General features: G+C 66.2%; 74 protein-coding genes (1 of these 74 only partly in view). 48 read left to right on the forward strand and 26 right to left on the reverse strand.

The window, feature by feature from the left end:
• On the forward strand, positions 1-717 hold the 3' portion of the coding sequence (gene hcaR, locus BHE01S_RS23210) for a DNA-binding transcriptional regulator HcaR (protein WP_042268128.1). It extends 162 nt beyond the left edge of the window; 717 of the gene's 879 nt are visible here — the last part of the coding sequence; the start codon falls outside the window, past its left edge; its stop codon occupies positions 715-717.
• Here the strand turns inward: hcaR and BHE01S_RS23215 are convergent.
• Positions 714-1,517, reverse strand: a complete 804-nt coding sequence (locus BHE01S_RS23215) for a DNA-binding transcriptional regulator (protein ID WP_042268131.1) — start codon at positions 1,515-1,517, stop codon at positions 714-716. The genes hcaR and BHE01S_RS23215 overlap by 4 nt on opposite strands.
• Positions 1,518-1,709: 192 nt before the next feature.
• Here BHE01S_RS23215 and BHE01S_RS23220 point away from each other — a divergent pair, with 192 nt between their 5' ends.
• The 8 genes from BHE01S_RS23220 (at position 1,710) to BHE01S_RS23255 (ending at position 11,285) form a co-directional block, all read left to right on the forward strand.
• A complete protein-coding gene (locus BHE01S_RS23220) occupies positions 1,710-3,560 on the forward strand; it encodes a bifunctional 3-(3-hydroxy-phenyl)propionate/3-hydroxycinnamic acid hydroxylase (RefSeq protein WP_042268134.1) in 1,851 nt (616 codons plus the stop codon).
• Positions 3,561-3,562: 2 nt separating this feature from the next.
• The gene (locus BHE01S_RS23225; protein WP_042268287.1) at positions 3,563-4,510 is read left to right on the forward strand and encodes a 3-carboxyethylcatechol 2,3-dioxygenase; all 948 of its coding nucleotides are present in this window, start codon (positions 3,563-3,565) and stop codon (positions 4,508-4,510) included.
• A gap of 26 nt (positions 4,511-4,536) precedes the next feature.
• Positions 4,537-5,325, forward strand: coding sequence for a 2-keto-4-pentenoate hydratase (gene mhpD, locus BHE01S_RS23230; RefSeq protein ID WP_042268136.1), 789 nt, complete (start codon positions 4,537-4,539; stop codon positions 5,323-5,325).
• 13 nt (positions 5,326-5,338) lie between these two features.
• Positions 5,339-6,289: an acetaldehyde dehydrogenase (acetylating) gene (locus tag BHE01S_RS23235; RefSeq protein WP_042268137.1), complete on the forward strand. Its 951-nt coding sequence runs from the start codon at positions 5,339-5,341 to the stop codon at positions 6,287-6,289.
• 4 nt (positions 6,290-6,293) lie between these two features.
• The gene (gene dmpG / locus BHE01S_RS23240; protein ID WP_042268139.1) at positions 6,294-7,319 is read left to right on the forward strand and encodes a 4-hydroxy-2-oxovalerate aldolase; all 1,026 of its coding nucleotides are present in this window, start codon (positions 6,294-6,296) and stop codon (positions 7,317-7,319) included.
• 94 nt (positions 7,320-7,413) lie between these two features.
• The gene (mhpT, locus tag BHE01S_RS23245; protein WP_042268141.1) at positions 7,414-8,661 is read left to right on the forward strand and encodes a 3-(3-hydroxy-phenyl)propionate transporter MhpT; all 1,248 of its coding nucleotides are present in this window, start codon (positions 7,414-7,416) and stop codon (positions 8,659-8,661) included.
• Between the two features lie 64 nt (positions 8,662-8,725).
• Positions 8,726-9,595 carry an alpha/beta fold hydrolase gene (locus tag BHE01S_RS23250; protein WP_042268290.1) on the forward strand — a complete coding sequence of 290 codons (870 nt, stop codon included), beginning with the start codon at positions 8,726-8,728 and terminating at the stop codon, positions 9,593-9,595.
• A gap of 334 nt (positions 9,596-9,929) precedes the next feature.
• Entirely contained in the window at positions 9,930-11,285 is a 1,356-nt protein-coding gene (locus BHE01S_RS23255) for an MFS transporter (RefSeq protein WP_042268144.1), read from the forward strand.
• A 23-nt stretch (positions 11,286-11,308) separates the two neighbouring features.
• On the opposite strand, the gene BHE01S_RS23260 is transcribed toward BHE01S_RS23255, so the two are convergent.
• The gene (locus BHE01S_RS23260; protein ID WP_042268146.1) at positions 11,309-12,226 is read right to left on the reverse strand and encodes a LysR substrate-binding domain-containing protein; all 918 of its coding nucleotides are present in this window, start codon (positions 12,224-12,226) and stop codon (positions 11,309-11,311) included.
• A gap of 115 nt (positions 12,227-12,341) precedes the next feature.
• On the opposite strand from BHE01S_RS23260, the gene ydiJ reads away from it, so the two are divergent.
• Positions 12,342-15,392: a D-2-hydroxyglutarate dehydrogenase YdiJ gene (gene ydiJ, locus BHE01S_RS23265; RefSeq protein WP_042268148.1), complete on the forward strand. Its 3,051-nt coding sequence runs from the start codon at positions 12,342-12,344 to the stop codon at positions 15,390-15,392.
• A 6-nt stretch (positions 15,393-15,398) separates the two neighbouring features.
• On the opposite strand, the gene BHE01S_RS23270 is transcribed toward ydiJ, so the two are convergent.
• The gene (locus BHE01S_RS23270) at positions 15,399-15,674 is read right to left on the reverse strand and encodes a hypothetical protein (protein WP_042268150.1); all 276 of its coding nucleotides are present in this window, start codon (positions 15,672-15,674) and stop codon (positions 15,399-15,401) included.
• Between the two features lie 339 nt (positions 15,675-16,013).
• Between BHE01S_RS23270 and BHE01S_RS23275 the strand changes: the two genes are divergently transcribed.
• Both BHE01S_RS23275 and BHE01S_RS23280 read left to right on the forward strand, forming a co-directional pair.
• Positions 16,014-16,349: a response regulator gene (locus BHE01S_RS23275; RefSeq protein ID WP_167337704.1), complete on the forward strand. Its 336-nt coding sequence runs from the start codon at positions 16,014-16,016 to the stop codon at positions 16,347-16,349.
• Between the two features lie 176 nt (positions 16,350-16,525).
• Positions 16,526-18,262 carry an ATP-binding protein gene (locus BHE01S_RS23280; protein WP_042268154.1) on the forward strand — a complete coding sequence of 579 codons (1,737 nt, stop codon included), beginning with the start codon at positions 16,526-16,528 and terminating at the stop codon, positions 18,260-18,262.
• A gap of 16 nt (positions 18,263-18,278) precedes the next feature.
• On the opposite strand, the gene BHE01S_RS23285 is transcribed toward BHE01S_RS23280, so the two are convergent.
• Positions 18,279-19,523 (reverse strand): DUF1479 domain-containing protein, encoded by a 1,245-nt coding sequence (locus BHE01S_RS23285; protein ID WP_042268156.1) that lies wholly within the window; start codon positions 19,521-19,523, stop codon positions 18,279-18,281.
• 99 nt (positions 19,524-19,622) lie between these two features.
• Here BHE01S_RS23285 and BHE01S_RS23290 point away from each other — a divergent pair, with 99 nt between their 5' ends.
• From BHE01S_RS23290 to BHE01S_RS23315, 6 genes are all read left to right on the forward strand, one after another.
• Entirely contained in the window at positions 19,623-20,573 is a 951-nt protein-coding gene (locus BHE01S_RS23290) for a helix-turn-helix domain-containing protein (protein WP_042268158.1), read from the forward strand.
• 159 nt (positions 20,574-20,732) lie between these two features.
• Positions 20,733-21,977 (forward strand): branched-chain amino acid ABC transporter substrate-binding protein, encoded by a 1,245-nt coding sequence (locus BHE01S_RS23295; protein ID WP_042268159.1) that lies wholly within the window; start codon positions 20,733-20,735, stop codon positions 21,975-21,977.
• A gap of 40 nt (positions 21,978-22,017) precedes the next feature.
• A complete protein-coding gene (locus tag BHE01S_RS23300; protein ID WP_042268161.1) occupies positions 22,018-22,965 on the forward strand; it encodes a branched-chain amino acid ABC transporter permease in 948 nt (315 codons plus the stop codon).
• Between the two features lie 39 nt (positions 22,966-23,004).
• Positions 23,005-24,279: a branched-chain amino acid ABC transporter permease gene (locus BHE01S_RS23305; RefSeq protein WP_042268293.1), complete on the forward strand. Its 1,275-nt coding sequence runs from the start codon at positions 23,005-23,007 to the stop codon at positions 24,277-24,279.
• Complete coding sequence (locus BHE01S_RS23310) at positions 24,276-25,043, forward strand: ABC transporter ATP-binding protein (RefSeq protein ID WP_042268163.1); 768 nt, start codon at positions 24,276-24,278, stop codon at positions 25,041-25,043. The genes BHE01S_RS23305 and BHE01S_RS23310 overlap by 4 nt, the downstream gene beginning before the upstream one ends.
• Positions 25,043-25,774, forward strand: a complete 732-nt coding sequence (locus tag BHE01S_RS23315) for an ABC transporter ATP-binding protein (protein WP_084069139.1) — start codon at positions 25,043-25,045, stop codon at positions 25,772-25,774. The genes BHE01S_RS23310 and BHE01S_RS23315 overlap by 1 nt, the downstream gene beginning before the upstream one ends.
• 120 nt (positions 25,775-25,894) lie before the next feature.
• Here the strand turns inward: BHE01S_RS23315 and BHE01S_RS23320 are convergent, their stop codons facing one another.
• Complete coding sequence (locus BHE01S_RS23320; RefSeq protein ID WP_042268166.1) at positions 25,895-27,295, reverse strand: GntP family permease; 1,401 nt, start codon at positions 27,293-27,295, stop codon at positions 25,895-25,897.
• Positions 27,296-27,488: 193 nt separating this feature from the next.
• Here BHE01S_RS23320 and BHE01S_RS23325 point away from each other — a divergent pair, with 193 nt between their 5' ends.
• Together BHE01S_RS23325 and BHE01S_RS23330 are read left to right on the forward strand one after the other, a co-directional pair.
• On the forward strand, positions 27,489-28,100 hold the full coding sequence (locus BHE01S_RS23325; RefSeq protein ID WP_245639839.1) for a BON domain-containing protein: 612 nt from the start codon (positions 27,489-27,491) through the stop codon (positions 28,098-28,100).
• A gap of 94 nt (positions 28,101-28,194) precedes the next feature.
• On the forward strand, positions 28,195-28,476 hold the full coding sequence (locus tag BHE01S_RS23330; RefSeq protein ID WP_042268300.1) for a hypothetical protein: 282 nt from the start codon (positions 28,195-28,197) through the stop codon (positions 28,474-28,476).
• Between the two features lie 16 nt (positions 28,477-28,492).
• Here the strand turns inward: BHE01S_RS23330 and BHE01S_RS23335 are convergent, their stop codons facing one another.
• A complete protein-coding gene (locus BHE01S_RS23335; RefSeq protein WP_157025585.1) occupies positions 28,493-29,728 on the reverse strand; it encodes a helix-turn-helix transcriptional regulator in 1,236 nt (411 codons plus the stop codon).
• 379 nt (positions 29,729-30,107) lie between these two features.
• Between BHE01S_RS23335 and BHE01S_RS23340 the strand changes: the two genes are divergently transcribed.
• The 4 genes from BHE01S_RS23340 (at position 30,108) to BHE01S_RS23355 (ending at position 35,484) form a co-directional block, all read left to right on the forward strand.
• Positions 30,108-30,335, forward strand: coding sequence for a hypothetical protein (locus tag BHE01S_RS23340; RefSeq protein WP_042268171.1), 228 nt, complete (start codon positions 30,108-30,110; stop codon positions 30,333-30,335).
• A gap of 105 nt (positions 30,336-30,440) precedes the next feature.
• Positions 30,441-30,734, forward strand: a complete 294-nt coding sequence (locus tag BHE01S_RS23345; protein WP_042268173.1) for an H-NS histone family protein — start codon at positions 30,441-30,443, stop codon at positions 30,732-30,734.
• 563 nt (positions 30,735-31,297) lie between these two features.
• Positions 31,298-32,899 carry a peptide chain release factor 3 gene (locus BHE01S_RS23350; RefSeq protein ID WP_042268176.1) on the forward strand — a complete coding sequence of 534 codons (1,602 nt, stop codon included), beginning with the start codon at positions 31,298-31,300 and terminating at the stop codon, positions 32,897-32,899.
• 221 nt (positions 32,900-33,120) lie between these two features.
• A complete protein-coding gene (locus tag BHE01S_RS23355) occupies positions 33,121-35,484 on the forward strand; it encodes a bifunctional acetate--CoA ligase family protein/GNAT family N-acetyltransferase (protein WP_042268302.1) in 2,364 nt (787 codons plus the stop codon).
• An 18-nt stretch (positions 35,485-35,502) separates the two neighbouring features.
• On the opposite strand, the gene BHE01S_RS23360 is transcribed toward BHE01S_RS23355, so the two are convergent.
• On the reverse strand, positions 35,503-36,048 hold the full coding sequence (locus tag BHE01S_RS23360) for a hypothetical protein (RefSeq protein WP_042268178.1): 546 nt from the start codon (positions 36,046-36,048) through the stop codon (positions 35,503-35,505).
• Positions 36,049-36,152: 104 nt separating this feature from the next.
• Complete coding sequence (locus BHE01S_RS23365; protein WP_245639840.1) at positions 36,153-36,986, reverse strand: IclR family transcriptional regulator; 834 nt, start codon at positions 36,984-36,986, stop codon at positions 36,153-36,155.
• 232 nt (positions 36,987-37,218) lie between these two features.
• Between BHE01S_RS23365 and BHE01S_RS23370 the strand changes: the two genes are divergently transcribed.
• The 9 genes from BHE01S_RS23370 to BHE01S_RS23410 all read left to right on the forward strand — a co-directional run bounded on the left by BHE01S_RS23370 (position 37,219) and on the right by BHE01S_RS23410 (position 46,418).
• Positions 37,219-38,301, forward strand: coding sequence for a sugar ABC transporter substrate-binding protein (locus BHE01S_RS23370; protein ID WP_084069140.1), 1,083 nt, complete (start codon positions 37,219-37,221; stop codon positions 38,299-38,301).
• 83 nt (positions 38,302-38,384) lie between these two features.
• Positions 38,385-39,896 (forward strand): sugar ABC transporter ATP-binding protein, encoded by a 1,512-nt coding sequence (locus BHE01S_RS23375; RefSeq protein ID WP_042268308.1) that lies wholly within the window; start codon positions 38,385-38,387, stop codon positions 39,894-39,896.
• Positions 39,886-40,926: an ABC transporter permease gene (locus tag BHE01S_RS23380; RefSeq protein WP_042268181.1), complete on the forward strand. Its 1,041-nt coding sequence runs from the start codon at positions 39,886-39,888 to the stop codon at positions 40,924-40,926. Before BHE01S_RS23375 ends, BHE01S_RS23380 begins: the two co-directional genes overlap by 11 nt.
• 15 nt (positions 40,927-40,941) lie before the next feature.
• Positions 40,942-41,271 carry a UxaA family hydrolase gene (locus BHE01S_RS23385; protein ID WP_042268183.1) on the forward strand — a complete coding sequence of 110 codons (330 nt, stop codon included), beginning with the start codon at positions 40,942-40,944 and terminating at the stop codon, positions 41,269-41,271.
• A gap of 42 nt (positions 41,272-41,313) precedes the next feature.
• A complete protein-coding gene (locus tag BHE01S_RS23390) occupies positions 41,314-42,627 on the forward strand; it encodes a UxaA family hydrolase (protein WP_042268189.1) in 1,314 nt (437 codons plus the stop codon).
• Positions 42,628-42,685: 58 nt separating this feature from the next.
• Positions 42,686-43,723, forward strand: a complete 1,038-nt coding sequence (locus BHE01S_RS23395; protein WP_042268194.1) for an aldo/keto reductase — start codon at positions 42,686-42,688, stop codon at positions 43,721-43,723.
• A 3-nt stretch (positions 43,724-43,726) separates the two neighbouring features.
• Positions 43,727-44,611, forward strand: coding sequence for an amidohydrolase family protein (locus tag BHE01S_RS23400; RefSeq protein ID WP_042268197.1), 885 nt, complete (start codon positions 43,727-43,729; stop codon positions 44,609-44,611).
• 156 nt (positions 44,612-44,767) lie between these two features.
• The gene (locus tag BHE01S_RS23405) at positions 44,768-45,511 is read left to right on the forward strand and encodes an SDR family oxidoreductase (RefSeq protein WP_042268199.1); all 744 of its coding nucleotides are present in this window, start codon (positions 44,768-44,770) and stop codon (positions 45,509-45,511) included.
• 58 nt (positions 45,512-45,569) lie between these two features.
• Positions 45,570-46,418 (forward strand): ureidoglycolate lyase, encoded by an 849-nt coding sequence (locus BHE01S_RS23410; protein WP_042268203.1) that lies wholly within the window; start codon positions 45,570-45,572, stop codon positions 46,416-46,418.
• Between the two features lie 84 nt (positions 46,419-46,502).
• On the opposite strand, the gene BHE01S_RS23415 is transcribed toward BHE01S_RS23410, so the two are convergent.
• Complete coding sequence (locus BHE01S_RS23415) at positions 46,503-46,946, reverse strand: PaaI family thioesterase (RefSeq protein WP_042268204.1); 444 nt, start codon at positions 46,944-46,946, stop codon at positions 46,503-46,505.
• 280 nt (positions 46,947-47,226) lie between these two features.
• Between BHE01S_RS23415 and BHE01S_RS23420 the strand changes: the two genes are divergently transcribed.
• The gene (locus BHE01S_RS23420) at positions 47,227-48,786 is read left to right on the forward strand and encodes a methyl-accepting chemotaxis protein (protein ID WP_042268207.1); all 1,560 of its coding nucleotides are present in this window, start codon (positions 47,227-47,229) and stop codon (positions 48,784-48,786) included.
• Positions 48,787-48,859: 73 nt separating this feature from the next.
• On the opposite strand, the gene BHE01S_RS23425 is transcribed toward BHE01S_RS23420, so the two are convergent.
• Positions 48,860-49,945, reverse strand: coding sequence for an AGE family epimerase/isomerase (locus BHE01S_RS23425; protein ID WP_042268209.1), 1,086 nt, complete (start codon positions 49,943-49,945; stop codon positions 48,860-48,862).
• 50 nt (positions 49,946-49,995) lie between these two features.
• Between BHE01S_RS23425 and BHE01S_RS39575 the strand changes: the two genes are divergently transcribed.
• From BHE01S_RS39575 to BHE01S_RS23440, 5 genes are all read left to right on the forward strand, one after another.
• On the forward strand, positions 49,996-50,124 hold the full coding sequence (locus BHE01S_RS39575) for a hypothetical protein (protein ID WP_281177769.1): 129 nt from the start codon (positions 49,996-49,998) through the stop codon (positions 50,122-50,124).
• A 319-nt stretch (positions 50,125-50,443) separates the two neighbouring features.
• The gene (locus BHE01S_RS23430) at positions 50,444-51,247 is read left to right on the forward strand and encodes a hypothetical protein (protein WP_157025587.1); all 804 of its coding nucleotides are present in this window, start codon (positions 50,444-50,446) and stop codon (positions 51,245-51,247) included.
• 200 nt (positions 51,248-51,447) lie between these two features.
• Positions 51,448-51,603 (forward strand): hypothetical protein, encoded by a 156-nt coding sequence (locus tag BHE01S_RS38505; protein WP_165822904.1) that lies wholly within the window; start codon positions 51,448-51,450, stop codon positions 51,601-51,603.
• 215 nt (positions 51,604-51,818) lie between these two features.
• Positions 51,819-52,433, forward strand: coding sequence for a flavin reductase family protein (locus tag BHE01S_RS23435; protein ID WP_042268212.1), 615 nt, complete (start codon positions 51,819-51,821; stop codon positions 52,431-52,433).
• Positions 52,434-52,526: 93 nt separating this feature from the next.
• A complete protein-coding gene (locus BHE01S_RS23440; protein WP_042268214.1) occupies positions 52,527-52,823 on the forward strand; it encodes a hypothetical protein in 297 nt (98 codons plus the stop codon).
• A gap of 12 nt (positions 52,824-52,835) precedes the next feature.
• Here BHE01S_RS23440 and BHE01S_RS23445 read toward each other — a convergent pair whose 3' ends face one another.
• A complete protein-coding gene (locus BHE01S_RS23445; RefSeq protein WP_042268217.1) occupies positions 52,836-54,008 on the reverse strand; it encodes a porin in 1,173 nt (390 codons plus the stop codon).
• Positions 54,009-54,342: 334 nt separating this feature from the next.
• Here BHE01S_RS23445 and BHE01S_RS23450 point away from each other — a divergent pair, with 334 nt between their 5' ends.
• Positions 54,343-56,859: a penicillin-binding protein 1A gene (locus BHE01S_RS23450; RefSeq protein ID WP_042268311.1), complete on the forward strand. Its 2,517-nt coding sequence runs from the start codon at positions 54,343-54,345 to the stop codon at positions 56,857-56,859.
• 21 nt (positions 56,860-56,880) lie between these two features.
• Here the strand turns inward: BHE01S_RS23450 and BHE01S_RS23455 are convergent, their stop codons facing one another.
• From BHE01S_RS23455 to BHE01S_RS23465, 3 genes are all read right to left on the reverse strand, one after another.
• Positions 56,881-57,108 (reverse strand): hypothetical protein, encoded by a 228-nt coding sequence (locus tag BHE01S_RS23455; RefSeq protein ID WP_157025591.1) that lies wholly within the window; start codon positions 57,106-57,108, stop codon positions 56,881-56,883.
• Between the two features lie 329 nt (positions 57,109-57,437).
• Complete coding sequence (locus BHE01S_RS23460; RefSeq protein ID WP_042268222.1) at positions 57,438-59,444, reverse strand: methyl-accepting chemotaxis protein; 2,007 nt, start codon at positions 59,442-59,444, stop codon at positions 57,438-57,440.
• A 268-nt stretch (positions 59,445-59,712) separates the two neighbouring features.
• A complete protein-coding gene (locus BHE01S_RS23465; protein ID WP_042268225.1) occupies positions 59,713-62,184 on the reverse strand; it encodes a heavy metal translocating P-type ATPase in 2,472 nt (823 codons plus the stop codon).
• A gap of 318 nt (positions 62,185-62,502) precedes the next feature.
• On the opposite strand from BHE01S_RS23465, the gene BHE01S_RS23470 reads away from it, so the two are divergent.
• Positions 62,503-63,957 (forward strand): DUF1254 domain-containing protein, encoded by a 1,455-nt coding sequence (locus BHE01S_RS23470; RefSeq protein ID WP_042268229.1) that lies wholly within the window; start codon positions 62,503-62,505, stop codon positions 63,955-63,957.
• A gap of 294 nt (positions 63,958-64,251) precedes the next feature.
• Positions 64,252-68,043: a DUF748 domain-containing protein gene (locus BHE01S_RS23475; RefSeq protein WP_042268231.1), complete on the forward strand. Its 3,792-nt coding sequence runs from the start codon at positions 64,252-64,254 to the stop codon at positions 68,041-68,043.
• 33 nt (positions 68,044-68,076) lie between these two features.
• On the opposite strand, the gene pdxR is transcribed toward BHE01S_RS23475, so the two are convergent.
• Entirely contained in the window at positions 68,077-69,609 is a 1,533-nt protein-coding gene (pdxR, locus tag BHE01S_RS23480; RefSeq protein WP_157025593.1) for a MocR-like pyridoxine biosynthesis transcription factor PdxR, read from the reverse strand.
• 154 nt (positions 69,610-69,763) lie between these two features.
• Between pdxR and BHE01S_RS23485 the strand changes: the two genes are divergently transcribed.
• The 4 genes from BHE01S_RS23485 to BHE01S_RS23500 all read left to right on the forward strand — a co-directional run bounded on the left by BHE01S_RS23485 (position 69,764) and on the right by BHE01S_RS23500 (position 74,229).
• Entirely contained in the window at positions 69,764-70,855 is a 1,092-nt protein-coding gene (locus BHE01S_RS23485) for an ABC transporter ATP-binding protein (protein ID WP_042268234.1), read from the forward strand.
• A gap of 125 nt (positions 70,856-70,980) precedes the next feature.
• On the forward strand, positions 70,981-72,024 hold the full coding sequence (locus BHE01S_RS23490; protein ID WP_042268236.1) for an ABC transporter substrate-binding protein: 1,044 nt from the start codon (positions 70,981-70,983) through the stop codon (positions 72,022-72,024).
• A 74-nt stretch (positions 72,025-72,098) separates the two neighbouring features.
• The gene (locus BHE01S_RS23495) at positions 72,099-73,376 is read left to right on the forward strand and encodes an ABC transporter permease (RefSeq protein WP_042268238.1); all 1,278 of its coding nucleotides are present in this window, start codon (positions 72,099-72,101) and stop codon (positions 73,374-73,376) included.
• 13 nt (positions 73,377-73,389) lie between these two features.
• Complete coding sequence (locus BHE01S_RS23500) at positions 73,390-74,229, forward strand: ABC transporter permease (protein ID WP_042268240.1); 840 nt, start codon at positions 73,390-73,392, stop codon at positions 74,227-74,229.
• Between the two features lie 69 nt (positions 74,230-74,298).
• Here BHE01S_RS23500 and BHE01S_RS23505 read toward each other — a convergent pair whose 3' ends face one another.
• From BHE01S_RS23505 to BHE01S_RS23530, 6 genes are all read right to left on the reverse strand, one after another.
• The gene (locus BHE01S_RS23505) at positions 74,299-75,774 is read right to left on the reverse strand and encodes an amidase (protein ID WP_042268243.1); all 1,476 of its coding nucleotides are present in this window, start codon (positions 75,772-75,774) and stop codon (positions 74,299-74,301) included.
• A 120-nt stretch (positions 75,775-75,894) separates the two neighbouring features.
• A complete protein-coding gene (locus BHE01S_RS23510; protein WP_042268245.1) occupies positions 75,895-77,406 on the reverse strand; it encodes an efflux transporter outer membrane subunit in 1,512 nt (503 codons plus the stop codon).
• Between the two features lie 16 nt (positions 77,407-77,422).
• A complete protein-coding gene (locus BHE01S_RS23515) occupies positions 77,423-78,565 on the reverse strand; it encodes an ABC transporter permease (RefSeq protein ID WP_042268247.1) in 1,143 nt (380 codons plus the stop codon).
• The gene (locus tag BHE01S_RS23520) at positions 78,562-79,515 is read right to left on the reverse strand and encodes an ABC transporter ATP-binding protein (protein ID WP_042268250.1); all 954 of its coding nucleotides are present in this window, start codon (positions 79,513-79,515) and stop codon (positions 78,562-78,564) included. Before BHE01S_RS23520 ends, BHE01S_RS23515 begins: the two co-directional genes overlap by 4 nt.
• Entirely contained in the window at positions 79,512-80,462 is a 951-nt protein-coding gene (locus BHE01S_RS23525; RefSeq protein ID WP_042268252.1) for an HlyD family secretion protein, read from the reverse strand. Before BHE01S_RS23525 ends, BHE01S_RS23520 begins: the two co-directional genes overlap by 4 nt.
• Positions 80,459-81,196, reverse strand: coding sequence for a TetR/AcrR family transcriptional regulator (locus BHE01S_RS23530; protein WP_042268254.1), 738 nt, complete (start codon positions 81,194-81,196; stop codon positions 80,459-80,461). Before BHE01S_RS23530 ends, BHE01S_RS23525 begins: the two co-directional genes overlap by 4 nt.
• Positions 81,197-81,373: 177 nt before the next feature.
• On the opposite strand from BHE01S_RS23530, the gene BHE01S_RS23535 reads away from it, so the two are divergent.
• On the forward strand, positions 81,374-81,976 hold the full coding sequence (locus tag BHE01S_RS23535; protein ID WP_042268313.1) for a response regulator transcription factor: 603 nt from the start codon (positions 81,374-81,376) through the stop codon (positions 81,974-81,976).
• A gap of 112 nt (positions 81,977-82,088) precedes the next feature.
• On the opposite strand, the gene acnA is transcribed toward BHE01S_RS23535, so the two are convergent.
• The 5 genes from acnA to BHE01S_RS23560 form a co-directional block, all read right to left on the reverse strand.
• Positions 82,089-84,806: an aconitate hydratase AcnA gene (acnA, locus tag BHE01S_RS23540; RefSeq protein ID WP_042268256.1), complete on the reverse strand. Its 2,718-nt coding sequence runs from the start codon at positions 84,804-84,806 to the stop codon at positions 82,089-82,091.
• A 76-nt stretch (positions 84,807-84,882) separates the two neighbouring features.
• Positions 84,883-86,334 carry a bifunctional 2-methylcitrate dehydratase/aconitate hydratase gene (locus BHE01S_RS23545; protein WP_042268258.1) on the reverse strand — a complete coding sequence of 484 codons (1,452 nt, stop codon included), beginning with the start codon at positions 86,332-86,334 and terminating at the stop codon, positions 84,883-84,885.
• Positions 86,335-86,353: 19 nt separating this feature from the next.
• Positions 86,354-86,875 (reverse strand): hypothetical protein, encoded by a 522-nt coding sequence (locus BHE01S_RS23550; protein WP_042268261.1) that lies wholly within the window; start codon positions 86,873-86,875, stop codon positions 86,354-86,356.
• 287 nt (positions 86,876-87,162) lie between these two features.
• Positions 87,163-88,176 (reverse strand): HpcH/HpaI aldolase/citrate lyase family protein, encoded by a 1,014-nt coding sequence (locus BHE01S_RS23555; protein ID WP_042268263.1) that lies wholly within the window; start codon positions 88,174-88,176, stop codon positions 87,163-87,165.
• A 198-nt stretch (positions 88,177-88,374) separates the two neighbouring features.
• On the reverse strand, positions 88,375-89,361 hold the full coding sequence (locus tag BHE01S_RS23560) for a malate dehydrogenase (protein ID WP_042268265.1): 987 nt from the start codon (positions 89,359-89,361) through the stop codon (positions 88,375-88,377).
• A 602-nt stretch (positions 89,362-89,963) separates the two neighbouring features.
• Between BHE01S_RS23560 and BHE01S_RS23565 the strand changes: the two genes are divergently transcribed.
• Positions 89,964-90,761 (forward strand): GntR family transcriptional regulator, encoded by a 798-nt coding sequence (locus tag BHE01S_RS23565; RefSeq protein ID WP_042268315.1) that lies wholly within the window; start codon positions 89,964-89,966, stop codon positions 90,759-90,761.
• Positions 90,762-90,900: the final 139 nt, after the last annotated feature.

Genomic DNA, 90,900 nt, shown 5'->3' on the forward strand with positions numbered 1-90,900 from the left:
GTGGAATTGACCGACGCCGGCAAGGTGTTTCTTGCCGAGGCCCGCCTCGTGGTGGCGCAGGCCGATCGGGCGGTGGCGCGCGCGCGCCAGGTGGGGCAGGGGCGCGCGACGGTGACGATCGGCTTCGTGCCCGCCGCGGAGATCCGGGTTTTCCCGGTGATTTTGCCGCGTTTGCGCTTGCGCTTTCCCGAGGTGAATGTCGAGTTGCGCAGTCTGCCCACCGCCGAGCAGGAAGAGGCGCTATTGCGCGGCGATATCGACGTGGCGTTCATGCGCCGGCCCGTTGTCTCGCCTGATTTGCGCAGCGAAGTCGTGCTGACCGAGCCGCTCGTGGTGGTGCTGCCGTGCAACCATCCGCTCGCGAAGCAAAAGCGTATCGCACCGGCGCAACTGAGCGGCGAGCCGTTCATCAGCACGCATCCGCAGTTCTCGGGGCAGGTGCACAGCGTGGTCGAGGCGTATTGCGAGGCGCACGGCATTCAGCGCAAGGTGGCGCAGGTCGCGACCAATATTCTGCTCAATCTGAATCTCGTGGGGATGGGGCTCGGCTACGCGCTCCTGCCCGCGTATGTCTCGTCGCTCACGAGCAGCGCGATCTGCACGCGAGCGCTCGAAGGCGAGCCGCCCACTATCGACCTGCTGATGGTCTCGCGCAAAGAGCCGCATTCCGCGGAACTCGAAGCGTTGTTCGAGCTCGTGCGCGAAAACGAAGCTTAACGCTTCGTGTTTTCCTCCTGCGTCTCCAGCGCCGCCACCATTTCCTGCGCGGCGCGCTGCAATTCGGGCACGAAGCGGCGCACCGCCTCCGCCGGATGGATGGCCTGCTCCAGGTAGATCACGTTCAGGCTCGCGAGCACGCGCCCATGGGCCTCGATGGCCGTTGCGAGCGCACCGATCTTGCGCTGGTCCGCCCAGTCGCCGTGGTTCGAACCGAAGCCGTCCGCGCGGGTCTGGCGCACGAGATTGCGGATATAGGCCTTGTCGCCAGCCAGCTTTTGCTGCTGCTCGCCGCCCGCCCCCGCGCGCAATAGTTCGAGAATGTCTTCGCGCTCCGCCTCGGGACACATCGCGAAGTACACGCGGCCGGCCGCCGTGAGCAGGATCGGCAGGCGGCGGCCCACCATCGCGCGGTGAAACGAAAGCGGGCTGAAGCGGTGCGTGGTTTCGCGTATCACCATGGAGTCGCCATCGGGCGTCGTGAGGTCCGATGGCCATACGGTGCGCTGGAGCATTTGCGCCATGATCGGCGGCGCGATGGTCGCGATCAGTTCGTCGTCGGTGAAGCCTTCGCTCAGGCCGCGCACGTTCATCGTCAGACGAAAGCTGTCGTCGGAAGCGCTGCGGCGCACGAATTTTTCCTCGACCAGGGTTTCCAGCAGGCGCCTCACGGTCGTGCGGTGCAGCCCCGTCGCCTCGCTCAGTTGCTGGCTCGTGGCGCGCCCGTTCTCCATGGCGTTGAGCGCCTGGAGCACCTGCAGGCCGCGCGCCAGCCCCCGCACGTTTGCATACTTCGTCATCAAAAACGCCTTAAAAATCAACTGTGTGCATTCTATGCACATTTCTCTAAAAATGTTGAGCGCGCATCGGGCGGAACCTAGACTCGCTTCCATTCACCGGACTGCGACAAAACGTCCAACCGGGTGATCCGTTTTCAGGCACCCCCTGTCAGCATTCGCAGCGGCTCCATAAGCCGCGCGAGAAGGAGACACATGAACACCCCCCTCGCCCAGGTGGCGGATACCATCCGCCCTCGCCAGATTGCCACCGACGTCGCCATCATCGGCGCGGGTCCGGTCGGCCTCATGATCGCCAATATTCTCGGCCTGCAGGGCGTGCGTGTCACGCTCGTCGAGAAGCTCGACCAGATCATCGACTATCCGCGCGCCATTGGTCTGGATGACGAAGCATTGCGGGTGTTTCAGTCGATCGGTCTCGCCGATGCGCTGCTGCCGCACACCACGCCCGACCACTGGATGCGTTTCGTCACGAAAGACGGCCATTGCTTCGCGTCGATCGAGCCGCGCACCGACGAATTCGGCTGGCCGCGCCGCAATGCCTTCATTCAGCCGCTCGCCGACCGCGTGCTGTATGAAGGGCTCGCACGCTTCGAGCATGTGGACGTGCTGTTCGGCCACACGGTTGACGCATTCGAGCAAGACACGCAGGGTGTGACGATCGACGTGAGCGACATGAACGGTGAGCGGCGCAAGATCCGCGCAGCGTACCTGGTGGGCGCGGACGGCGGCAACAGCTTCGTGCGCCGTGCGCTGAACGTGCCCTTCGAAGGCCGCACGAAGCCGAATCAATGGATCGTGGTGGACGTGCGCAACGACCCCATCGGCTCGCCGCACATTTATATGCACTGCGATCATCAGCGCCCGTATGTGTCGGCTGCGCTGCCGCACGGCATTCGCCGCTTCGAATTCATGGTGATGCCGGGCGAGACGGAAGAAGAACTCTCGAAGCCCGTGAACATGGCCGCGCTCATCCGCAAGGTGGTGGCGGACCCCGACAAGGTCGACTACATCCGCAAGCGTGTGTACACGCACAACGCGCGCCTCGCCGAAACGTTCCGCGTGGACCGCGTTCTGCTCGCGGGCGACGCGGCGCACATCATGCCCGTATGGCAGGGCCAGGGCTACAACAGCGGCATTCGCGACGCGAACAACCTGGGCTGGAAACTCGCGATGGTCGCGAAGGGCGAGGCCGACGGCCGTCTGCTCGACAGCTATACCGTGGAGCGCCGCGCGCATGCGCGCTCGATGATCCACCTCTCCGAAGTGGCGGGCGATATCTTTGCGCCCACCACGCGCTTTGGCGCACGCTTTCGCGACACGTTCGTGCGCCACATGAACCTGTTCCCCTCGGTCAAGCGTTACTTCGTAGAAATGCGCTTCAAGCCGATGCCGCGTTATGAAGCGGGCGTCGTGCTGCTGCCGCCGCCGCAAAAGACGGGCGGCTGGTTTGCAGGCCTGCTCGAACGCTCCGGCAACTCGGCGCCGGGCCGCCTGCTCGGCCTGATGAGCCAGAAGCGCGACTCGCTGATCGGCCGCCTCGCCTATGGCCGCGATCCGCTCGCCGCCTCGCCCGTGGGCCGCATGTTCATCCAGCCGCGCGTGCGTCTTGCCGATGGCCGCGTGGTGCGCCTCGACGACGCGATCGGCAACGGCTTCGCGGTGCTGGCCTGGGGCGCGGACCCGACCTTCGGCCTCACGCCGCAAGCCCGCGCGCTGTGGGAGCGCCTTGGCGCCCGCTTCGTCTTCGCGAAGCCCGACGTGCAGCTCGAATACGCCGACGATGTGCCCGAGGACGTGCTCGCGCTCGGCGACGTGCAGGGCCGCCTGAAGGAGTGGTTCAGCCGCCTGCCCGAATCTGTCGTGCTGCTGCGCCCGGACCGCTTCGTCGCGGGCGTTTGCACGCCGCAACAGGTATCGGACGCGATCGTCGAACTCGCAGGCAAGCTCGGCATGACCGAAGCCGCCTTGCATGGGGCGAGCGCCGCTGCCCCGCAAAACCGTCCGGTGCGCGGCGTGGCCGCTGCGCGCACAGCAGGAGCATGAGCATGCCGATTCACCTCGAATGTCTGTCGCATACGCCATTGCATGGCTATTTCGATCCGCAGCCTGAAGTGGTGGCGGAAGTCGAACGTATAGGCCGCGCCGCGCGCGAACGCGTGGAGGCTTTCAACCCGGACGTGATCGTCGCGTTCGCCCCCGACCACTTCAACGGCTTCTTCTATGACGTGATGCCGCCGTTCTGCATCGGCGCGCGCGCGGAAGCGATCGGCGACTTCAGGAGCATGGCCGGCACGCTGCCGGTGCCCGAAGCACTTGCGCACCAGCTCGCCGAAAACGTGCTCGACGCCGATATCGACGTAGCGCTTTCGTACCGCATGCAGGTTGACCACGGTTGCGCGCAGGCGCTGGAAGTGCTCACGGGCGGCCTCGACCGTTACCCGGTGATTCCGGTATTCATCAATTCCGTGGCGCCGCCGATGGCGACGCTGCGCCGTGCGCGCCTGCTCGGCGATGCCATCGGGCGCTTCTTCTCGCGCAGCGGCAAGCGCGTACTCGTAGTGGGTTCGGGCGGCATTTCGCATGAGCCGCCGGTGCCGGAACTGATCGGCGCGCCGCCCGAAGTGGCCGAACGCCTGATCGCGGGCCGCAACCCCACGCCCGATTCGCGTGCCGCACGCCAGGCGCGCACCGTGGCCGCGGCGAAGTCGTTCACGGCGGGCGACAGTCCGTTGCATCCGCTCAATCCCGAATGGGACCGCGCGTTCCTCGCGCGGCTTGCATCGGGCGAGTTGACTTCCGTGGACGGTATGACGAATGCGGCCATCACGCGCGACGGAGGCAAATCGGCCCACGAAATCCGCACATGGGTTGCGGCGTTCGGCGCGCTGGCCGCCTACGGCCCATATTGCGCTTCGCTCGATTACTACCGCGAAATTCCCGAGTGGATTGCGGGTTTCGCCACCATGCATGCCACGCCCGACGTGACTCGATAGAACAGTACGGACTCCGGAGAATCAACATGTCAGATCCGAAACTCGTCGCGGCGCTGGCCGCGCGCCTGCACGAAGCCGAAGCGTCGCGCAACGTGATCGAGCCGGTGCGCGGCGAGATCGCTATCGACGATATCGCCACCGCTTACGCCGTTCAGCAAGCCAACGTCGACCTGCGCGTGGCGGCAGGCGAGCGCATCGTGGGCCGCAAGATCGGTCTCACGTCGCTTGCCGTGCAAAAGCAGCTGGGCGTCGATCAGCCCGACTTCGGCGCGCTCTTTGCCTCGATGGCTTGCGGAGACGCTGAAGCGATTGCGCTCCCGCAACTGATCCAGCCGAAGGTGGAAGCGGAAATCGCGCTCGTGCTGGAGCGCGACCTCACATTCGAAAAGCACACCTTCGTCGATATCCTGCGCGCGAGCGCCTATGCGCTTGCAGCCATCGAAGTGGTGGACAGCCGCATCCGGAACTGGGACATCCGCTTCGTCGATACGGTGGCCGACAACGCGTCGAGCGCGCGCTTCGTGGTGGGCAGCCGCCCGGTGCCGCTCTCGCAGATCGACTTGAGCGCTTGCGCGATGGAACTCTCGCGTGACGGCGAAGTGCTCTCGCGCGGCAACGGCGCCGCGTGCCTCGGCAACCCGCTCAACGCCGCCGTGTGGCTCGCCGACCGCATGGTGCAGCTCGGCACGCCGCTGCGTGCGGGCGACGTGGTGCTCACGGGTGCGCTCGGCCCCATGGTCGCCGTGAAGGAACCCGGTACGTACACCGCGCAGATCGAAGGCCTCGGCAGCGTTCGCGCGACTTTCTCCGCCTGACACAGGAATTCATATGGCTTCCGAAAAACTCAAGGCCGCGATCATCGGCTCCGGCAACATAGGCACGGATCTGATGGTCAAGATCATGCGCAACAGCAAGCATCTGGAAATGGCGGCGATGGTCGGCATCGACCCGAACTCCGATGGCCTCGCGCGCGCCGCCCGCCTCGGCGTTGCGACCACGCACGAAGGCGTGGCCGGTCTCACGCGCCTGCCCGTGTTCAGCGATATCGACTTCGTGTTCGACGCGACTTCCGCTGGCGCGCACGTGAAGAACGATGCGCTGCTGCGCGCGTTCAAGCCGTCGATTCGCGTGATCGACCTCACGCCTGCCGCAATCGGCCCGTACTGCGTGCCCGTCGTGAACCTCGACGCCCACATCGAAGCGCCTAACGTCAACATGGTGACGTGCGGCGGCCAGGCCACGATTCCGATGGTCGCGGCTGTGTCGCGTGTCGCGAAGGTCCACTATGCGGAGATCGTCGCGTCGATCAGCAGCAAGTCGGCAGGTCCCGGCACGCGCGCCAACATCGACGAGTTCACCGAAACGACTTCGAAGGCCATCGAAGTGGTGGGCGGCGCGGCGAAGGGCAAGGCCATCATCGTGCTGAACCCGGCCGAGCCGCCGGTCATGATGCGCGACACGGTTTATACGCTTTCCGAAATGGCCGACCGCGGGAAGGTCGAGCAGTCCATTGAAGAGATGGTCGCGAAGGTGCACGCCTACGTGCCGGGCTATCGCCTGAAGCAAAAAGTGCAGTTCGACGAGATTCCGGCCAGTGCGCCCTTGAATATTCCGGGCCTCGGCAAGTTCAGCGGCCTGAAGACCTCGGTGTTCCTCGAAGTGGAGGGCGCCGCGCATTATCTGCCCGCTTACGCAGGCAATCTCGACATCATGACTTCCGCTGCGCTCGCCACCGCCGAACGCATGGCGCAGACGCTTCTGAGCGTGCAGGGAGCTTAAGACCATGAGCAAGAAACTCTACATCTCCGACGTGACGCTGCGCGACGGCAGCCACGCCATCCGCCACCAGTACTCGATCCAGAACGTGCAGGACATCGCCCGCGCGCTGGACAAGGCAAAAGTGGACAGCATCGAGGTCGCTCACGGCGACGGCCTGCAGGGCTCGAGCTTCAACTACGGCTTCGGCGCGCACAGCGACCTCGAATGGATCGAAGCCGTGGCCGAAGTGGTCACGCATGCGCAGATCGCCACGCTGCTCCTGCCCGGCATCGGCACGATCCACGACCTGAAGGCCGCGTACAACGCCGGCGCACGCGTGGTGCGTATCGCCACGCATTGCACCGAAGCCGACATTTCGAGGCAGCACATCGAATACGCGCGCGAACTCGGCATGGACACGGTGGGCTTCCTGATGATGAGCCACATGACGACGCCGGAGAATCTCGCCATCGAAGCGAAGAAGATGGAAAGCTACGGCGCGACCTGCATTTACGTGGTCGATTCGGGCGGCGCATTGACGATGAACGACGTGCGCGACCGCTTTCGCGCAGTGAAAGCCGTTTTGAAGCCCGAAACGCAAACGGGCATGCACGCGCATCACAACCTCTCGCTGGGCGTGGCGAATTCAATCGTCGCCGTGGAAGAAGGCGGCGACCGCATCGATGCGTCGCTCGCGGGCATGGGCGCGGGTGCAGGCAACGCGCCGCTGGAAGTGTTCATCGGCGCGGCGGAGCGCATGGGCTGGAACCACGGCACGGACCTCTACACGCTGATGGACGCCGCCGACGACATCGTGCGCCCGCTGCAGGACCGGCCGGTTCGCGTGGACCGCGAAACGCTCGCGCTCGGCTATGCGGGCGTGTATTCGAGCTTCCTGCGCCACTCGGAGGTGGCCGCGAAGAAGTACGGCCTGAAGACGGTGGACATTCTCGTCGAACTGGGCAAGCGCCGGATGGTGGGCGGCCAGGAAGACATGATCGTCGACGTGGCGCTCGATCTGAAAAAGCGCCAGCAGGCATTGCAGTCCTGATCAAGCGCGCCGCGCATTGCCTTTGGGCGGTGCGCGGCGTCGCCACAAATAGCCGCCGGAAAGAGCGGCTCGCAAATACACATGGAGACTTTTTATGACGTCGCGAAACAGTAGTGCTGGAGAAGGTGGATCGAGCAGCAAGGCAACCATCGCCCTGTGTCTGGCGATTGCGCTGCTCGAAGGATTGGACCTGCAATCGGCGGGCGTAGCGGGACCGCGCATGGCGAAGGAGTTTCATCTTGCCGTCGCGCAAATGGGCTGGGCGTTCAGCGCCGGTGCAATCGGCCTGCTGCCGGGCGCGGCACTGGGCGGGCGGTTTGCCGACCGCTTCGGCCGCAAGCGCGTGCTCATGTGGTCGGTGGCGCTGTTCGGGCTCTTTTCGCTTGCCACGACCATGGTGTGGAATTTCGAAAGCCTGCTCGTTGCGCGTCTGCTTACGGGACTCGGTCTTGGCGCGGCCATGCCGAACCTGATCGCGCTGTGCTCCGAGGCAGCGGGTGAGCAGCAGCGCAGCACGGCCGTGGGCGCGATGTACTGCGGCATGCCGTTCGGCGCGGCGATTGCGGCCGTCATCGGCATGCTCGGCACGGGGGATGCAGGCTGGCGTCACGTGTTCTACGTCGGCGGTCTCGGGCCGATCGTGATGGTGCCGCTGCTTGGCCTGTTCCTGCGCGAGTCGCAGCAGTTCGTCGCCGCGCAAGCGTCGAAGGTCGCGAAGGAAGGCGCGCCAGGCGTGACGCAAGCGCTCTGGCTGGAGGGTCGCGCGCGTACCACGATTGCGCTGTGGATCAGCTACCTCGGCACCTTGATCGTGCTGTACTTCCTGATGAACTGGCTGCCCTCGATGGTGCTCGCACGCGGCCTCACGCGCGTGCAGTCGAACCTCGTGCTGATGCTGTTCAACATCGGCGGCGGCATCGGTGCCGTGGCGATCGCCACGATCATGGATCGCTTTGGCCGCCGCGGCACCGTGATCGGCATGTACGTGGGCATCGTGGCGGCGCTCACCCTGCTCGCAAGCGCGGGCGGCGCAAGCTCGACGGCCGTGGGCGGGCTGCTGTGCGGCTTCTTTATCGTGGGCGGGCAGTCGGTGCTTTACGCACTCGCCGGCCATGCGTACCCCACGGAAGTGCGCGGCACGGGGGTAGGCGCGGCAGTGGCCGTGGGGCGTCTGGGTTCGATTCTCGGGCCGCTCGTGGCAGGCCAGCTGTTCGCGCTCGGCCAGAGCCCGTCGATGCTGGTGGGCTCGAGCATTCCGCTCGTCGTGATCGCGGCGCTTGCCGCGCTCAGCGTGGTGGGGGCGTTCAGGCAACGCAGCGCGTTGGGCGCACAGGGCGCATGAATGTGAAGGGGAGAGGGCATGCGCTTTCTCCGCATGGGTTATTACGTTTTAGAGGATGGTCATCATGACGGGTACGGCACAAGCAATCACCGAAGCCTCGACGAGCAGGTTCGCACGCGTGAAGGACGGCGAGGTCGAGTTCCAGATTCATTACAACGACGTGGGAGCCGGCGCCGAAACCGTCGTGATGCTGCACGGCTCGGGTCCGGGCGCAAGCGGCTGGGCCAACTTCAACCGCAATGTCGAACCGCTCGTCGCGGCGGGCTACCGCGTGATCCTGATGGACTGCCCGGGCTGGAGCAAGAGCGACCCGGTCGTTTGCACGAGTTCGCGCTCGGACCTGAACGGCCGCGTGCTCAAGGGCCTGCTCGACGTGCTCGATATCGAGCGCGTGCATATTCTCGGCAATTCGATGGGCGGTCATAGCGCCGTTGCTTTCGCACTGGCGAATCCGCAGCGCGTGGGCAAGCTCGTGCTGATGGGCGGCGGCACCGGCGGCCCGAGCAGCTTCGTGCCGATGCCTACAGAAGGCATCAAGCTGCTGCAAGGTCTCTATCGCGATCCGACCATCGAGAACCTCAAGCGCATGATGAACGTGTTCGTGTACGACGCGAGCGCGCTCACCGACGCGCTGATGCAAACGCGGCTCGACAACATGCTCGCGCGCCGCGACCACCTGGAAAACTTCGTGAAGAGCCTCGCTGCCTTCCCGAAGCAGTTCAGCGACTATGGTCCGCGACTTGGCGAAATCGCCGCGCCCACGCTTGTGATCTGGGGCCGCGACGACCGCTTCGTGCCGATGGATATCGGCCTGCGTCTGCTCGCGGGTATGCAGAACGCGCAACTGCATGTGTTCAACCGATGCGGCCACTGGGCGCAATGGGAGCATGCGGAAACCTTTAACCGCATGGTGATCGACTTCCTGAAGCACTAAGACACGAAAATCCCTGCGGTAACGAAGCGGCGCTCCTCGCGGGGTGCCGCTTTTTTATTCGGGCGAGCGCATGGCGTTGGCTTTGGTGTGACGAAACCATGAGCCGATGCGCCATCGACCGGGCCACCTAAAGATAAACCCTTATTAGCGTAAAGCGAATCGATTCGCCATTGACAAATAAAACCTGCCCCGCCTATGATCGGCGTCACTGCCTGGACCGGCGCGCGAACCGCACGCGGCCCAGGCGAGCCGCGCAAGGCGCGCAAGACGCCGCGCATCGACGGTCTGCCTGGGCCTGCCCGGGTGTACCGGAGTCATGTTTGGAGACAGGCAGATGCCCCAATCGATCGCCCCGGACCGCCGGTCCGAAGCCGCGCGCGCGTACGCTGCGTCCGCGCAGAATCCCTCGCAGCAAGACGACGCGCTCTATCGGAAAGTTTCCGCGCGCGTCATTCCATTCCTGTTCGTTTGCTACGTCGTCTCGTTCCTCGACCGCATCAACATCGGCTTCGCGCAGTTGCAGATGAAGCACGACCTGGGCTTCAGCGACGCGATGTACGGCCTCGGCGCCGCCGTGTTTTACGTCGGCTACGTGCTGTGCGAAGTGCCGAGCAACATGCTGCTTGCGCGCTTCGGCGCGCGCCGCACGTTCATGCGCATCATGCTGCTGTGGGGTATTGCCTCGACCTGCATGATGTTCGTGTCGAGCCCCACGCAGTTCTACGCGCTGCGCTTCCTGCTGGGCGTATTCGAGGCGGGTTTCTTTCCGGGTATCGTGCTCTATCTCACATACTGGTATCCGGCGCGGCGCCGTGCAGCCGTGTTCTCGATCTTCTTCGCGGGCGTGGCGGTAGCGGGCGTGCTCGGCGGCCTCATCTCGGGCTGGATCATGCGCGACATGGCCGGCGTGGCGGGACTCGCCGGCTGGCGCTGGATGTTCCTGATCGAAGGGCTGCCGGCCATGCTGCTCGGCCTCATGGCCGCGTTCTGGCTCGTGGACGGGCCCGAGAAGGCGCGCTGGCTGACCGATGCGGAAAAGGCCCACCTCCTCGCGCAACGCGGCGGCGAAGGCGATCACCCGCATTCCACGCGTTCGTTTGGGGCGGCGCTGCGCAACCCGCGCGTCTATCTGTTCGCGTTCATCTACTTCTCGCTGACCTGTGCCTCGCTCACGCTGAACTTCTGGATGCCGCTCATGATCCGCGACTTCGGCGTGCATGACGTGCTGGCGATCAGCCTCTACACCGTCATTCCGAATGCGGTGGGCGCGGTGGGCCTCATGTGGATCGCGCGCCGCTCGGACCGGCGTGGCGAACGGCGCTGGCATTTCGCGGCGTGCACGATAGGCGGCGGCATTGCATTGGCGCTGCTCACGCTGCATCTCGCGAGCTTCGCCGCGATGATGGCGATTCTTTCGATCGCAGCGGTGCTGATCTTCGCCGCGTTGCCGATCTTCTGGGCGGTCCCTTCAGCGTATCTCTCGGGCAAGGCCGCGGCTGCGGGCATCGCGCTCATCAGCAGTATCGGCATTACGAGCGGCATCGTGAGCCCGTGGGCCATCGGGCTCATCAAGACGCATACGGGCAGCATGGATAACGCGCTGTACCTGCTCGCGGCGTTGCTGGTGGCGAGCGGTGCGGCGTTGGTGGCGGGCGTGCCGGCCGTGAAGGCCGCAAAGGCCGGCCGCTGAGCGCACCTCGCGCACGCTTGACGTCACGGCCGCCCCGTCAGTTCCTCCAGCAGCCAGTCACGAAACGCAACCAGCACGGGATGGCGCTGAACCCGCTGCGGGTAGACGAGGTAATAAGAACGCGAGCTCGGCACCGCTTCGAACGGGCTGAGAAGCCGGTTTTCCTTCAATTCGTCTTCTACCAGCATGCGCGGTACGAGGCCTACGCCGATACCGGCCACGACGGCCTGGATCAAATGTGACGTCAGTTCGAAACTCGGGCCCGGCCGCAACGCGTCGTGAGGCAACCCGAAGTGCGCGCACCATTCGCGCCATGCGTCGGGAAAGCTGCGCACGCGCAGCAGCGTGAGCCCTTCGAGGGCTTCGATGGTCGGCGCGGCGGCCCTGCGCCTCGCTTTTCGCGCGAGGGGCAACGCGGCAGGGTTGCCGACCAGCACCAGCTCTTCCGCGTAGAGCCGGTGTGCCGTCACCCCCGGCCAGCGGCCGTCGCCGACCACGATGGCCGCGTCGAGGTCCTGGGTCGCAAAATCGGCGGCCTCGATGCGCGAGTCGAGATCGATCTGCAGATCCGGGTGCGCCTGATAGAAGCGGTGCAGGCGCGGCAGCAGCCACTTGGCGCCGAACGTCGGCAGGGTCGCGACGCGCAACTGCGTCTTCGGCGCGTTGGACGTGAGGGCCTGCAGCGTCGCGCTGCGGATCAGCGTGAGCGCATGCGAGATCTGGGCCATGTAGGCACGGCCGATATCCGTCGGGACGATGCGCTTGCCTTCGCGCGTGAAGAGCGCAAGCTCGAGCATCGCTTCGAGCGCCTGCACCTGGCGGCTCACGGCGCTCTGCGTGAGCGACAGCTCCTCGGCGGCACGCGTGAAGCTCTCATGCCGCGCGGACGCTTCGAACGCGAGCAGCAGCGACATGGAAGGCGTGAGCTTGCGGAAATTCATTCATAAACCTCATGATCGACCCAACGAATATACGTTTGCCCGGTGCCGGACGGAAAAGCGACAATCGTTTTCCAGAAAGGGAATAGTGCGCCCCTGGCGAGACTCCGAGAACGTTATGACCATTGCCCCGCTTACCATCGGCGAATTCAGCAACCCGCTGATCCGTCAATTTTTGCATGAATTGGCGGCGTCGGGTTTCGAAGGTGAGGTGGATGCGAGTCACGCGACGCGCACGGTGCTGGCCACGGACAATTCGATCTACCAGCGCTATGCGCAAGCGGCGGTGTTTCCGCGTCATGCGCAGGACGTCACACGCCTCGCGAGCCTGCTCGGGCGCGAGGCGTTTCGCGGCGTGGCGGTCGCGGCGCGCGGCGGCGGTACGGGCACGAACGGGCAGTCGCTGACCGAAGGCATCGTGGTCGATATGTCGCGCCACATGAACCGGATTCTCGAAATCGATCCCGTTGCGCGCACGGCCAGAGTGGAGGCCGGCGTCGTCAAGGACCAGCTCAATGCCGAACTGAAGCGGCACGGACTCTTCTTCGCGCCGGAACTGTCGACTTCGAATCGCGCGACCATCGGCGGCATGATCAGCACGGATGCGAGCGGGCAGGGCAGTTGCACCTATGGGAAAACGCGCGATCACGTGCTCGCGCTGGAAACGGTCCTGGTCGGCGGTGAGCGCCTGTCGGGCGCGCCGGTCGAAGATGACGCGCTCGTGGCGCTGTGCGCGCGCGAAGACAAGGTCGGCGCAGTGTTCCGCACCGCGCGCGACATCAGCGAGCGCGAAGCCGGCCTGATACGCGAGCGCTTTCCCGCACTGAACCGCTGTTTGACGGGTTACGACCTCGCGCATCTGCGTGACGGCGAGGGGCGCTTCGACATCAACAGCGTGCTGTGCGGCTCGGAAGGCACGCTCGGCTTTATTGTCGAGGCGACGTTGAACGTGCTGCCGGTTCCGCAGCACGCCGCGCTCGTCAATATCCGCTACGAGAGCTTCATGGATGCCCTGCGCGACGCGCGCGCATTGATGGCCCATCGTCCGCTCTCGATTGAAACCGTGGACTCCACGGTGCTGCGGCTGGCGCGCGAGGACAGCGTCTGGCAAAGCGTGGCGGAATATTTCCCCGACGACGAAGGCGTCGAAGGCGGTGCGAGCGGTATCAACATGGTCGAATTCAGCGGCGACGATGCGCACGAATTGCGCGCGCGCGTGGCGGCGTTCGCCGCGCATCTTGGCGCCGACGCGAGCGTCAGGCGCCTGGGACACACGATCGCCGAGGGCGAGGCGGCGGTCCATCGCGTCTATGCCATGCGCAAGCGCGCGGTGGGTCTGCTGGGCAATGCACGCGGCGCGAGCCGCCCACAGCCCTTCGTAGAAGACACGGCCGTGCCGCCCGAAAACCTCGCCGACTATATTGCGGAGTTCCGGGCGCTGCTCGATGGTTTCGGTTTGCGCTACGGGATGTTCGGCCATGTCGATGCCGGCGTGCTGCACGTGCGCCCCGCGCTCGACATGCGCAATCCCGACGAGGCCGCACTCGTGCGCCCCATTTCGGATGCGGTGACCGCCTTGACGATGAAGTATGGCGGCCTGCTGTGGGGAGAGCATGGCAAGGGCGTGCGCTCGGAGTACGTGCCCGGGTATTTCGGGCCTTTGTATCCGGCGCTGCAGCGGCTCAAGGCGGCATTCGATGCGTACAACCAGCTCAATCCCGGCAAGATCGCCACGCCGGCGGGGGCGAGTGCGGCGCTGTTGAAGATCGACGCGACGACGCTGCGCGGCGAACTGGACCGGCGCATAGACGAGCGCGTCTGGCAGGCCAATGCCGACGCCGTTCACTGCAACGGCAACGGCGCCTGCTACAACTTCGACCCGAACGACGCCATGTGTCCGTCGTGGAAAGCCACGCGCGAGCGCGTACATTCGCCGAAGGGCCGCGCTTCGCTAATGCGCGAATGGTTGCGCCTGCAACAGGAGGCCGGCGCGGATCTCACGACTGTGCCCGCCGCGGCGGCGTTGCCGGTGCGCATGTTCAACAGCATGCGCAAACGCCAGGGCGAACAAGACTTCTCGCATGAAGTGTATGACGCCATGGCGGGTTGCCTCTCGTGCAAGTCATGTGTGGGGCAGTGCCCCGTGAAAGTGAGCGTGCCCGAGTTTCGCGCACGCTTTCTGGAGTGGTATCACACGCGCTATTTGCGGCCGCTGCGCGACTATTTGATCGGCGCGCTCGAATTCACGGTACCGCGCGTCGCGGCGGTGCCTGGCGCGAGAAGCGTGTACAACGCGGTGATGGGCGCGGGTCCGGTCAAGTCGTTGCTTGCGCGCTGTCTGGGACTTGTCGATAGCCCATTGTTGAGCCGTGTGTCATGGCGTGACGTGATGCGCCGCTCGGGAGCGCAGGTCGCCACGCCCGAACGCCTTTCGACGCTCAGCGTTGCCGAGCGCCAGCAAAGCGTGATCGTGGTGCAGGACGCGTTCACGCGCTACTTTGAAACGCCGGTGGCTGCCGCGTTTCTGGAACTCGCCGCGCAGCTTGGGTTCAAGGTATTCGTCGCGCCTTATCTGCCGAACGGCAAGCCGCTGCACGTGCAGGGGTTTCTGCCGCAGTTTCGCCGGGCCGCGCGGCGCAATGTGGCGCAACTGGCTGCGCTTGCCAGGTCGGGTGTGCCGCTCGTCGGCATCGATCCGGCCATGACGCTCGTGTACCGCCAGGAGTACCGCAAGGTGGAAGGCGTCGAAACCGTTCCCGACGTTCAGTTGCCGCAGGAATGGCTGATCGGCGTACTGCGCGCGCGCGCATCGTTGCCGCGCGCGTCCGGCTCGTTCCGGCTGCTGTCGCATTGCACCGAGCGCACCAACGCGAACGCCGCCACGCTCTTGTGGAAAGACGTCTTCGCGGCAGCGGGTCTCACGCTCGCGACGCCGGCCAGCGGCTGCTGCGGCATGTCGGGCACCTACGGCCACGAGGCGCGCAATCGCGCGACCTCGGAGACGATCTTCGGGCAATCGTGGGCGCGACATGTCGATGCGGCATCGACGTCGACGCAGGGGGCGGACGAACTGCTCGCCACAGGCTATTCATGCCGCTGCCAGGTGAAGCGCTTGCGCGGGCGCCACTTGCGCCACCCCGTTCAAGCGCTGCTGGACGCCCTGCGCTGACCGGGATCAGTAGTCCCAACGGCCCCGGTCGTGCCATTCGCGTTCGCGCCACTGCCGCTCGCGCCATTCATGCTCACGACGTTCGTGCTCGCGCCATTCGTGTTCCCGCCAGCGCCGCGCACGCCAGTCGTCGTCGCCTCGCCAGTCGGTCTGGACGGGAACCGGTGCATAGGCCGCGCCTGGCACGCCAACGCCCACGGCCACATCCATGTGGGCCAATGCAGCGGTCGAAGCCGCCAACGCCGTTGCGCCCAGGACCAGGCCGAGAATCGTCTTCTTCATCTCGCAACTCCTTCGCACGCTGTGTGCGTTCTTGATCAGCACGGCTCCGAGTGTAGGCGCCGCCTCCGGACACAGGTGCAACGGTGCTGCGAGATTGGTAACAACGCGTTAAGTGCCAGCCGCGTCGCGTCGCGCCGAGAGCACCTCGTGGCAATTGATCAGTAGACCGATTTATACGGTATGCGCGAGCAAGCTGGACTCCGACCCCTGGCGTGAGGTGGCGCTGGCGTTTGACTTTGGCGGAATCCGGTACACTCGAAGGCGAACCGCGGTTCGGGTTCTGTCTGTGTCGTGCCCGCTCTCCAGCCAGCTTTTTTGTGCCCGATGCCAAAACGAATCTTGCTAGTCGACGACAACCGCGATATCTCGGATGCGCTCGCGGCGCTCGTCGAGTTCGAAGGTCATCAAGCCCGATGCGCCGCCGATGGACAAGAGGCCCTGCTCGTCGCCGGGTCGTTCCTTCCCGAGCTTGCCTTCGTGGACTGGACGCTGCCGGACATGAGCGGCGGCGAACTGGTGAGCCAGCTTCGGCTCAACCCCGCTTTGTCGAGTACCCGGTACGTTCTGCTATCGGGGCACATCGACGTGGATATCACGGCCAGGGCGGCAGCCGCCGGTTTCGACAAATGTCTGACGAAGCCGGTGCGGCTCGAAGACCTGCTGGCCTGCCTGTGACGCGCTCTGACCGGCTGCCGCTTCGGTGCCGGTTGCCCTGGGCGGCGATCCTGACGGCACCCGCCCAAAGGCGGAACAAAAATTGCGCGCTCCGTTTCGCTCGTGTGCAGCCACCCGTCTCCACGAACAGGGTCGTACCGATATCCAGCAGCGTCTCCCCGGAGCAACGTCGCGTCATGAACAAGGAAGTTCCACCGCCGATCGAGCGCCCTTCGACCCGCTGGCCGGGCGAAATGGCGGAGCGCATCGCCGCATTCGACTGGAGCGCCACGGCGCTCGGCCCGCGCGAATCGTGGTCGACGAGCCTCGTCGCCGCGATCAACATGCTCCTCGCCTCGCCTTCTCCGCTCGTCATGCTCTGGGGCCGCGAAGCCACGATGGTCTACAACGACGCTTACGCGATTTTCGCGGGCGGCCGGCATCCGTTCCTGTTAGGCAAACCGGTCGAAACCGGCTGGCCGGAGGTGGCGGCGTTCAACCGCCATGTCGTCGATACGTGCCTTGCGGGCGGAACGCTGGCCTTTCAGGACAAGCAGCTCGTGCTGTATCGCGAAGGTCACGCCGAAGACGTCTGGATGGATCTGAGCTACAGCCCGGTTTTCGAAGACGACGGGCGGCCGGCGGGCGTCATCGCCATCGTGTTCGAAACGACCGCGAAGATACTGGCGGAAAGGCAGCGCAAGGTGGCCGAAGACGCGCTGCTGCAACTGACGCAGACACTGGAGCAGCGCGTCGCCGAGGAAGTGGGGGCGCGCGTGGCGATGGAGGAGCGGCTGCGTCAGGCGCAAAAGCTGGAGGCGATCGGCAGTCTCACGGGCGGCGTGGCGCACGACTTCAACAACGTCTTGCAGGTCATTTCCGCCAACCTGCAGCTCATCGAGCTTTCGACGAGAGGCAACGCCGCGCTCGAGCGGCGCGTGGCCGCGGTCAGCAACGCGGTGTCGCGCGGCGCGAAACTCGCCTCGCAGCTGCTGGCCTTTGCACGAAGGCAGCCGCTCGCGCCGGCCGTTCTGAATCCATTCCGGCTGGTCGAAGGCATCGCCGAGATGCTTCATCGCACGTTGCCGGAAACGATCGAACTCGCCATCGTGCCCGCGCAAGAGACCTGGAATATTTGCGCAGACCGAAGTCAGCTGGAGAGCGCGCTGTTGAATCTGGTCATCAACTCGCGCGACGCGATAGACGGACCCGGACGCATCGGCGTCTGTCTTGCGAATATCGATGCAGACAACGACGAACGGGCGCGCCGCGATGGCGTGCCGGCGGGCGAATATGTGCGCCTGCAGGTTTCGGACTCGGGCCGCGGCATGCCCGACCACGTGAAAGCGCGCGTGTTCGAACCGTTCTTCACCACCAAGGCGGAGGGCCAGGGAACGGGACTGGGCCTGAGCATGGTGCACGGGTTCGTTGCGCAGAGTTCGGGCCACGTTTTCATTGAAAGCGCACAAGGCCGGGGCACGACCGTCAGCCTCTATTTCCCGCGCAGCCTGGAAGCGGAATACGACGCTTACAAGCCGACCGTCGCGCGGCAGGAGCGAGGCGGCGAGACCATTCTCGTTGTCGAAGACGATGCCGACGTCCGCATTGCCGCGATCGAAATGCTGGCCCAGCTCGGCTACAAGGTGCTCTCCGCGCAAGATGGCGAGGGCGCGCTCAAGCTGATCCAGAGCGGCCAGCGTTTCGACCTGCTGTTCACGGATGTCGTGACGCCGGGCACCGTGAGAAGCAGCGAACTGGCGCGTATCGCGAGCGGACCGCCCTACTACGCCAAGGTCCTGTTTGCCTCCGGTTATACGCGCGACGTCATTTTCCACGACGGCAAGCTCGACGAAGGCGTCGCGCTCATCAGCAAGCCTTATCGATACGACGACCTTGCCGTTGCGGTGCGTAATGCCCTCAACAAGACCGGCTGACGCAGCAATCGATGCGTCAGGTCTTCAGCCCGATTTGCGCGCGCCCGAGCGGGGTCAGGTCGTCTACCGTTGCGCGCCCGACGAAATCGACTTCGAAGTGATCCGTCGGGAAATCCGGCGGACTCCTGCCTTCGAGGAAGTCCGGTAATTGCCGCGCGAGATACGCGTCGTTCCTGGCGCAGGACGGCGCCGAGGCGATGTACATCACGTTGCTGTAGCCCTTGCCGCGATGCGCATCCTCCACGGCATGAATGACGTCGCTATGCCAGAAGACCGTGTCGCCCGGTTGCATCAGGGGGATCGACGAAAGCGCGTGGAAAAGCGGCGCGTGGTACTCCGGCCTGATCGAGAGCGCGCGGCCCGGCATCGCGCCGCACAGGTCGTCGTCTGCAATGTCGTCCTGCAGCGCCCGCAACAGGATGTAGACCATCGCGTTCGCAATGGGCACGAGTTGCAGCGTGCCGTCGCCGGGGCCTTGCTGCGTGAGCGCGGTCCAGCCCTGAAACGTGCGGAACATCGAGCAGACGGCCGGTGACGGAATCTCTTCGACCTCGGTGCGCCACGCCGCATCGAACGCGTCGTAGTTGCGCCAGTTTCCGGAGAAGACGTGGCGGTAGACCTTGCGGAAGTTCGCCTCGATCCAGCGCTCCACCGAACCGCCGTCGCAATGCGCGGAAAGACCCAGCGATTCGGAGCCGGGCGGCCGGCGGCGCAGCCGGTCTGCATAAACGGGCACGTGATCCGGGTCGAAATGCACGCGGCCTTCGCTCCCGGTGCGCCACAGCCGGTTCAGAAACACGCGTGCCTGCGTGAGTTCCGGCGACTGGCGCGCCAGCACTTGCGGCTTCGACCAGTAGACACCGTAGATCTGCGGCTTGTTCGAGGCCAGCTGGCCGAAGTATTTGTCTTCGGCGCGATGCAGCAGCTTGCGCTCGAGATCGTTGCGCTCGACGTAGTCCGCAATGTCGTTGTCCCACTGCTCCACGCGCGAGCGGTCGAATACGTTGCGGATGACACAGGCGCCGCGCGCCTTCACGAGCGCGATCAGCTCCGTGCTCACCCGCTTGCCGACGATGTCCGCGAAGGCGATTTCGGGGATGACCGGCTCACCCCGGTCGCGAAGCTGGGCAATGCGATGCGCCTCTTCGTGCATGGCCGCTTCGACCTCGGCGAACACGGCCCGGTAGTGGGGCAAGTTCTCCCGAAGTTCCTGTTTCGCCTTGCGGATAGCCGCGGGCAGGTCGTCGATATGCAAAGCCATGTCGTTGTCTCCACCCTGGTGATTTCGAATGATGGGAGCGTACGCCGCCGCGGCCTCGTCCGGTGATATTATCGGGTCAATCTCTTTGTAGTTTCGGCCATGAAGGCAGCGTACGAGCACGTCGACTTCGGCAGCAGCTGTTCGGTGCGGGTTTACCACCGGCGCTTGCCGCGCATTCCGTTCGAGTGGCATCACCACCCGGAATACGAACTCACGCTGACGATGAACAGCCAGGGCAAGCGTTATATCGGCGACTCGGTCACCGTTTATGGCGCCGACGATCTCGTCCTCGTGCCGCCCGACATGCCGCACACCTGGTCGTCCAATCGCTCGATCGACCCGGCGGACCCGCAGGTTGCCATCGTCGTCTGGTTCGAAGGCAACTGGGTGCAGCGCCTCGCCGACCTTTGCCCGGAATACGCGAACCTGCGCGACCTGCTGCGCCGCGCGGCCTGCGGACTGGTCTTCGAAGAAGGCGCCGGCGCGCAGATGCGCGGCTATCTGGACCGTCTTTTGGCGGCCGACCCGCGTGCGCGCCTCGCTGCCGTGCTGGAGATCCTCGCCTGGCTGACCGATTGGCCGGCCACCCAGCTGGCGACGCCCAGCGCATTCGAGGGGCGCGTGGGTGCATCGTCAGGCTATGAGCCCGAGCAGTTGAACCGGGTGCTTGCGCTGATCGAAACGCAGTTCGCGCAACCCTTGCGGCTTTCGACGCTCGCCAAAGCCGCGGGTCTGTCTGAACGCACGCTGACGAGACATTTCGTGCAGCACACGGGCGAAAGCGTGGGGCAGTACCTTGCGCGGGTTCGGATCGGCCATGCCTGCCGGCTGTTGACCGACACGCCGATGCCCATCTCCGTGATCGCCACCCGCTCGGGGTTCCCCAATGCGGCGAACTTCAACCGGCAGTTCAAGGCCACAAAAGCGTTGACGCCCGTGGCGTACCGGCAGCAATTCAAGGGCGCAAAGCTTGACGGGCACGAGGCTGCGCCGTCCCTTACCGAGCGCTCGCCTTCTCTCGAGCGTACGCGGCGGACGGACCCAGGCTAACCGTAAGCCAGTCGCGGTGACTTGCCATGCCTCACCGCCTCAGCGATTTCCCTGGAGTGCTGTCATTAGCGCCAGGAATGTGTTGATATAGCGAAAAATCGCACGGTCGGACAGAAAATTCACGCTCGATAAGCAATGCCCAAACAAAGGAGACAGTCCATGAGGATGTTGCGCTCGTTGCTGGTTGGTGCGGTTGTATCGTCGGCGGTGGCAGGCGGGGCTGCGCAAGCGGAGACGGTCAAGATTGCCTTCATCGATCCGCTGTCCGGCTTGATGGCGTCGCTCGGAACGAATCAGCTGCACAGCTGGCAATACACGGCCGAATACGCCAACGAGCATAACTGGGCAAACGGCACGAAGTTCGAGGTGGTCGGATTCGACAACAAGCTTTCGCCGCAGGAAAGCCTGACCCTGCTGAACCAGGCCGCCGACCAGGGCATCCGCTATATCGTGCAGGGCAACGGCTCGTCGGTCGGCCTCGCGCTGGAAGATGCGGTCGCCAGGTACAACTCGCGCAATCCTGGCAAGGAAATCGTCTACCTGAACTACGCCGCGGTGGACCCGGCCATGACCAATGCCCGGTGCGACTACTGGCACTTCCGCTTCGACGCCAACGCCGACATGAAGATGGATGCGCTCACCACGTTCCTCGCGCGCGACAAGGACATCAAGAAGGTCTACCTCATCAATCAGGACTACTCGTTTGGCCATGACGTTTCGCGCGTGGCGCGCGAGGACCTGAAGAGCAAGCGGCCGGATATCGTGATCGTCGGCGACGATTTTCATCCGCTCGCGCGCGTGAAGGACTTCTCGCCTTACGCCACCAAGATCAAGGCGTCCGGCGCCGACACGGTGATCACGGGCAACTGGGGCAGCGACCTCGCGTTGCTCGTGAAGGCAGGCAAGGACGCGGGCGTGACGGCCAACTTCTACACCTATTACGCGGGCACGACCGGCGTGCCGACGGCCATGGGCGCGTCCGGCGCCGACCATGTGAAGTACGTGGGCGTGTTCGGCCCGAACACGGCGAACAACCCGCCGGTGGTTGGGCAGATCATCGAGGGCTTCAAGAAGAAGTACAACGACGACTACTATCTGGCGACGGCCTATACCGCCATCGAAATGCTCAGCCGTGCGATGAACGCGGCGAAGTCGACCGACCCCGTCAAGGTGGCGAGAGCCATGGAGGGCATGACGGTCGACGGCATGAACGGTCCGGTGACGATGCGCGCCGCCGATCACCAGGCGCAGCAGTCGCTCGTGATCGCGACATGGACCCGGGCGGACGGCAAAACGGTAAAGTACGACCAGGAGAACACCGGCTATGGCTGGCGCACCGACGTCCAGCTCGGGCCGACCGCGGCAACGCAGCCGACCACTTGCCAGATGAAGCGCCCAGGCTGAACCTGCTCTCGCTACGACACTTCACAAGGATCATCGGGCAGTGGAATTCCTGACCATCTCTCTGTTGAACGGCATCGGCTACGGACTGCTGCTGTTCATGCTTTCCTCGGGCCTCACCTTGATCTTCAGCATGATGGGCGTGCTCAATTTCGCGCACGCCAGCTTTTACATGCTCGGGGCCTACTTTGCCTACACCATCGCCAGCAGGATCGGTTTCTGGCCGGCGCTCGTGGCGGCGCCGCTGCTCGTGGCGTGTGTCGGCGCGCTCGTCGAGCGTTTCGGCTTGCGTACCGTGCACAGGTTCGGGCATGTGGCGGAATTGCTGTTCACCTTCGGCCTCTCGTACCTGATCGTGGAGGGCGTCAAGCTGGTCTGGGGTCTGGCCGCGGTGCCTTACGCCATTCCGCCCGAACTGAACGGGGCGTTGTTCAAGGTGTACACGTCGGAATTTCCGAAGTATCGCGCCTTCATGATGCTCATCTCGATCGCCATGCTGGCCGCGCTGTATCTGCTGCTGACGCGCACGCGCATCGGCCTGGTCATTCAGGCGTCGCTCACGCATCCGGAAATGGTCGAGGCGCTCGGGCACAACGTGCAGCGCGTATTCATGCTGGTGTTCGGCGGCGGCGCCGCGCTGGCGGGCCTCGCTGGCGTGATTGGCGGCAATGCGTTCGTCACGTCGCCTTCGATGGCCGAGTCGGTGGGCACCATCGTGTTCGTGATCGCCGTGGTGGGCGGCATGGGCTCGCTGCCGGGCGCGTTCATCGCGTCGCTGCTGATCGGCGTCATGCAGACCTTCGCCGTCACGATCGATGCCTCGCTCTCCGATCTGTTCTCACTCGTTGGCGTGCGGGTCACGGACAGTACGACGCTCTCTTCGCTGTGGCGCATGCCCGTCTCGCAGGTCGCGCCGATTCTGCCTTATCTGCTCATGGTGCTCATGATGATCCTGCGTCCGCGCGGATTGCTCGGCAAGCGGGAGGGCTGAACGATGAAACCGCTCATTCAGGCCAATGCCGGTTCGGCCATGCAACGCCATGGATGGCTGCAGTCCACGCATGCGCTGCGCTGGATCGTCTGGGGCGCCACGGGGCTCGCGATGCTGGTGCTGCCGCTCGTGTTTTCCAGCGGCTTCGCGATCGCGCTGCTTTCGCAGATGGGCATCATGATCATCTTCGCGCTTTCGTACAACATGCTGCTCGGCCAGACCGGCATGCTCTCGTTCGGCCACGCGGTGTACTCCGGGCTCGGCGCATTCGTGGCGGCCCATGTGCTCAACCGGATCGGCGCGAGCCATTTTCCGCTGCCCGTTTCGCTGCTGCCGCTGGTGGGCGGGCTCGGGGGCATGCTGTTCGGCGTGCTGTTCGGCTACGTGACCACGCGCAAGTCGGGCACCACCTTCGCGATGATCACGCTCGGCATCGGCGAGATGGTGGCGGCGAGTTCGCTGATGTTTCCCGGCTTTTTCGGCGGCGAAGGCGGGGTGCCGACCAATCGCACAGTTGGCCATGCGGTGCTTGGCATCACTTACGGCCCGGCGATCCAGGTGTACTACCTGATCGCGGTGTGGTGCCTCGTGTCGATGATCGCCATGTACGCATGGACGCAGACTCCGCTCGGCCGCATCGCCAATGCCGTGCGCGACAATCCCGAGCGCGCGGAATTCGTCGGCTACAACACGCAGCGCGTGCGCTTTTTCGTGATGGTCCTCTCGGCGTTCTTCGCCGGTATTGCAGGCGGCCTCTCGGTGATCGACTTCGAGATCGTGACCGCGGAGAATGTCGGCGCCGCGCAGTCAGGCGGCGTGCTGCTCGCGACGTTCATCGGCGGCGGGGCGTTCTTCTTCGGGCCGATCATCGGTTCGATTCTGTTCGTGCTGTTCGCGGTCGCGTTGTCCAATCTCACGCCGGCATGGTTGCTGTACCTCGGCCTGTTCTTCGTGCTCGTGGTGATGTACGTGCCGGGCGGCGTGTCGAGCCTGCTGATGAAGCAGGTCCCGCTCATCGCGGCGCGCAAGCTGCACCGCATGTTGCCTTCCTATGCGGCGGCGCTGGGCGCCGCGCTGATTTTGCTTGCAGCGCTCGTGCTGACGGTCGAACTCGTCTACAAGGTGCAGATCGACAGTGACAACGGCACGGCCATGGCGTTCTTCGGCCTGAATTTCGATGCCGCGTCGTGGAGGCCCTGGGCCGTCGCCGCGGTGCTGTGGGCGCTGGGCGCGCAGGCGGGACGCCTCGCCGCCGCGCGCTTGCGCGAGGCCTGGGACGGCGTGCAACGGGAAATCGCGGGGAGCAACGCATGACGGCCGCACTGGAGTTGCGTGACGTGCGCAAGCATTTCGGGCGCACGGAGATCATTCGCGGCGTCGACCTGACTATCGCGAAGGGCGAACGTCACGCGCTGATCGGTCCTAACGGTGCGGGCAAATCGACCACGTTCAACCTGATTTCGGGGCGCATGGCGCCCAGTTCGGGCACGGTCAAACTCAACGGCGTCGAGATCGGCGGGCTGCCGCCGTACAAGATCAACCGCATGGGGCTCTCGCGCAGCTTTCAGGTGACGAACATTTTTCATCGCCTTTCGGTGTTCGAGAATTTGCGCTGCTCGGTGTTGTGGTCGCTCGGCTACCGCTATTCGTTCTGGCATCGCCTCGAGCAGTTGCGCGACGCACGCGCACGCGCCGAAGAAGTGCTCGAACTGATCGGCTTGCAGGGCCGCCACGACACGCCTGCAGGTTTGCTGACTTACGCCGAGCAGCGCGCGCTCGAAATCGGCATCACGATCGCGGGGGGCGCCGAGGTGATCCTGCTCGACGAACCCACGGCCGGCATGAGCCGCTCGGAGTCGGATCACGCGGTGGAGCTGATTCGCCGCGTCACCGCCGGCAAGACGCTGGTGATGGTCGAGCACGACATGAGCGTCGTGTTCGGCCTCGCCGACCGCATCTCGGTGCTCGTGTACGGCGAGGTGATCGCCACGGACACGCCGCAAGCCATCCGTAACAACCGCCGCGTGAAGGAAGCCTATCTGGGCACCACGCTGGACGAACCCGCAGGTGCGCATTGATGGTGACCGCCAATCCCATGCTCGAGGTGCGCGAACTGCACGCGTACTACGGCAAGAGCCATATCCTGCACGGCGTGGAGATGCAGGTGGGCGAAGGCGAGATCGTCGCCTTGCTCGGGCGCAACGGCGTGGGCCGCTCGACGCTCGCCAAAGCCATCATGGGGCTCGTGCGGTGCGAGGGGCAGATTCTGCTGCGCGGCGAGGAAGTGCGCGGGCTGCGCACCTTCGAGGTCGCGCACCGGGGCATCGGTTACGTGCCGGAGAACCGCGATATCTTCCCGACGCTCACCGTGCGCCAGAACCTGATGCTCGGAGAAAAGCGCAAGCGGTTGGGCCGGGGGCGGCACCAGAAGCCGCGCTGGCAGTTCGACGACATGTACCGGATGTTCCCGCGCCTGAAGGAGCGCGAGGAGACGCCGGCGGGCCTGCTGTCCGGCGGCGAGCAGCAGATGCTGACGCTGTGCCGCACGCTCATGGGCGACCCCGACCTCATCATCATCGACGAGCCGACCGAAGGGCTCGCGCCGCTCGTCGTCGCGCAGGTGGGCGAGTACCTGAAGACGCTGAAGGCGCGCGGCATTTCGGTGCTGCTCGTCGAGCAGAAGCAGGCCATCGCGCTCGATATCTCGCAGCGCGTGTACGTCATGGGGCACGGCCAGATCGTGTTCGAGGGGACGCCGCAACAGTTGAAGGCCGATGCGCGCATCCGGCAAGAATGGCTCGAAGTGTAGGGCGCACTTCGAACGGTTCTGCGCCGCGGATTGCGAGGTCAGGAGGTACGATGGCGCACGTACGGCAGGGTTGGCAGGGCCCGCAGCGGCGGGATCAGCGTGCGCTGCGAGCCCCTCCCATCAAACAATGCCCGTCGCATAGTACACGGCGATCACGAAGAAGACGGCCAACGTCTTGATCACCGTCACCGCAAAGATGTCCCGATACGACTCGCGGTGCGTGAGCCCCGTGACCGCGAGCAGCGTGATGACCGCGCCGTTGTGCGGCAGCGTGTCCATGCCGCCGCTGGCCATGGCCACCACGCGGTGCAGCACTTCCATCGGAATATGGGCCGCCTGCGCGCTCTTGATGAAGAGATCCGACATGGCCGCGAGCGCGATGCTCATGCCGCCCGATGCCGACCCTGTGATACCCGCAAGCGCGCTCACCGAAACGGCGGCGTTCACGAGCGGATTCGGAATGCTCTTGAGTGCATCGCTCACGACGATGAAGCCGGGCAGTGCCGCAATCACGCCGCCGAAGCCGTATTCCGAGGCCGTGTTCATCGAAGCCAGCAGCGCCCCGGCCACGGCCGCTTTCGTGCCGTTCGCAAAGCGGTCTTTCACGCGGCCGAACGCCGTGACGATCACGAGCACGATGCCCGCGAGCAGCGCGCCCTGAACCGCCCAGATCGCCACGACCTGCTTGACGGTGGCCGTGACAGGCGTATGAATGCCGGGCAGCACTTCGGGCGGCACGGTCACGGTGTCGCCGTACCAGACGGGAATCCAGTGCGTGAGCAGGAAATTCGCCACGCCCACCAGCACGAGCGGCGCGACGGCGAGCACCGGGTTGGGCAGGTGTTCGGTCTTCACGTGTTCCGGCTCGTTCACGAGCGAGGTGCCGTAGCCTTCGCCTTTCGACATGGCGCCGCGGCGGCGCCATTCGAGGTACGAGAGGCCCACCACGACGATGAAGAGCGAACCGGTGACGCCAAGCGCGGGCGCGGCCCATGCGGTGGTCTTGAAGAACGTGGTGGGAATGATGTTCTGGATCTGCGGCGTGCCGGGCAGCGAATCCATCGTGAACGAGAAAGCGCCGAGCGCGATGGCGCCCGGCATGAGGCGCTTGGGAATATCGCTCTGGCGATAGAGTTCGGCTGCGAACGGGTAGACGGCGAACACCACCACGAAGAGCGAAACGCCGCCGTACGTGAGCAGCGCACACACGGCCACGATCACGGCGTTGGCGCGCGAGCGGCCGATATAGCGGATGGCGGCGTGCACGATCGCCTCGGAAAATCCCGATAGTTCGATGACCTTGCCAAATACCGCGCCGAGCAGGAACACGGGAAAGTAGAGCTTCACGAAGCCCACCATCTTTTCCATGAAGATGCCCGAAAAGACGGGGGCGACAGCGGCGGGTTCGGTGAGCAGGACCGCGCCGAGCGCAGCGATGGGCGCGAAGAGAATCACGCTGTAACCGCGGTACGCGGCAAGCATGAGGAACGCGAGGGCGGCGAGAACGATAACAAACGACATGGAGTCTCCTGCGGATCGAGCGTGTTGCGCGATTCAGCTTGTTGCGTGTGAGATGGCTTGAGATGCGTCTTTTCACGCGGCGCGGCCGTGGTGCGTCGCAGCGATTGTAACGAAAGGATTTATCTCGTTATTGCGAGCGTGGCCGCGCGGTCCTATCGTTGCGCAGAAGAGCGAGGCGGCGAGGTGACAGTCGATGAGTGCAATCGATCAGTGCGGGCAAAGCGCCTGGCGCGCGCGGGCGGTGCGGACAGCACGGCTTGCGGCGGTGCTTGTTTGCGTAGGCGTTTTCGCGGGCTTTTGGGCGGGCGCCGCGCCCGCGCAATTGCAAACCGGCGCCTCTGCGCCCGCCTCGAAGGCCGGGAACGCTGCGGATGTCGAGCGCAAGAACTGGTACAACGACCCGTTCTTCGCGTTGTCGAGCGCGATTGGCGCCTGCCCGCAGCCGCTCGGCCCGCGGATGACGATAGCCGAAGCCGACGACGACGCCCATTATCGCGTGGAGCGAGGCACGACCTGCTGGCTCGCGCACAAGTGCTCGAAGCCGAACTCGTATCTTTACGATGCGGACATTGCCGCGGCGATTCGCCAGCAACTGCAAGGCGATGCCCTGTTTGCGGGCACCAGCATCTGGATCACGGTGCAGCGCCGTTTCGTCTATGCGGAAGGGTGCGTGGGGCCACGCTTCGACCGTGCGGCGCTCGAGCGCAGACTCGCCGCGATTCCCGACGTCGAGCAGGTGTTCGTACGCGTGAGTTCGGACCCGCGAGGCGCGCTGCCATACAAGACGCTCTCGACCGCGCCCTGAGCGCGCGCAGCGCACGCTGCGATGCATCGCACATGGCTCGCGGCATGGCACAATCGCAACGTCGAAAAACTAGAAGCCCGTAGGGGTGCTCCAAATGACTCGTCCTGGTTCGCCGTTGTTCCGTTTGCGCAGGTTGCCGTTCGCGGCGTGCGCGCTGACCTTGATCGCTGGCCTTGCCGCGTGCAGTAGCGGGCCGCCGCTGTTCCTGTCGGACGGCCGTCCGACGGTCCAGGTGCAATGCCCGGCCTCGGGCGATCGCGATTCCTGCGCCCAGCAGGCGCGCGCCCGTTGCGCCGGCGCCGGTTACGACACGGTCGCGACATCGACCGAAAGCGGCAACTACACGCTCGTATTCGCCTGCCGCAAGGCCCAATAAACCTGTCGCGCGCCGCTCAACCTTCGGCGGCGGCGCCCGTGCCGCGCGCCGGCAGATTCAGTAAAAGGCGCAGCAGGTCGGGTTGGCGGCGCGTCGCCGTCTTCTGAAAGATCGACTGCAATTGTTTGCGCACGGTGTCGTGCTGTACGCCGACGTGCGCCGCGATTTCCTTTTGCGTGAGACCTTCCGCGAGCAGCAGCGCAATGCGGCATTCGGCCGGCGAGAGATCGAAGGCCGTGGCGAGCACCCGCTCGTCGACGAGCGGCGCGGAGCGCGGGTGATAGAAGGTCAGCGCCGCGAAGGCGTGCAATTCCGAAGCCGAGGCGTCGTCGGCCGCCACCACGTTGTAGAACGCGTAGAGCACCTCCTGCTGGCTCGCCGAAGCCTGTGCGCGGGCCTGCCCGTCGTGGGTCCGGCCGTGCGGGTCCGTTGCGGCGGCCGCGTCGGGTGCGCGGGGCGCGGGCGTGCCGTCGGCGGCGCCGACGATGCGCAACGCGCGAAAGCGCGCCGCCGCCGCCCGCGCGCCGCTCGTGCGGTTACGCAGGCGCACCTCGCTCACGGCGATGTCTTCCAGCAGGCGCGCGTGATGGGGCGCAGCGAGCGTGATCCGCCGTCCGCGCACCCGCACGAGTGAGGTCGCCTTGAGGAGCCGCTGTGCGGCCTCGTTGCTGTGGAGCACTTCGCCCAGCGCGCTCACGAGCATGGCTGGCGGACGTGGGCGGTTTGCAAGCGTGTCGGCGTTCAAGGTAAAGCGGCGCAGGTACAGGCGCACCGCGCGCACGAGGTGCGGCGTGAGCCGTTCGAGCAGTCCGCGGTGCTCGCCCGGGAGCGGCCCGGCCTCGGCGTTCGCGCGGCACGCGAGCATGACGGCGACCCCGCTCTGTTCGATCAGCTTGCACAGCGCCGCGCAGCGATGGCCTTCCTCGAGCGGGCAGAGTTCGAAGCCGGCTGCGCGGTCGGGTTCGGCGCCGCAATGCAACCACTTGCCCGGCGGGTAAGCGCGCAGCCATGCCAGGCGCGCATCGTCGCGGTACAGCGGCCGAATGCGCTCCAGCGGCTCCGCGCCGCCGAGCGCGAAACCGTCGCTCCAGGAAAACAGATCGCGCTGCCGGTCAAAGGCATACAGATGAATCGACGCCACGCCAGTCGCTTCGCGTAATTGCGCGCAAAAATCCTTCCAGGCGCAAGGATTATCGAGCGTGTCGTAAACAAGATGCAGCAGGCGATCGTATTGTGATTCGTTTGTTTTCACGCCATTCTCGTTGTTCATATTGTGAAAAACCGTCGGCGGCAAAATACGCTCCGCATAGCGTTCCACAATTGAGGAATATACAGACGCAATAGCCCCCGTTAATCTGCCTTCCGGTATGGATGTGGATGCAACGTCAGCGTGGACGAGCGGCCGTTGAAATTCCGTGCGGTATCCAACGGATAGCCGGCCGCGCTGGCCTTATTCTGGTCTGACAGTACGAACAAAACCAGTCCGCTGCGGCGTGCATTTAGCACGGTCAGCCGGCGCGATTACCAAACTGACCGATTATCCGCGGTACGCGGAAAATCGGCGATGCGACGAAAGTGAGTGCGCGCTATTTGTGCGCGCCCGATAAAACTTGTCATTACCGGGGACAGCGATGAATCATCACCAACTCGAAAAGGACATTGAGCATCTCGAGCACATCATCGGGCGGCTCTCGGGGCGCGACCGTATTCCGCTTTCTTATTGGCGCGGCCGGCTCGAATCGGTTTCCAGCGAGAACCTCGTCCCTTCGCAGGTGCAGCGCGTGAAGCGGCTCAACGAAGCGCTGCGTGCGCTCGAAAGTCGGCTGTCGCACGAATCGCTGCAGCAGCGCGAACGGTAACGCCAACGTTTGCGCCAGCATAGGAAAAAAGCGCGCCTTCATCATCGCGCGGGCTCCAAACCGGTCACAATGACACTCTCTTGACCGAACTGGAGATGACGTTTCATGCCGAGCTACAAGCAACTGACCGCCCAGCTGGAGAAGCTTCACAAGGAAGTGGCTGCGGCGCGTGAAAAGGAAATTGACCAGGCGATCGCCGAGATCAGGGAAAAGATCGCGGAATACGACATCACTGCGGAAGAGCTGGGCTTCATGACCCGACGCGCGGGTCCCGCCCGCAAGAAGGCGCTGCCGCCCCGCTACATGAACCCGAAAACCGGCGAGACCTGGAGCGGCCGTGGCCGCACGCCGGGCTGGCTGGCGGGCAAGAATCGCGAACGCTTCCTCATCAAGGAATAACGGGCCAATTCTCGCCAGGCCGTTGCGCCAGGCGCGCGCAGCACCCGACGTGACGGCCGCCCGCTTCCAGGCTCCCGGAAAAGCTCACCTCACGCCCTGCGCGGCGCGTATCGGCACGCCGCAACGAGCAGGACCAGGACGCTCACGGAGCGGATCGATGCCTGTAACGAAAGGGAATTACCGCGAAAACGGGGGCGCCTCGCGAACGAGGCGGCCGCATGACAGTGTCGACGGCGCACTCGCATCGAGGTCCTGTAAAAGCTCACCGTTGCCAAAGCGGCGCCAGCCTGCACGTCTAACCCGTTCGAACCCTATCAAACCTTTAGTCGGCGGGACGAATGCCGTGTATCATTCGGTCCCGGCGCCTTTTCGCTTTTTGCGCGGGCATCCGCGGGACATTCCCGATCGTTCGTGCTATTTGCCGTGCGCCGCGGTCCGCGCACTGCCGCCGCACGCGCCGTAAGCGTTGCTCGAAAACGCGCCCGCAAGCGCCGCCGAGCTCGCCGCAACCCCCGCCGCGCGGCCCGGTTGCCCGAATTCATCCGTGATACCCGCCCTTATCCATGTCAGTAGCCGAACTCAGACGCCGCCGCACGTTCGCGGTCATTTCTCACCCGGACGCGGGCAAGACCACGCTCACCGAAAAACTGCTGCTGTTTTCGGGCGCGATCCAGATCGCCGGTACCGTGAAGGGCAAGAAGAGCGGCCGCTTCGCGACCTCGGACTGGATGGAGATCGAAAAGCAGCGCGGCATTTCCGTCGCCAGCTCGGTCATGCAGTTCGAGTACGGCGACGCCGTCATCAACCTGCTCGACACGCCGGGCCACGAGGACTTCTCGGAAGACACCTACCGTGTGCTCACGGCAGTCGACGCGGCCGTGATGGTGATCGACGGCGCGAACGGCGTCGAAGCGCAAACGCTCAAGCTGCTCGAAGTCTGCCGCAGCCGCAAGACGCCCATTCTCACGTTCATCAACAAGCTCGACCGCGAAGTGCGCGAGCCGCTCGACCTGCTCGACGAAATCGAGCAGCACCTCGGCGTGGCCGCCGTGCCGTTCACCTGGCCCATCGGCATGGGCAAGGAGTTCCAGGGCGTGTACGACATCCAGCGCGACCAGGTGCGCGTGTTCCGCGCGGGCCAGGAGTCGCTGGGCGGCGCGGTGGAAACGCTGCAGAACCTCAGCGAGGCCGATGGCGAAGCGCGATTCGGCTATCACTGGAAGCGCACCAAGGAAGAGGTCGAGCTGATCACGGGCGCGACGCCTACCTTCGATCGCGACGCCTTCCTCGCGGGCGAGCAGTCGCCGGTGCTGTTCGGCTCGGCGATCAACAACTTCGGCGTGAAGGAAATTCTCGACGCGCTGGTCGATCTCGCGCCGCCGCCGTCGCCGCGTATGGCGGTGCAGCGTCCGGTCTCGCCCGAAGAAGCCAGGTTCACGGGCGTCGTATTCAAGGTGCAGGCCAACATGGACCTCGCGCACCGCGACCGCGTGGCGTTCATCCGCGTATGCTCGGGCCATTTCGAGCGCGGCATGCAGTTGAAGGTCACGCGCAACAACAAGACCTTCCGCGCGAACAACGTGGTGAGCTTCCTGTCGCAGCGCCGCGAGACCGTGGCGGAGGCGTACCCTGGCGACATCATCGGTATTCCTAACCACGGAACGCTGAGCCTCGGCGACACGCTCACCGAAGGCGAAGACCTGCAATTCACGGGTCTGCCGTTCTTTGCGCCGGAAATCTTCCAGACCGTCGAAGTGGTCGATCCGATGCGCGCGAAGCAGCTGGGCGAAGCGCTCAAGCAGCTCGGCGAAGAGGGCGCGATCCAGGTGTTCCGCCCGATTCACGGCGGCGCCACGATTCTCGGCGCGGTCGGCCAGCTGCAGTTCGAAGTGGTGTCGCACCGCCTCGCCGCCGAGTACAAGGTTGCCGTGCGCCTGATGCCCGCGCGCTATCGCCTGTCGCGCTGGGTGACCTGCGACGATCCCGCCGAACTGCGCCGCTTCACCGATTCGTACGAGGCCCGCATGGCCTACGACGCGTCGAACGCGCCGACCTATCTCGCCTCGCACGTCTCCGAAATCGAGGTCGCGCAAAAGGCCTGGCCGAAGATCGTGTTCAACGAACTGCGCGAACATTCGGGCGCGCCGTTCCGCAAGTCGATGTAATACCCGGCGTTCACGAACCAGGCCGTTCCTTCTCGCGCATCGTGGCGCCGCACGCCCAGGGCGGCGTGCGGCGCCACGCCGCCGCGTCTGCGCTTATCCGCGCCGGGCGAAAAACGCGCAGCGCCTGCGCGCTTGCCCTATCCTCTTCTCGTAACGGTAAAAGACGACAAACCGGCGTTCGCATGTACGGCAAGCGCCTGCCCGACCGACGAGGAGTGCCTGTGACCGTACGCAATCTCGATGCAGTGTTCCAGCCGAAATCCGTGGCCGTGATCGGCGCTTCGCAGCGCCCCGGCAGCATCGGCAGCATGGTGTGGCGGCGGCTGATCGAAGGCGGCTTCACGAGCCCGCTGTGGGCCGTCAATCCACGTCATGCGGGCGACTTCGAAGCCTTCGACGGCCGGCCCGTGCTCGCCGACGCGGGCGATCTGCCCGAAGCGCCCGGCGTCGCGATCATCTGCACGCGGCCCGCCACGTGGCCCGCGCTCGTGCATCGCCTCGGCGGCATGGGCACGCGCGCGGCGATCGTCGTCGGCGAGGTGCGCGACGAGGCCGATCAGGCCGACCTGCGCCATGCGCTCGCGGCGGCGCGCCCGCATCTGCTGCGCATCGTCGGCCCCGGCAGTCTCGGCGCGCTCACGCCCGCGCTCAACGCGCAGCTCGGCGCGGCGGCGTCGATTGCGCGCAAGGGCGGCGTGGCCTGGGTGTCGCAGTCCAACGCGCTCACCAACGCGGTGCTGCGCTGGGCCGCGCCGCGCGGCCTCGGCTTCTCGCACGTGATCGCGCTCGGCGACGAAGCCGACGTCGACGTGGGCGACGTGCTCGACTATCTCGCGAGCGACCCGGGCACGCGGGCCATCCTGCTCGAAGTGGACACGATCCGCGCGGCGCGCAAGTTCATGTCGGCGGCGCGTGCGGCGGCCCGCAACAAGCCCGTGCTCGCGTTGCGCAGCGGCCGCGACGACAAGGGCGACGCGCTCTACACGGCGGCGTTCCGGCGCGCGGGCCTCGTGCGCGTCGACACGCTCGACGATTTGCTCGACGAAATCGAAACGCTCGGCGTGGGCCGCGTGGCTGCGAGCGACAGCGCCACGCTCATCACGAGCGACCGCGGCGTGGCAACGCTTGCGCGCGACGCCTTCATGAAAGCCGGCGACACGCTCGCCCGCTGGAACGACGAAGCGATTGCGGCCGTCCAGGCCGCGCTGCCGCACGCGCAGGCCGGCAATCCGCTCGTGCTCGGCGAGACCGCGAAGTCCGAGCACTTCGGCCTCGCGCTGCAAACGCTGGCCACGCACCGCTCGAGCGGCACGGCGTTCGTCGTGCATGCGCCCACCCACAGTGCGCCGGTCGATGCGGTGGCGCGCACGCTGATCGAGCAACAGCGTTTCGCGTATCGCGGCATGCTCGCGTGCTTCTTCGGCGGCGTGGACGAAACGACGCGCGACGAACTGCACGCGCATGGCATTCCGGTGCACACCACGCCGCGGCGCCTGGCGCGCGCGTTTGCACGTCTCGTCGATTATCGGCTGGGCCGCGAGCTTTTGATGCAGACGCCGGAGACGATGCCCGCCCAGGGCCCGGCCGCGATCGAGGCCGCGCAGAGCGAAGCGCGCGCGGCGCTGGCGGCCGGACGCACGGAACTGAAAGGGGAGGAGGCGGGCAGACTGCTGGCCTTGTTCGGGCTCGCCACGCAGGCGCAGGACGAACCGGGCGTCAAGCCGGTGGTGGACGTGTCGGTCGAGTTTCGCGACGACGACAACTTCGGCCCGGTGTTCCGCTTCGCCGCGCCTTCGCCCGACGACTTCTCGCCGCCGCTGCGCGTGTACAGCCTGCCGCCGCTGAACCCCGTGCTCTCGCGCGACATCGTCGCGCACTCGCCCTATGCGCGCTACACGGCGCCCGAGCCGACGCTGGCCGCGCTCACCGAGCTATCGCAGTTCGTGTGCGAGGTGCGGGAAATCGTGGGCTTGCGGCTGACGCTGCGCGTGCTGCCCGAGGCGGTCGTGGTCGTCGCGCCCTGCCTTCAGCTCGCGGAAAAGCGCAGCCGCTTCGCGATCATGCCGTATCCGCGGCGGCTGGAAGAGACCATCGACTGGCACGGCCAGCGCCTCACGATCCGCCCGATCCGTCCCGAAGACGAGGCCATGCACCGCACGTTCGTCGAGTCGATGACGCCCGACGACCTGCGCCTGCGCTTCTTCTCGGCGGTGCGCAGCTTCGATCACACGCAGCTCGCGCGCATGACGCAGATCGATTACGACCGCGAGATGGCGCTGATCGCGGTCGTGCAGGGCGAGGACGGCCAGCCGCGCACGCTGGGGGTGGTGCGCGCCGTGGCCGACCCGGATAACGAGACCGCCGAGTTCGCGGTCGCGATTCTGTCGAATCTCAAACGCGGCGGCCTGGGCCGCTTGCTGATGTCGCGCATCATCGAGTACGCGCGCTCGCGCGGCACGCACTGGCTGCTCGGCGAGGCGCTGCGCGAGAACGCGCCGATGATCGGCCTCGCGCGCGCCTGCGGCTTCACCGTCACGCCCACCGAAGACCCGGGCGTGGTCGGTCTTCGCATGCCGCTCGACTGAGCCTGCGCGCCTGGCTGCTCAGGCGGCCAGCTTCGCGAGCGCGTCGTCGATCTGGCCGCGCGTGAGAGCGAGTTCTTCGAGCCATGCCTCGCCGTACTGCGCGCCGGTTTCCTTTTCCAGCCGGGCGATGGTCGCGGCGCAGCGCGCGGCGTCCTTGGGCGTGGCGATGAACGCCTTCACCGACTGGCCGCCCTGGAACGCCTCGAATAGCGGCGTGCGGATTTCCTCGGGCAGCGCGCGCGTAGTCCACTGGTGCGTCTTGCCGTTGAAGGTGAGCGAAGGCGGCAGCACGCGCTCCTTGCGCGTGGCCGGAATCAGGCCGAAATTGCGCGCGGCTTCGGCAATCTGCTCGGCCGTGAAAAGCTCCTCGGGAGCGATCTCGAATTGCGCGATGGCGGTTTCGACGGTCTTCATCGCGTCGGCGCGGTCGTCGCGCTTTTTCTGCGCGCGCGCGACGATGTCGCGCAGCTCGTCGGCTTCGTTGGCCGTGATCGTGAAGCTCGCCTGTTTCTGCTGAAGCTCGGAAAAGCGCTGGAATTCTTGATCGGTCAGGAGTTTCGCCATGGGTTCGAATGCGCGTGAGCCGCTCGCCCGCCGTTTTGCGGCAGCGCGCGGCACACAGGTTTTTTTGAGAGGGCCGCCATTCTAACCGGTTTGCGCGGCCGGGCTCAGGCCGCGCCGTCCTCGCGAACCATCGACAAGGCCTGCACGGTCGCGCGCAGCATGTGCGTCGCCTCGTCGAGCGAGGGCGCGACATAGTCGTCGATGCGCTTGAGAAACGGGCAGGTCAGCGCCGCGATCGCCTGGCCCGAAGGCCCGAGCACCGGAAACGTCACGTCCGTCACGCCGAAAATCTGCTGACTGTCCTTGCGCGAGAAGCCCGCCTCGCGCACCTGCTCGCACGCGGCTTCCAGCGCCGCATGGTCGATCGCCACCTCGCCCTTCACCTTCGTATGCTCCGCGAGCATGTGCGCGCGCTGCTCGGGCGTTTGCCAGGCGAGGAGGGTGCGGCCCGAACTCGTGTCGACGAGACCCACGCGTGAACCCAGCCGCACCGCGATACCCCATGTGCCCGGCCCGTCCACCTGGGCGATCACCAGCAGGTTGCCGCGGTCGTACACGGTGAGATGGCAGGACTGCTCGGCTTCGTCGGCGAAGCGCTGCATGAGCGGCAGCGCTTCCGAAATCAGGCGCTCCATGGGCGGGTGACGGTGGGCGAGCGCGAAGAGCTTGAGGCTCAGCGCATAGCGGTCGCCGCCTTCCGACCGGATGACGTACTGGCGCGCCACCAGCCGCTCGAGCATGCGGTAAATCTCGCTCGCATTGCGCCCCAGCGCCTTCGTGATCTCGGCGCGCGTGAGGCCGGCGCGCTGCTCCGCAAGCAGTTCGAGGATGTCGAGCCCCTTGTCCAGCGCGGGCGCGCGATAGCGGTCGGCGTCGTCTTTCTCGTCGGCTTCTTCGGGCACGTTGTCCATCTGGATTTTCTTCGGCTTCTTTTCCATTCGATCGTCCCCAGGGAAATCACGGACCCATGTTGCACTGCACATCGCTTGACCTTGTGATGTGCGTATATGAATAATACGTTCACTGGTGAATATACGCCAGTGTCGTCAGACAAGGAAAGGCAGCAGCAACGGGTCGCCGGCGCTTCGGGCATTCCACGTGGGCGCGGCACACACATGCGGTTCATCAACGACAGAATCGGCGTGCGAGGCGCGTCGACAGGAGACAGACATGGCGTTCGCATCCGGGCTCTCGAAGGCCCGCCGCTCCACCGGAATTCAACCAGCGCGCGGCGCCTTCGCGCGCGCCGCCACCAGGACGCTGTGCGTCGCCGCGGCCTGTGCTGCGGCGTTCGGCGCGTCGGGTGCAACTAGCGCAGCCGAACCCGGCAAGGTCGGCCTTGGCCTGCCGCTCCTCACTTCGCCGTTCTGGCAGTCGTACAACAACTACCTCGGCGCTTATGCGAAGCAGGACGGCATCGACATCCTCGCGCCCGTGAACTCGAACAACGATCCCGCCCAGCAGATCACGGACATGAACAACATGATCAATCTGGGCGCGAAGGGCATCGTGGTCGGCCCGATCGATTCGGCGGCGATCAGCCGCGCGCTCGCTAACGCGGCGCAAAAAGACGTGAAGGTCGTGGCCGTGGACGTCGCGCCCACGCAGGGCAACGTGGCGATGGTCGTGCGCGCCGACAATCGTGCGTACGGCGAGCAGGCCTGCAAATACATCGGCGAGCACGTGAAGTCGGGCAAGGTCGTGCAGATCATGGGCGACCTCGCCTCGGTGAATGGCCGCGACCGCTCGGAAGCGTTCCGCGCGTGCCTGAAGCACTATCCGAATCTGTCGCTGCTCGAGATTCCGGCGGGCTGGAAAGGCGACGTCGCGGCGAGCGCGCTGGACAGCCTGCTCACCGCGAACCCGGACGTGAAGGGCATCTACATGCAGGCAGGCGGCGTGTATCTCTCGCCCACGCTGCAAACGCTGCGCCGCAAGCAGTTGCTGTTTCCCGCGGGCGATCCGAAGCACATCGTAATCGTTTCCAATGACGGCATTCCGCAGGAGTTCGAAGCGATTCGCAAGGGCGAGATCGATGCGACGGTATCCCAGCCCGCCGACCTCTATGCGAAGTACGGCCTCTACTACATCAAGGCCGCGCTGGAGGGCAAGACGTTCAAGCCGGGCAAGACCGATCACGACAGCACCATCGTCCAGCTGCAGTCCGGCATGCTCGAAGACCAGTTGCCGGCGCCGCTCGTGACAAAGCAGAACGTCGACGACAAGAACCTGTGGGGCAATACCGTCAAATGAACGATCGAACCAGCGATCGGGCCGTGGCGGATAGCGCGCCGCCATGGGGCGGCGCGGTCTCGGTGGGCAGCCGCGAGGCGGCCATGCGAGCCCGCTTGCCGGTGGTCGAGGCGAGCGGCGTGACGAAGCGCTATGGCTTCACCGCCGCGCTCGCCGACGTGAGCCTGCGCGTCATGGCCGGCGAATCGCACGCGCTGGTGGGTCGCAACGGCGCGGGCAAGTCCACGCTCGTGTCGATCCTCACCGGCCTGCGCAAGCCCGACGAAGGCAGCGTGCGCTTCAATGGCGAGAGTGCGCCCGCGCTCGCCGACCGCGACGCCTGGCGCGAGCGCGTGGCCTGCGTGTATCAGCATTCGACCATCATTCGCGATCTCACGGTCGCGGAGAACCTCTTCATCAATCGCCAGCCAGGCAGGCGCGGGGTGATCGACTGGCCAACCATGCGCCGCGACGCGCGTGCGCTGCTCGACCACTGGCGCATCGACGTGCGCGAGGACGCGCGCGCCGGCGACCTCACCGTCGAGGCGCGCCAGCTCGTGGAGATCGCACGGGCGCTTTCGTACGGCGCGCGTTTCATCATCCTCGACGAACCGACCGCGCAGCTCGACGGCGAGGAAATCAAGCGCCTTTTCCGCCGTATCGACGAATTGCAGCGCGAAGGCGTGACGTTCCTGTTCATCTCGCACCATTTGCAGGAGGTGTACGAGATTTGCCAGGCCGTCACGGTGCTGCGCGACGCGCGCCACATCGTGAGCGCAAGCGTGGCTGAGTTGCCGCGCGAGCGGCTCATCGAAGCCATGACGGGCGAGCGCGGCGGCCTGCACGTCGCCGATGCGGCGGCGCGCGCGGCGCTGCCCGCCAACGCGCCGCTCGCGCTCGAAGTGCGCGGTCTCGCGGGGCATGACTATCGCGACGTGTCGTTCACGCTCAAGCGCGGCGAAGTGGTCGGCCTCACGGGCGCGACGAGCAGCGGCCGCACGAGCGTGGGCGAGGCGATTGCGGGGCTCGCGGCGCAGCGCGCGGGCGAGATTCGCGTGAAAGGCGCGCCGCTCAAGCCCGGCGACGTGCCCGCGGCGCTTGCGAGCGGCGTGAGCTGCGTGCCGAAGGACCGCCATCACGAAGGGCTCGTGCTCACGCAGTCGGTGGCCGAGAACGCTTCCATGACGATTGCGGGGTTGCTCGGGCGCTTCGGTTTCGCATCGCCGGCGAAAAAGCAGGCATTCGGCAAGCGCATGATCGAGACGCTCGGCATCGTCGCGCAAGGTCCGGATCATGTCGTTTCGGGGCTTTCGGGCGGCAACCAGCAAAAGGTGGTGATGGCTCGCGCGTTGGCAAGCAATCCTGAGGTTCTCGTGCTGATCGACCCCACGGCGGGCGTGGACGTGAAGTCGAAGGAAGCGCTGCTCTCGGTCGTGGAGCGCGTGCGCGACGAAGGCAAGGCTGTGCTCGTGGTGTCGAGCGAACTCGACGACTTGCGCACCTGCGACCGCGTGCTCGTGATGTTTCGCGGCGAGGTGGTCGCCGAAATGGCGGCCGGATGGCAGGACCACGAACTGATCGCATCGATTGAAGGAGTCGATCTCCATGAAGAATAGTGTTTCGACGCCCGCGTTCGCGGCGGCGCAGGCCGATGCGGCCGCGAGCGCTCGCCGGGCGCGTCCGCGCATGCAGCTGGCGCGCCTGCGCGATTTTGCGCTGCTGCCCGCGCTGGTACTGCTGCTCGTGATCGGCGGTTTCGTGAGCCCGAGCTTTCTCACGCGGGCGAATCTCATCAGCGTGCTCGGGGCTTCCGCTGCGCTCGCGCTCGTGGTGCTCGCCGAATCGCTCATCGTCCTCACCGGTAAATTCGATCTTTCGCTCGAATCGACCGTGGGCATTGCGCCCGCCGTTGGCGCGATGCTCGTCATGCCGGCTGCTTCGGCGGGCTTCGGCCTGCAATGGCCTGCCTTTGCAGGGCTCGCCGCCATCGTGGCGGTGGGCGCGCTGATCGGTTTCATCAACGGCTTTCTGGTCGTGCGGCTGCGTCTGAACGCCTTTATCGTCACGCTGGCCATGCTGATCGTTCTGCGCGGCATGCTCGTGGGCGCAACCAAGGGCGGCACGCTTTTCGACATGCCGTCGTCGTTCTTCACGCTCGCCACCACCATCGTGCTCGGGCTGCCGGTTTCCGTATGGCTTGCCGCTGCCGCGTTCGCGATTGCCGCGTTCATGCTGCGCTATCACCGCGTGGGCCGCGCGCTCTATGCGATCGGCGGCAATCCCGATGCGGCGCGCGCCGCGGGCATTCGGGTGGAGCGCATCACGTGGGGCGTGTTCGTGCTCGGCAGCGTGCTCGCGGCGATTGGCGGGCTGATCGTCACCGGCTATGTGGGCGCGATCAACGCGAATCAGGGCAACGGCATGATCTTCACGGTGTTTGCGGCGGCCGTGATCGGCGGCATTTCGCTCGATGGCGGCAAGGGCACGATGCTCGGCGCGCTCTCGGGCGTGCTGCTGCTCGGCGTGGTGCAGAACCTGCTCACGCTCGCCCAGGTGCCGTCGTTCTGGATTCAGGCGATTTACGGAGCGATCATCCTCGGCTCGCTGATGGTGGCGCGGCTCGCCGGCGGCGAGGCACAGAACTAAACGCGGAGACTATCTGTGAACGGCAACGCACCCCATACCGACGCCCGCCTCATTCTGCTCGCGCCTGAGGACAACTGCCTGATCGCGGCGGCGCGCCTGGCAGCCGGCGAGACGGTGGAAATAGAAGGCGAGCGCGTGACGCTCGCGAAGACGATCGAACTCGGCCACAAAGTGGCGCGCCACGCGCTCGCGCAAGACGGGAAGGTGCTGCGCTATGGCGCGCGCATCGGCCACGTGAACGAGCCGGTGGCGCGCGGCGAGCATTTGCACACGCACAACCTCGAAAGCGATTACTTGCCGACCTATACGCACGACGCGGGGCACGAGTTCGTGCCGCACGCGTAACGCCACCATGATGCGGCATGCGCCGCGAGCAGGATTCAAGTTATGAGCGATAGCAACGTCACCCCTTCACACGCCGCCGCGCCGATGCTCGAAGGCTGGCTGCGCAACGACGGCCGCAAGGGCATCCGCAACGTGGTTGCGGTGGCTTATCTCGTGGAATGCGCGCACCACGTGGCGCAGGAAATCGTCGCGCAGTTCCGCGAGCCCTTTGGCGCGTTCGACGATCCGCACGCGCTGCAGCAGCCCAAAGAGCCGCCGGTGCATCTGATCGGTTTTCCGGGCTGCTTCCCGAACAGCTACGCCGAGAAGATGATGAAGCAGCTCACCACGCATCCGAACGTGGGCGCGGTGCTGTTCGTTTCGCTCGGCTGCGAGAGCATGAACAAGCACTATCTCGTGGAGCAGGTGCGTGCTAGCGGCCGTCCGGTAGAAGTCCTGACAATCCAGGAAAAGGGCGGTACGCGCAGCACGATCCAGTACGGTCTCGACTGGGTGCGCGAAGCGCGTGCGCAACTTGCCGAGCAGCAGAAGGTGCCGATGCGCCTCGATGAACTCGTGGTCGGCACGATTTGCGGCGGCTCGGACGGCACGAGCGGCATCACTGCCAACCCGGCTGTGGGCCGCGCCTTCGATCAGCTGATCGAAGCCGGTTCGGCCTGCCTGTTCGAGGAAACCGGCGAACTGGTGGGCTGTGAGTTCCACATGAAGAGCCGGGCGGCCAGGCCCGAGCTGGGTGAGGAGATCGTTGCGTGCGTGGCCAAGGCGGCGCGCTATTACTCGATACTCGGCCACGGTTCGTTCGCGGTCGGCAACGCGGACGGCGGCCTCACCACGCTGGAAGAGAAGTCGCTCGGTGCGTATGCAAAAAGCGGCGCCTCGCCGATCGTCGGCATTGTGAAGCCGGGCGACGTGCCGCCCACGGGCGGTCTCTATCTGCTCGACGTGGTGCCCGATGGCGAGCCGCGCTTTGGCTTTCCGAATATCAGCGACAATGCGGAAATCGCGGAGCTGATCGCATGCGGCGCGCACGTGATCCTGTTCACGACGGGGCGCGGGTCGGTGGTGGGCTCGGCGCTTGCGCCGGTCATCAAGGTGTGCGCGAACCCGCTGACCTACCGCAACCTCGCCGGCGACATGGACGTGGACGCGGGCCGCATTCTCGAAGGGTGCGCGACGCTCGACGAAGTGGGGCGCGAAGTGTTCGACCGCACGCTGGCGGTGGCCGGCGGCGAGCGTTCGAAGTCGGAAATGCTGGGGCACCAGGAGTTTATCCTCACGTACAAGCGCTTCGAGCCAGCCGGTCCCGCATGCCTGCCCGCCAGTGCGCGCGTGCCGATCGTCGAAGCTGCGAACTGAAGCACGCAGTCGTACGATTTCGTTGTGGGAACAACCATCTCCCAGGAGGGGACGAGCCATGGCGCAAGAACAGCATCCGAGGGTGGCGCACAAGCGCCGTATCGGCCGCACGGCGCTCGAAGTCAGCGCATTGGGTCTAGGCACCGCGCCGCTCGGCGGCCTGTATCGCGACCTGTCCGAAGAAGAGGCGCAGGCGACCGTCGACGCCGCGTGGGAAGCCGGCATCCGCTTTTTCGATACCGCACCGCACTACGGCCACACCAAGGCCGAGCATCGGCTGGGTGCCGCGCTGCGGCGCTATCCGCGCAACGAGTACGTGCTGTCGACGAAAGTGGGCCGCCACTTCGTGCCGCGCACGCACGCGTACGACGGCAGCGAGGGCTGGCAAAACCCGCTGCCCTTCGAAGCGATCTTCGACTACACGCGCGACGGTATCCTGCGTTCGTTCGAGGACAGCCAGCAGCGGCTCGGCCTCGTCGAGATCGATATCCTGCTCGTGCACGACATCGGCCGCTACACGCACGGCGAGCGCAACGAGCACTACTGGCGGCAACTGCGCGACAGCGGTTTCAAGGCGCTCGACGAATTGCGCAAGGCCGGCGCGATCAAGGCGGTCGGCTTCGGCGTGAACGAGCGCGAAGTGATACGCGAGGCGATGCAGGAATTCGACATCGATTGCGCGCTGCTGGCGGGCCGCTATACGCTGCTCGAACAGGCGCCGCTCGACGACCTGCTGCCCGAGTGCGAGAAGAAGGGCGTGAGCATTCTGCTGGGCGGGGCGTTCAACTCGGGCATTCTCGCGCACGGGCTGCTCGGCGAACTCAAGTTCAACTACGCCGATGCGCCGCAGGACGTGGTCGAACGCGTGGCGCGGCTCGATACGATCTGCCGGACCTATGACGCGCCGCTCGCGGCGGCGGCGCTGCAGTTTCCCTACGCGCACCCGGCCGTGGCGACGGTGCTCAACGGCGCACGCAACCCGCAGGAGGTGCGCGAGAACGTCGCCTCGTTCGAGACGAATTTGCCCCGCGAGCTGTGGCTCGCGCTGCGCGACAAGGGTCTCCTCGATCCGCGCGCGCCGCTTCCGCAGGCTTGAGCCATGGCTACGCTCGAGGCGATCGACGCCCATCAGCACTATTGGGACCCCGCGCGCGGCGATTACGGCTGGCTCACGCCTTCGATGAGCGGGCTTTATCGTGCGTTCGGACCCGCCGATCTCGCGCCGCTGCGCGCCGCGTGCGGCGTGGCGCGCACGGTGGTCGTGCAGGCGGCGCCGACTGTCGAGGAAACGCGCTGGCTGCTCGATCTTGCGCGCAACGAGCCCTCGATTGCGGGCGTGGTGGGCTGGGTGCCGCTGGACGACCCCCACGTCGCCACGCTGATCGCCGAACTCGCGCGCGAGCCCAAGCTGTGCGGCGTGCGCCCCATGCTCCAGGATTTGCCCGACGACGACTGGATCGCGAAAGCCGATACCGCGCGCGGCGTGCAAGCGCTCATCGCGCACGATCTCGCTTTCGACGCGCTCGTGTTCACGCGTCATGCGCAGGCGCTGGCGACGTTTCTCGCGCGGCATCCGACCCTGCGCGTGGTGGTCGATCACGGCGCGAAGCCGCCGATCGCGGCGGGCGGCGAGAGCGGTTTTGCGGCGTGGGCGCAGGCCATCACGCGCTTCGCGCAGTTTGCGCACGTGCACTGCAAGCTGTCGGGGCTCGCTACCGAAGCCGCGCCCGGCTGGGACGACGCCACGCTGGCGCCATGGGTCGCGCATCTGCTCGCCGCGTTCGGGCCGCAACGCCTCATGTGGGGTAGCGACTGGCCGGTGCTGAACCTCAATGGCGACTACGCACGTTGGCACGCGAGCGCGCAACAGCTGACACAGACACTTTCCGCAGACGAGCGCGCCGCCGTATTCGGCGGCAACGCTGCGGCTTTTTATCGGCTGACCGGGCTCAAGACCGGGCCCGGGAGCCATCCAGCCGGTTAGAAAACGTCCGCCGAACGCCACGAGGCGCACCTGCGTCGCCATAATGGCCGTTCGCGTCATCCCAACTTCTTCCCGCGATTTCATCGCTCGATCGCGGCATGGGAGCCTGCTGCAATACGGGGTATCGCCGTGCCGTGCTTCCAACCGGAGTGGCAGATGGTACAAAGACTGGCCGGCAAGACGGCCTTGATCACCGCGGCGGGCCAGGGCATCGGCTACGCGGCCGCCGAGCTGTTCGCGCGCGAGGGTGCACGCGTGGTCGCCACGGACCTGCGCATCGACGCGCTTGCCGCGCTGCCGGTCGAGGCGCGCAAGCTCGACGTGCTCGACGGCGCGGCGATCACGGCGCTCGCGCAGGAACTGGGCGCGATCGACGTGCTGTTCAACTGCGCGGGCTTCGTGCACGCGGGCTCGATCCTGGAAGCGAGCGAAGAAGACTGGGACTTCGCGTTCGATCTGAACGCGAAGGCGATGTACCGGACCATCCGCGCCTTCCTGCCGGCCATGCTGGCGAAGGGCGGCGGGTCGATCATCAACATGTCGTCGGCGGCGTCGAGCGTGAAGGGCGTGCCCAACCGCTTCGTGTACGGCGCCTCGAAGGCCGCTGTGATAGGGTTGACGAAGGCCGTGGCCGCGGATTTCGTGACGCGCGGCATCCGCTGCAATGCGATCTGCCCGGGCACGGTGTCGTCGCCGTCGCTGGAGGAGCGCATCGCCTCCCAGGCGGCGGCGCAGGGCACGACCGTAGAGGCGGCGCGCGCCGCGTTCGTCGCGCGCCAGCCGATGGGGCGCGTGGGCAAGCCCGAGGAAATCGCGGCGCTCGCGCTCTACCTGGCGTGCGACGAATCCGGGTTTACGACCGGCCAGGCGCATGTGATCGACGGCGGATGGTCTAACTAGTTAGCCCCCAGGCGAACCTGACCGACTGCAACGCACAGACACACGAGGAACACAGACGATGAAACTGCTTCGCTATGGCCCGAAGGGCCACGAGAAACCGGGCCTGCTCGACGCCGAAGGCCGCATTCGCGCGCTCTCGGGCAACGTGGCCGACATTGCGGGCGACGTGCTCTCGGACGCCGGCCTCGCGCAACTGCGCACGATCGATCCGGAAACGCTGCCGCTCGTCGAAGGCAATCCGCGTATCGGCCCCTGCGTGGGCCATATCGGCAAGATGGTCTGTATCGGTCTGAACTATGCCGATCACGCCGCCGAGTCGGGCATGCCGGTGCCGGGCGAGCCGGTCGTCTTCAACAAGTGGACGAGCGCCATCGTCGGCCCGAACGATGATATCGAGATCCCGCGCGGCTCGAAGAAGACCGACTGGGAAGTGGAACTGGGCGTCGTGATCGGCAAGCACGCGAAGAACGTGAGCGAGGCGGACGCGCTCGACTACGTGGCGGGCTACTGCGTGGTCAACGACGTGTCCGAGCGCGAATGGCAGATCGAGCGCGGCGGCCAGTGGGACAAGGGCAAGGGCTTCGACACCTTCGGCCCGACGGGCCCGTGGCTCGTCACGCGTGACGAGGTGGCCGATCCGCAGAACCTCTCCATGTGGCTCGAAGTGGACGGCCATCGTTACCAGAACGGCAGCACGCGCACGATGATCTTCACGGTCGCGAAGCTCGTTTCGTATCTCTCGGAGTGCATGAGCCTGCAGCCGGGCGACGTGATCTCCACCGGCACGCCGCCGGGCGTGGGCATGGGCGTGAAGCCGAACCCCGTGTTCCTGAAGGCGGGGCAAACGGTGCGCCTCGGCATCGAGGGCCTCGGCGAACAGCAGCAAAAAACGCGCGCGGCTGAGTAAGCGCGCCGCCAGCACGAAAAGCGCGCGAGGGGAGGCGGGACAGACCGCTTCGCCTCGCGCGCCTTGTTTTGTGACACAGGCCTTTCAGTTCGTCGGACTTTTGTCTTCCGGCCCGCTGCCCTCGGCAAGCCGGTTCACCGTCCCCTGCGCGAGCGCCACGAGCTTTTCGTCGCCGTTTTCCATTACGTACACGCTGCACTGGCAGGTGGCCTGGTGGCGCCCCGCGTGGACGACACGGGCCCGCGCCATCAGCGTGCCCTTGAGCGCCGGGCGCAGATAGTTGATCTTGTATTCCCCCGTCACCACGCGCGGCCCGAGCGCCAGCGCGCCGGCGAAGGTCAGCGCGTTGTCGGCGAGATAGCTGATCACGCCGCCATGCACGTAGCCGTGCTGCTGCTTGAGGTCGTCGCGTACGGGCAGGCGCAGGGTCAGCTCGTCGGTTCCCACATGGGTCAGTTCGGTTCCGAGCAGCACGCTGAACGGTTGGGCATGCAAAGCGCCGCGCGCGCGGTCCACAAGATCGGTCATCGTCGCATTCCCTGGGTCTATCCCCGAGTGGTTTCCTAACCACTCTAGGAAGCCTCCGCGTCGAGTCAAGGTGAATCGAATCGAATCGGTCATTCTATTGTTGCGAGAAATGGAGGGAATGACCGCGCAACCATTGCCGAAATGATTTGTTGCGCATTTTGGGGTGTTTTTTCACGGTTTAGGGCTCAAAAACCGGGGTTGCGTGGCCGTAAACGCAGTGCGGGCCCGGGCGATCACATGCTCGCGCCTCACTCATTCACTGCTATCCCAGGTGTCCCCGATGTTCAGCAAGATCAAGGTCGCATCCGGCCTGTTGTGTGTCCTCGTCGCGTTCTGCGTACTGCAGCTCGTGACCGCAGGACTGGGTTACTGGTCGCTCACGCGCACGCACGACGACGTGGCCGACCTCTCGAAAGTGGCGTTGCGGCAGGCGAGCGCCGCCAACGTCATCACCCAGCAGTTGATGGACGCCCGTATCAATCTCTCGCGTGCGGGCACGCGCATGGTGCGCGGCGGCACGGTGCCGACCGACATGGTCAATCACGCGCGCGACCAGCTGGCCGCCGCCGACACCACGTTCGCGGCGCTCATGGCCGTGCCGCCGATCAACGACGACAACCGCGCGCGCGTCGCCGCGCTCGGCGAGCGCTACCAGGTGTACCGCAAGGCGCTCGGCGAGCTGGTCGACGACCTCAACGGCAACAATCTGCAGGCCTTCCTTGACCAGCCGACGCAGTCGTACCAGGACGCCTATCTCGCAGAACTGCACGCCTTCGCTCAGTTCAGCGCCGCGGCGAGCCGCGCTTCCCTCGACTCGGTCGATTCGCGCCTCGCGCTGTTCCAGGGCGTGGGCGTCGTCATCGTGGTCCTGCTGATCGCGCTCGCGACCGGCGTGCACTTCGCGCTGCGCCGCGGCGTAGTGGAACCGCTCGAGGAAGCGGGCCGCCATTTCGACCGCATCGCGCGCGGGCGTCTCGACGAGCGCATCGCCGCGCGCGGCGAGAACGAGATCGGCCGGCTGTTCCAGGGCCTTGCGCTGATGCAGGCGAGCCTCGCGCGCACCGTCCACACCGTGCGCGAAACGGCGGGCTCGATCCACGTGGGCGCCGACGAGATCGCCACCGGCAACGCCGATCTTTCGGCGCGCACCGAATCGCAGGCGGCTTCGCTGGAGGAAACGGCGGCGAGCATGGAGGAATTGACAGGCACCGTGCGCAACACCGCCGAGAACGCGCGCGAGGCCAACGCGCTGGCGGAGGCGGCGCTCGACGCGACCGCGCGCGGCGGCGCCGTGGTGGACGAGGTGGTCGAGCGCATGCGCGGCATTGCACAAAGCTCGGACAAGATCGCCGAGATCATCGGCGTGATCGACGGCATCGCGTTCCAGACCAATATTCTTGCGCTCAACGCGGCCGTGGAAGCGGCGCGCGCGGGCGAGCAGGGCCGCGGTTTCGCGGTCGTGGCGGGCGAGGTGCGCGGGCTCGCGCAGCGCAGCGCGCAGTCGGCCAAGGAGATCAAGACGCTGATCAGCGAGTCGGTTTCGCAGATCCGCGGCGGCTCGGAGCTGGTGGAGCGCGCGGGCGAGTCGATGCGCGAGGTGTCGAACTCGATCTCGCGGGCCACGCAGATGATGGCGGGTATCAGCGCCTCGTCGCTCGAGCAGAGCACGGGCATCGATCAGGTGAATCAGGCCGTCTCGCAGATGGACCAGATGACCCAGCAGAACGCGGCGCTCGTCGAGGAGGCCGCGGCGGCTGCGGCTTCGTTGCATCAGCAGACGCGCCAGCTTTCCGAGGCCGTGGCCGCGTTCGAGATTTCGCCGGCCGTATTGGCGGCCTGAGCGACCCGGGCGCTCCGGGCGCATCGGCGGCGGGCTTTCGCCCGCCTGCATTGGCGTTTTGCGTCGTCGCGGCTCAGACGCCCATGCCCTGGTAGGCGGTCAAGAGGTGATACGGCGTGGTGGACGGCATGTCCGCGCGCGCCACGTCGCCGTTTGCGCTGCGGCATTCCACCCAGCCCTGCGGCGTGAGAAAGCGCGGCGCGAAGCGCCCGGTCTGCGGCGCGAGCGCGGCGCGCACCGCGGCGTCGCCGTGCGTGGCGAGCGCGCGCAGGTATTCCGTTTGTGCCCAGATGCGCTGCGTTGCATCGATCACCCGGCCCTGCTCGTCGAGCGCGGCCGCCACGGCGCCCGTTTCCGGGTCCACGCCGTGCTTCTGTGCAAAGACGAATGCGCGCGCGAGCGCTTCGTCCAGACCCGATGCGCCCAACCGGGCGCCCGCACGCGAGGCCAGCCAGAACCATTCGAACTGATGTCCGGGCTCGAGGCGGTTGTCCGCCGCGCCGACCGGCAATTCGGCGATACAGCCCGTCGGCGTGTGCAGAAAGCCGCGCGCGAGCGCCTCGACGAGCCCCGTGATCGCCGTGTCGAACGCGCTGTCGCCGGTTGCCTCGCTCGCCGCGAGCCAGGCTTCGGTGAGATGCATGAGCGGATTCTGCAGCGGGCCGCCGGTGACGCCCGCAAAGGAAGCATCGAGCGCCGCGTTGAGCAGGCCGTCGCGGGCAGCGAAGCGGTCGACGATCAGCGAGGACGTTTCGCGCGCGAGGTCGAGCGCCTCGGCCGCGCCGAAGCGCTGGCCGTAAGCCGCGGTGGCGAACACCACGAAGGCATGCGTGTAGAGGTCCTTGGTGGTGTCGAGCGGCGCGCCGGCCGCGTCGACGCTAAAGAACCATCCGCCGTGCTTCGGGTCCTGATAAGTGCGGCGCAGGGATTCGAACAGCGTTTGTGCGTGCGCGGCGTCGCCGGCTTCGGAGAAGACGAAGAGCTGGCGGGCGCATGCCATCGCGCGGTAGCGCGTGACGGGCAGCGGCTGCACGCCGGCCGCATCGAGCGCCTCGTAGGGCAGCCGCAGTTCGGCATTGAAGCCCGGGCCGCGCCACATCGGCAGGACGACGCGGTCGAAATGCTCGCGCAGGCTGGCTGCGCTCGTAGGTGTGTTCATGGCGAAAAGGTGCGGCGAAGCGTGTCACATCAAAAGAGCAATGCCGGCGATTGTACGCATTCGCGCATGGCGCGGACATTCCGGGCAGCCGCAGTGCGATGGAGTACGAGGCGATTTGCGCGACGCTGCGCCGCTCGCCCAACGTGAAAGCGTTTGGCGAGGACAGCGCACCGGGTTGACTGTGCGGGGCGTCGGGTCGATGCCGGCTGGCCAGGGCCTGTGATTGGGCCTGTGATTGTCGCGGACAGCCCCCAAGTCGGGGAAGCGCCCCTGGCTGCGCGTTCTGGCATGCGACAATGGGCGTTCGAACCAGAACACGAGGACGTCGCCAAGCGGCCGTGACCGGCCGGCGCGCGACGCGAACCGCATCGCTGACCCATGGCTGATTACGCAGATACCGCATCCTCTTCGCATCCCGAACACAACGCGCCGTGGCAGCCCCGCGCGACGTCTGCGTCGTCCGACGTTACTGAATCGCCGCTTGCTGTCGAATCCGATGTGCCACACGCGCCTGTCGGCGAGGCACTCGCTGCTGTTGCCGAAGCGGATGCCGCCGTGCGCCAGGGCACGCTGAGCGGCTTTGAAAGCCCCGAGCCGGCTCAGGCGGCGGCCGCGCCCGCCGACGAGGCCGGCGCGGCCAGTTCCGTTGCGGGTGCAACGACAGCGCGCCGCGCGCCGCGGGCGAAACGTGCTGCGGCTCCTGCCTTCGCCGAAGCGGCGGAGCCGGGCGTCGGAGCGGTGCAGGAGCCGGCTGCCGCCGCCTTGATCGCCGAGCCGTCGTTTGCCGCCGGCCCGGCTGAGCGCGTGGAACCCACCGGGTTCGCGTCGGAAGTGACGCAGGCAGCCTCCGAACCGGATGCGCTCACGCAGCGCTTCGACGCGCTCCAGGGCGCGCTCGCCGAGCAGCGCCGCATGGCGCTCGCTTCGTCGCGGCATCAAAAGTGGGTGCTTGCCGCCGCGTCGGCGGCGGTGCTCGCATCGGTCGGTTTCGGGATTGCGCAGTCGGTGCGGCTCGACAGCCTCGCAAACGAATCCCGCGCCGATGAGGCGCGCCTCGAGCAGTTCATCCTGAAGCAGCAGTCCGCGCTCGACGACCTTTCGCAGCGCGTTGCCGCGCAAACCGCAGCGGCCTCCGCGGCAGCGGCGGCCGCTGCCGCTGCTGCGGAAACCCCAGCGGCGCCCCCCGTGCGCGTGCCGTCCCGGGCGGCGCCGGCCAAGGCATCGCCCGCCCCCGCGCACCGTACGGCGGCGCATGCCACGCGCGCGGCTCACGCGAAAAGCGTCCAGAAAGCCATGCGCTGACCGGCTTCGGCTCGCGATCCCGCCCCTGTATCCGAAATCCCGATGCGTTGTTTTGTTGCAACGCATCGAATGCGTGCGACCCCGTGCGGCAGCGCGTCGCAGTTTTTTTGCTGCGCTGCACTAGCGTTGCCCTGGGGGAAACCCTATAATTCGTTCTGTCTTAGGGAAAACCCTGAACTGCAGCCTAACTGGGAGTCGCCATGAGCTTCATCTTTGCCCTGTTCCAAAAGGTCAGCGATCTCTTCGCGTCGCCGTATCTGCCGATGGATTCGGAATATTCGTACGAAGCGCGTCACCGCGAAGCCGAGCGCGTTCGCCGCTCGCACTACATGCCGTTCGGCATGCCGCGTGACTGATCGAAGCTGAAGCGCTTCGGGCGGCGCGCGCCGCCCAACGCGCTTCTCCGGTCGGACCGCCAGGTCTTCGAGCAAGGCCGGCTCTCGCAAGAGAGCCGGCCTTGCTTGCGTTATGGGGCTGTTGCACGGCGAAGTCGCTTCGTCTGGCGTGACGGCGAGCGAGCGCGGCTCGTGTCATAGTAATGCCGCACTGAAATCGCTACGCCTCTCACCCCATGTCCAATACCTACTTCTACGACCCCGCCCAGGGCCATGGCCTGCCGCACGATCCGTTCAAGGCGATCGTCGCGCCACGCGTGATCGGCTGGATCTCCAGCCGCGCAAAAAACGGCGCGCTCAATCTCGCGCCCTACAGTTTCTTCGGCGCGTTCGCCACGTTTCCGCCGATCATCGGGTTCTGCAGCGAAGGCCGCAAGGACAGCATCAGCAACATCGAAGAGACCGGTGAGTTCGTCTGGAATCTCACGTCGAAGGCGCTGGCGCCGCAGATGAACCGCACCTCCGCGCCGGTCGCCGCCGACGTCGACGAATTCGCGCTCGCAGGCCTCACGGCCGCGCCGGGCCGCAGCGTGGCGGTGCCGCACGTGGCGCAGTCGCCGGCCGCGCTCGAATGCAAGCTGCTGAAGGTCGTGCGGCTCAACACACTGGACGGCGCGCCCATGGACAACTGGCTCGCGCTGGGGCAGGTGGTGGGTGTGCACATCCGCGAGGAATTTCTGAAGGACGGCCTGTTCGACACACACGCCGCCCAGCCCGTCATGCGCGCGGGTTATCGCGCCGACTACGCGCAAATCGGCGAGATGTTCCAGATGGTGCGGCCGAGCGCGTAGGCCGCTGCGGGCGTGAGCAGGTCGCGGCGTTGCCGCGTCCAGCCCGCCCGCAGATAATGGCCCGACAGCGCGAGGCGCGCAGGGAGGCAATCCATGCAATCTCCGACGGGATCGGTAGTGGCGCTCAGTTCTGCCGCCTCGACGATGTTTTCGATCGGCCTCATCGCGCTCGGCTACTGGGGACTGCACGAGCCGACGGCCTGGCGTATCGGCGACCGGGTGGTCGTCGGCATCGCGCTCGTGGGCTTCGCCTGCCTTGGCAGCGTGCCCTGGCTCGCCACCTCGCCCGCGAAGCCCAACGACGAATCGCGTTTCCTGATGGCGCGCCGCGCCTTTCTCTGCGGCGCGGCTGCCGTGTGGGTGTCGATCGTGCTGTCGCTCGTGCTGTGATCCGGCGCGCGATCAGAAGCGGGCGCGCAACCCCACCGTGCCTACGACCTGATTGGCAGTCGTTGACGCGCCGCCCGCCGTGTTGATGAACGCCACGTAGTTGTGCCCCGTGGCGTGCTGGTACATCGCCTCGCCGTAGAGGTCGGTGCGCTTCGAAAGGCGGTACACGACCTGTGCGTCCACCTGGTTCCACTTCGGATCGGCGCCGAAGGTCGTCGTGTTGCTCACGTGGCCATCCGTGAAGGTGTAGGCGAGACCGAGGCTCCACGCCGGGTTCAGCTGATACTTCCCGTTCACTTCGTAGTTGTTGAAGCTCATGTCGCCGCGCTGCGAGCCGAACGAGCTGGTGCCCGTGTACTCGCTGCGCGTGAACACGAAGCCCGCCGTGGCCGGGCCGAACGTGTAGTTGATGCCGCCGCCGAACGAACGCAGACGGTCGGCGCCGAGCGCGAAGCCGCCCTTGCCGTTGGCCGTCGACTCCGCGAGGTCCACCGCGCCGGGGCTGCTCGCCGTCGCGCCCTGGGTGCCGTTCAGCTGCAGATAACCGGCGGCGATGGCGAGCGGCCCGTTGGTGTAGCTTGCGCCGAAGCTGTAGGCGCGATTCACGGCGAAGTCGGTGTTGTTCGAGAACGCATAGAGCGCGCCGAACTTCAGGCCGCTATACGTGTTGCTCGTGAACTTGACCGCGTTGTTCATGCGCAGCGAGTGGTTCAGGTTGTCGTTGTCGAACGGATGCGCGAAGCCCGTGTCGCCGAAGGTGCCCGCCGTGGCCGAAAGCGGCGCGACGAAGTCGACGAGCGAGTCGTACTGGCGGCCGAGCGTGAGCGAGCCGAACTGGTCGCTCGCGAGGCCCACGTAGGCCTGGCGGCCGAACATGCGGCCGTCCTGGCCGAGCTTGCCGTTCTGCACGTTGAAGCCGTTTTCGAGCACGAAGACCGCATGCAGGCCGCCGCCCAGGTCTTCGCTGCCGCGCACGCCGAAGCGGCTGCCGTTCACGTTGCCGCTCGTTGCCTGCCAGAGCGCGCCGGACGACTTGCCGCTCGCGACGTTGTTCGTGTACATGATGCCGGCGTCGATCAGGCCGTAGAGCGTGACCGAGCTTTGCGCGTGGGCGGCGGGCGCGGCGAGCGTGCCGAGGGCGCCGATCACGGCGGCAGCGGTGGTGAGCGAGAAGGTGTTCTTCATTCGGGGTTCCTGTAGCGTTGTTGTTTCACGGCTTGTGCAAAAGCGGGTTTGCAACAGCGAAAGGAGTGTAGGGAGTGAAAGGCGCGGGAAAAACCGGCTGTGACTGGAGAGGATTCTTCCTCGATCTGGAAGGATGTTTTCATCTCCCTGTCATAAATCGATTCAGGCATCGATTCAGGCATCGATTCGGGCGACCGGGAGCGTTGCGCCCGGCGCGAAGCAGGAGCGGCCTTGCGAGTTTGGTACGATTCACGCTTTGCCAGCCGACCCTACCTGCCGCGTGAAGCGTTACGTGCCGTTGATCCGCGATCGAATCGCGCTGTCGTTGTCCCGCCTGAAGCCCGCCGCAGCGCGGCTGGGCGGGTTTATTCGCCCGCTGGGGGCGCGTGCGCTCCATCATCTGCGGCATCCCACGCGGCGCGGCGTGCTCATGGCGATGGGCGCGTTGCCCGCGCTCGTCGTGCTCTACGTGCTCGTGCTGATTCCGTTCACCCCGAGCATCGGCGACATCCGCAAGGCGCGGGTGGACGAACCGGCCCAGATTCTTTCCGCCGACGGCAAGGTGCTCGCCGAGTTCAAGCCCTCGAACCGCGAATGGGTGCCGCTCGCGCAGATCTCGCCGCACATGGTCGATGCGCTGATTTCCACCGAGGATCACCGCTTCTACGAGCACCACGGCATCGACTTCAAGCGCACGGCGGGCGCGGCGCTGCACACGTTCTCGGGTGAGCGCCAGGGCGGCTCGACCATTACGCAGCAACTCGCGCGCAATCTCTATCCCGATGAAATCGGCCGCGCGCCCACGCTCACGCGCAAGATCAAGGAAGCAATCACGGCGTTCAAGATCGAGGCGGTGTACAGCAAGCAGCAGATTCTCGAGACCTATCTGAACACGGTGCCGTTCCTCTACAACGCCTACGGCATCGAGATGGCGGCGCGCACTTACTTCGGCGTTTCGGCGGATCAGCTCGACATCCTGCAAGCCGCGACGCTCACCGGCATGCTCAAGGGCAATGCCTATTACAACCCCGTGATCAATCCCGAGCGCGCGCTCGCGCGGCGCAACACCGTGCTCGGCCAGATGGTGAAGTACGGCAAGCTCAGCGAGGCGCAGTACGCCACGCTATCGAAGAAGCCGCTGCGCCTCGACTTCGAGCGCCAGACCGAGCCGCCCGGCCCCGCGCCGCACTTCGCGCTGCAACTGCGCAAGTGGCTGATTGCGTGGGCCGACCGCAACGACTACAACATCTATTCGGATGGCCTCGTGGTGCGCACCACGATCGATTCGCGCCTCCAGCAGATGGCAAGCGCCGCGCTGCGCCAGCACACGAACCAGCTCCAGGGCATCGCCAACGGTGCATGGAGCGGACGCAACGGCTGTGTGGCCGGCAACGACCTGTTCGCGACCTTCATGCGCGAAACGCAGGACTACAAGAGCGCACGCGACGCAGGCGCGACCGACGCCGACGCGCTCAAGCAGCTCGCCGGCGACCGCGCCTTCATGCGCAACCTCTGCAAGAGCAAGACCGCGGTGGAGGCGGGCTTCCTTGCCATCGACCCGCGCAACGGGCAGATCAAGGCGTGGGTGGGCAGCCGAGACTTCACCGAGGAACCGTTCGACCACGTGCAGCAGGCGCGCCGTCAGCCGGGCTCGACGTTCAAGCCGTTCGTGTACGGCGCGGCCTACGCGGCCGGCGCGAAGCCGGGCGACACGTTCATCGACCAGCCCGTGGAGATCCCGCTGGCGGGCGGCGAAATCTGGAAGCCGACCGACGACGTGCCGCCGAGCAATCGCCCGATGACATTGCGCGACGCGATCGCGTTCTCGCGCAACCGCATCACCGCGCAACTCATGCAGACGGTAGGCCCGGACAAGGTCGCCCGGCTCGCGCGCGCGATGGGCGTGCGCGACAGCCAGCTCGACCCGGTGCCGTCGCTCGCGCTCGGCACGAGTCCGGTCACCTTGAAGGAGATGGTCTCCGCCTACAGCACCATCGCGAACGACGGCGAGTATCTCGAACCGCGCATGGTCACGAGTATCGAGGACCACAAGGGCAACGTGCTCGCGCAGTTCGGGAGCGCTTCGCCCGAGCGGGCGCTTTCGGCGGAGGCGGACCGCACGCTGCTCGACACGATGCGCGACGTCGTGAACCGCGGCACGGGCTCCGCCATCCGCACGCGCTTCGGCATTCGCGGCGACGTGGCGGGCAAGACCGGCACGACCCAGGGCAACACGGACGGCTGGTTCATCCTGATGGACCCGCAACTCGTGGCGGGCGCGTGGGTGGGCTTCGACGACGGCCGCGTGACGCTCGACGACTACTGGGGGCAGGGTGCGCGCAGCGCGCTGCCGATCGTCGGCGACTTCTTCCAGCGCGCGCTGCGCTCGCGCCTCGTCGATCCGCGTGCGCGCTTCGACACCGAAGTGACGCCGGGTGCGTTCGAAACCTTCCGCGAGAAGCTGCGCGCGTGGATGGACCAGCTATTCGGCAAGCACGAAGCGCCGCCACCGGCGTCGCCGGTGCGGCATGCGCCGCCGCCACGCGTGAGTGCCCCGGCACCTGCGTCTGTGCCTGCAGCGGCTTCGGAGGCTGGGGCATCGGCGCTTTCTGAGGCATCGGCGCCTTCTGCCGCTTCGGCGGCGGCCGCGGAAGCGGCCGCGCGCGCGATCATGGGTCTGCCGCCGATCATCGGGCCGTCCAGCGCGCCACCGGCGCCTGCCCCGCAGCCCTCGTATCCGGCACAGGCGCCGGCGCTTGCGCCGACCCCGACGCCCGACGAGGCGGACCCTGGCACGCCGGGTGCGAGCGCGAGCTACACGCCGCCGGTGGCGCAGCCGCAGGGACAATGAGCGCGGTCTCGCACGGCCGGCTCAGCGGGTCGCGCGCGCTTCTCCCGTGCCCGTAGCGACGGGGCGCGCCGCGTGGCGCTCGCGCAGGTGGGCGAGCAACGCCCGGCGTACCGGCGCGTCGTAGTAGCGATTGGCGGCCCACGCAAGCAGCACGACGCCCGGCACGAGCACCGCGGCGATGAGCCGGGACGGATGGCTCAGCGTGTGAGCGCGCGACACGAGGTCCTGCACGATGAATCCGAGCGGCACATGAAGCACATAGATGCCGTACTCCCAATGACAAAGCCGCTCATGACGAAAAAGAGATCGATCGCCAGATGGCCGTGCTCGATGTCACGCACGTGGCACAGCATGGGAAAGTGTACGAAGACGACCAGCAGCGCAGCAGCGCCGCGCAGGCCATCCAGCGTGGCGTATCTCGAACCCGGCTGGGTACCCTGCATGACTCGTTCCCCTTGCGATTTTCTTGTTGCTTGCGCCCGCAAGGGTATCTGCCCTTGGGGTAGGGGTGTGTTCGCTAACGAGCATATCCAGGGAGCAAACCGGGCTCCACGATTTCCGCCGAAGCCTGCGCGTCGTTACTCGCGAACCTTGAACACGGAAACCAGCTCGGCGAGCGCAGCCGCATGGTCGTTGAGCGCGGCGGCGGCGCGCTCCGCATCGCCCACGAGCGCGGCGTTCTGCTGCGTCGCCGCGCCGATCTGCGAAACCGCGATATTTACCTGCTCGATGCCGCCCGATTGCTCGCGCGAGGCCACGCTGATCTCGCCGATGATCGAGCGCACTTCATCGACGCGCGCGACGATGCCGCGCATGGTCGTGCTCGCTTCGCCGGCGATCCGGTAGCCCGTCTCGACCGTCGTCGACGATTCGGTGATCAGCGCCGAGATTTCCTTCGCGGCCGCCGCGCTGCGCTGCGCGAGCGCGCGCACTTCGCTCGCGACTACCGCGAAGCCCTTGCCGTGCTCGCCCGCGCGCGCCGCTTCGACGGCGGCGTTGAGCGCGAGGATGTTGGTCTGGAACGCGATGCCGTCGATCACGCCCGTAATCTCGGCGATCTTCTGCGACGCGCGGCTGATGTCGTTCATCGTTTCGACGACGCGGCTCACGGCGCGCCCGCCGTCGAGCGCGGCTTGCGCAGCGCTGGTCACCACGGTGTTGGCGCGCGTCGCGTGGTCGGCGTTCTGCTGCACGGTGGACGTGAGTTCCTCCATGCTCGCCGCCGTCTCCTCCAGGCTGCTCGCCTGGCTCGCGATGCGCGAAGCGATCTCGCCGCTGCCCTGCGCGATGCGCGAGGTGTCCTCGCTCATTTGCGCCGTGGCGCTGCGTACCTGCGCGACGATCTGCGCGAGGCCCACGCCGATGCCGTCGATCGCGCGCGTGAGGCGGCCGATCTCGTCGGCGCCCGCCGTGTCCTGCGCGTGCGCGGCGTCGCCATTGCCGATGCCGTTGCGGCTGCGGTTGCCGATGCGCACCGTGAGGTCGCCCGCGGCGAGCTGGCCGGCGGCAAGCGCTGCGGCGTCGAGCGGCCGGCTCACGAGGCGGCGCGCCGCGTAGATCGAAAGCGCCGCGAAGAGCGCGACCAGCACGAGGCCGATGGCCGCGAAGCGGTCGCGCGTGGCGTTCACGTCGGCCATGATCTCGTCGCGCACGGCGACGCCGCCCACGAGCCATTGCCACTGCGGCACGCTCATGAACGAGACGAACTTCGCCCGCGCGTCGCCCTCGCCGCGCGTCGAGTCGGCGGAGGTGTAGTCGAGCGTGCCTTCGCGCGCTTCGAGCATGCGCGACCAGGGCGCGTCGGCGTCGTCGTAGTGTTTGCCGACGGCGCCCGGGTGCACGAGGAAGGTGCCGCGCGCCGGACCGTTCGAAGCGTCCATCACGAAGTAATAACCACTCTCGCCGATCTTGAGCCTGGCGATCTCGCTTTTGAGCGCATCGATCTGCGCACCCACGTCCACGCCGACGAAGAGCGCGCCGATCACGTGGCCGCTCGCATCGAGAATCGGCTTGTATTGCGTGATGTATTGCTTGCCGAACAACTGGGCGAGGCCGGTATAGGTGCGATTGGCCATCACCGGGCCATACGCGGGGCCCTTGCGGTCGAGCAGCGTGCCGATCGCGCGCGAGCCGTCCTGCTTCTTGAGCGAGGTGGTCACGCGCACGAAGTCGTCGCCGCTGCGCGCGAAAACGGTGGCGATTTCGCCGCTGCGCGCGAGAAACTGGTCCGGAATCGTAAAGTCCAGGTTCAGCACGTGGTCGCCGGACTTGAAGACCGGCGTGGCCTGGCCGCCAATGTCGACCGTCTGCGTGGGGTCGAGCGCGAAGGCGCCGGGCAGGAAGCTCTCGAAGAGCTGCATGGCGCGGTCGACTTCGGCTTCGAGCGCGCCGTTGATAAGCGAGATCGACGAAGCGACCGACTGGTCCTTTTCGGCAATGCGCATGCGTACCTGGTCGCCGGCCTGCGTTGCCGCCGAACGCGTGATCGCCCATGTGAAGGCTGCAAAGATGGCTGCGACTAGCACGCACGATAGCAAGGCGAGGCGCACGCCGACGCTCGCGCGGCTTGATAAGCGTGAAAGCATGGATCCGGTTCCGGAATAGAGCGTGTCAAGAAGGAGCCTGCGCCTTCAAGGCGCTGGTATGACGCATTACGGCGCGCGCGAGGGATCCTTTAGGGGTAGGACCGAAAAACCTTACAAACATGTAAAGTTTTCCGATCGGTCACGCGATTTGCTGTACAGACTGTGGGATGTTTCGGATCCCGGAATAATATCGATATAAGGAGAAAAGGGCGCACGAAGCGCCCTTGCGTTATGTTTCGCGCGATACGTCGCGCCGTGAAATTCTGCGCTAGCGGCGGGCCCGCCACGTTCTGAGCAAGAGCGCGTTGGTCACGACGCTCACGCTGGAAAACGCCATGGCCGCGCCCGCGAGCATGGGGTTGAGCAGGCCGAAGGCGGCGAGCGGAATCCCGATCAGGTTGTAGACGAACGCCCAGAACAGGTTCTGCTGGATCTTGCGCCACGTGCGCCGCGAAATATCGATTGCGGCGGCAACGAGCGCCGGGTCGCCGCGCATGAGCGTGATGCCTGCCGCGTGCATGGCCACGTCGGTGCCCGTCGCCATGGCGATGCCGATGTCGGCGGCGGCGAGCGCCGGCGCGTCGTTGATGCCGTCGCCGACCATCGCGACGATGCCGCCGCTCTTGATCTTGAGGTCGCGGATCGTGCGCGCCTTGTCGTCGGGCAGCACCTGCGCGTGAACTTCGCCGATGCCGAGCTGCGCGGCGACGGCCGCCGCGCTGCCTGCGTTGTCGCCGGTCACGAGCACGCTGCGGATGCCCATTGCCTCGAGGCTCGCGATGGCTTCGCGCGCCGTGGGCTTCACGGTGTCGCCGAAAGCGAGCAGGGCGAGGACGCCGCCGTGCGGCTCGAATAGCCACGACACCGTATTGCCCGCCGCTTCGAGCGAACGCGCGCGGGCCGCGAGCGCGGGCGGCACGGCGAGCGCCAGTTCGTCGAGCCAGCGGCCGCTGCCGATGGCGAGGCGCCGGCCGTTCACTTCGGCCTCCACGCCGCGCCCGGGCACCGCGCGCGCATGGGCGGCGCCGGCCGGAACGCCTGACGCCTGGGCGTGTGCCTCGTACGCCTGCACCACGGCCTTCGCGAGCGGGTGATCGCTTTGCCGCTGCAAGGCGGCGGCGAGCGCGAGCGTCTCGCCGCGTTCGAGTCCCTCGGCCGCATCGAACGCGGTGAGCGAGGGCTGGCCGAGCGTGAGCGTGCCGGTCTTGTCGAAGGCGACCACGCTCACGTTGTGGGCGGTCTCCAATGCTTCGGCGTCCTTGATGAGCACGCCGTGGCGCGCGGCCACGCCGGTCCCGGCCATGATCGCGGCAGGCGTGGCGAGGCCGAGCGCGCACGGGCAGGCGATCACCAGCACGGCCACGGCGTTGAGGATCGCCGTTTCGGCGCTCGCGCCCGCGAACAGCCAGCCGCCCAGCGTGATGGCCGCAATCACGAGAATCGCGGGGACGAACACGGCGCTCACGCGGTCGACGAGACGCTGGATCGGCGCCTTTTCGGCCTGCGCGCTTTCCACGAGGCGAATGATGCGTGCGAGCGTGGTTTCCGCGCCGATGGCCGTGGTGCGCAGGAGAATCGCGCCTTCGCCGTTGATCGAGCCGGCGGTGACGGGATCGTCGGGCGCTTTCGGCACCGGCAGGCTTTCGCCCGTGATGAGCGATTCGTCGATGTGGCTGCGGCCTTCGAGCACAACGCCGTCCACGGGCAGGCGCTCGCCGGGACGCACGACCACCACGGCGCCCACGCGAACCTGGGCGAGCGGGACTTCGCGCTCCTCTGCGTTGGCGCCATTTGCGCCCTCGACGCGGATGCGCGCGCGATCGGGCCGCAGCGCGTTGAGGGCGCGGATCGCGTCGGTGGTCTGGCGCTTCGCGCGCGCTTCGAGCCACTTGCCGAAGCGCACGAGCGTGATGACGACCGCCGAAGCCTCGAAATACAGATGAGCCATGTCGCCCGGGTGCGCGAGCATCGAATAGACGCTCACGCCATACGCGGCCGAGGTGCCGAGCGCGACCAGCAGATCCATGTTGCCCGCGCCCGCGCGCACGGCCTTCCAGGCGGCGCGATAGAAGCGCGCGCCGAACACGAACTGCACGACGCTCGCCAGCGCCAGCTGCGCCGCGGCGGGCAGCATCCAGTCGAGACCGAGCCAGTGGCCGAACATCGGCAGCACGAGCGGGACCGTGAGCACGGCCGAAACCAGCACGGCGCGCCATTCGCGGCGTGCCTCGTCGCTGGCGGCGGCGCGCTTCGCCGGGGCAGCGGCGTCTTCGTCGGCGGCGAGCGGCGTGGCTTCATAGCCGGCCTTCTTGACGGCGGCGACGAGCCGGTCCTGCAATTCGCCCGTGAGCGGCGCGCGCGTGTTGACGGTGGCCTGCTCGGTGGCGAGGTTCACGCTCACGCCGGCCACGCCGGGCACGCGCGCGAGTGCCTTCTCGACGCGGTTCGCGCACGAAGCGCAGGTCATCCCGCCGATGGCGAACGTGGCGGTTTCCGTGGCGACGGGCACGGCTTCATAGCCGGCCTTTTCGACGGCGGCGACGAGGGCGCCGGGCGCGACGCCGCCGCTGGCCTCCACGGTCGCCTTTTCCGTGGCGAGGTTGACCGAGGCGCGCGTAACGCCCGGCACCTTGGCAAGCGCTTTCTCGACGCGCATGGCGCACGAGGCGCACGTCATGCCGTGGATCTCGAATTCGGCCACGGCGGTATCGGTGCGCTCTGCTACGAGGGGTTCATTCATGATGGGGTGCGAGCACTGGCTGTCATCGATATCAAGCAGTATCTACGTTCCCATCATGGGAAGGTCAAGGGGCGTCAACGGGCGCGACACTACGCCACTTCCGTTTCAGAGGGAAGTCCTGGGCGCAAGCTATCCAGCTGTAACTCAATATTCCGCGCTGCAGTCTTTTCAGGCCCATGCGCGAGCGATACGATACCAACCGGCGGCATTGGCGCCTTGTCGCGCGCACCTGACTACGGCCCTGGGGGGGCTCGCGCGCGGAGTGGTCAGCCGGTCGACGTCACTTCATGGACCGCCCGCACCGAATACAACCAACAAATGACAACAATACATCGAGCATTCTCTACGTACCGTAGCTGCTCAGCGCTTGCCTGCGTTGCCCTGATCGCCGGATGCGCCTCGGCGCCGGGCGACGTTGCGCCGAAGAGCAACGGCTGGATGAAGGACGAGGTCTCCGACTCCTATGTGTTCGGCTATCCGCTCGTGCTGATGGACGTGGCGCGCGAAGCCGGGACGGGCAGCGGGCCCGGCCAGGCCGCGCCGAACACGCTGCGCCACGCGCAGTCGCTGCCGCCCGTCGGGGCTTCGAACCCGTCCGAACCCAACCTCGACACGCTGGCTTCCAGCGGCTGGCTCGACGTTTCGAGCGAGCCGGTGCTCGTCACGCTGCCCGACACGCATGGCCGCTACATGGACGCGCGCGCGCTCGACATGTGGACGAACGTCGTCTGGTCGACTGCCGCCTCCCAGACCGGCGAACATGTCAGCGGTCTGAAAGCGCAAACGATTGCATTCGTGCCGGTCGGCTGGAAGGGTACGCTGCCCGCGCGCGTGAAGCGCGTCGAGGTATCGACGCGCTACGTGTGGTTCCTCGCACGCATCCAGACGCGCGGCGGCGGCGACCTCGCGGCCGTGCGCCGGCTGCAGCACGGCCTGCAGGTCACGGCGCTTTCCGAATGGGACGATCGCAGCGCGCGCGGCAAGTCCGGCGCTCGCGGCGGCCACGGCAACGAGCCGGCCGGCGCCACGCAGAGTGGCGATCCGGCCGCGCCGGGCACGCCGTCCGCCCAGGTTGCTGCGCTCGACGCGAACGGTTTCTTCGACCGGCTCGCCCAGGCGCTGGAAGACAACCCGCCCGCGGCGGACGACGCGCACGCGCTCAAGATTCTCGGCGACATCGGCGTGCACCCGGGCGACCCGGCGCAGTTGCCCTCGGGGGCGAAGGACGCCGCGGTCGTGAAGGCGGGCCTCGCCGATGGCCGCACCCGCGCCGCGACGCCGCCGCCCAACCTGCTGGCGGGCAACGGCTGGCTCTGGGTGGGCGACGACGCGGGCAACTACGGCCCCGACTACGCGCTGCGTGCCTATGCGGCGTACACGTCGCCGGGTTTGCCGACGGCACGCGACGAGGTGCGCGCCCGCGTGAGCCAGGACAGCGACGGTCATGCGCTCAACGGCGCGAACCGCTACACGATCCACTTCGCGGCAAAGCAGTTGCCGCCGGTGCGCGGCTTCTGGTCGATCACGGCCTATACGACCGACGGCGCGCTCGACGCCGACGCGCCCGTGCGTGTGGCGTTCGGCGACCGCAGCGGCGCACGGCGCAACCGCGACGGCTCGCTCGACGTGCACGTGAGCGCCGGGCGGCCGCGCGGCGGCGCGAACTGGGTGCCGGCGCCGCATGGCGACTTCCGTCTTGTGATGCGGCTCTACGCCGCGAAGCCGCAAGCGACCGACGGCAGCTGGCAGCCGCCCGCCGTCGAGCGGCAGTAAGCGCTGAACCAGGCATTGGCGGGACGCTGTCCCGCCAATGCTTTTTTTGCGCTGCATAAGCTCACTCAAGCGCGCAACGCCCGCATGCTTATGCATCGCGCAACACGCGCGACATACCGGGCAACCGCACTTTCCTTGTTACTTCTTGTTGCGCAATACCTGCGCCGAGGGCGGCGTTTTCCCGCCGTCCGATCTTCTATCGGACCTATACTTCCGGCTGTCGGCATCCCCGGATTTCCGACATCAGACCCACATCCCGCGGCGGGCCTGTTGCCGCCTCATCCGCAAGCAAGCATGGCAAGCCTCAACAAAGCGTCGCTCAACTCTTCCTTGCAATCGGTGCGCGCGGTCGCGCGTGCGCCCCGCACCCGGCGCATCCTCACGGGCGTCCTCATCTTCCTGATCGTGTTCGGTCTGGTCGGCTTCTTCGCCGCGCCGCCGATCATTCGCCACGTTGCCGAGCAGCAGTTGAGCAAGCAGCTCGACCGGCCCGTCACGATCGGCCGCATCGCGCTCAATCCGTACACGCTGCGTCTCGAAGCGGACCGCGTGCATATCGGCGAGCGCGGCGGCAACGGCGACTTCTTCGATGTCTCGCGTGCCGTCGTGCAGGCGTCGTGGTCGTCGATCTTTCACGCGGCGCCCATCGTCGAAGAGCTGCGGCTCGACTCGCCGCGCGCCACGATCGTGCGGCTCGACGCGCAGCACTTCAACTTCTCGGACCTCATCGAGAAGTTCTCGACGCCCTCGAAACCGAACAGCAAGCCCGCGCAGTTTTCGGTTTCGAACATCCGCATCGAGAACGGCCAGATCACCTTCGACGATCGGCTGCTCAACGAAAAGCACGTGATCGACCGCTGGTCGCTCGGCATTCCGTTCATCGCCACGCTGCCTTCCAAGACCGATATCTTCGTCCAGCCGATGCTGCGCGCGCGCATCGACGGCGCGAGCACGCTCGCCATCGACGGCAGGACCAAGCCGTTTTCCGCGACGCGCGAGTCGGAAGTGGAGCTGCGCCTGACCGACCTCGACGTGCCGAAGCTCCTCACCTACGCACCGACGAAGCTGCCCGTCACGGTGAAGAGCGGCAAGCTCTCGACCAACCTCAAGCTCGATTTCGTGATGTCGGGCGAGAAGCCCACGCTGCGCGTGACAGGCACGACCGACCTGAACGACTTCGACTCGACCGACAACGCCAACGCGCCGTTCTTCGGCGCGCGCAGCCTGCACGTGGCGGCGGCCTCGCTCGAACCGTTCAGCAACGTCTATCGTTTCGACGAAATCCGTCTCGACGCGCCCACCGTGTGGGTCGCGCGCGACAAGCAAGGCGTGCTGAGCGTCGAGAAGCTGATGGGCGCGTCGGCGGGACAAAGAGCACCGGCTGAAAACAAGGCCGCGAGCGCCGCGCCGGCTTCGGGCGCTTCGGGTGCCTCGGGTGCCCGGAGCGCGCAGGCGGCGTCCGGGGAAGCAAAGCCCGCGCCGCTCGATCTCTCGATCCGCCAGTTCGCGCTCACGAACGGCACCGTGCACATCGCTGACGATCTGCCCGCGCGGCCGGTGAACCTCGACCTCACCCAGCTCTCCGCCACGCTCGCCAACTTCTCGAGCACCGCGAAGGCGGGCGCGCCATTTACGTTCGCGACCACCGCGAATGACGGCGGCACGGCCAGGGCGTCGGGTACGTTCAGCATGGCGGGCAGGAACGCCGAAGCCAACTTCGCGCTCGAACGCGTGAGCCTGCCGCAGGCGCAACCGTATATCGACAACCTGAGCGGCGCGCAGATCCTCGACGGCAAGCTCAATCTCACGTCCGCGCTCAAGGCCGACTGGGCGCAGCAGCCCGCCGTCGTGCAGGTCGGCCAGAGCACGCTCGGCCTCGAATCGCTCAAGCTCGCGGCGCGCGGCGCGAAGGAGCCGGCCATCGCGCTCGCCCAGGGCACGGTGCAGGTGAGCGGCATCGACCTCAACGCGCGCAAGGCGCAGATCGCCTCGGTGGCCGTGACGGGCCTCGTGGTGAACGCCGAGCGCCAGAAGGACGGCAAGATCGACCTGGCGCAGCTCGCCTCCACGCACCAGGCGGCGCCCGAGCGCACGGCGATACGCGCGGCGCAGAAGTCGGCGCAGGAAGGGCCGGCCTGGCGTTACACGATTGACGCATTGACGCTCAACAACGGCACGATCAACTTCACGGACAGCTCGACGCAGCGGCCGGTCAAGCTCGCGATCACGCCGTTCGACCTGAAGATCCAGCAGATCAGCGACGACCTGAGGCACCCGCTGCCGATCGACCTGAAGGCGACCGTCAACCGCAAGGGCACGCTCGCGCTGAGCGGCAAGATCAACCCCACGCCGCTCACGGCGCAACTCAAGATCGACGCGAACCGGCTCGACGCCGCCGCGTTCGAGCCTTACTTCGGCAATCAGCTCAACGCGGTGATCGCGAGCGCGCTGCTCAACATGAACGGGCAGCTTTTGGTTGAGCAGGGCAAGGCGTTCAAGGCGAACTATCGCGGCGACGCGGCGCTCGTGGACGTGCGCATGCTCGACAAGGCCACGTCCGGCCCGTTCGCGGGCTGGCGCTCGCTCGCGCTCACGAACCTGAAGGCGAATTACGACGACGCGCGCGGCACCGACGTGGACGCGGGCCGCGTGACCTTCGCCGGCTTCTATGGCCGCGTGCTGCTCGACGCGCAAGGCAAGCTCAATCTCAAGGACGTGGTTGCGCATCAAACCGGCGCGGCGCAGTCGCTCACGCAGGATGCGAGCGCCAGGCCCGGCGCGCGCGAGCCCGTGCCGCTCACGCCGCAGGCGGCGAGCGCACCCGTACAGACCGCGTCCGCGCCCACGCCGGCTTCCGCGCCTGCGACGGTCGTGGCCGCGCAGCCGCCGAAGCACCCGGTGCGCCTGCACTTCGGCGAGCTCGTGCTGCAGGACGGCCGCGTGAACTACACCGACAACTTCATCAAGCCGAACTACACCGCCGATCTCGTGCAGATCCACGGCACGGTGGGCGCGTTCGGCACGCAGTCGACGACGCCGGCGCCCGTGGATGTTTCCGCGAAGCTCTCGGCGAACGGTCCGCTCTCGATCAAGGGCACGGTGAACCCGCTCATCGAGAAGCCGTCGCTCGACCTCACGGCGAGCGCGCACGATATCGAGCTCACGAACCTCACGCCGTATTCGGCGAAATATGCGGGCTACCCGATCACGAAGGGCAAGCTCAATGTCGACCTGCACTACCAGCTCGCGAACGACCAGCTCACGGCGAACAACCATCTCTTCATCGACCAGCTCACGTTCGGCGATCACATCGACAACGACACGGCCACGAAGCTGCCGGTGCGGCTCGCGATCTCGCTGCTCAAGAACCGCCAGGGCGAGATCGACGTGAACATTCCGGTGTCGGGCTCGCTCTCGAACCCCGAGTTCAGCTTGGGCGGCCTGATCTGGAAGGCGGTGCTCAACCTCATCGCGAAGGCGGTGACCGCGCCGTTCACGCTGCTCGCCAACGCCTTTGGCGGTGGTGGCGAGGATCTCGGCTATGTCGAATTCGCAGCGGGCACGGCAACGCTGACCGATGCCGACCAGAAGAAGTTGGACACGATCGTGAAGGCGCTCGACGACAAGCCTTCGGTCAAGATCGACCTGATCGGCCGCGTCGATCCGGCCGTGGACACGCCCGCGCTGCGCGAGCAGTACGTGGATCGCCTCGTGCGGCTTCAGAAGGTGAAGGACACGGTGGGCAACGGCGAGAGCGTGGATACCTCGCAGGTCAAGGTGGACGACAAGGAGTACGAGAAGTACCTCACCAAGGCCTATAAGGATGCCGACTTCAAGAAGCCGCACAACATGATCGGCTTCACGAAGACGCTGCCCGTGGACGACATGAAGCAGGCGCTGGCCGACCACGCGCCCGTTGACGACGCAACCTTGCGCAACCTCGCGCAGCAGCGCGCGCAGGCGGTACAGCAGTATTTCGAAGGCAAGGTCGATGCGAGCCGCGTGTTCATCGTGGCGCCCAGGCTGGACGCCAAGGGCATCGACGACAAGGGCGCGACGACGCGCGTGGATTTCGGGCTGAAATAAGCGGCGCGATTCGATGCGGCGGCGCGCTTCGTTCTAACCGGCGCGCCGCAGCTTTTTGGGCTTCGCAAACGTGTGTTCCTCGATGACCTGCGCGAGCGTCGCAAAGGCCGGCTCGATTTCCTCGTGCGGCACGCACGCGTAGCCCGTCAGCAATCCTTTACGCTCCTGGCGCTGGCTGTAGTAGGCCGCGAGCGGGCGCACGATCACGCCGGCGTCGTAGGCGGCCGCAGCGACGGCGCGATCGTCGGCATGGTCGGGCAGGCCGAGCACGAAGTGCAGGCCCGCTTCGTCGCCCATGACCGGCAGTGCGTCGCCGAAGTGGCGTGTGACCGCGTCGATCAGCAACTGGCGCCGCTCGCCATAGAGCGTGCGCATGCGGCGCACGTGCGAAGTGAGATAGCCATCCATGATGAACTCGGCGAGCACGGCCTGCTGCATGAGCTGGCCTTCGCGATACAGCTCCGCCACGCCGGTGCGAAACGTGGCCGCGAGCCGCTCGGGCACGACCATGTAGCCGATGCGCAGGCCCGGAAACAGCAGCTTGCCGAGGCTGCCCACGTAGATCACGCGGTCCGATTCGTCGAGACCCTGCAGCGAGGCGAGCGGCCGGCTGCCGTAGCGGAATTCGCTGTCGTAGTCGTCCTCGATGATCCACACCTTGTGCTGGCGCGCGTATTCGAGCAGCGTGCGGCGGCGCGCGAGGCTCATCACCATGCCGAGCGGGTATTGATGCGAAGGCGTGACGAGCGCGATGCGCGGCGGGTCGCGCAGGTCCTGTTCGCGCGGATTGAGCCCTTCGTCGTCGACGGGGATGGGTGCGAGCTTCAGTCCCGAAGACTGCAACACGCTGCGCGCGCCCCAGTAGCAGGGTTCTTCCACCCATGCGCGGTCGCCCACGTCGGCGAGCAGCCGCACGGCGAGATCGATGGACTGGTGAATTCCCGTGGTGATGATGATCTGGTCCGGCGTACAGCGCACCGAGCGCGCCACGCGCAGGTAGTCGGACAGCGCACGCCGCAGCGGCCGGTAGCCGCCGCCGGGCGCGTAAGTCAGCAACCCATGGTTCGCCGATTTCCACAGCCGCGCCTGCAGGCGGCTCCACGTGCGCGCCGGAAATTCGGCCACGTCGGGCACACCCGGCATGAAGGCGCCCCACTGCCTGGCGGACACGCCCGCCTCGTCGATGAGCCGTTGGCCGCGCATCGACATGTCGCCGCGCGGGGAGGCGCCGCTCGCGTCGTCGTCATCGTCGGCGGGGGCAGACGCCGGCGTTGGCGTGCTCACGGCGGCCGAGTCGGGGCGTGTGTCGGCGACATAGGTGCCGCTGCCCGTGGTCGAGATCACGTAGCCCTCGGCGCTCAGCTGGTCGTACACATGGAGCACGGTGTTGCGCGCCACGCCGAGGTCGCCCGCGAGCGTGCGCGAGCTGGGCAGCTTGCTGCCGGGCGCGAGCCGGCCCGTCAGGATGGCCTGCTGCATGAGCTGCAGCAACTGACGGTAGGCGGGCTCGGCGCTCTCCTTGTCGAGCTGCGCCGCGAGCCATTCGGACAGGATCACCATGGCCAAGTGGTTCCATCGATAATAATGAAATGGCTCCATTGAATAGAGCCGGGACCATCTATAGTAATTCGCACGTCAGTTTCGGTTAATGCCTGCGACAGGATTTATTTAATCGCGTCAGAAGGGCCGGGAAAAAGGGTCAGCAAAGGAGACAGGGCGAATGAAGACCTCGGATGTGATCGTCAGCTTTCGCGGCGTGCGCAAGACCTACGACGGCGAAACACTGGTCGTCAAACAACTCGACCTCGATATCTATCAGGGCGAGTTTCTGACGCTGCTCGGGCCGTCCGGATCGGGCAAAACCACCTGCCTGATGATGCTCGCCGGCTTCGAGTTTCCCACCGGCGGCGAGATCCGCCTCGAAGGCAAGCTGCTCAACAACGTGCCGCCGCACAAGCGCGACATCGGCATGGTGTTCCAGAACTACGCGCTCTTTCCGCATCTCACGGTCGAGCAGAACGTGGCTTATCCGCTGGGCGTGCGCAAGGTGCCGACCGCCGAGCGCGCACAGCGCGTGAACGACGCGCTCAGGATGGTGCGCATGGAAGGTTTCGCGAAGCGCTATCCCGCGCAGCTCTCGGGCGGCCAGCAGCAGCGCATCGCGCTCGCCCGCGCGCTCGTGTTCCAGCCCAAGCTCGTGCTCATGGACGAGCCGCTCGGCGCGCTCGACAAGCAGTTACGCGAGCATATGCAGTACGAACTGAAGTCGCTGCATGAAAAGCTCGGCGTCACGTTCGTCTATGTCACGCACGATCAAGGCGAGGCGCTCACCATGTCGGACCGCGTGGCCGTGTTCGACAAGGGCATCGTGCAGCAGCTCGACAGCGTGGACCGGCTCTACGAGTCGCCGTGCAACGAGTTCGTGGCGAACTTCATCGGCGACAGCAACCGGCTGCGCGGCACCATTGCCGCCGTCGATGGCGAGTACTGCGAAATGCATCTCGCCGACGGCACGCGCCTGAAGGGCCGCAATGTGGCGGGTGCGCAGGCGGGTGCCGCGGCCATCGCCTGCATTCGTCCCGAGCGCATGAAGCTCGCGAACGGTTCCAGGGGCAACGGCGCGAACGCGCTCGCGGGCGAAGCGCGCGGCCTCATCTATTTCGGCGACCACGTGCGCATGCGCTGTGGCGTGCCCCAGCAGGACGAGTGCTTCGTGAAGGTGCCGCTCGGCACCGAGGCGCTCGACGGCTTCGCGCCCGGCCAGCCGGTCGCACTCGAATTCGCGCCGGAGCATCTGCGCGTGTTCGCATGAGGCGTGCGGGCGCGGCGCGCAATCTCGCGCCGTTGCCCCGCGAAGCAGGCGTCTCGACGATCGGGCCACGTTTCTCGCATCGAAGGGCCCGGCAAGACAAACCACCAAGGAGAAGGGACTCAACCATGAAACAGATCGGCAACATGCGCGTTGCAGCGGTCGCGGCCGCGCTCGCATTCTCGTTCGGCGTGGCGAATGCCGCGGAGCTGACCGTCGTGAACTTTGGCGGCGCCAATGGCGATGCGCAGAAGGCGGCGTTCAACGAGCCGTTCCAGGCGCAGACGGGCAACAAGATCACCGCGGTCGAGTACAACGGCGAGCAGGCCAAGGTGAAGGCCATGGTCGACGCAAAGCACGTGGACTGGGACGTGGTGGAAGTCGAAACGGGCGACATCGCGCGCGGCTGCGACGAAGGTCTCTACGAGAAGCTCGACTGGGCCAGGCTCGGCAACAAGGGCGATTTCATGAAAGAGGCGCAACAGCCCTGCGGCGCAGGCTTCTTCGTGTGGTCGACGGCGCTCGCCTATAACGCCGACAAGCTCAAGACCGCACCGGCGAACTGGGCTGACTTCTGGGATGTGAAGAAATTCCCGGGCAAGCGTGGCATGCGCAAGGGCGCCCGCTACAACATGGAGTTCGCGCTGATGGCCGACGGCGTTGCGCCGCAGGACGTCTACAAGGTGCTCGCGACGAAGGCCGGTCAGGACCGCGCCTTCAAGAAGCTCGATGAACTGAAGCCGAACATCCAGTGGTGGGAAGCCGGCGCGCAGCCGCCGCAGTTCCTGGTCGCGGGCGACGTGGTGATGTCCACGGCATACAACGGCCGTATCGACGCCGCTCAGCGCGAAGGCAAGAACCTCAAGGTCGTGTGGACCGGCAGCATTTACGACCTCGACTACTGGGCGATCCCGAAGGGCGCGCCGAACAAGGCGCTGGCCGAGCAGTACATCGCCTATACGCTCTCGCCGAAGCCGCAGCAGGCGTACGCGCAGCACATCGCCTACGGCCCGGTAAACGCGAATGCGATCAAGGCGCTCGACGCGAAGACGCTCGCCAACCTGCCGAACTCGCCGGCCAACGGCAAGACCGCGATTCAGGAGAACCTCACGTTCTGGACCGACCACGGCGACGAACTGGAGCAGCGCTTCGCCTCGTGGGCCGCGAAGTAAGGATGGGGTAGACGCTCCGGCGCGCAGGCGCCGGAGCGCTTTGGCTGCATGGCTGGAGACCGGATGTGACCACAATGACGACCGTGACCAACGTTGCCGGCCCGGCGCGCGAAGAGACAGCGCGCCTGAAGCGGGAACTGCGCGTAGCGCAAGCGAAGAAGCGCACGATGGCGCTCATGCTGATTGCGCCGCTCGCGATCTTTCTGTTGCTGATTTTCGTGGTGCCGATCGCCGCGCTGCTCACGCGCGCGGTTCAGAACCCCGAAGTGGCGACGGCGCTGCCGCATACTATCGCGGCGCTGCGCGGCTGGGACCGCAAGAGCGCGCCGCCCGACGCGGCCTACGCAGCGCTCGCGCAAGACCTGACCATCGTGAAGGACGGCGACGCGATGGGCGCGCTGGCGCGCCGCCTGAACGTGGAAATCGCGGGCTTCCGCTCGCTGGTGGCGAAGACGGCGCGCGCCATGCCGCTCGCCGACGACGACGGCAAGCCGCTCACGCTCACGCCCGCGCAAACGCGCGCCAGGTTCGTCGAACTCGACGACCGCTGGGGCGACGTCACCTACTGGCAGGCGATCGCGAAGAACAGCTCGCGCTATTCGCCGTTCTACCTGCTTGCATCGCTGGACCACCGGCAGGATGCGTTCGGCCGCATCGTGGCCGCCGATCCGGAGCAGCAGATCTATCTCGACGTGTTCGGCCGCACCTTCGTCATCAGCGTGTTCGTGACGGTGTTCGCGCTGCTGCTCGGCTACCCGCTCGCCTACTGGATCTCCACGCTCTCCGAGCGCCGCGCGAATCTCGTGATGATCCTCGTGCTGATTCCGTTCTGGACGTCGATTCTCGTGCGCGTCGCCGCGTGGATCGTGATTCTCCAGGGCGAGGGTCTCGTCAACAAGGCGCTGCTGGGCACGGGCCTCATTTCGCAGCCCTTGACGCTGCTGTTCAACCGCGTGGGCGTCTACATTTCGATGACGCATATCCTGCTGCCGTTCATGGTGCTGCCGCTCTACAGCGTGATGAAGTCGATTCCGCCGACTTACCAGCGCGCGGCCGTGTCGCTCGGCAGCCATCCGTTCGCGGCCTTCTGGCGTGTGTACGTGCCGCAGACGTACCCCGGCGTGGGTGCGGGCGTGCTGCTCGTGTTCATTCTCTCGATCGGCTACTACATTACGCCGGCGCTGCTCGGCGGCCCGGGCGACCAGATGGTCAGCTACTACGTGGCGTACTTCACCAACGTGTCGATCAACTGGGGCATGGCCTGCGCGCTGGGCGCGCTGCTGCTCGCGGCGACCACGGTGCTCTATTTCGTCTACGGGCGCTTCACGCGCACGCAACTGAGCCTCGGCTGAGGAAGGCGCAACCATGAAATTCGCCAAACCGCTTTTTGCGCCGCATATGTCGGCCGTCGAACGCGTGTGGTACTTCGCGCTGCGCGCGCTCGTCGTGCTCACGCTGTTGTATCTGATCCTGCCCGTGCTCGCGATCGTGCCGCTGTCGTTTTCGTCGAGCACGTTCCTCGTCTATCCGATTCCGGGCTGGTCGCTGCGCTGGTATCAGAACCTCGTGATGTCCGACGAATGGCGCATGGCCGCGAAGAACAGCTTCATCGTGGGCCCCGCCGCGACCTTCGTGGCAACCGTGCTCGGCACGCTCGCGGCTATCGGCATCACCAAGGCCGATTTCCGCGGCAAGGCGCTGCTCATGGCCGTGCTCATCTCGCCGATGATCGTGCCCGTGGTCGTGGTGGGCGTGGGCATGTACCTGTTCTTCGCACCGCTCGGACTCGCCAACACGTATCTCGGGCTGATCCTCGCGCATGCGGCGTTGGGCGTACCGTTCGTCGTGACCACGGTCGCGGCCACGCTGCAGGGCTTCAATCATAATCTCGTGCGCGCGAGCCTTTCGCTCGGGGCGAATCCGGTCACGACGTTCTTTCGCATCACGCTGCCCGTCATCGCGCCGGGCGTGATTTCGGGCGCGCTGTTCGCGTTCGCCACGTCGTTCGACGAAGTGGTCGTGACGCTCTTCCTCGCGGGCGCCGACCAGACCACCTTGCCGCGCCAGATGTTCACGGGCATCCGCGAGAACATCAGCCCGACGATCGCGGCGCTCGCCACGATCCTGATCGTGTTCTCCACATGTCTGCTGCTCGCGCTCGAATGGCTGCGCGGCAGGAATGCGGCGCGCGCGGTGAAGGCGTGAGGGTGCGAGGGCGTGGGATGGCGATGAAGAAAAGGCAGCGCCGCGGCGCTGCCTTTTGGCTTGTGCGCGTTACGCCTGAAGCAGCGGCGGCACACGCCGCTTGACCCACTGCGTGGCGCGATCGTACGCGTGGGCGAGTTGCAGTACCTGGAGATCCGCGCGCGGCTTGCCGATCACCTGCAGCCCCATCGGCAGGCCTTGTGCATTGAAGCCCGCAGGCACGCTGATGACCGGCAGCCCCGCGAGACTGGCGCCGATCACGACTTCCATCCAGCGGTGATAGGTGTCCATCGTGCGGCCCGCGATCGACTTTGGCCAGTGCTCGTTCGCGTCGAACGGGAAGAGCTGGGCGCTGGGCAGCACGAGGTAGTCGTAACGCTCGAAGAGCGCGAGCAGCGCGTGGTACCACTGGCTGCGCGTGACCGTGGCGTTCCACACGTCTTCGCCCGAGAGCTTCAGGCCGCCTTCCACTTCCCATTGCGCTTCCGGCTTGAGCAGCGCGCGCTTTTCCGGATCGCGATAAAGCGCGCCCAGCGTGCCTGCGCACGAGAAATGGCGCAGCGTGAGCCAGGTTTGCCACAGGCGTTCCATCCGGAAGTCGGGGCGTGCGGCCTCGACCTTGCAGCCTGTCGATTCGAAGTCCTTGAGCGCCGTTTCGCAAAGCGCGAGCACGCCGTCTTCCATCGGCAGATAGCCGTCGTAATCGCCTAGCCAACCGATGCGCGCGCAATCAAAGTCGCGTTCGAGCGAGCCCGCGAACTGCGCAGGATCTTCGGCCATGGAAAGCGGAGCACGCGCGTCGTAGCCCGCCTGGGTGGAAAGGAGCATCGCGAGGTCGGGTACGTTGCGGGCCATCGGTCCCGCGTAGCCGAGCTGGTGGAAGAACAGGTCGTGCGCAGGCACGGAGGGCACGCGCCCTTGCGACGGACGAAAGCCGAACACGTTGTTCCACCCGGCGGGATTGCGCAGCGATCCCATCATGTCGCTGCCGTCCGCCACGGGCAGCATGCGCAGCGCAAGCGCCACGGCCGTGCCGCCGCTGCTGCCTCCTGCGCTGCGCGTGGGGTCGTAGGCGTTGAGCGTGGTGCCGAAGACCGTGTTGTAGGTGTTCGAGCCAAGGCCGAATTCCGGCGTGTTCGTCTTGCCGATGAAAATCGCGCCCTGTGCGCGCATGCGCGCGGCCATCAGGGAATCGGCTGCGGGCACTTCGTTGCGGAACAGCGGCGAGCCTTGCGTGCACGGGACGCCGGCCGTGGCCGTGAGGTCCTTCGGCGCTTGCGGCATGCCGTGCATCCAGCCCAGGTATTCGCCGCGCGCGAGCTGGGCGTCGCGAGCGCCCGCCTCGGCGAGCAGCGTGGCGCGCTCGCGCAGCGAGACGATGGCGTTGGCCGGTGTATTCACACGCTCGATATGATCGAGAAACGCGCTCATCACCTCGCGGCAGGAGACCTGGCGCAGGCGTATCCATTCCGAAAGCTCAAATGCCTCGGCCGCGACGAGATCGTTGGGGGACAGTCTTGCGGGGGACAGCGATGCCGGGTTCATACGTGTCTCTCGTTTGCGGATGGAGCAGCGGGAGGGTCATTGTCGCGCAGTCGCGGCGCAGACGAAAGGAAACGAATGGTTGCCGCAGCGGGCTGCCGGTTGCCGTCCGGGGCGGCCGGCTTACCGGACGGGCGCGCTGGGCGCCGATGCGTCGTTGCCTTGCGCGGGCGGCGCGGTACCGGGAAGCGGCGCGCCACCGAGGGCTTGATAGAGCGCCGCGGTGTCGGTTAGCCGATCCGCATGGACGCGCGAGCGGTCGAGCGTAGTCTGAAGCGCCTGGCGTTGCGCATCGATCAACGCAAACTCGCTCACGCCGCCTGCGTTGTAGCGCGTTTGTGCGATCGCCGCGTTGGCCTGCGCCTCCCGCGCGGCGTCGTCGCGCGCCTGCAGTTCGGTCGCATCGTTCTGGAGCGCCTGGAGCGAGTCGGCGACCTGCTGCAACGCCTGCAGGACCGTCTGCCGATAATCGGCGAAAGCGGCTTCATAGGCGGCTTCCGACGCGCGTTTCTTCGCGCGCAATTCGCCGCCATGGAACAGCGGCTGGGTGAGGCCGAGTCCGACATTCCAGATGTTCAGTCCGCTGATGACGTCTTCGATATGCGTGCGCTGCGACCCGATGCTCGCCGAGAGCGAGATCTGCGGATAGAGGTTCGCAGTCGCCACGCCCACGTTCGCGCCGGCCTGGTGCAGCAGCGCCTCGGCGGCACGTATGTCGGGACGCTCGCGGGCCAGCGTGGAAGGCACGGTGAGCGAGACCGTATCAGGCAGATGCAGTGTATCGAGAGAAAGGGCGTCGAGCGGCGCGGCGAACTGCGCAGGCGCGACGCCCAGCAGGGTGGCGAGCTGATGCTCCGCAGCCGCGCGCTGCGTTTCGAGCGGCGGCAGCGAGGCGCGCGTTTGCGCGAGCAGGGTGCGCTGGCTGTGCACGTCGATCTGCGCCACGCCGCCGGCCGAGTAGCGCGCTTGCATGATCGCGAGCTGGCGTGCCTGCGTCTGCGCGAGCTGCGTGGTGAGGTCGATCTGGCGCTGCAGCGAGGCGCGGCGGATGGCGGTGGACACCACGTTGGCGGCTATCGTCAGGCGCGCCGCCTCCATTTCGTACGCCTGATAATCGACCTGCGCGAGCGTGGATTCCAGTGCGCGACGGTTAGCGCCGAACAGGTCGAATACGTACGAGACGCCGACCGAAGCGTTGTAAAGCGTGAACGGCGGCGGGTTCGGCACTTGTGTGATGCCGAAGGCGGCGAGATCGACCTTCTGGCGCGTGCCGGAGAGTTTCAGATCGACGGCGGGAAAGTTCGTCGCGCCTGCCTGCGCGTTGTAGTTTTCGCGCGCTTCTACGAGTCTGGCGCGCGCCGAGTCGAGCGTGGGGCTCGCGCGCAAGGCCTGATCGACGAGTTCGTTCAACTGCATGCTGCCAAATTGTGTCCACCAGTCGTTTGGCGCGTGCGCTGCGGCCGTGAAGGTTTGCGCGCCGCCGCCGGGGCCGGCGGTGCCGGCGGTGGACACCGGCACGGGCTCGCGCGTCCAGCCCGTGGCAGCGGGCGCGGCGGGCGGGTGGAAATCGGGGCCCACGGTGCAGCCCGCGAGCATGAGCACAAACAGGAAGGCAAGGGCGGCGTCGCGTGTCATGGTCGTGTGCCTCGCGCTAGTCGAGCGTGCGCCGGTAAAAGCGCACGGCAATCGCCATGACCGCGACCGTGAATATGGCAAGCGGCCACACCGCGGGCCACAGGTCGGTCCAGCCGTTGCCCTTGAGCAGGATGCCGCGCACGAGGCGGTTGAAATACGTGAGCGGCAGCAGGTTGCCGAGCCACTGCGCCCAGCGCGGCATGCCGCCGAACGGGAACATGAAGCCGGAGAGCAGCAGGCTTGGCAGGAAATAGAACATCGTCAGCTGCATGGCCTGCAACTGGTTCTGCGCGAGCGACGACAGCGTGATGCCCACGGTGAGATTCGCGGCGATGAACAGCAGCGCCGCAAGATAGAGCGTGACGAGACCGCCCGCGAACGGTACGTGAAATACGTAGCGCGCCGCGAGCACGATGATGGTCGCCTGGATCAGCCCGATCGCCACGTACGGAATGATCTTGCCCGTCATCACCTCGATGGGCAGCACCGGCGTGGCGAGCAGGTTCTCCATCGTGCCGCGCTCGCGCTCGCGCGTGATGGCGAGGCCCGTCATCATCACCATCGTCATCGTGAGGATCACGCCCATGAGTCCGGGCACGACGTTGTATTGCGTGATGCCCTCCGGGTTGTAGAGCCGGTGCACCTGCACGTCGAACGCGGCGGGCGTGCCGTTCAGATGCGCGAGCGGGCCGGTGAGGTCTTTCGCGGCCACGGGCGCGACAAGCCCGGGCAGCGCCGCGAGCGCGGTGGTGATGGCAGTGGGGTCGCTCGCGTCGGCTTCGACAAGCAGCGAGGGTCTTTCGCCGCGCAGCAGGCGCCGCGAGAAATCGACAGGAATGCTGAGCACGAACTGCACCGTGCCGCGCGCGAGCGCATGACGCGCCGAGGCTTCGTCGGGCAACGTTTCGACCACGTCGAAATAGGCGGAATTACGCATGCCCGCGACGAAGCTGCGGGCGAACACGCTGTCCTCGCCCACGACGATCGCGGTGGGCAAATGTTTCGGGTCGGTGTTGATTGCATAGCCGAACAGCGTGAGCTGGATGATCGGCAGGCCAACGATCATCGCGAACGTGATGCGGTCGCGCTTGAGCTGCAGGAACTCCTTGAGCACGATGCTCCACCAGCGCGCCACGGAAAACGGGAACGACGCGCTCACGACACGACTCCGTAATTGTCCTGAGCATGGCTCATCAGGTAGATAAACACATCTTCGAGACCGGTGTCGATGCGCTCCGAGCGCAGGGGCTGGCCTTCTACGGCGCGCTCGACCGCTTTGGCCAGCGCGGCATGATCGCGTCCGCTCGCATGCAGCGCCGAGCCGAACACCACCGTCTGGTCGATGCCTGGCGCTTCGCGTAACTGCGCGGCGAGCGCGCTGAGCCGCTCGCCATGAATCGCCCACGTTTCGAGGTTCTGTTCGGCGATCACCTCGGCGGCGGTGCCCTGCGTGAGCAGCTTGCCGTAGGCGATATAGGCGAGCTTGTGGCAGCGCTCGGCTTCGTCCATGTAATGCGTGCTCACGAGCACCGAAATGCCCCGCGCGGCGAGCCGGTGCAACTCCTCCCAGAAGTCGCGGCGCGCGGTGGGATCCACGCCCGCAGTCGGTTCGTCGAGCAGCAGCAATTCGGGCTCGTGCAGCATGCAGGCCGCGAGCGCGAGCCTCTGCTTCCAGCCGCCCGAGAGCGCACCCGTGAGCTGGCCCGCGCGGCTTGCGAGCCCGAGCGATTCGAGCGCTCGGTCGACGGCTTCGCGGCGGTTGCGCATCTGGTAGATGCGCGCAACGAAGTCGAGGTTCTCGCGGATCGTCAGGTCTTCCCAGTACGAGAAACGCTGCGTCATGTAGCCCACGTGACGCTTGATCTGCGCGCTCTCGCGCAGGATGTCGTAGCCGAGGCAGGTGCCCGAGCCGGAATCGGGCGTGAGCAGCCCGCACATGAGCCGGATCGACGTGGTCTTGCCGCTGCCGTTCGGGCCGAGAAAGCCGAAGATCTCGCCGCGCGCCACACGCAGCGACACGTCGTTCACGACGTGCTTGCTGCCGAAACGCTTGTTGAGATTGCGCACGTCGATGGCGTAGTCGCCGGCAGGCCGATCAGGTGTGCTCATTGCAGCGTCACCTCGACCGGCTGACCCGGATGCAGCTTCACGGCGTCTTCTGCAGAAGGCCGGGCCTCGATCATGAAAACGAGCTTCGCGCGGTTCTCGTTGCTGTAGATGACGGGCGGCGTATATTCGGCGGCGTTCGAAATCCACGTGATGGTGGCCGGGATCCGGGCGGCGCAGCCGTCGCAGCGCACGTTCACCTTGCGGCCCGGCGCGAGCGATCCGACGATCGTTTCGGGCACGAAAAAGCGCACCTTCACGTTCTGCGGCGGCAACATCTGCACGACGGGGCTGCCCGCCTGCACCCACTCGCCTACGCGAAACAGCGTGTCGTAGACGAGGCCGCCGCTCGGCACGCTCACGCGCTTCTGGTCGAGCCGCCACTGCGCCTGCGCGAGCGAGGCGCGCGCGGCCTCGACGTCGGCGGCCTGGGCCGCGATTTGCGCGGTTCGTCCCGGCAGATTGGCCACGCGCACCTGGTTTTGCAGTTCGCGCACCTGCGCGGCCGTGGAGGCGGCTTGCGCACGCGAGTCGTCGAGCTGCGCCTGCGCAATGCCGCCTGCGCGCAGTTGCGCTTCGTCGCGCGTGAGCTGGAGCGCGGCCTTGCGCGCATTCGCCTCGGCCTGCGCGAGCTGCGCCTCGGTCACGCGCACTTCGGGCGGACGCTTGCCGGTCTGGAGGTCGGCGAGCTGCTGCTGTGCGGCCGTCAGGCGATGCTGCGCCTCGTCGCGCGCCGCCGCTTCCTCGACGGAGTCGAGCGCGAAGGCGGGCGCATGGGCGGCCACGGTTTGCCCGCGCTGCACTTCGAGGTGCGTGAGCGTGCCTGGCTGCGACGACGCGAGATAGACGTACTCGCCTTCGGCATAGCCCTGCCAGCCAGCCGGTCCATGCCGGGAACAGGCGGCGAGCACGAGCACCGCGGCGCACGTGCCGGCAATGCGGCGCTTCATGACGCGTCCTCCTTGCGGCCGGCAGTCGAGCCCGTCGCGCGGCGCGCGCGCGCGTCCTGCGGCGCAGGCCGCAAGGCCGCGCTCAACAGCGCGCTCACATGCCGATGCAGCGCCTCGCGCTCGATCTTCGGAAAGCCGCGCACACTTTGCCAGAGCTTCGAAGTGGCGAGCGGCAGCATGACGAGCGCGAGAATCGAGATGAAGAGCAGCGGCGCTTCCAGTTCGGCGTTGACGCTGCCGTCGCGCTGCGCCTCGTTGACGCGCGCCGCGAAGCGCTGCAACGGCTCGATGGGCAGCCGCTTGAGCATGCGCTCGCGCAGCAAGCCGCCTTCGTTGACGATTTCGCGCAGCCAGAGCGGCGGTAGCCAGGGCATGCGCGAGGTCACTTCGAAGAGCCGCGCGACCAGTTCTTCCACGAGCGCATGTGGGTCTTGCGCGAGATCCCCCCGGGCGCTGTCCACGCTTTCCCACACGAAGGCAATCGAGCGCGCAATGCGCTCTTCGACCACGGCGTCGAGCAGCTTTTCGCGGTTCGTGAAGTAGTAGTGGACCATGGCGGACGTCACGCCCGCGGCCTCGGCGATCTGCGCCATGGTGGTGGCCGCGATGCCCTGCTCGCCAAACAGTTGCGTGGCGCTGGCGAGCAGCCGCTCGCGCATGTCGAGGTCGGCGGCGGCGCGGCGTCGGCCGCGCGGGCGGGGCGCAGCGGCAGCGGTGCGGGCGCGCGTGATCATCGTTCTACTTTAATTCACGCATTAGTTAAATTCAAATCGCGTGCGCTGCGGGTTAACCCTGCGACAGTTCCCTGCGGGTTCTTTCAGAACTTTCCTATATAAAAATGCTCGCGTGGCGTTCAGGCTGTGAGATTCACGCTGAAGGGATAAACAAGTCACGCCATCATGGAACAGAAAATGAAGCGCGTCGTCGTCATCGACGACCATCCGATTGTGCGGAAGATGCTCGCCAACGTACTCAATACGGAGTACGAGCTGGTAGGCGAGTGCAGCGACGGCGAAGCGGGCCTGCAGCTCGTACAGGATCTGCGTCCCGATCTGGCGATTCTCGACCTCGAGTTGCCGAAGCTCGACGGCCTTTCCGTCATCCGCGGCATTCGCGCGCAGCAGCCCGGCGCGCGCATTCTCGTGCTCTCTGCGAAGCCCGAGCTGGTCATGGCCAATCACACGCGTATCGCGGGCGCGAACGGCTATGTCAACAAGAATCGCGGCGTGGAGGAACTGTGCGGGGTGGTCAGGGCGGTATTGCTCGGCTACGACTGCTTCCCGGCGGGCAGCTGCGGCGGCGGCCGCGACGTGGCGCTCAACGGGCTGTCGCCTCGCGAAGTCGAAGTCCTGCAGTATCTCGCGCGCGGTTTGAGCAACAAGGGTATCGCGGCACGGCTCGGGCTTTCAGATAAAACCATCAGCACCTATAAGACTCGCGTGCTGGACAAGCTCGGCGTCTCGTCACTTGCGGCGCTGATCGAGTTTGCGACGTTGAACAAGCTGATCGAATAGCGCGACCCAAAGCACAGTCGAAAAAAAAGCCCGACTTACGCCGGGCTCCAAGTGTGACCGCACCCGTTGCCGGGCGCGGCACCTGCAAAAAACTGCGTACTTAAGCCGCGAGTCAGGCGGCCAGAAGCGAGCGCAGCACGAACGGCAGAATACCGCCGTGCTTGTAGTAGTCGACTTCGATCGGCGTATCGATGCGCAGCAGCACCTGCACGCGCTGATCCTTGCCGTCCTTGTGGTGGATCACAAGCGTCAGGTCCTGTTGCGGCTTGAAGTCGTCCGTCAGGCCTTCGATATCGAACGTTTCTTCGCCCGTCAGGCCGAGCGACTGAACGCTGTCCGCACCCTTGAACTGCAGCGGCAGAACGCCCATGCCGACGAGGTTCGAGCGGTGGATACGCTCGAAGCTGCGTGCGACCACGGCCTTCACGCCCAGCAGCTGCGTGCCCTTGGCTGCCCAGTCGCGCGACGAGCCCGTGCCGTACTCTTCGCCTGCGAACACCATGGTCGGCGTGCCGGCGTCGATGTACTTCATGGCGGCGTCGTAAATCGACAGCTGTTCGCCGCTCGGCTGGTGGATCGTCAGGCCGCCTTCCACGCGCGTGCCGTCGGCCTTCGCCGGAATCATCAGGTTCTTGATCCGCACGTTCGCGAAGGTGCCGCGCATCATCACGTCGTGGTTGCCGCGGCGCGAGCCGTAGCTGTTGAAGTCGGCCTTCTGCACGCCGTTTTCCTTCAGCCATTTGCCTGCGGGCGAGTCTTCCTTGATCGAGCCAGCCGGGCTGATGTGGTCGGTCGTGACCGAGTCGCCGAAGATGCCCAGTGCGCGTGCGCCCTTGATCTCGGGCACTGCCGACGACGGCGTCATCGAAAAGTCGCTGCCGAAGAACGGCGGCTCGGCGATGTAGGTCGACTTCGGCCAGTCGTAGACCTGACCTTCTTCGCCTTCGATCTTGCTCCACAGGTCGCCCTTCTTCGTGAGCTGGCTGTAGTTCTTCTGGAACGCCTCCGGATCGAGCGCGAACTTGAGCAGCGCGTTGACTTCGTCGCTCGTCGGCCAGATGTCGCCGAGGTAGATGTCGCGGCCGCCCTTGCCCTTGCCCACCGGTTCCGTCATCAGGTCGCGCGTGATGTTGCCCGCGATCGCGTAAGCGACGACCAGCGGCGGCGAGGCCAGGAAGTTCGCGCGGATGTTCGGGTGGATACGCGCTTCGAAGTTACGGTTGCCCGAGAGCACCGCAGCCGCGACGACGTCGTTCTTGACGATCGATTCGTTCAGCTCGGGCGTCAGGTCGCCGGCGTTGCCGATACAGGTCGTGCAGCCGTATGCCGCGAGTTCGAAGCCGAGCTTCGAGAGGTACGGCAGCAGGCCCGTCTTCGTCAGGTATTCCGTGACGATGCGCGATCCCGGCGCGAGCGACGTCTTGATGTGCGGCGCGACCGTCAGGCCCGCTTCCACGGCCTTCTTCGCGAGCAGACCGGCGGCCAGCAGCACGCTCGGGTTCGACGTGTTGGTGCACGACGTGATCGCGGCGATCAGCACGTCGCCGTTGTGCAGCTTGACCTTCTCGCCCGCCGCGTATTCGGCGGAGAGGTCGGCGGCCTTCTTGTTGAAGCCGTTTTCCGCGACCGGCTTCGAGAACAGGTCCGTGAAGGTCGACTTCACGTTGCCGATTTCGATGCGGTCCTGCGGGCGCTTCGGACCGGCCAGCGACGGCGCGACCGTGCCGAGGTCGAGCGTGAGCGTCTTCGTGTAGTCGATGTCGCCGGCCTTCGGCACGCCGAAGAGATCCTGGGCCTTGAAGTAGTTCTCGAATGCCGAGATTTCGGCTTGCGTGCGGCCCGTGCCCTTGAAGTAGTCGATCGTCTTTTCGTCGACCGGGAAGAAGCCCATCGTCGCGCCGTATTCCGGCGCCATGTTGCCGATGGTCGCGCGGTCGGGCACGCCGATCGACGCCGTGCCTTCGCCGAAGAACTCGACGAACTTGCCGACCACCTTCTCCTTGCGCAGCATTTCGGTGATGGTCAGCACGAGGTCGGTTGCCGTGCAGCCTTCGCGCAGCTTGCCCTTGAGCTCGACGCCCACCACATCGGGCGTGAGGAAGTACACCGGCTGGCCGAGCATGCCGGCTTCCGCTTCGATGCCGCCCACGCCCCAGCCCACCACGCCGATGCCGTTGATCATCGTGGTGTGGCTGTCGGTGCCGACGAGCGTGTCCGGGTAGTAGACGATGTCGCCGCCTTCGGTCTTCTTGTGCACGCCGCGCGCGAGGTATTCCAGGTTCACCTGGTGGACGATGCCGATGCCCGGCGGCACGACCTTGAACGTGTCGAACGCCTGCATGCCCCACTTCATGAACTGATAGCGCTCGTTGTTGCGCTGGAATTCCAGCTTCATGTTCAGGTCGAGCGCGTCCTTCTGGCGGAAGTAGTCGATCTGCACCGAGTGGTCGACGACGAGGTCCACCGGCACGAGCGGCTCGATGACCTTCGGATCTTTGCCGACCTGTTTGGCGACGCCGCGCATGGCGGCGATGTCGGCTAGCAGCGGCACGCCGGTGAAGTCCTGCAGCACGACGCGGGCGACGACAAACGGGATTTCGTCGACGCGCGAAGCATTCGGCTTCCAGTTCGCCAGTTGCTCGATGTGCTCTTCCGCGATCTTCTTGCCGTCGTAGTTACGCAGCACAGACTCGAGCACCAGACGGATCGAGACCGGCAGGCGATTGATCTTCACACCAAGCTGCTTGCCGAGTTGCGGCAGCGAGTAGAACTTGCCTTTGCCGGAACCGCTGTCGAATTCTTTTAGCGTTTTGTGGAGATTGTGGGCCATAGTGTTTTCCTTCGTTTAATCGCGGAAATAACGCTTACTGCTCGTTTGCTGCTGTCACTGTTACCTGCCTGATTGCTCAGATCACATACATGTCGACGTACTCGTTGACGCTCAGGGCGCAAAGCCGGGCCTCGTCGAGCGAGACGTCGAGAATCGCCTGCTGCTGCTTCGCGGGGAAGCGGCGCGCGAGGTTGATTCGAAACTTTTCTATCAGCAGCGGAATGCCTTCTTCGCGGCGCCGCTTGTGGCCGATCGGATACTCCACGACGACCTCGTCGAGCGTCGTGCCGTCGATGAGCTCTATGGTGAGCGCATTTGCGATCGCGCGCTTGTCCGGATCGTGATAATCCTTCGTGAACTGCGGGTCTTCCACGCATACCGTCTTCGCGCGCAGCGCGTCGATGCGCGGGTCGCTTGCGACTTCGTCTTCGTAGTCGGAGGCGGTGAGGCGGCCGAAGATCAGCGGCACGGCGACCATATACTGGATACAGTGATCGCGGTCGGCCGGGTTGGCAAGCGGGCCGCGCTTGTCGATGATGCGGATGGCCGCTTCATGCGTGCGGATGGTGATGCGCTTGATGTCCCCAGCCGTCCTGCCGCGCTGCGCGAGCACGCCGTGCAGCGTCATCGCGGCTTCGGCCGCGGTCTGTGCGTGGAATTCGGCGGGGAACGAAATCTTGAACAGCACGTTTTCCATCACATACGTGCCGTAGGGGCGCTGAAACCTGAACGGCCGCCCCTTGAACGAGACGTCGTAGAAGCCCCACGTTTTTGCCGTGAGCGCCGAGGGATAGCCCATCTCGCCCGTTTTCGCCATGAGCGCAAGACGCACGGCGCGCGAGGTGGCGTCGCCCGCGGCCCACGACTTGCGCGAGCCGGTGTTGGGCGCGTGGCGGTAGGTGCGCAGCGACTGGCCGTCGACCATCGCAAGCGTTACGGCGTTGATCAGCTCGTCGCGGGCGAGCCCGAGCAATTGTCCGACCACGGCCGTCGAGGCGAGCTTCACGAGCAGCACATGGTCGAGACCGACCTTGTTGAACGAGTTTTCCAGCGCAATGCAGCCCTGGATCTCGTGCGCCTTCACCATGCCTTCGAGCACGTGCTTCATGGTGAGCGGCGCTTTGCCCTGGGCGACGGCGGTGCGCGAGAGCCAGTCGGCGGTCGCGAGGATGCCGCCCAGGTTGTCCGACGGATGGCCCCATTCGGCGGCGAGCCATGTGTCGTTGAAGTCGAGCCAGCGGATCATCGCGCCGATGTTGAACGCGGCCTGAACCGGATCGAGCTGGAATGACGTGCCCGGCACCTTCGCGCCGTGCGGGACGATCGTGCCCGGCACGATCGGTCCCAGCAACTTGGTGCAGGCGGGGTAGGAGAGCGCCTCGAGTCCGCAGCCGAGGGTATCGATCAGGCAATGCCGGGCCGTCGTCAGCGCGAGTGCGCTGTCAACCCGGAAACCCAGTACGTAGTCGACGATATCGACCAGCACCTGGTCCGGCTGCGGCCTGACGTTGGAGATCAGGGCGGACATCGAGGCGATCCTGCGGGACTTACTGGCCCGCAGCGCCGCTGGCGGCTGCCGGAGCGCGGTTGGCCGGGTTCAGCGCCTGCGCCTGGGTCGGCGCCATTGCGCCTTGCTGCATTGCAACCGTCTTGCACTCGTCGGCCAGACGCGAGCTGTCCTTGTCCGAGAACAGCATGGCCTTGGTCGGGATCACGACGAGGTCGAGGCCGGTGGCGGCGTCGTGGAAGCGGTCGGCGCCCGTGGTCGTGACCTGGCGCGGCAGGTTGTAGTTCTTGTTCGCCCAGTGAACGGTGACGATCTGGTCACGTGCCATGTCGCCCTTCAGGTCGAATTGCGCCCCTTCCGCGCAGCTCCAGTGCTCCGAGCCTGCCGGGATCGGATCGACCTTCGCTTCCTTGGCCGGGTTGGCCTTGCGCTTGATGATGCGATGCTTCGGAGCCGGCTTTTTGGCCGTGGTCGACGTGCCTTGTGCGGCGGCGTCGGTGGCGGCCAGCATCAGCGTCGAGGACAGCGTGCCGATGACAGCGGCGATCAGCAGTTTCTTCATGAGTGTCAAACCTTTATCTATCTAAATGCGGTTGATCAGTGCGCGGTTGAACAGGCAACCGCCGTTTGCACGGCGCGCGCCCCGAAAGCGCGCAGCGGACGCTATTTTCACCTATTTATCGCCATGAGCTTCAATTTCTCCGGCCCGGTGTTGTTTGCAGCCTGGTTCGCAAGTAACTGCCTGTAACTGTCCGTGACTGCCGCCGCTGCGCTATGCGGTGCGAGATCCGCGTCGTCGTCGTGGCGCGATACGCTGAAAACGTTTTCTGCACCCATTCGCGGCGCGCATCAGGCCGACTCCTGCGCCAGCTCGCCCCGCGCGAACAGCGGCGCCGCTTCGGCCGGCAAGTCGCGGCCCGTGGCGCGCGCGCGACGCAGCACGGACCAGTAGTAGCGGTAGCTCGCGCGGTCGTGCAGCGTGTCGCCGTGGCGTGTCGGACCCCATTGGGCGTGTTGCGCGGCCAGCAGGATGTCGGCGGCCAGCGCGATTTCTTCGTCGCGCGGCGCGAAAGCGGCCACGATCGCGGGAATCTGTGCCGGGTGAATGCTCCACATGCGCGTGTAGCCGAACTCGTTGCGGGCGCGGCGCGCATCGTTCGCCACCACGTCCATGTCGCGCACCTCCGTACTCACGTTGTGCGAGGGCACGCGGCCGAACGCATGGCACGCGGCTGCGATTTCGAGCTTCGCGCGGCGCACGAGCGGGTGGTCGAACTGGCCGGGCGAGCGCATGGCCGTGTCGGGAATCGCGCCGTCGTGCGCGGAGACGAAGTCCATCAGCCCGAAGCTGAGCGACTCGACGCCGCGCAGCGCGGCGAGGTCGAACACGCGCGCGAGTGCGCCGTGCGTTTCGACGAGCAATTGAACGGGAATGGGCTTGTCGATGCCCATCTCGACGCGCGTGGCCTCGATGAATGCCGTCATTTCGGCGGCGTCGCCCACGGCCCGGATCTTCGGCAGGGTGATGAAGGCCGGCGCGCGTTTGGCGGCGCGCAGGATCATGCGCACGTCGTCGCGCCAGTGCGGGTGATGGAAATCGTGGATGCGCACGCCGACGCGGCCAAAGCGGTCGTGTTCGCCGCCGATGAACGACGCCGCGAGTTCGGCGTGTTCGGCTTCGCGGCCCACCTGCGCGCCGTCTTCGCAATCGAGCGTGATGTCGAATACCGGGCCCAGCTGCTGTTGCAGCGCGAGCGATTTGAGCATCAGCTTCTCACTGCCCGCGTAGTGGTCGCATGCGGGCAGGATGGCGGGCGGCGCTTCGCCGTCAAACAACACTTCGGCTGGCAGAATGGCGCGCATCTTCGGCGTCGGGAGTCGAGTTTTACAGGAGATACCGGATTCGGATGCGTCCTGCCGGCAAGGCGCATGCGGATCGGGGGGGGGGGCCGGGGCGGCCTGCGTAGGGGGCCCGCCCAAGGCGGCCTGCGGAGGCTGCACCGCGGCCCATAAAGCAGAACGGAACGGGCGTCAAACGCGCGTTCCGTTCGTACCGCCGGCTTACTTGCCGAGCAGGTGAGCCACGCCTTCGCGCTCTTCGAGCAGCTCGGCCAGCGTGCCGTCCATCTTCTCGCGCGAGAACGCGTCGATTTCGAGGCCTTCCACGCGCTTGTATTCGCCGTTTTCGCACGTCACCGGCACGCCGTAGATGATGTCTTCGGGGATGCCGTACGAGCCGTCCGACGGGATACCCATCGTGACCCACTTGCCGTTCGTGCCGAGGACCCAGTCGCGCACGTGGTCGATCGCTGCGTTGGCGGCCGAAGCTGCCGACGAGAGGCCGCGCGCTTCGATGATCGCCGCACCGCGCTTGCCGACCGTCGGGATGAACGTGTCGCGGTTCCACACGTCGTCGTTGATCAGCGCGTTGAGCGACTGGCCGTCGACGGTGGCGAAACGGAAGTCGGGATACATCGTCGGCGAGTGGTTGCCCCACACGGCGAGCTTCTCGATCGAAGCCACCGGCTTGCCCGACTTGGCGGCCAGTTGCGAGAGCGCGCGGTTGTGGTCCAGACGCAGCATGGCGGTGAAGTTCTTCTTCGGCAGATCCGGAGCCGACTTCATGGCGATGTAGGCGTTCGTGTTGGCCGGGTTGCCGACGACCAGCACCTTCACATCGCGGCTGGCGACGTCGTTCAGCGCCTTGCCCTGAACCGTGAAGATTTCGGCGTTGGCCGAGAGCAGGTCCTTACGCTCCATGCCCTTCGAGCGCGGACGTGCGCCAACCAGCAGGGCGACGTCGGCGTCCTTGAACGCGACCTTCGGGTCGTCGGTGATGACCACGCCCGCGAGCAGCGGGAATGCGCAGTCGTCCAGTTCCATCACGACGCCCTTGACGGCGGCTTGCGCTTGCGGCAGGTCGAGCAGTTGCAGGATGACGGGCTGATCCTTGCCGAGCAGGTCGCCATTCGCAATGCGGAACAGCAGGGAGTAAGCGATCTGACCTGCGGCGCCGGTGACGGCAACGCGCTTTGCGGGCTTAGCCATTGAAAATCTCCAGGAAGATGCGTTAGACGCCAGGGTAAAACGCCATTCTATATGCGCGATACACGAAGCGTAGGTGAAACAGGCGGTCTTTATCGCCGGCGTGCGCGCTTCACTGGAACAACCCTGACTGACAAGCCGTGAAGCGTGCGCCGCCGGCACGGACCACCGTGCCGGTAACCTGTGCAACATGGCAAGAGGTGAACGGGGCGCCCTTCGAGGAACGCCAGACGCTGGCCGCTTCGCGTGTGCCGACTCCTGCAACAGCTCGCTCGGGCTCTCCCACGAAACGCGCGGCGCGCAACGACTCACGCGCGCCGGCTGGGCGGATCGAAACCTCTACTGCGTTGACTGCGTGGGGAACAGCATCGTGCAAGGCGGCTCGCGGCGTATGCGCCACGAGGCGGATGTGGCCGGCGGTGTCTCCTCGTCATGCCGGTTTCATGTCCTGAAATTAGCATGCAGCCTGCCCGCAAACCCTTGCTCGATCGGGAGTGTAGAAGTCGACAGGATCAAAGTCAACCGTATCTTATGTCTTATATAAGACATAACTATTACAGGCAAAATGCTTGATGCGTAGGGGGGTTTATGTTGAAATGCGCGCCATGAGTGCAAACCCGGCCAGCAACGCGAATTCCACCGCTCCCGAGAGCGGGGTTCCGGCGTCTGCGCCCGCGGTGCCGCCGTCCCCGACCTTCAGTCCGCTTTACCAGCAGATCAAGGGGCTCATTACCCAGAGCCTCGAGTCCGGCGAATGGAAGCCCGGCGAAATCATCCCCAGCGAAGTCGAACTGGCCGCCCGATACAAGGTGAGCCAGGGGACCGTGCGCAAGGCGATCGACGAACTGGCTGCCGACAATCTGCTGGTGCGCCGCCAGGGCAAGGGCACGTTTGTTGCAACGCACAACGAAGAGCGCGCCCAGTTTCGCTTTCTCAGGTTACTCGCCGATGACGGCGCGGAGCACCCGCACGTGAGCAAGCTGCTCGAGTGCCGGCGCCTGCGCGCTTCGGCCGAGATCGCACGGCAACTGGACCTCAAGCCCGCGGATCCGGTGGTGCTGATCCGGCGTCTGCTGCAGTTCGACGGCGAGAGCACCGTGCTCGACGAAATCTGGCTGCCCGGCGGCGTGTTCCGCGGGCTCACGAGCGAGCGCCTCGCCGAGTACAAAGGCCCGCTCTACGCCATGTTCGAAGCGGAATTCGGCACGCGCATGATTCGTGCGACCGAGAAGATCCGCGCGGTGGCCGCGGAGCCCACCGTGGCCGACCTCCTCAAGGTGCCGGCAGGTTTTCCTTTGCTATCGGTCGAGCGCGTGTCCTATACCTATGGAGACCGGCCGGTCGAGGTACGCCGCGGATGGTATGTCACAACCGGGTACTACTATCAGAATGATTTGAGTTGACGGGCGACCGCGCAAAAGGCGCGGAGCCCTTCCCCAGAGTGCCTTTGCTTGCGCGCGCCACCAGCTGTATCCGAGGCGGGTTTCGCTGCAGCGCGATATGAAAAGGCGCTAAAATTGCGAATTAGTGTTAACACATAGT

It is taken from the genome of Paraburkholderia heleia NBRC 101817 (assembly GCF_000739775.1).
Lineage (GTDB): Bacteria > Pseudomonadota > Gammaproteobacteria > Burkholderiales > Burkholderiaceae > Paraburkholderia > Paraburkholderia heleia.

What these genes read in the sequence shown, in the direction of transcription:
- BHE01S_RS23215 (WP_042268131.1), bottom strand. Translation starts at nt 1,517, where the DNA reads ATGACGAAGTATGCAAACGTGCGGGGGCTGGCGCGCGGCCTGCAGGTG.
- BHE01S_RS23220 (WP_042268134.1), top strand. Translation starts at nt 1,710, where the DNA reads ATGAACACCCCCCTCGCCCAGGTGGCGGATACCATCCGCCCTCGCCAG.
- BHE01S_RS23225 (WP_042268287.1), top strand. Translation starts at nt 3,563, where the DNA reads ATGCCGATTCACCTCGAATGTCTGTCGCATACGCCATTGCATGGCTAT.
- mhpD (WP_042268136.1), top strand. Translation starts at nt 4,537, where the DNA reads ATGTCAGATCCGAAACTCGTCGCGGCGCTGGCCGCGCGCCTGCACGAA.
- BHE01S_RS23235 (WP_042268137.1), top strand. Translation starts at nt 5,339, where the DNA reads ATGGCTTCCGAAAAACTCAAGGCCGCGATCATCGGCTCCGGCAACATA.
- dmpG (WP_042268139.1), top strand. Translation starts at nt 6,294, where the DNA reads ATGAGCAAGAAACTCTACATCTCCGACGTGACGCTGCGCGACGGCAGC.
- mhpT (WP_042268141.1), top strand. Translation starts at nt 7,414, where the DNA reads ATGACGTCGCGAAACAGTAGTGCTGGAGAAGGTGGATCGAGCAGCAAG.
- BHE01S_RS23250 (WP_042268290.1), top strand. Translation starts at nt 8,726, where the DNA reads ATGACGGGTACGGCACAAGCAATCACCGAAGCCTCGACGAGCAGGTTC.
- BHE01S_RS23255 (WP_042268144.1), top strand. Translation starts at nt 9,930, where the DNA reads ATGCCCCAATCGATCGCCCCGGACCGCCGGTCCGAAGCCGCGCGCGCG.
- BHE01S_RS23260 (WP_042268146.1), bottom strand. Translation starts at nt 12,226, where the DNA reads ATGAATTTCCGCAAGCTCACGCCTTCCATGTCGCTGCTGCTCGCGTTC.
- ydiJ (WP_042268148.1), top strand. Translation starts at nt 12,342, where the DNA reads ATGACCATTGCCCCGCTTACCATCGGCGAATTCAGCAACCCGCTGATC.
- BHE01S_RS23270 (WP_042268150.1), bottom strand. Translation starts at nt 15,674, where the DNA reads ATGAAGAAGACGATTCTCGGCCTGGTCCTGGGCGCAACGGCGTTGGCG.
- BHE01S_RS23280 (WP_042268154.1), top strand. Translation starts at nt 16,526, where the DNA reads ATGAACAAGGAAGTTCCACCGCCGATCGAGCGCCCTTCGACCCGCTGG.
- BHE01S_RS23285 (WP_042268156.1), bottom strand. Translation starts at nt 19,523, where the DNA reads ATGGCTTTGCATATCGACGACCTGCCCGCGGCTATCCGCAAGGCGAAA.
- BHE01S_RS23290 (WP_042268158.1), top strand. Translation starts at nt 19,623, where the DNA reads ATGAAGGCAGCGTACGAGCACGTCGACTTCGGCAGCAGCTGTTCGGTG.
- BHE01S_RS23295 (WP_042268159.1), top strand. Translation starts at nt 20,733, where the DNA reads ATGAGGATGTTGCGCTCGTTGCTGGTTGGTGCGGTTGTATCGTCGGCG.
- BHE01S_RS23305 (WP_042268293.1), top strand. Translation starts at nt 23,005, where the DNA reads ATGCAACGCCATGGATGGCTGCAGTCCACGCATGCGCTGCGCTGGATC.
- BHE01S_RS23310 (WP_042268163.1), top strand. Translation starts at nt 24,276, where the DNA reads ATGACGGCCGCACTGGAGTTGCGTGACGTGCGCAAGCATTTCGGGCGC.
- BHE01S_RS23315 (WP_084069139.1), top strand. Translation starts at nt 25,043, where the DNA reads ATGGTGACCGCCAATCCCATGCTCGAGGTGCGCGAACTGCACGCGTAC.
- BHE01S_RS23320 (WP_042268166.1), bottom strand. Translation starts at nt 27,295, where the DNA reads ATGTCGTTTGTTATCGTTCTCGCCGCCCTCGCGTTCCTCATGCTTGCC.
- BHE01S_RS23325 (WP_245639839.1), top strand. Translation starts at nt 27,489, where the DNA reads ATGAGTGCAATCGATCAGTGCGGGCAAAGCGCCTGGCGCGCGCGGGCG.
- BHE01S_RS23330 (WP_042268300.1), top strand. Translation starts at nt 28,195, where the DNA reads ATGACTCGTCCTGGTTCGCCGTTGTTCCGTTTGCGCAGGTTGCCGTTC.
- BHE01S_RS23340 (WP_042268171.1), top strand. Translation starts at nt 30,108, where the DNA reads ATGAATCATCACCAACTCGAAAAGGACATTGAGCATCTCGAGCACATC.
- BHE01S_RS23345 (WP_042268173.1), top strand. Translation starts at nt 30,441, where the DNA reads ATGCCGAGCTACAAGCAACTGACCGCCCAGCTGGAGAAGCTTCACAAG.
- BHE01S_RS23350 (WP_042268176.1), top strand. Translation starts at nt 31,298, where the DNA reads ATGTCAGTAGCCGAACTCAGACGCCGCCGCACGTTCGCGGTCATTTCT.
- BHE01S_RS23360 (WP_042268178.1), bottom strand. Translation starts at nt 36,048, where the DNA reads ATGGCGAAACTCCTGACCGATCAAGAATTCCAGCGCTTTTCCGAGCTT.
- BHE01S_RS23365 (WP_245639840.1), bottom strand. Translation starts at nt 36,986, where the DNA reads ATGGAAAAGAAGCCGAAGAAAATCCAGATGGACAACGTGCCCGAAGAA.
- BHE01S_RS23370 (WP_084069140.1), top strand. Translation starts at nt 37,219, where the DNA reads ATGGCGTTCGCATCCGGGCTCTCGAAGGCCCGCCGCTCCACCGGAATT.
- BHE01S_RS23375 (WP_042268308.1), top strand. Translation starts at nt 38,385, where the DNA reads ATGCGAGCCCGCTTGCCGGTGGTCGAGGCGAGCGGCGTGACGAAGCGC.
- BHE01S_RS23380 (WP_042268181.1), top strand. Translation starts at nt 39,886, where the DNA reads ATGAAGAATAGTGTTTCGACGCCCGCGTTCGCGGCGGCGCAGGCCGAT.
- BHE01S_RS23390 (WP_042268189.1), top strand. Translation starts at nt 41,314, where the DNA reads ATGAGCGATAGCAACGTCACCCCTTCACACGCCGCCGCGCCGATGCTC.
- BHE01S_RS23395 (WP_042268194.1), top strand. Translation starts at nt 42,686, where the DNA reads ATGGCGCAAGAACAGCATCCGAGGGTGGCGCACAAGCGCCGTATCGGC.
- BHE01S_RS23400 (WP_042268197.1), top strand. Translation starts at nt 43,727, where the DNA reads ATGGCTACGCTCGAGGCGATCGACGCCCATCAGCACTATTGGGACCCC.
- BHE01S_RS23405 (WP_042268199.1), top strand. Translation starts at nt 44,768, where the DNA reads ATGGTACAAAGACTGGCCGGCAAGACGGCCTTGATCACCGCGGCGGGC.
- BHE01S_RS23410 (WP_042268203.1), top strand. Translation starts at nt 45,570, where the DNA reads ATGAAACTGCTTCGCTATGGCCCGAAGGGCCACGAGAAACCGGGCCTG.
- BHE01S_RS23415 (WP_042268204.1), bottom strand. Translation starts at nt 46,946, where the DNA reads ATGACCGATCTTGTGGACCGCGCGCGCGGCGCTTTGCATGCCCAACCG.
- BHE01S_RS23420 (WP_042268207.1), top strand. Translation starts at nt 47,227, where the DNA reads ATGTTCAGCAAGATCAAGGTCGCATCCGGCCTGTTGTGTGTCCTCGTC.
- BHE01S_RS23425 (WP_042268209.1), bottom strand. Translation starts at nt 49,945, where the DNA reads ATGAACACACCTACGAGCGCAGCCAGCCTGCGCGAGCATTTCGACCGC.
- BHE01S_RS38505 (WP_165822904.1), top strand. Translation starts at nt 51,448, where the DNA reads ATGAGCTTCATCTTTGCCCTGTTCCAAAAGGTCAGCGATCTCTTCGCG.
- BHE01S_RS23435 (WP_042268212.1), top strand. Translation starts at nt 51,819, where the DNA reads ATGTCCAATACCTACTTCTACGACCCCGCCCAGGGCCATGGCCTGCCG.
- BHE01S_RS23440 (WP_042268214.1), top strand. Translation starts at nt 52,527, where the DNA reads ATGCAATCTCCGACGGGATCGGTAGTGGCGCTCAGTTCTGCCGCCTCG.
- BHE01S_RS23445 (WP_042268217.1), bottom strand. Translation starts at nt 54,008, where the DNA reads ATGAAGAACACCTTCTCGCTCACCACCGCTGCCGCCGTGATCGGCGCC.
- BHE01S_RS23460 (WP_042268222.1), bottom strand. Translation starts at nt 59,444, where the DNA reads ATGCTTTCACGCTTATCAAGCCGCGCGAGCGTCGGCGTGCGCCTCGCC.
- BHE01S_RS23465 (WP_042268225.1), bottom strand. Translation starts at nt 62,184, where the DNA reads ATGAATGAACCCCTCGTAGCAGAGCGCACCGATACCGCCGTGGCCGAA.
- BHE01S_RS23470 (WP_042268229.1), top strand. Translation starts at nt 62,503, where the DNA reads ATGACAACAATACATCGAGCATTCTCTACGTACCGTAGCTGCTCAGCG.
- BHE01S_RS23475 (WP_042268231.1), top strand. Translation starts at nt 64,252, where the DNA reads ATGGCAAGCCTCAACAAAGCGTCGCTCAACTCTTCCTTGCAATCGGTG.
- BHE01S_RS23485 (WP_042268234.1), top strand. Translation starts at nt 69,764, where the DNA reads ATGAAGACCTCGGATGTGATCGTCAGCTTTCGCGGCGTGCGCAAGACC.
- BHE01S_RS23490 (WP_042268236.1), top strand. Translation starts at nt 70,981, where the DNA reads ATGAAACAGATCGGCAACATGCGCGTTGCAGCGGTCGCGGCCGCGCTC.
- BHE01S_RS23495 (WP_042268238.1), top strand. Translation starts at nt 72,099, where the DNA reads ATGACGACCGTGACCAACGTTGCCGGCCCGGCGCGCGAAGAGACAGCG.
- BHE01S_RS23500 (WP_042268240.1), top strand. Translation starts at nt 73,390, where the DNA reads ATGAAATTCGCCAAACCGCTTTTTGCGCCGCATATGTCGGCCGTCGAA.
- BHE01S_RS23505 (WP_042268243.1), bottom strand. Translation starts at nt 75,774, where the DNA reads ATGAACCCGGCATCGCTGTCCCCCGCAAGACTGTCCCCCAACGATCTC.
- BHE01S_RS23510 (WP_042268245.1), bottom strand. Translation starts at nt 77,406, where the DNA reads ATGACACGCGACGCCGCCCTTGCCTTCCTGTTTGTGCTCATGCTCGCG.
- BHE01S_RS23520 (WP_042268250.1), bottom strand. Translation starts at nt 79,515, where the DNA reads ATGAGCACACCTGATCGGCCTGCCGGCGACTACGCCATCGACGTGCGC.
- BHE01S_RS23525 (WP_042268252.1), bottom strand. Translation starts at nt 80,462, where the DNA reads ATGAAGCGCCGCATTGCCGGCACGTGCGCCGCGGTGCTCGTGCTCGCC.
- BHE01S_RS23530 (WP_042268254.1), bottom strand. Translation starts at nt 81,196, where the DNA reads ATGATCACGCGCGCCCGCACCGCTGCCGCTGCGCCCCGCCCGCGCGGC.
- BHE01S_RS23535 (WP_042268313.1), top strand. Translation starts at nt 81,374, where the DNA reads ATGAAGCGCGTCGTCGTCATCGACGACCATCCGATTGTGCGGAAGATG.
- acnA (WP_042268256.1), bottom strand. Translation starts at nt 84,806, where the DNA reads ATGGCCCACAATCTCCACAAAACGCTAAAAGAATTCGACAGCGGTTCC.
- BHE01S_RS23545 (WP_042268258.1), bottom strand. Translation starts at nt 86,334, where the DNA reads ATGTCCGCCCTGATCTCCAACGTCAGGCCGCAGCCGGACCAGGTGCTG.
- BHE01S_RS23550 (WP_042268261.1), bottom strand. Translation starts at nt 86,875, where the DNA reads ATGAAGAAACTGCTGATCGCCGCTGTCATCGGCACGCTGTCCTCGACG.
- BHE01S_RS23555 (WP_042268263.1), bottom strand. Translation starts at nt 88,176, where the DNA reads ATGCGCGCCATTCTGCCAGCCGAAGTGTTGTTTGACGGCGAAGCGCCG.
- BHE01S_RS23560 (WP_042268265.1), bottom strand. Translation starts at nt 89,361, where the DNA reads ATGGCTAAGCCCGCAAAGCGCGTTGCCGTCACCGGCGCCGCAGGTCAG.
- BHE01S_RS23565 (WP_042268315.1), top strand. Translation starts at nt 89,964, where the DNA reads ATGAGTGCAAACCCGGCCAGCAACGCGAATTCCACCGCTCCCGAGAGC.